The sequence below is a fragment of the Enterococcus sp. AZ171 genome (genome assembly GCF_051714005.1).
Lineage (GTDB): Bacteria > Bacillota > Bacilli > Lactobacillales > Enterococcaceae > Enterococcus_B > Enterococcus_B pernyi.
Map to the genome: position 1 here is coordinate 1,412,414 of NZ_JBIORA010000001.1, position 115,343 is coordinate 1,527,756.

Sequence of the window (115,343 nt, forward strand, 5' to 3'; positions counted from 1 at the left end):
ACTAGTGTTTTATTTCGTTCTTTCGCTTGATTTTAGGTATAATTAGAGAAAGAACAGGTGGGGGAAAAGAAGATGCAGCGATTAATGGTAGAGATAAAGGATAAAATCATAATGAGCTACACGAATTTATCAGAGGATTTTGAGCAACATCCTCAAAAATATTTCAGACGGATCGGTCTTCTTTTGAGCTGTTCATTTTTGTTGACGGTCGCGATGTTTTTCTTGCCGAGTAAAATCAAAGAAGCACAGGTGGATTCATTGATCTATTCCTCGATACACTCCGAAAAGTTACAGCCTTTGCCATTTTCTTCCGCGCATCAAGAGATCACTGATAGTCGAGCCATCTCTGTCATGTTTAGTCTGCCGAAGGGTGAACTTTACAAGCAAGTGGTGGATATATTTGAAGATCCGCAACAAAGTAGTGAATTGAATCGAACGATTTTCTTCTATCCACTCGTTTATGATACCCAAGAATTAGAACAACGTTATGGGATCGAAAAAGATAAAATTACTATTATTTTCTTTGATGGCGGAAAAGAGAGAAATCGCTTAGTCCTTTCTGACCAAAGTAAAGAGGAACTTGAGAAAACCTTGGTTCCTGCATTGAATCGATTGCCACTGATCAACATCAAACAACTTGAAAAAGAATTAGCAAACGGCGAACAAGCGGAAGAAACAACAGAGAGTACCTTGGAGTAATTGTAGCGAAATACTTAGTGATAAATAACAAAAAGTCAAAAAAATAAAAAATTAGTTGACGGATAAATAAAATTCGATTAGACTTAGGATAACACTTAAAGGAAAGGATGGTCCAAGATGAACTTATCAATTCAATTTTTATCAGAACATAAAAATAATTGGCGTAACTGGCGTAGATAAGTTGTATCAAGGGCGAACTTTTTCGTAGATACAACTTTTTAGAGTACAACAATGTACGATTCTAAAGTTTGTATCTATGCTGGACAAGAATTTGACGACCGCATAGATGGCTCTATGCGGTTTTTTGTTGGTAAAAGACAATGACCGTACCAGCGGTGATTGTCTTTTTTTGTTCATTCGCTCAAAGTTACAAACGTAGCCGATTTATTTAAAAAAATACATAACAAAAAGGGGAAATAAAAATGAAAAATAAACGATTGATCGCAGTAATCGCACTGATACTTATCTATTTGACCGGTACATTTATCTACGAAACGATCAAGGATCAGCCACCTGTTGAAGGAAATCGAACAGGTGATAAGAAAGTTGTTGGGGTCTTACAGTTCGTTAGTCACCCTGCGTTAGATGAAATCTATCGAGGGATCAAAGATGGATTAAAAGAGTCAGGTTTGGAAGAAGGACGAAACCTAGAAATCAATTTCCAAAATGGTCAAGCCGACCAAAGTAAGTTAGCAACCATGAGTCAACAATTGGTTCAAAATAATCCAGACGTTCTCGTAGGCATTGCGACACCAGCAGCACAAGCCATCGCAAACACCACAAAAGATATCCCACTTGTCTTGGGCGCAGTGACTGATCCTGTAGGGGCAGGGCTAGTAAAAAGTTTAGAAGCACCAGGGGGCAACATCACAGGAGTTTCTGACCAACCGCCTGTGGAAGCGCAGATCCAGTTAGCGACAGAACTATTACCAAAAGCAAAAACGGTCGGGATTCTTTATGCATCATCAGAAGACAATTCACGTTATCAAGTCAGTCAAGCAGAAGAAGCGGCAAAAGCCAAAGGACTAACACCAGTGAAGTATGCCGTCCCATCAACGAATGAAATTGCACAAACCGTCCAAGTCATGAGCCAATCAGTTGATTTTATCTATGTTCCTTTAGATAACACGATTGCTAACGCGATGCAAACGGTCATCAAAGAAGCAAATAAAGCAGATATCCCAGTAATTCCTTCTGTCGATACGATGGTCGAACAAGGCGGATTAGCGACAATCGGGATCAATCAATACGAATTAGGTGTACAAACAGGGAAAATGGCAGCCGCTTTAGCAAATGGGAAAGAACCAGCCACCACCCCTGTCTATGTGTTTGATAAAGGCGATATCATCGTCAATGAAAAACAAGCAGAACTGTTAGGAATCACGATTCCTGAATCCATCAAACAAGATGCAAAAGTACTGACAGATATCAAGGAGGAAGAACAATGATCGTATCCGCAATTTCACAAGGTATGTTATGGGCCATATTAGGTTTAGGAATTTTTATGACTTACCGCATTTTAGATTTCCCTGATATGACAACAGAAGGTTCATTCCCACTTGGTGGGGCTGTCTGTGTAACAGCGATCACGCATGGCGTTAGTCCATTATTGGCAACGATTCTAGGGGTTTTGGCCGGAATGGCAGCTGGACTTGTTACAGGCTTACTTTATACAAAAGGAAAGATTCCAGTCATCTTAGCCGGTATCTTAGTAATGTCAGGTTTAAACTCAGTTATCTTGTTCGTGATGCGCACACCCAACCTTTCATTGTTGAATCATCCAGTCTTACAAGATGTGTTCCACGCACTACATTTACCGAATTATTTTGACACTGTCTTATTAGGATTATTATCGCTGGGCTTATTGATCAGCGTATTGATCTTCTTCTTCAATACAGATCTAGGGCAAGGCTATATTGCCACTGGGGATAATGAGACAATGGCACGTTCATTAGGAATCAAAACCGACCGCATGAAAATCTTAGGTTTGACTTTATCTAACGGAGTAATTGCTTTATCAGGCGCATTGATCGCTCAAAACGATGGCTATGCGGATGTCAATAAAGGAATCGGCGTGATCGTGATCGGACTAGCTTCAATCATCATCGGGGAAGTCATTTTCCAAGAGTTGACATTGATCGAGCGTTTACTAGCAATCGTTGTCGGAAGCATCATCTATCAACTATTGATTTTAGCTGTTATCAAATTAGGTTTTGATACGACTTATCTGAAATTATTCTCAGCGATCATCTTAGCGGCTTGCCTGATGATCCCACAAGTAAAACAAGCATTGAAATTAAAAACTGGTTTTGAAAAGGAGGTCTAACGATGACAGCTATCTTAACGATCAAAAATGGTAGAAAAGTAGTCAACAATGGGATGCACGAAGAAAAAGTATTATTGGATGATATCCAATTGACCATCAATGAAGGAGATTTTATCACTGTTCTTGGCGGTAATGGGGCGGGCAAAAGTACTTTGTTCAATACGATTGCCGGAACATTACAATTAAGTCAAGGTGGGGTTTATTTCAAAGACCAGCCAATCACTAAGTTATCAGAAGAAGCACGAGCTTTATTTCTATCACGCGTATTCCAAGACCCAAAAATGGGGACTGCACCACGGATGACCGTGGCAGAAAATCTATTGTTAGCCCAAAAACGAGGTGAGAAACGGCCGCTTCGTTTGCGTCAATTGAAAAACCAAAAAGAAGCGTTCTATAAAATATGCCAAGAAGTAGGCAATGGATTAGAGCAACATTTAGATACACCTGCTGGCGAATTGTCAGGGGGGCAACGACAAGCCTTAAGTTTATTGATGGCAACGATCAAAGCGCCAGAATTACTTTTATTGGATGAACATACCGCAGCACTAGATCCTAAGACAGCCAAGCTGCTGATGGAATTGACCAACCAACGCATCACAGAGCAAAAGTTAACATGCTTGATGATCACGCACCGTATGGAAGATGCTTTGAACTATGGGGATCGCTTGATCGTCTTACAAAAAGGCCGGATCGTCAAAGACTTAGCGAAAGAAGAAAAACAAGCATTATCCATGAACGATCTCTTACACTTCTTCGAAGAAGTCATCGATTAGTCATTCGAGAACGCTATCTCCGTTTGACAAGTTTGTTTCCTTCAATTTATACTTGTGATAGCAGGTATAATAACAATCAAAATCAATACGATTCATATCAGAAAAATGATTGATGCCGCTTGTTCCTTCGTAGGTTCTACGAATGGACGCGGCATTTTTAGCGTATTATAGGAGGCGTTCCATGATTTCAGGAAAAACAAGATTAGCAGGGATTTTTGCATCTCCCGTTACCCATAGTTTATCTCCATTGATGCATAATACAGCCTTTCAAGCTCGTTCGATCGATGCTGTTTACTTGGCATTCACAGTCGATCAGTCGAATCTTATGCAGGCGGTTGAAAGCATTCGTACATTCAATATGTTAGGTGTCAATCTTTCCATGCCTAACAAAACAGCAGTTATTCCTTATTTAGATGAATTAAGTCAAGAAGCGCAGTTGATAGGTGCTGTTAATACAATCGTTCATCGAGACAACCGCTTGATCGGCTATAATACGGATGGCATGGGCTTCATGCGTTCAGTACACGAAGCGGGTGTCGCAATCAAAAACAAAAAAATAATCATGCTAGGTGCAGGTGGCGCAGCGAAAGCAATCGTTGTTCAAGCGGCGTTAGATCAAGCAAAAGAAATCGTCATCTATAAACGGAAGAATGCTACTTTTGCGAGTGTCGTTGCGGATTTTGAGAGAGTTGCGGAACAAACCAACTGTTCCATCATCGTCAAAGATTATGCAGATACTGAGCAGTTGAAAAAAGATCTAGAAGATACGGACCTTTTGATCAATGGTACCGATATGGGCATGGGCGCAAAAAAAGAGTCGATGCCAATTGATCCTCAGTTTCTCCATAAGAAACTCGCAGTTTTTGATTTGATTTATTCCCCTAAAGAAACACGCTTTCTAAAAGAAGCCAAAGCAATCGGTTGTCTCATACGAAATGGGCTAGGGATGCTGATGTACCAAGGAGCAATTGCCTTTGAGCTTTGGACAGGCGAGAACATGCCGATTGAAGAGATCCAACCTTTACTCGTTTCAAAGAGATGAAACGAGTGATATCAAAGGATTCGTTAGCTTTTAGTTAAATTTACAACGATCTTACTGTTTTTCATTAAGAAGTATCGTATGATTTTACTGAGTTGAACAAAGGGAGGAAATCAAATGAGTCGGATGGATCGCTATCAGAACATCCATAAAAAAGCAAAACCAATCAAAGAAAAGTCATCGCCGCTATCTTGGCGACGCGCAAGTAAGAAACAGGCAGAGCCTGAAGAGGAAGCAATCCCTTCTTACGAACAAACTTATGAAGAACGTCCAAGTGATTCTCGATACTCAACGCCTTACGAAGAACACGTTCATTCAGAACAACCACCCCAGAAAAAAGGACTCTTTAAAAAGAAACAGCCCAAAGGTCCACGTAAGAAGCGGTCTTGGTGGAAAATCATTTTAGGAATTTTACTAGTCTTGTTTGTCTTTTCACTGATTTCATTTTTCGTCGGCAAGTTCGTGGCTGAAAATGATCAGTCACTGGAACCAGCGACTTCAGAAACATTCAATGGCACCCAATCAACAAGCGGCGCACACAATATTTTGATTTTAGGAAGCGATACAAGGGGTGAAGATGCGGGACGAGCAGATACGATCATGGTTCTGCAATTAGATGGACCAGCTCGTAAACCCAAATTGATCTCATTCATGCGGGATAGCTTCGTGACGATCCCTGGGGTCGGAGACAATAAAATCAATGCAGCTTATGCTTATGGTGGCGCTGAGTTAGTCCGACAAACCTTGTTAGAAAACTTTGGGCTGAACTGTCAATACTACATGAAAGTCGATTTCAAATCATTCGAAAAAGTGATTGATGCCATGTTCATGAATGGCGTGTCGATCGATGCTGAAAAAGACTTGAATCTAGACGGTGTTGATATCGCTAAAGGCAAACAACGGATGGACGGTCATGTGCTGTTGCAATATGCGCGTTTCCGGATGGATGAAGAAGGCGACTTCGGTCGCGTCCGCAGACAGCAACAAGTAATGGATGCGATTTTTGGACAACTAAAAAATCCATTGAACTTGATCCGCGCGCCATATGCTGCCGGAAAAGCAATCGGTTATACATCCACCGATGTACCGATGACTTTTTTAGTCAGAAATAGTTTCTCTATCTTACGTGGTGCTGGCGGAATCGACCGTTTAAGTGTCCCAGCTGATAATACTTGGAGCTATGGTCAAAGTGATTATGCGGGTAGTATCCTCGTATTAGATAAACAAATGAACCGTGAAAAGATTGAACAATTTTTGAGTAAATGATCGTTGATGTTTTGTTAAAAAGGCTTTTCTAGAAGTATTTAGTTCTAGAAGAGTCTTTTTGTGATGTTAATTTATTTTGCTTGCTATAAGAATAGTTTTATAATTGATTTACTTATTTGAGTACGTCAAAATATAGGTAATAAATGCAAAAAGGAGAAGGAAAATGTCTAATACTACTTTAAATCCGAGTACTGCACGAAAAAAATTTTATCAATTGTTAAAAGAAGTGAATGAAAATCATACAGAAATCGAGATTATTAGTGAGCGTAATGAGAATAACGCGGTCTTGATTGGTTTAGAAGATTGGCGAGCAATCAAAGAAACGCTATTTTTGGAACAAATTGGTACACTTGACATCGTAAAGAAAAGAGAACAAGACGATACGGGATTTATAAATGTAGACGATATTGATTGGGATGACCTTTGATGGGGAGTTATAAGGTAGTAGTTAAAAACTCAGCTGAAACAGATTTTAAAAAAGCTAAAGAGCTCTAATTTAAAAAATCAATTTCTTACTATTATCGAAACATTAAAAACTGATCCTTATTGCCCTAAACAAGCATTTGAAAAGCTAAAGCCAACTCATGAAGGAAGGTATTCAAGAAGATTGAATTGCCAACATCGAGTGGTGTATAAAATAAATGACAAAGAAAAAATTGTTGAGATTTACTCTGCATGGACTCACTATGAATAATCGATCAAACTATACAATAATATGCCACTGAAAGTCTTCATATGACATTCAGTGGCATATATAAATAAATGAAGAAAAAACATTTTTCGAATTCAGGTTCATTACTAAGGATTCAAAAATACACTGATCACTGTAAATCGTTTTCTTTTTTCATCGTAAATACTCCATAAATAGGCACCGTAACAATCACGCGCACGATTAAAGCGATTGGAGAAGGATGTATCCCACTCGTAGATTTTTAAATGCTCTCTTTCAGGAAAGAATCGTTGATTAAGCACTAAAAATTGTTCTTTACTCACTGTTGTTGTTTGAGTTTCATGGAAAAAGGCTTTTTCATAGGCTCCTCTATTTTTAAATAGACTATCGGGTTTGATTTCTTCTGCCTTCATCATTTTTTATTTACATAAATTGGGTATGTTTCCCAACCTAAGTAATCAGGATCTCGCTTGATATAGATGAGTGGGTTAGCTTTAATTGAACAAAAATATTCGTTAAATTGTTCTATGCTTGTAGGCTTCCCAGTTTTTTCTCTTTGGTCGAATGCCCAATGATTACATTGTACAATTCGATTCGAAAATTCTAGATATCCTAGAATGGCTTGTTGGTGACTGTGAATGCCTTGATAATATGGTTCATTAAAGAAGCTATAATTAACATAATTTGGTATATTTTCTCCATTCCAATCCCGGCATGCTAGTGTTTCTTTTTCTAATAGTTCCATCTATTTGTCTCCTTTTACTAAGTTTCCAAAAGTATACTGATAACTGTAAAACGGTGCCTTTTTTCATCATAAATACTCCATAGATAGGCACCGAAACAATCATGTGCACGAGTATAATGATTGGAGAAGGATGTATTCCATTCGTAAACTTTTAATTGGTTTTTTTCAGGAAAGAGTCGTTGATTGAGAGCTAAAAATTGCTCTTTAGTCACTTTGATTGTTTGAGTTTCATGGAAAAAAGTTTTTTCATAGATTCCTTTATTTTTAAATAGACTATCGGGATTGACTTCTTCAGCCTTCATCATTTTTTTATTGACATAAATTGGTGCTGTATTCCAACTTAAGTAATCAGGATCTCTATGAATATAGATGAGTGGATTTGCATTTATTGAAAAAAAGTATTCTTCATATTCTTCCCAGGTCACTGTAAGACCAGTTTTTCCTTTCGTCTCACAGACCAATAGCTACACTGTACGATTCTATTTAAATACTCAAGGTGTCCTAGTACGGCATCTTGATAACTTTTTTCACACAAAAACTATACTTTACATAAATTGGGATAGTTGCTCTTGCTCGAGTTCATAGAGTTATCGTATCTTTTTCTAGTAGTTCCATCTATTTAACTCCTAAAAGAAACTAGCTTAGAATTCATATTCAACTCATTAACTATTATCTTCTTTCTTAATTGGTTTTTTATACTTTTATTTCTAAAAAAAATAAATTATTGTTCTGTAAGAATGATCATAATAAATCGAAACATCTTGTTGTTTGAATTAACATGACATAATATAAATTTATAATTATATTTCTATATTTCCCCTAATTTTAAATAACGATTAAAAAATACTGACATAGAATTGCTGCTAATTTTTAAAGAGGTTTGGAGGTATAGAATGAAACTATCCTAAAGAGAAAATTTTGGCTACATTAGAAAGACAATGTATATGATGTACGTTTTCAATAGAGATTATTAAGTGCAATTACAAATTTGGATAACATTAAACATTACCATGGCCTTTCTTTAGTCAGGACTGGTAATAAAAAACTTTCAGAATAAAAGCAAACAACACTTTTGAAGGATAGTTATTGATATAGATTTACTATTGACGTATCTAAATGAGTACGTAAAAACGATCATACTGAAATAGGAAGTAATAGATCTTCTAATAGATGTAATTAAATCATGGGTATTTTGGGAGATGGATGTGCAAACAAGAACAGGTATAGTTATCACTATTAAAATATAGAAAACGATGATCAGAAGACAAAGTGATTCAATACATAATAATATTTAAAAACCAAAAATAGGAGTAATTTTTATAAAAAAGTAGAGATGAACAATATAGAAATAACGGTATTTACTGATATTTTTTTACGAATAGACAATCGAAAAATAAACTACATACAACTGTCATTTTAATTTATTAATTATGGGTAACTAAGACTGGGAGGTAAGAGATTGAAATTATAGGGAAAAGAAAGCTTGCAGCTACAATGGAGGGAGGATATCGTCCCTTATTATGTAGATTATGCATTTATTGAAGAGAAGACTTACAAAGGGAAAAAAAGCCATCAGGAGGCGGTTCTAGAGTTTTTAAATTTTACCAATCGCATTTGGAAATGCGATATTTGGGCAATAAAACATCGTAATAATACACATGAAGTTATCACTATTAACATGTTGGAACAGCAATTCTTTTCTAACATAGATGAGACAATCACTTATTCAGATCAACGTTCACTTATAAATAATGGATATCCAACGCTTGTAAATAAAAAAATGATGGAATCAACTGAAATCAGTCCAAAACAATTCTTTATGGACGGAGGAATTTACGAACAGGCTTTTTTTGATAATTCTCAAGAAACAGAATTATCAAAACTAGACTTTGAAGCACTAAATCAACTTTTCTTTCCATTGAAAGATAAGTTGATCATCTATTCCTGGAATAGAGATTTTACCAACTACTATAATTTTGCCCGTGAAGGACATGGTGCATATTTGTGGAGCATCTATGATAGCGAAAGAAATAAATTTACAGTGATAAGTATAGCTCTGGTAATTCAGGGTTAGGGAAGGACAATTTTTGGTTACATCTATTGTTTAAGCATGTGAAAAATAGCTATTAAGTACATACACTATTTTTATAGGAGGAAAAGACATGGAATTATTGGTAAAAGAAACATTAGCATTAGGGGAAAAAAGGGATATACTTTTCCCGTATTACGTTGGTTATACGTTCTTTAAGGAAAGTGATTACCAAGGAAAGGTCACCCATAAAGAGGCAATCTTAGCCTACCTAAATTATTTAAGTCGTTTAGTAAAAACAAATATTTGGTCATCAAAAAAACGCGAAGAAACAGGAAAACCTGTTACCCATGAAATGTATGTAGCGAAATTTCTTGAACTAAATTCTGATTCAATTATATACACAGCAATTGATCCTACTACGTTAAACTTAGATGGCTATCCCATTGAAGTCAACGAAGAGATGATGGAAGGTACTGAACTTACTGCGGAAGAATTATTTATGGATGGCGGGGTATATGAGGAAGCTTTTTTTAATGAATTTCATGGTACAAAGTTATCTAAGACAGACTTTAATCTGGTAAATGAACGTTTCTTTCCTTTAAAAGATAAATTGATCATCTATTCATGGAATTCAGAGTTTACAAATTATTTCAATTATGCGCGTGTGGGCTGGGGCGCCTATCTTTGGAGTGTTTATGATCCTAGAACCCAAATCTTTACGATCATCGAGATTTTTTTAGCAGAACAGGGGTAAGAGGATAACAAACTTATAAGTAGATTAAACAATTGAATCATTAATAATGAAAATATAAAAAAAGAAAGTACTTTTTCCTTTAGTAAAAGTAAATAATTGGGTAATAAAAACATAGGGAAACCGAAAACTGAGAATCATGAAATCGATGTAGAGAAATTTCATTTATATTATTCCCTAAGAAAAGTGCGTTGATCATTTATGCTTGGAATAACAATTGGTCGAATTACTTTTCTCCTGGGAGAGAATGGATGGATGCCTTTCTTTGGACGATTTACGATACTGCATCGAATAAACTGACTGACATAGGATCTTCTATGACAGATTGAGTTTAATTTAGTTTTTTAAATTTTTATCCTACTTAGTAGGTAAATCAAGTCACAATTATTGTTGATTAATATGTTCAAGAAAAACAATAACTATGACGAAATAGGTATCATGTAATACATAAAACTTCGAGGAGGAAAAGACATGGAATTATTGGTAAAAGAAACGTTAGAATTAAGAAAAAAAGGGGATGTACTTTTTCCGCATTACGTTGGTTATACATTCTTTAAGGAAAGTGATTACCAAGGAAAGGTCACCCATAAAGAGGCAATTTTGGCTTACTTAAATTATACAAGTCGCATAATAAGAACAAATCTTTGGTCATCAAAAAAACGCAAAGAAGCTGGAAAATCTGTTACCCATGAAATGTATGTAGCGAAATTTCTTGAACTAAATTCTGATTCAATTATATACACAGCAATTGATCCTACTACGTTAAACTTAGATGGCTACCCCATTGAAGTCAATGAAGAGATGATGGAAGGCATTGAACTAACTTCGGAGGAATTTTTTATGGATGGCGGGGTATATGAGGAAGCTTTTTTTGATGAATTTCATGGTACAAAGTTATCTAAGACAGACTTTAATCTGGTAAATGAACGGTTCTTTCCTTTAAAAGACAAATTAACCATCTATTCATGGAATTCAGAGTTTACAAATTACTTCAACTATCCTAGAGTATGCATCGGTGCCTATTTATGGAGTATTTACGATACGAATACAAAGAGATTTACAGTCATTGATATTTATTTAGGCTATGAATAAAATTTAGAACTTAAAAATTATTTCAATTATGCGCGTGTGGGCTGTGGCGCCTATTTTTGGAGTGTTTATGATCCTAGAACCCAAATCTTTACGATCATCAGTATTTATTTAGCAGAACAGGGGTAAGAGAATAACACACCTATAATTAGGTTAAACAATTGAATCATTTAGTAAAAGTAAATAATTGGGTAATAAAAACATAGGGAAACCGAAAACTGATCATTATGAAATGTATGCAGAGAAATTTCATTCATCGGATTTTGACTCAATTTTCAGTGCTTGGTGCTTTATTGACTACATAATAGAAAAGAAAACATCACATAAAAGAAAGGAAAAATCAATTTGAAATTATTAGATGGAGAGACGTATCGATTCCCTTTGACTATGATGGAGAATAATATCCCGATTCTTTTTCTATTCTTTCATGAGAAAGATTACGAGGAAGATAGCAGTCATCAACAAGCAGCAATTCAGCTTGTTAAGTTTGCGAACCAGAAAAAAAGATATCCTATGATTACTTGGAATAAGCAGGAACATTTAGATAACCGAATACAAGAATATACAATAAATCCTACGCTCATGACCGCTCGACGTTTAAGTCACGAGGTTTTTTTCTCAATTTCTCGGAAACCTAAACAACCGTTTCTTTCAAATTATGCTTATGCATTCTTCCAGATGTCTTCATACTATCTCGGAAAAGTAGACCATTTTATTCAAATGAACGATATTCTTTTTCCAGATAAAGAGCAACTGATTATTTATGAGTGGAATAATACTTGGTCAGATTATTTTCATTATGGCAGACAGCATAGAGGAGCTTTTATATGGACGATCTATGATTCTAAAAGAAATAAGTTTACGGTGATCAATGCAAGCATTTTATGAGATTAGGAGAAAAATATAATATGGAGTTTTTACTACAGGAAACAGAAGTATTGAGCCAAAAATTAGAGGAGAAAGCATTATTTACAAGACGTTTAAATTTAGACTTTGTTTACTTTAAAGAGAAGAATTACCGAAATGTGGAGAGTCATCAACAAGCAGCGATTGAATTTATAAAGGTGATGAACAAAAAAAGAGTAGGGTACTCATGTGTTCATTCAACAGAATTACATTGTTTTGATGATTTACCTATTTTTATTAAGTCTTTGGCTTATCCTTATGCAGTGAACCCAGAGTTGATGTATGCGAAATCAGTATTGCCTCCTGCCTTTTTCTCTACTAAATGTGAGAATGGTAAATATGAATCTTCCTATGCTTATTCCATACTCTCACAGATATATAAACCTCAGCGAGAAGAGATTTTTTTAAAAGCCAATGAGTATCTATTTCCTGTACAAGAGAACCTAATAATCTACCAATGGAATAATGATTGGTCAAATTATTTTTCAATAGGGAGAGAGGAGTAGGGGCTTATTTATGAACGATTTATGAGAGGGAAACTGAAAAATTTACAGTGATAGGTGCTTCGATGAGGTACTGAATACTACGTGAAAAATACTATCGAGTACATACAACATTTCTAGAGGAGGGAAAGATGAAATTTTTGGAAAAGGAAACAGATCGATTTGTACTGACTATGGTTGAAAAAAATATCTGTATGAAAGAGCTCGTACTTACTTACGGCTTCTTCCATGAAGAAAATTACAAAGGGGAAGAAAGTCACAAAGAAGCAGCACTTGCCTTTGTGACAGCAATCAATCAAAAGAGAGGACATACAAAAATTGAGTATACGGATAGAGTAAATTTCCCTGTCAATCTGAGAAAAACTTATTCCATCAATCAACTACTGATGCAAGGGTTTATAATCGAAGAGAATGTTTTCTTTTCTACAGCCTATGATTCGGACAAGAAATATACTTCCGATTATGCCACTGCTTTCTTTAAATTATCTTCATCTTATAAAGGAGAGGAGAAAGATTTTATTCAATTGAACAATCATATCTTTGAAAATAGAGCCAAACTGATTATTTATCAATGGAACAATACTTGGTCAGATTATTTTTCTTACATAAAGAAGATGAATGGAGCTGCTTACTTATGGACAGTTTACGATGAAGAAAGTAAGAAGTTCACAGTTTTAGGAACTTGAGAAAGAAGGAGGTCGATCATGAGATTATTGAGAAAAGAAACATTTGAGTTTAAACCAAATGCCCACAAGAGAAACATTCCAGTGCAGGGTCTTTTGATAGATTATGTTTTTTTCGAGGAGAGCGAGTATAAAGGGCGCTCTAGTCATCGAAAAGTAGCACTTGAATTTATTAAAGTGATGAATGAAAAAAGGGATGTTCCAGGAATTTACTATACTGAATTACTTTATTTTGATTGTTTACCTAGATATGGCAATCAACTCCAGTATAGATATGCCGTGAATCCAGACTTAATGTATGGGAAACTCTCAACGATCGAGGAGTTAATATCAATAGACAACAAAAGTGCAGGTGGTTATCAATCTATGTATACCTTTCTTTTTCTTCATCCTCCGTACAGCTATGGTGGTAAAAAAGACCACTTTATACAACTTAATGATTGGTTGTTTCCTAATAAAAAAACGCTAACGGTGTATGAATGGAACAGCGAATGGTCAAATTACTTTTCTTTTGGAAGAGAATTATATGATGGATTTTTATGGACGATATATGACAAAGCACAACATAAATTTACAGTGATCGGAATTTCAATAGCTGATTGAATGACACAATTGATCAAGTATAATAATATGCAACTGAAAGTCATGTGATGACTCTCAGTTGCATATGTAAATAAGTGAAGAAAAAGCATTTTTTCAAATACGGGTTCATCACTAAGGATTCAAAAATACACTGATTACTGTAAATCGTTTTCTTTTTTCATCGTAAATACTCCATAAATATGCACCGTAACAATCACGCGCACGATTAAAGCGATTGGAGAAGGATGCATCCCACTCGTAGATTTTTAAATGCTCTCTTTCAGGAAAGAATCGTTGATTAAGCACTAAAAATTGTTCTTTACTCACTGTAGTTGTTTGAGTTTCATGGAAAAAGGCTTTTTCATAGGCTCCTCTATTTTTAAATAGGATTTCAGGATTAATTTTTTCTGCTTTCATCATTTCTTTATTGACGTAAATCGGGTTTGTTTTCCAACCTAAATAATCAGGGTCTCTTTTGATATAGATGAGCGGATTAGCTTTTATTGAACAGAAATACTCGTTGAATTGTTCTATACTAGCAGGGTTTCCAGTTTTTACTCTGAGGTCTGATGCCCAGTGGTTACATTGGGCGATTCGATGTAAAAACTCTAGATATCCTATTATAGCTTGCTGGTGACTGTGAATTCCTTGATAATATGGTTCATTAAAGAAGCTATAATTAACATAATTTGGTATATTTTCTCCATTCCAATCCCGGCATGCTAGTGTTTCTTTTTCTAATAGTTCCATCTACTTTCCTCCTTTATGTCACTCAATTTCTTAAACCTCCAGTGTTCGAGAAATCGGAAGGTTAAATTAGAAAAAGATGAATCTTTAAATCCACCTTTTTCTGATTATTTTCTAACGAACTTCTATCAACTAGGACTCCATCCCTGAACCGTTCTTTCTAAATCAGGAAATGCAGTAACAATAAAATATTTTCTATTTTTTCGGACTGCTTGTTTGGTTTTTCGGATCATGACCTTTGCATAAGGGATGTGCTCATGCCGATCAAATTGATTAGGTATTGTGGTTTTTGATAAACCAAAACCTAGAGAAACCCCTAATGACAATTGACCATAGGATCGATAAGAAATCGAATTGCTATTTTCTGGTAAATTGCAGTAACCTAAGTCGAAGCCTTTATCTCCGGCTAATAAATTTTCATGTTTTGCTGTCCAAATGGCATAGTTGACTATTAATAAAGCTTGGAGGGCGTTGTGAAAACTTGTAGTATATTTTAGTTCGTCGTCACCTTCCATTCTAGTTAACAAGGTGTCCCAATTTTGAATAACATGATCTGTAATCGTATGGCCTTTGCCACCATGAGCATAGTACTCATCATAGATTAAGTCGAGGGGGGTATACCAGGCATCTTCGTTATCGTCATATTTACGTAGTTCAGCCACCAGAGTTTTGTAGCTAGCAATGGTCCAGTCCCCTAATGCTGAATCAATTAAAGTTTCATTTGTTCCTTCATTGATTATGCTTCCTGTTTCTGGATCAAATGTCCCTCGCCTACCGTTAATCGTAAGAGCATTATCATAAGGTATTGACTCTTCACTATAAGAAAACTCAATCGCTCCAACTAAATGCGCTGGAACGGCTTGTTGCGTTTGAGCATAGATAAAGTTCCCAGCGTGATCCAATACAACTGCGGCACCATATAATGTAGCGATCATTCCTGATGGATCAAAGTCTAACCCATTGTTGTTTGGAGCCAAGGCTTCGCTTAAACTTTGGCTGATTTGGCTGGTTCGTTCATCATATGCGACAGCCATTTCTTGGGCAGTTTCAATAGCTAAGGCCTTAGAAGGTTCATTGACGACCCCAAATTCAAAGGGTGTGGTTGCTTGGACGTAGTCGAGCAATTGTTCTTTTGTTGTGATCTCTGTTAAGAGCGTAGAGATGCTCGTATCAAGCTTGACTTGATAATTAAAAGGTTCTGGGAAATCATAGCCGTAGTAAGAAGAACCGGTGATGTTCAATATGGCATCATCTGCACCACGAACGGATTCGCCATACTGGATGCTTTCTAAAACGAAAAACTCATTCTGGGAGAGAGAATCGGCTAGTGACGTGTTACGTCCGACCACCGCTGCTTGCTCTCGTAGTGTCCAAGGGATGGTGTAGTTGATGTAGCGACGATAGAGTTCAACACGGTCACTGACGCTGAAAGTAAAGATTCCGTGGTCGCTCTCGCCAGTCAAGTACTCACGCATCAACGCATTGCTTGTTACATCTTGTGCATAGCGGTTTTGTAAGGCTGCGGAGAAATTGTAGGTATTTGTTGTCGAATCGATTCCAGACATTGCAAAAGCGTTCAGTTCATTTTGAGTGGAGGCACTGCTACCGATCGATTCAAATAAGCCACTGTTTGTTTTCGCTAAATCAGCTGTTGCGACGCCTAAAGAGGCACCGAGCTGATAAAAACCGACCCCTAGACCAATCCCTAGCAGAGCGGGGGCAAGAACAGCGGAGGCTGCGGTCGACAGTAAGCCAGCGCTAAGTGTACTGCCTGATAAACCAGATGCATAAGCAGACATGCTGATTCCATTAAAAACGTTTAAGGCAACTGCTGCATTTTGTGGTTCTGCGGACGAAGGAATCGCTGAGGTGGTATCGATCGGAACGATGGTTTCGTCAGGTTGGGTGATTTCGCCAGCGATCGCTTCTTGGGCGTGGACATCAAGTGGCAAAGTGGCAAAAGGTGCGAGCAACAGACCAACAAGTAATAGGCGATAAAATTTTTTCATTTTTTACTCCTTTTTATCAAATGGCTTGAGTGACTACCAACAGTTCAACTACCAAAAACCTCCTTATTTGTGTCGTAGGTTGCTTAATTATATTTTCCAAAATATAACAACAAACTTCAAGTTTATTTAAAATTATAATTATAAAAAAACTCATTTTTTTATATAGTTATTTTCTTTGCAAATACTAATTATATGTTAAGTCTTGCTGTTCTTTTATCAATGTTCATCTTCTTATTTAAAAATAACAATAAGATAATAATAAAAAGATGAATGTTCTTCTTTAGGTGCTTATAGTTATTTTTTTGTAACGCTTTTTTCCATTCAACAAAAACATCTTCAATTTTTTCGCTATTCTTTTTGAAAACCATTTGGTAAACTGTTAAAGAATTCTTATTTTATCAAGAGGAGGGAAAACATGAAAACAGTGATACTTGCTGAAAAGCCTTCTCAAGCAAAAGCGTATGCGGAAACGTTCAAAAAAAGGAAAAAGCAGGAAGGTTATTTTGAAGTCAGCGATCCACTATTCACAGGTGAAGTAACGATCACTTATGGATTTGGTCATTTAGTGGAAATGGTTCCTCCTGGAGAATATGAAGAACGCTGGGCGAAGTGGTCATTGCCCAACTTGCCGATATTTCCTGACCAATTTAAATATACGGTGCCTCCAGAGAAACGGAGCCAATTCGCCATTGTCAAACGACAATTGCAAGCAGCTAATACGATCATTATCGCAACAGATAGTGACCGTGAAGGTGAAGCGATTGCTTGGTCGATCATCCAGCAAGCAAAAGCCTTTACGAAGCAAAAGCAGTACTTACGTTTATGGATCAATTCATTGGAAAAAGAAGCCATCTATCAAGGGTTCAAACAACTGAAACCGGCGGAGCAATTTTATCCAAAATACAAAGAAGCACAAGCACGTCAACATGCGGATTGGCTGATCGGGATGAATGGCAGTCCACTGTATAGTTTGCTGTTGCAACAAAAAGGAATCTCAGGGAGCTTCTCCTTAGGGCGCGTGCAAACACCAACGCTTTATATGATCTACCAGTTACAAGAAGAAATCAGGAAGTTTAAAAAAGAGCCTTATTTCGAAGGAGAAGCGCAGATCAAAAGTCAACATGGGCAGTTTGTCGGTAAAATCGAGCCGAAACAAACTTTTAAGACTGCGAACGAATTAGTTACTGCGATTGAGGGAAAAGGGGCGCATTTAGGAAAACAACAAGGAACGATCTTACAAGTAACGAAAAAAGAAAAACAACAAAGTAGTCCACGTTTGTTTTCTTTGTCAAGTTTACAATCGAAAATGAATCAACTGATGAAAGTCAGTGCGAAAGCCACACTTGATGCAGTTCAAGGTTTGTACGAAAGTAAGTTTTTGAGTTATCCTCGAACAGATTCTTTTTACATTACAGAAAGCGAACACCAGTATCTTGTCCAAAATCTTGATCGCTATAAAGCGTTTTTAGGGATCACAGAGGTAGCGACACCAGAAACATTTCCTAAAAAACGATATGTGGATGCAAAAAAAGTCCAAGAGCATCATGCGATCATTCCAACAAAAACGATACCGACGAAGGAACGTTTTGCGAAGCTTTCCCGACTAGAGCAAGCGATCTATTTGCAGGTGATGCGTACGACTTTAGCAATGTTTGCAGAAAATTATCGCTATGAAGAAACTGTGATCCTTACAGGAGTGGAACGATTGCGTTTAAAAAGTGTCGGGAAACGTCCGATTGCAGAAGGCTGGCAACAAATCTTGACCGTAAAAAGCAAGAAAAAATCAGATGGTCAGCTTTTGCCTAAAGTTAGTGAACAAGAGGTAGTGGCTGTTGATCTGAGAAGGCTTGAGAAAGAGACTCAACCGCCTAAGCCCTACAATGAGGGAACGCTGATCACTGCGATGAAAACCGCAGGAAAGACCTTAGATGATGAAGAAGCGCAAGAGATTCTGAAAGAAGTGGAAGGGATCGGAACGGAAGCTACCCGCGCGAGCATTATTGAAAACTTGAAACAAAGGCACTATATCGAAGTCAATAAAAATGATATTCAAGTGACTGCCAAAGGTATCACTTTGTGTAAAGCAGTAGCAGGAGAATCTTTACTGACAAGTGCTGAGATGACGGCGCGGTGGGAAAGTTATCTAAAAAAAATCGGTGAACGGCAAGGAACACCGGAAGTCTTTTTAGAAAATATCAAAAAATTTATTCTGCATTTATTAGAAGTCGTCCCAGAACAAGTAAAAACAGTCGACTTGTCGGAAGAGCAAAGCGGCTTGATGCAAATCGAAGCAATGGAGAAGAAGAATGACCAAGTCGGGCGTTGTCCGAAATGTAAAAAAGGCATTGTGATGTTGTATCCAAAAATCGCGACATGTACGAACAAGGAATGTGATTTTAAATTATGGCCTATGATTGCTAAGAAGAAATTGACTAAAACAAATCTTAGAGAGTTACTCTCAAAGGGAAAGACCAGAAAAGTGGTCAAAGGATTCACGGGGAAAAAAGGAAAGTTTGATGCTGTCCTTATTTTGAAAGAAGATTTAACGATCGGCTTTTCATTTCCTTGGATGGAAAAACAAGAGTAGGTATATATATTCCGAAAAGTAAAATACCTAAACAAAAAAATACTAAAGTAATCATTATTAGAGGAGTACTTGTACGTGAAAAAAATCAATTCGCTTTTGAATTATGCAATGGGGTTGTTAACGCTGGTTGCGCTATATCAAGCAGTTATTGCATATCCAGAATACGGAACCAAATTATTAGCTATTACAAAACATCCGACTGGCTACTCACCGACGGTCATTTTGACAACTTTAACCGCAGCAGCCAAAAGTGGCACTTACTTGTTGCATACAACGAGTAGTCTACTGAAAAGAAAGAAACAGCGGAAACAGTTGCTTTTCGTATTAGCTGCGGCGGGTGTTGTTTATTTCTTACCGGTGATTACGCAATTTATTCAACAGTTCATATAAATAGATAAAAAAGACGACGATAAGAGAAAAATTTCCTTATTCGCCGTCTTTTTTTAACTCTTTAATATACCAAGCGTCCATCGTCGAGTGTTCAGAACCTGCTAGTGGATCAGCTATCAAGTGAAAGCCGAACTTTTCATATAGTTTACAAGCAGGCTTTAATAAATGCATCGTTTCTAAATAGCATTGACGGTAATGTTGAGTGGCATAAGACAATGCTGTTTCCATCAATTGGTTGGCAATTCCTAAACCTTTTGCTTCTGGGGCTAAGTACAATTTTTGTAATTCACATATCTGCTTTTGCTCGTCAAAAGGTGTGATTCCGATTCCGCCAACTACTTTATTTTCTAATTCCACCACCCAATAAGCAGCACAGGGGAGAGCATGGTAGTAGTCTGTTAAATGGTCTAATTGTGGGTCGAAATAGGCAGTTCCTTCAATCGCTAAATCGAGTGATTCTAGGGAAGTTTGAATAATTTCTTTGATGATTGGATCATCTTGTGGTTTAATTTCTCGGATCAGCATCGGACAAGGCTCCTTTTCTATCGTGTTTATTTATCGTAATACAAATGAACGGAAGGGTCAATTTACTTTGTACTCAGAGGAACATTCTTTTATCAACTTCTCCCTTGACCCATTGCTTGAACTGTGAAATAATAACTTCATAAAAAATTTATGACTTAAGAGCGTTCGCCGGAACGATCTTGTAGGAGTCAGACAAACGAACCGTAGGCTTTAATGGTTCGTTTGCCTGGCTCCTTTTTGTTTTGGGAGGGAATAGGCAGAATGAAAATAGAAAACTTACAGACAGATAGACAAAAAGGATTGACGGAACAAGAAGCAAACGATCGATTAGAATACTACGGTGTAAACTCGATTGACACTCAGTCAACTAAATCTTTTATTGTTTATTTCAAAGAAGCAATGAAAGATATCACGATTTTGATTTTACTTGTTGCCACAGGACTATCTACGTTTATTGCTTATCAAACACATCCGGATGATTTTACAGAACCAATTGTCATCTTTTCAATTGTCCTATTAAATCTTTATTTGTCGATACGGCAACAAAAAAGTGCGGAAAAATCAATGGATCAACTGAAAAAAATGAGTACGCCATCTAGCCGTGTCTTGAGAGAAAGTTCCGTTAAAGAAATCAACAGCTCTGAGATCGTTCCTGGTGATATCGTACAACTTAAATTGGGTGATCGTGTCCCTGCTGACGCGAAAGTAATTACAAGTACTAATTTCTTTGTTGACGAATCATTTTTGACTGGAGAAAGTGAACCGAGTGAAAAGGACGCTTCTTATCGTGCTAGTGATATTGAAGCATTGAGTGATCGTAAAGACCTAGTATTTTCAGGTTCATTGGTTGTGACAGGTAAAGCAACGATTTTAGTAGAAAAAACTGGTAATGCTACAGAAATCGGAAAAATCTCTCATTTAATCACGAATGAAGGAACGCATGTCGCACCACTGCAAATCAAAATGCAAAGACTGGGTAAAGTACTAGGGATAGTCGCAATCATTGCTGGTTTCTTAGCAATTGTAATTGGTTTAGTAAAAGGTTTGAGTGTGGAATCAAGTATCATGACTGCAATTTCAATGGCAGTTGCAGCAATACCAGAAGTATTACCGGTTGTCGTAACCATCTCTTTAGCTGTGGGAATGGGGAATATGGCAATTAAGAAAACCATTGTTCGAACACCTTCAACTGTTGAAACAGTAGGCGGCGTCTCTGTGATTTGTTCAGATAAAACGGGTACGATCACTGAAAATAAAATGACGTTAAAAAAAAATTGTTTCTCTAACAGAATTACCTATTCTTATAGACTTCACTAAAGACAAGGCAAAAAATCTACTTTTACTGTTTTATCTTGCGAGTGGTTCTTCTGAGAACGAAGGAGGGGGCAATCCAACGGAATTAGCGATTCAAAAAGCTGTAAAAGATCGATTTTCGGAGAAAGAATTACAGGAATCTCTTTCTGATTTGAAAAAAATCAAAGAATTGCCCTTTGATTCAAAAAGAAAACGTATGACAGTCGTCTATCGTATGGGTCAAGAATATTTTTCAGTCACAAAAGGAGCATTCGATCGGCTGCATTTGGTGAATCCAAGCGAACATTACCAAGCGGAACATGATCAACTTGCTGATCAAGCGTACCGTGTATTAGGAGTAGCGTACAAGGTATTCCAGCAACCGATTGAAGAATTATCAGAGGAAGAACTAGAGGAGGAGTTGAAATTTGCCGGCTTTATCGGCATTATCGATCCAGCGAGGAAAGAAGCAGCAAAGGCAGTGGAAATAGCCAAAAAAGCAGGGATCAAAACCGTTATGATCACTGGCGATCATTTATTAACAGCTTCACGTATTGCTAAAGAAGTAGGGATAATGGGAGAAGGAGACCAGGCAATGACAGGGGCGGAACTGAAAAGAATGGGTGACAAACAGTTAGCCGAAACTATCGATAGATGTCGAGTGTTTGTTCGAACGTCACCTGAGGACAAGATACGAATCGTTAAAGCTTTTCAACAAAATGACGAAATCGTCGCCATGACAGGGGACGGAGTGAACGACGCTCCGGCATTAAAAGCAGCGGACGTCGGCATTGCTATGGGGAGTGGAACGGAAGTGGCGAAGGAAGCTTCTGATATGGTTTTAGTAGACGATCATTTTGCAACGATCGTCCAAGCGGTAGAAGAAGGGCGCAGAGTGTATCAAAATATCCGTAAATCTCTATATGCCATGTTAGGTTGTAATATTTCAGCTTTAACGATCGTATTGATTTCTTTGATCTTAGGTTGGGGGGCGCCAGTTACAGCGATCCAATTATTGATCATCAAAGTAGTCGCAGATGGCATCCCTGGTTTTAGTTTAAGTGTCGAACCTGCAGAGGAAAAAAATATGGAAAAACAACCGATCCATAAATACGATAGCATTTTTTCACGAGGATTGACCTTTAAGATCCTTGAAATCTCTGTCGTGTTTACCGTCGTCACATTATTGGCTATAGTTATTGGTCGTACACAATCAGTAGCGATTGCTGAAACAATGACATTTATTGTCTTAGGGTTATCCACGATCAGCCATATGTATAATTGTCGCAGTGAAGTATCTATTTTACGATTGAAATTTTTGGGCAATCCATTGCTAGTCTTAACTACAGCAATTGGTGCATTGATCATTGTCTTATTAGTGACAATCCCTCTGACACAACATATCTTTGGATTTGTTACGATTGGACTTTCCAACTGGCTATGGGTTCTTGGTTTATCTTTTATTCCAGTAGCCTATATCGAAGTGAAAAAATGGACACATCTGTTTTAAAGAATTATTTTAAAGAATTACCTGAAGGATTTTCTCTTAGTTAAGTTTAATTATGTTCGTCTGTAGTTTATTTTTTCCGAAGCTACGGACGAACTTTTCTTAAAATGACTTAAAAAAGCGCAAATGATAAAAATAAATACAGATAACAAAAAACTAGAGAATTATGGAAATTTACGATTAGTGAGAGAGGTTAGAACGAGGAATTATGAACGTAATCATTTTTTATTTATTCTAGTTTACATAATATATATTATACAAAGTAGATTCAAATGAAGTATAAACCATTATCAATCTGAATTAATCCGAATTTTACCACAAAACCGATTTTTGGCCCTTCTGCAAAATTTTAAAATTATTTTGCACTTGATTTGTTTATTTTCTATTACTTACCAACCATCTGTTTACAGAAAACTTAGATTTTAAATCTATATTCCTACAATCTACAAAATATCAGATTGACATTCTTGCATCAGATTTCAGTTGGTCTCAAGAATTTTTTATGACTTCGTCAATTTATGTATTTATCATCAACTAATCTATATCAGCCATTTTAATAATATGTTTTGCTAATTTCATATGTTTATTCATGAATCGTATCTTAACGATCTTTTTCTATTATCATTACTTTAAATAACTTAGCTATTTAAGTTCCTTATTTTCCTCGAAAATCACTTTTTTGGTTCTCTTAGGCCAAGTTTAATGTGATATGTTATCTATAGAATAATCACTGTGGTGATAAAAAATGAAAATTGTCAAACTGGAGAAAGAAAAAATCAAACAGTACATATTAAATGAAGCCAATGAACAAGATATGATTGAAATGATCGAGCTGATGCGTGCAAAGAAAGCGATTTTAGACTTAGAAAAAATCGCAATGGAGAAGAAGAAAATCGTTGATAAATTCAACAAATTGTAAGAGTCTAAGCCCTATAGCCTCTTTTTTCTCTATCTACGAATGCCCTCTTCTCCGTTCAAATGTTCTTATAATTCACTAAAAACGGATCACAGAAATATGATAAAAAATAATCCCAATAAATACTCCAAATAGAATATGTAAAACAACAGCCAAAACTAACGGAACAACCTTGGCTCCTTTTTTATCCCAGCTGTACTTTGCTTTCTTATTCTTCCATAGTAAAGAGATAAGTAATAAACTGAGAATCACGATCCATAATAGAAACGTAATACCAACTAAAGGCATTATTTTTTCATTAATAATAGCTATACCCATAAATACTCCTTTCTTTTCTATATACTCTTCTATCATCAAAAAAAACGGGAATAATCGGAAATAATTTTTTTGCTATTCCGATTGTTCCCGTTTTTTGTTCATTTCATTGCTGATGTTAGCGTACAGTATCAAGTACGGCTTTTAATTCACTGACTGATTGATGGAACATTGCTTTTTCTTGAGGTGTGATCGATAGATCAATGATTTCTCTTACCCCATTTTCATCAACGATCGATGGCACACCAGTAAAGATATCTTCTTCACCATACTCGCCATTTAAGTAAGCTGAAACTGGTAGTACAGCTTGTTCATTATTTAGGATGGCTTTGACGATTCGAGTCGTACTCATACCAATACCGTAATAAGTTGCTTTTTTACGGTCAATGATTTCATAAGCTGCATTTTTTACTTTGTCAGCAAGTACGGTTAAATCATTTTCTTCTAAACGATGATCTTTCTCAACATATTCCATGATTGGTTTACCACCGACTGTAGTATGTGACCAAGCAGCTACTTCTGAATCCCCATGCTCACCTAAGATATAACCGTGTACGCTACGTGGATCAACTGCAAGTTTCAAAGCAATTTCTTTTCTGAATCGAGTTGTATCTAAAGTTGTTCCAGTTCCTACCACTCTTGAAGCTGGTAAACCAGATTCTTGCCATGTTAAGTAAGTTAAAATATCGACTGGGTTTGAAGCAACAACGAAGATACCATCAAATCCTGAAGCCATTACTTCTTTAACGATTTGACGAGTGATTGTTGCATTTGTTTTCACTAGATCTAAGCGAGTTTGACCAGGTTTTTGGTTCACGCCAGCAGTTAAGATCACTAGATTTGCATCTTGACATTCTTCATACGTGCCAGACCATACAGAAACGTTCTTTTCGCCCCACGCCATTCCATCTAGTAAGTCTAAAGCTTCTCCTTCTGCTTTTTCTTGGTTGACATCGATTAAGACAAGTTCATTGGCAACACCTTGATTGATCATCGCATAAGCAATACTTGTACCGACAAATCCTGTACCTACGATTACAACTTTACGACTTGTTTTTTTCATGTCTAACACACCTTTCATCCGTTCTTTGTTATTTTCATGAAAATTATAAATCGATTACCATCATTTTTCAATAATATAGAAATTATATATACTATAATTTTTTTTTATAGAAAGTCAATAACGTTTATAGTCAGATTGTGTTCTTCTCACTCTTGGTATTTCTTTACGAGAAGTGGGCAATTCTTTAGTTGAAGGATCATTTGCTTTTGCTAAAGCAGTCATTTGCGGTGAAAGGTTTTTAACTTTAGATCGTAAAGACATAAGTTCAGGTTTTGTTGGTTGATAAGTTTGATGTTCATCAGGTAAAGAATTGGTACTGGATTGTCGTGAAATATAACTAAAATTAGGATCTTCTTCCAAACGAGTAGGAGAAATTTTTAGTTGTAAATCTTCGACATAAATTCTTGAAGAAGGTTTTTTATAGAGTGGATCACCAAGTTTAGGGAGCAAGTTTTTTCTTCTTTCGCTGCGATTGAGCTTCTTAGCTAACCGCTCCATTTCATTTTCACTAGTAAATTTAGGATAGTTTGCAGCATGATAAGTCGAATAGATGGCTTCGTTGATTCGTTGGAATAACATTTCCCGATATGTATTTGTATTGAATAATCGATGAAACTGATACAGTATAAAGTTCCTCAATCTTTTTACTCCTCATTCTGGTTCCATGGCTCAAAGACATCACTTTGTCTACTTGCTCGGGCCTTTTCTTTTTCTATATTGCTTTTAACTCTTTCTTCTTGGACTTTATATGAAGCCGCAACTTCTTTTTTAAAATGCCTGCGATCTTTACGAGTCACTCTTTTTATATATTTGAATATTTGCCAAATAATTACGACAAGTAAGTAAACCGTAAAGAAGCCAGAAAAACCAAACTGAATAATAAACGCCATAACAAAAGCAGCAAGCTTACCTGCTTGACTAGATGGTGAAAAATTTTCCTGCTGTTGCGCAATAAATGTTGAAACCCAGAACATGCCCATTTTCTTTTTCCCCCTACTCCTCTTTGTTCCAGTGATTACTTACTCTTTTTATACCGACTTTTGGCGAGTGCTTGTTTAGATGGTTTCTCCATTTTAGGTTGTGCAACCATTTTTACAGAAATAAAAACACACAAAACAATAACAAAACTTGTGATACCGATGATCATAGATGTGTTATTGATAAAATATTTTGTCAATAATTGAATGATGTCTGTTTGACCAACCACTATGTTTCACCTCCTTTAGACATACAATAAGCAATCATAGTTTATAATGAAAGGCTGGTCCGAAAAAAACTCTTTTTGACTTATTTTGAAAAAATAGAAAAGAACTTGCATCCGTAAGCCTTCAACATGGCTCATGTGGATACAAGTTCTTTTTTTGATTACTTATTCTTTGTGTTTCGTTTTAAAAGCGTCAAATTTTTCTTTCGCTTCTTCTACCACTTCTTCTAGTTCGTCCTTCAAATGATGTTTCTTTGTAGGATGCTCAGACTCTTCTTCCACAGCATTTGAACCAGACATCGCGACTTCTTTTTCTTCCCCGGAGTTGGTCCCAGCTAACGCCTCTTCTTTATTTGTTGTTTCACCTGAATTAGTTCCGGCTAATGCAACTTCATCATCTGTTTTAGGCGCCATTGACCCTCTTAAGCGTTTTTCTTTTTCTCCATCATAATTTGTCATGTTCTCGTCCTCCTTGTTGCTCTGTCTCTATCCTACAACAAGAATAAAATAACTGTCAAAACATAAAGGCGTATTCATTCGTATTAATTTTCTTTCCTTAGAATTTTCACTTCGTAAGGTGCAAACGTTAGTATACCAGTAAGCGTTTGATTTGTTTCGATAGCCAAGTGAGGATCAAGTAACTCAAGTTGTTGCATCTCATCAGAAAAGTTCATTAGAAAGTAATAACTCTGTGTCCCATCTGTTCGCGATTGAATCGATACTTTTGGATGTGATGCCTTAACGATTCCTTGTTGCAACGCTAATTTTTCGATGATCGGTTGGTAAAATACTTCTAAAAAATCGAGATTGGTACGAGCCGCTAAATAATAAGCAGTCCCCTTCCCTAAGCGATTTTCAACTAAAGCTGGCGTACCAGTATAAAAGTCCTTTTGGTAAGTAGCCCTCACCTTCCCTGTCGTTTCTTTGACGATACCACAGTAGTCTTTTGTTTGATACGTTTGTTCCTTGTAAAGGATTTGATTGTGTTCACCTGGATAAAGCGTATCAAGCTCTTTTGGCAAGACACCAAAAAGTGTTTGCAATACTTGTGACCATTCTCCAAGATGTAACCGATCGTGTTCATTGACCATTCCGGTAAAATAGCTACCAATCAACGTACCACCATTTTTGACATACTCTGAGAGTGCAACCATTGTTTCTTCCCGCATCAAATAGAGCATTGGTGCAACGACTAAAGCATAATTAGAGAAGTCTTGATTTGGCGTCAAAATATCAACAGCGATATCTCTTTCCCAAAAGAATCGGTAATGTTCTTGTAGTGTTTGGATATAACGACGAGTTGGACGACCAAAACCACCGCCTCTTTTTAATGCCCAATTGCTTTCCCAGTCAAATAAAATAGCGACTTTTGCCTCTGTTTGTGTACCTTTGATCGAAGACAAAGTGTCTAATCGTTTTCCGTAAGCCGCTACTTCTTGGAAGACTCGATTGTTTTCTGAATTGTCATGTTCGATCACCGCCCCGTGGAATTTTTCGGAATTTCCTAGTGATTGCCGCCATTGAAAATAGAGTGTGCTATCTGACCCATGTGCCAGTTGTTGCATCCCACTGAGTAGGTGCATCCCTGGCTTCTTCGCCTTGTTGAATGCGTGCCAATTCACGTAACTAGGCGTCGATTCCATCACGAGAAACGGTTGTTTCTTCAATGAACGATATTGATCGTGGACGTAAGCTGATTTCATGGCGGTCACATGTAAGGATTCGTACGGGTTATGCCAGTCGGGGTAGCTATCCCAACTGACGATATCTACAACTTCAGCAAATCGGGAATAATCAAGTCCTTCCAAGGGAATAAAGTCATGTTGATCATGGTCTTCTGCCATAAAATTAGTCGTTACTGGGATTGCTGGTGTGAGTTCTCTGATCGGTTCGATTTCATGTAAAAAGAAATCGATCGTCCGATCTGTCACAAATCGTTTCCAGTCTAAGTCCATGCCATGTACTTTATGTTCTCCAAGAGGCGAAGGTGGTACAACTTGTGACCAACTGGAATAATCATTACTCCAAAATGTCATCCACCAAGCGTCATTCACCGCTTCTAAGGTTTGATATTTCGCTTTGACCCACTCACGCCATTTGGCTGCACAAAGTGGACAGTAGCATTCTCCTGAGTATTCATTACTGATATGCCACAGCAATAATGCCGGATGGACACCATATCGTCCAGCTAAACGCCGATTGATTTGCTGGACTTTTTTTCGATAAATAGGGGATGTGTAGCAATGGTTATGGCGAAAGCCATGATGATGCTTTTGTCCTTTTGCATTCGTTCGATTCATCTCTGGATATTTTTCACTCAGCCATTGCGGTCGTCCGCCACTTGGTGTGGCCAAGATCACACGTCCTTGACGTTTGTGCATCTCTTCAAACACTTTATCCAACCAGTCAAAGTGATAAACCCCTTCTTCTGGTTCTAATGTACTCCATGAAAAGATCCCGACAGTTACGGTATTGACATGTGCTTTGTCCATCAACTCAAAATCTTTTTTCAAAACTTCAGGGTGATTCAACCATTGTTCCGGATTATAATCCCCACCATGGAGTAAACGTGTGTCATTATAAGTCTTCACTTCATTTCCCTCCTTTCTACCAAATGATAGACGAATGATTGACAGTCTCCTGCAAGTTGGTACGTCGTATGGTTGGCTCCATTGAACAAATGTGGTTTTTTCAGACCAACATTCATCAGGAAATGACCGCTAATCGTTTCTTTTTCATTGATTTGATAATAACTATCCTTATTCAGGCATTCTGGAAGTGGTAAATATGCCTGTGCAGCTGGATTTGCACGTCCTAATTTTTGATAAAAACCAATGATTGCTTCTGACCGATCGTGATTAAATACCCCCCAACAAATTTCATTATCATACGGATGATTTGGCAAGATCTGGAGAAATTCACCATGAGTCAGCAACTGACGATGGGCTTTGTAAAAAGTGATCCGGTCGCTGATCTGTTGTTTTTCTGCTTCTGTCAAAGTCAATAGGTCTAATTCATAGCCTAAAGGCCCAAACATGGCTACATCTTGGCGGAATGATAAAGAGGTCTCACGTAATACTTGATGATTCGGAGAAGCAGAGACGTGATTACTAAAGCTAGAAAGGGGGTATCCTGCCATTGTTCCGCTAAGAATACTTAAGCGTTCCAACCCATCACTGGTATCACTAGGCCAGATTTGTGGACTATAAAATAAGATACCTAAATCATATCTCCCTCCCCCGCCAGCACAACCTTCAATCAAAAGATCAGGATAGCTGGTCAATAATTTACCGTAAAGCGTGTAGACGCCTTGGACATAGCGATGGAAAAACTCCTGTTGATGCATCCCTTGTTTTTCTAAATAAGCGGAATAGGCTTCAGTAATATTGCGGTTCATATCCCATTTGATATAAGTTAAATTCGTTTCTTCGATGATCTTTGCCATTTGCTCATAGATTCCTTCAACAACCGCCGGATTCGCAAAATCAAGCACATATTGTCCACGTCCCACCGAGATACGTGAATAGGGATGTTTCACCACCCAATCTGGATGTTTTTCCAATAACTGACTATCAGGAGAGATCATTTCAGGCTCGAACCACATGCCGAATTGAAGACCCATGTTTTTGAGCTTTGTTGCAAAGGAAGCCAAACCGTGTGGGAATTTTTGCTTATCAGGCGTCCAGTCACCTAATGAGGAACGATCATTGTTTCGTTTGCCGAACCAGCCATCATCTAAGACAAAACATTCCATCCCTAATTCTTTTCCAATGGTCGCAAGGGACAAGAGTTTTTCCTCAGTAAAATCGAAATACGTTGCTTCCCAGTTGTTGAAGACGATTGGCCGTGGCGTGTCTTGCCATTGACGATCAATCAGATAGTTTTCGATAAAATGTGTCAATTGTTTGGCAAGACCATTCGTACCTGCAGCGCTATACATCAAGACTGCTTCGGGTGTCGTAAAGCTTTCCTTAGGCGCTAATGCCCAAGTAAATTGTGTCGGATGGATACCGATCATCACTCGCGTTTTATCCCATTCATCCACTTCTGCTTGAGCGAGAAAATTACCGGAATAAACGAGATTCATTCCATAGACCTCTCCTTGATCAAGCGTTGAATTTTGATGTTCTAGCCGGATAAAGGGATTATGCTGATGGCTACTTGCACCTTTTAGTGAGCCAATCGCTACGACTCCTTGTTCCAGCGGTCGTTTCTTTTCATGCCGTTCTTTTAACCAAGCACCTGAAAAATGAGTGAAATCATATGCTTTGGTAGAAAGATTCAAGACCCCTGAAAGCATGCGATGGATCTGTAACTCTGCCTCAGATTGATTGATCAGCGTCTGACTTTGTACAATGGCGGTGGAATCGTAAAATAATGTGTAATGAAGTATTAGTTCTAACTGTCGTTCCTGATCCATTAATCGCAATGAGAGTGTTTCAGTTTCTTCCTCATTCCCATAGGTAGCGGGACAGTTTAAGGTTCTTTTCTTGCCTTTTTTAGTCGCGGCTTCGACAAAGCGGAAATCTGTGTAGTAAGGCGTTTGGTTGCTTGAAAGTTCGATCGCGCCTTCTTTGAAATCAGAAGAACCATACACAGGATATGCTTGTGGATGATCAGTCAACGTAAAGTTAGGGTCATCTTCAAAAAACTTGACTGTTCCAGCAGATTTATTTTGATCTGTGACCAAGTAGTCGATTTCTTCGACAGATAAGCCATGTAAAGGTTTCCCGTAATAAATCTGCTCGATCTGTCCATTTTGCATGACATGGAGAATAAAGCTAACTTGCGAATTATTCACGTGAAATATGCGGTTATTTAATTGTTCAATCATGGAAGGCAACACCTCTTAATTTTTAGTTAGTAAAACAGACAAGGAATGAAGAGAACGACGTTTTGTTCCTCCATTCCTTGTTTATGGAGAAATCAGAGCTTTTGTATCAAATAATTGACTCTTTTGGCTAACTGACGATTGTAAAAGAATTTATAAAATGGCAGGACAAAAAGCAAACTCAGCTGCGTTTTGGCATCAACCAGTTCATTTCTTTCAGAATAATACAATGTGAACTGCTGCTCATCATGACGTTTTAGTTGGTAGGTTTGAATGATTTTTCCACCGGAGTAATCAGTAGTCATTTCAAGTAGTTCATCTTTGACTAAACGCTGGATCGTTAGCGTACTTTCGACAGTTGCTTGCCCTAGTTTTGTTTGAAGCGCAGTCGTGACGGCTGCTCCTTCTGTCAGCTCGGTAATTGAAGAGTCCTTGCTGTGAAAATAGTTTAATTGTTCTTCAAGAAGTACTTGGTAAAAATGTGCGGGGTGTGTCGGAATTTTCTTTCGGTAGTTCAAGGTATCGATCCGCATACGAATCACTCCCTACTGTTCTTCTATGGTGATTTTTCCATCCATCAGTTGGTTTTCTTTTTCTTGTTTCACTTGTTGGCGTTCTTCCTTCAAATATTCACGGTCCATTGCAACTAAGAAAGGCACCCAGATCAGTGTCATCACAACTACTGTTACGATTTGTAAAAGTGCGCCGGTGATCGAACCAGTTCCTAACCACCCTGACAGTAAAATCGGCGTCGTCCAGACAACCGTTGCCCCGATTGGACGAGGAACGAAGCCGAAGTAAATCGCAAAGTATGAAATCGTGGTAGAAGCTAGTGGCGCTAGAATCCAAGGGATGAATGCTATAGGGTTCAGCACGACGGGCAGTCCAAAAGTCATTGGTTCTGATACATTAAAGATCGCTGGCGCCATGATCGTTTTCATCGTTTTCTTCATTCGGATGGAGCGAGCAATAAAGAACGCCATCGTGATCGAAATACCAAGTTGCATTCCTTGATTGACGAACACCCCCATAAAGGTCGTATTGATGATATGTGGCAACTGCTCAACGCCATTTTTATATGCTTCAAAGTTTTCGATGGCTAAAGCACCCATGATTGGATCAATCACTGCATTGATGACTAACGTGCCATGGATACCGAACCACCAGAAAAGTTGCGTAAAGAAAACAGCGATCAATACAGCTGGTAAAGTTCCGCCAAGTCCCATCAAAGGTTGTTGCAACATCTGATAAACGAAATCGACTGCATTTCCCCAGGTGGTAAAAGTAAATAGATAGCGGATGATGTTGAATAAAAACAAAGGAGCAGCTCCAGGGATGATGGCCACAAAAGATTCAGCAATCATCGGCGGTACAGATTCTGGCATTTTGATCGTAAACCCTGAGCGACTGATCCGGCTATAGATTTCTGTAGCGACGATCGCTGTCAAGATACCCACGAACATCCCTTCAGCGCCTAGCTTCGATAAAGGAATAAACGTACCCATGGTTTCATCGCTCCCAAACGGTAACAGCATGATGAAACAAGAAAGTGAAATGGCACCAGCAAAGATTTGTGGTTGTTTGTAGTGCCCAGCCAATTGATAACCAATCCCAAATACAATAAAAAGTGCAGAAATACTCATTGTCGCATTGCCAACAGGACCAAAGAACTCATTTAAAAAGGTATTGAATGCTTCTGGCAGAAAAGTAGCGAAGCCAAATGTTGTTGGCAAATTTTGGATAATGACCATGATGGAAGCAAACATTGTTGCGGGAAAAGCCATCATAAAACCATCTCGGAGACTGAGTAGATATTTATTATTTGCGATCAGCGTTGCAGCGGGCACCATTTTTTCAGCTAATTTATCGACAAATTTCATGTGGGATAACTCCTTTTATTTAATATGTGCAAACGTTTACTTGGCGAGTATAATTGTTTACTTAATGTTTACACAAGAGAGAACACAAAAAAAGTTCGAGAAAGAGAGATTCTCGAACTTTTTCAAGGGTTAAATGTGCAAAATGAGTTAATCTAAAAGCGGACTGTCCTGTCCGATGGAATCTCGTAAGACGAGTTCACTGTGACAGATCACACGAATCGGCATCGTTCGTTCTTTTAACATGCGTTCCTTCGCTAAGCGTACAGCTAAACGCCCCATTTCTTCCGGATTTGCCTTGATACTTGATAAGCTTGGTGTCATGAATTGAGCCATTTCGATATCATCAAAGCTCACGACAGCAATATCATCAGGGATTTTTTTATTTGCTTCACTGATTGCTTTATAGACACCTACTGCCATCGGATCACTGGCGACGATAACTGCTGTGGGCGGTGAGGATTGCGCCAATAACTCTTTGCCTAAACGAAGGCCATCTTCAGGTTTCCAGTTTCCTTGATAGGTGTTGGCATAATGTGGCAGGCCATTTAATTTCATCCATTTAAGGTAAGATTCCGCTCGGATCTCTTCTTTGTTTTTATGAACTTCACCGTTTTCAGCTACTTGACTGCTGTATCCACCGATAAATGCGATGTTTCGATGGCCTTTCTTATAGAGAACTTCTAATACTTCAACGGTTTTTTGTTGGAAGTCGGTTTGGATACAATCAAATTCCTCAGAGTTCGAGTAATTATCCACCAAGATCAAGTTGGGATTGATTGTAGCGATTTTTTTCGTTGCTTCAATCGTCATTTCACTGATTATGATCACTGCACCATATTTCGCTAACTCTTTCCATTCTTTATGGGCATCTCTCATATGGAAAGCACGGATCGTGCGAAAACGCCACTTTGCTGCTTCTTTTTCAATGCCACCACGGATTTTGCGAAAATAGGGATCATCTAATTCTGCTTCTTCTTGATGTCGAACGATCAAGGCAATCGTCATTTCATCTCCTAAACTTCGACTGCCGCGTTTATTTTTATCGACAGAATAATTTAATTGATTGGCAATTTCAATCACACGTATCCTCGTTTGTTCGTTGATGCTAAATGTGGGATCTTCATTCAGGATACGGGAAACACTCGCTGCTGAAACCCCAGCGATTTTTGCGATATCACGTATAGATGCCATTTACTCACCTCTTGTTTATTGTTTACTAAATAGTAACAGAAAATCAAACAAAAGGCGAATGAACATTTAGCATTTGCTCTTTGAGAATTTGTTGTTGCATTGTGTGAATCAGTGGGCAGGATAAACGAAAAAACCGTAAATCATCCTTTGGATTTACGGCTCGATTCTTTCATTACTTGGAAAAAGAGTATCCCCTTTTGGATGTAACAATATCCTTAATTTTCAAATGCAGTTTTTGCTTCTTCAATCTGTTGGATACCTGTTTCTAATATTTTCATTTGTAATAACGTTTCTTCATCTTTTACGATTTTTTCTGCACCATTGATCAACGTTTCGTAGATTCCTTCGTACACTCGGCGATAATCTCCGACTTCAGAAACAACTTTCTCTTCATGATAAGTTCCTTCTTTATCAATATAGGTCAATACACCATAGTGTTCCGGTTGATCAATCCCGAAGTCCGCGTTTTCAGGCATATAGAACATTTTCAAGTGTTCTTCTTGTCGGTCTTTTGTTTGTTTGACAAACATCCCTTTTTTGCCATAGGCAACAAAACTAGGACGTTCTTTGATACGGAAATAACTTGATTTGATCGAAACTTTCATTCGACCGTAGTAAAAGTCTAAGTCAAAGTAATCATTCATTCGGCCGGTTCCTAGTAATTGACGGACATCGTAATGGATATCATCTGGTTCACCAAAATAAGAAAGGACCTGATCCACTGTATGACAAGCATGGCCATATAAGTAGCTGTTGGCAACTGAAAATTCCTTTGTACCCTCTGGGATTTCTGGACGGAAGTAGTCATAGTGCATTTCCACTTCTAAAATATCACCAAGCTTTCCACTTTCGATCACTTTTTGGACAGTCAAAAAGTCCGAATCAAAGCGGCGATTTTGATAACATTGGATAAATAGTCCTTTTTCCGCTGCTAAATCGAATAATTCTTTTGCTTCTTTTGAAGTTTCTGCAAAAGGTTTTTCGACTAACACGTTCTTGCCATTTTCCAAAGCAAGTTTGGCGTATTCTGCATGAAATTGGCTTGGTGTCGTGATGACTACTAATTGGATTTCAGGATCATTCCACAGATCAGACAATTGATCGGTATATTCGATCTCATCAAAAGTTTCCCAAATTGGTGCTGATGGAGAGTAGATTTTTTTGACGTTGATTTTGTCTGGTAGCCTTCTTGAGAAGGGTAAATGATAGCGATTGGTACTTTTACCATTACCTAAATATGCGATTGTTAACATGTCGTTTCCTCCTACTTTCGAATGATTTCTTTTCTTGAGTATAGCGCACAATAGGTAAAAGAAAGCCGACTCTAGTTTTTTTGGTAGAAATGTTCAAAGAAATTGAAAGAATGTCGATATTTTTGAAAAAGATGTTCAATTTTAGACTACTGTAAAAAGAAGTGGTTATTTTTCTAGTTATTCAGTAAGATAGATTTGGAGGTGTGTGATGGATGCTTATCGAAGAAAAATTAACCCAACAAGAAACATTTACTACAAATGAAAAACGGATCGCCGATTATCTGCGGATGAATTTGGAAGCAGCAGTTTATATGACGATTGAAGAGCTGGCAAAGGAGACCTATACCTCCCATTCCGCCATTATCCGATTCTGTAAAAAAATCGGCTATAGCGGATTTAAAGAATTTCGCTTTGAATTAGGACGAGAAGTCCACCAACTGGTTGCTCAGTTCAATCAAGTCATCGATCCTAATTTTCCTTTTACCGTTGATGATGATGCGAAGATGATTGCCAAAAAAATGGCAGATCTATCCATTCAAGCTATCAAAAAAGCGCAATTTCAAATGGAAGATCAATCGTTAGAAACCATCGCGACTGTTTTAAACAAAGCAGAGCGCATTTTCTTATTTGCAAAAGGTGATTCGCAAACAACTGCTCGGAAATTCCAAAATAAATTAGTTAAACTAAATAAGTTCTTGATCTTAGCCGAAGAATATAGCGATTCGTCCTGGAATGCGGCTAATTTGACGGAAAATGACTGCGGGATTTTTATTAGCTATAGTGGACGCATCCATCATTACGAACGTATTCTTACCTATCTAGCACATATTGGCGCACCTAGTTTATTGATCACAGGAAATGAACAGTCTGAAATGGCAAAGAAAGCAGCCATGCGGTTGGTCGTGTCTCAAGAAGAGTATGATTTTGCGAAAGTTGCTACATTCTCTTCTCAAATTGCCTTCGACTATGTCTTGAATACCTTATACTCCTTGATGTATACGCAAAACTACCAAGAAAATTTATTGAATTTGAAAGAAAAACAAGAGCTGATCCAAAAAGGATTGTTAAAGGAATACAAGAAGTAAGCGTTGTAGTAACAAAATAATAGCCCAAAGACTGAATCCTTCGTTTCGTCTTTGGGCTATTAGTATGGGCGTATAAAACTTCATTCATCAAAAAAACTTAAAATTGATGATTGATCGCCTGGATGAATGAAAATTGACGATCGCTATACTCGAATTCTAAAATACAACAATTTGAAAATTTTATCTTGGCCACTTGCTCATAAGGCAACCATTTTTGAATGAATAAATACATGGCACCACCATGGCTAACTGCTAACACGCTTTGGTGCTCTTTTTCCATGATGTCGATCAAGGTCGTGTTCATTCTTTGTTGGAGTTCTTTTGCCGACTCACCGCCATAAGGAACAAATGAATCACCATAGGAAGTTTCGCCAACTGGTCGTTTAGGATTCAATGCTTCACTTTCTCCCTCAAATCGGCCAAAGTTCCATTCTTTTAACCCTTTACATCGCTGATATTCTTTTTCCCCGATAATGATTTCTAGCGTATCAGAAGCTCGTTCTTGTGTGGATGAATAATACGCATCAAAGGTGATTTGATTGGTTTCAAAATAGTCTCTTGCCACCTCTGCTTGTCTGATCCCAGCTTCTGTCAATGGAGAGTCACAAGCCCCTTGGATTTTCCCTAATTGATTGAACAAGGTTTGACCATGACGCATGAGATAAAGTTTTTTCATTTAAAGACCTCCTGTTGGTTTGTATATGTATCTTCATTATTTAGTATAGTCTCTGGAGTAAACTCCAAGTCAATAGAAAACCTATTTTTTTCGATGAGGTGGGGATAAAAGTTGTCTTGACTTGAGATGATCAATGCTCCAGATGTTTACCATCAAGCTTTAATCATGGTTATTCAGCTATTGTATAAAAAAGAAGCGCCTACTCCCAATTACAAAGAATGATGCGGAAGTAGATGCTTCTTTTTATTTATAGACTTGTCTAACTATTAGCCTTACTCTTTACCCCTATCTCTAGCCATTTGACTTTATAGCGGAAATCCTCTACTAGTTCTTCAGCTGTCCATTGGTTGATCATATAATCTGTCAAAGAATTCATGACAAGAGCCATCACGAAATATAAAAAGCTGATGGCTTCTTCTGTCGTAGCCATGACGATCTGGTTGATTTTTAACAAATCAAGCCATTTTTCAACCATCGATGTGTCACCTTGATCATTTGAACGCTTCGCTGAACCTAGATCGTTTGCACGTGTGAGTAATTTGATGGATCGCCAATAAGAACTATCTTTACTTAGCTGTCCACACCAGGCGAGATATTCTTCGATTCCTAAGAAAAAATGATCTCGATTTCGATTGATCGAAGCGATGATATCTCCATGGACTTGATTTGAATAGTTTCGGACAGTAAACGTATACGCATCTTCTAAATCCTGAAAATATTTGTAAAATGCACCACGAGACATCCCCATTGCTTCAACGATTTCTGAAACTTTGACTTGGCTGATGTGCTGATCATAAAATGTATCTAATAAAATCTCTAAGATCCATTGCTGTTTTTCTTTGGAAATATTGAAAAATGTTTCTTTTGGCATAAACACTCTCCTTACTGCTTAAGCTTTAGCTTGTTCTTTTAAATAGCCGTCTTCCATGCGATAGACACAGTCGCTCCACTGGATCATCCGAGAATCATGCGTGACCATGACGGTCGCTTTTTGCTTCTCATGGGCTTCCTTGACTAACAATTTGACAACTTCATAGGCATGATCCGTATCTAAGCTTGCTGTGGGTTCATCCGCTAAAATCAAGCTTGGGTCATTGAATAAAGCCCTTGCGATCGCTACTCGTTGTCTTTCTCCACCGGATAAATCTTTTGGATAACTGTCTTTTAACTCATAGATATCCAATGATTTCAGCAATTCGTCGATTCGCTCATCCCCTGCTTTTTTCTTAGCGACACGATCGACTAAGTAAAACTGTTCTTTGACTTTTAGGAAAGGGATCAAATTTGAACTTTGTAAAATGAAGCCAATTTCTTTAAAGCGTAAGTCTGCTCGTTTTTTTTCATTTAATTCAGAAAACGAATGACCGTTAATGTGAATTTCACCTGAAGTAGGTGTTTGAAGACCACCAGAGATGGTTAAAAATGTACTTTTCCCTGAACCAGAAGGGCCGATGATGCTGACAAATTCTCCTTGTTTCACTGAAAAATTGATTTCTTTTAGTGCAGTCACTTCTGTTCGGCCGTTGCCGAATTTTTTGACGATATTTTTCATTGTCAAGATTTCTTTCATTTTTCTATTACCCTCCTATCGCAATAACTGGATCAACTTTAGCGACTGTCCGAATGGAGAATAGCCCACCGATCATTGCTACGAGTATCAATATCCCACTATATAAAAGCCACTGAGGCCACATGATCGCGAAAGGCATGGCAGTCGGTAAGATCAAACTAGTCAAGAAAGCAAGCCCTACTGCGAATGCTACACCAACCACTCCTACGATGAATGCTTGTGCTAGTAAGGAACGGGCGATAAATGAATTTCTGATCCCTTGTGCTTTCATCACACCGAAAATCGCTGTTTTTTGTAAGGTGATCACATACATAAAGATGCCTACAACTGCTGCAACAACGACAAACAAGAAATAAATCATCGCATTCAATGTCATGTTTTGTGCAGAATAACCTGGGAGACTTTGAATAAAGTCGTCAATCGACAATTTTTGTAATGTTTTTGATGCCCCATCCGATTGGATAGTGGCAGCTTGTTTCGTGACAATGGCATTGATCGGCTTCTTCTCATCCGAAGCAAAAGGCTGATCGCCAAATTTCAACTGTGTCCATGTATCAAGGTCTGTATAAACGACCGGCCCCACCGTGTAATAAGTTTCAGGGAAGATCCCAACGATTGTTAGTTCTTCATCATAGCTACCGATTTTGATTTTTTTGCCAATCGAAAAACCTAGATCTGCCATATTTTTGGAAATAATGATTTCATTTTTTTGTTTGAACATCTCGCCTTCTAATAAATCAGGCAATAAGAACGCATCGCGTGTCGTCCCAAATACAGTGATATTTTCCTTTTCTTCTGCTTTGACTGCTCCGCTGAATAAGCCAATAGGCGCTTTGTCTTTTGCGTCTACTTGATCCAGATCTTCTCTCGTCAATTGAGAGGCAGCAAAGACTTTATTGGCATCTTCTGATAGCACGATTTCTTGTGCTTGCCAGTCAACAATTGCTTTTTTGAACTCTTCGGAGAGTCCACTTGCTAAACCAGTTAACATAAACACAACATAAGCGATCAAGAACATGATTCCAATAATCAGCCCATAGCGTAGTTTGGCATAGCGCATTTCTTTTATCGCTAAAAACATTTTTTTGATTCCTCCATTTCGATTTCTTCATGAGTGACAAAGTGTCACTAGATAAAAGTATAGCGCTTGTGCATCCAATAAGTCAATTGCTTCGTCTGATAAATTCGTTCATAATATTAGTATTTTTAAGAAAAAAACACACTAGATAGCCATATTCTATGTGACACAAGCGTTTGCAATCTGTTACGAAAGTAGTGATGAACAAAAAAATGATCCCAAAAATGGCGCTTGTTCGCACGCTATTCTTGGGATCACTATCCTTCGTTCTCTTCGGTGATGGAACTAAAAACCTCCTGGCCCCATTTGACCAAAGGAAACTTCTTCCCCAGATTGAGAAATCGTCATTGACGTATCTGCGAAGCTGAACGTGCCTAAATCTTCTGCATCACTGATTGATAGTTGTTCACTAAAGCTATTCGTAAGTTCAGCTTGAGTCGTGCCACCGGTAGCAATCGTATACGTTTCCCCAACTGCAAGCTGTGGTGACGAGACTACGATTGTTTGATAATTTTTAGCAGGTTGATACGCAATCACTGCTTCCCCTGCGGTTGTTTGCAAACTCATGAGTGTATCTGCTTGTTGAACAGTGTCATAGCTGATCGCTACTGTCGCTTGAGTAGAACTATCACTGACGGTTTGCGCCATCCCACTTGAACCAGCAGCGACAAATGTCCCGCCTGTTAGAGTAAATGTCCCACCATAATCCAATGCACCATTACCACCATTTACGGGGCCGTCAATCAGCATCGTACCGCCAGACATCTCAATGTTCCCGTTGCTGTCTAAACCGTCGCCTTCTGAATCAACGTAGATTGTCCCACCATTGATCTTGACTTCTTTGCTCTCATCCGCCTCATCCGGTGGACCACCAAAGCTGTCAGCGCCAAACTGTCCAGTGGTCGTTTCTGTGTCACTGCCACCACCAGCATTGATCCCGTCATCACTAGCAGTAACATATATCTCTCCGTCATTGAAGGTGATGACTGCTGATTCAATTCCTTCATAGGATTGCTGGATGTCAATTGTGCCGCCATTGAAGGTCAATTCGTTGTCTGTATGAATCCCATCATCTCCAGAGCTTAATGTGAGTGTCCCGCCTGTTATTTCCGCACTGTTATTGGTATGGATACTGTCATCGGCGCTCTTGATGGTATAGTTTCCGCTAATGATCAACACATTATTCCCGGCTTTTAGGCCTTTGTAACTTTCATTTGTATCTAAGTTCGTGCTATCGGCTCCGTCGGCCGTCTGGATCGTGATTTCTGCTCCTTGGCTACGGATGGATGTTTCTGCTTGGATGCCGTCTCTTCCACTGTTTATATTGAAAGTCCCGCCGTCGATCGCAACAGCACCTTTTGTCTCGTCCTCTGTTCCATTTGCTTGGATGCCATCCCCTTCTTCGGTGGTGATCTGATAGCTTCCACCTTTGACCGATACCGCATCTTTTCCTTTCAATCCGTTATTTTTTACATTGATCTTATAGGTTCCAGAGATCAAGACTAAGTCATCTTTGCTACGAATCCCGTTACTATAATTGCCATCGACAGTCAATGTGCCAGTACCATTGATCGTCAAATCTTCTTTGCTGTACAATGTGGCATCTGGCTCAGTCTCATTTTCAGTAAGTGTATATGTCTTTCCATCAGCTAAGTGATTTTCAGTGTTGTCTGCTAAAGTCACTATCGCTTTTTCTGTTTGTTGGATATCAACAGCCGGTCCGTTAGAGTTGGTGATCGTTACACCGTTGAAAATCAGGTGGACGTTTTCTTCTTTCGGCACGTTCACGATCAATGGCCTATTAGTCAATGTTCCGCTGAGAACATAAGTCCCTCCTTGCGTGATCGTTACTTGTTTATCAGAAACTTCGACACCTTCTCCTGTCACTTCTGTCTCCTCCCCTAATTGGATGTCGACAGCGGAACTTTCCTCATAGCTAGTTGTTAGATCTTCTGTCTCATAATTACCGAACGTCGTTTCTGATTCCGTAGATGTCGTATCTGTCGAGAGATCTGTCACCGTACTTGTATCTGTTTCCTCTGTGCTAGTTTTACCCGAAGAAGCTGAGTTTGCTGAGGAACAGGCTGTTAATAAGAGGCTGGTAGCGATTAATGAATAGAATTTTTTCATGCGAGTTTCTCCTTTATAATTCATCACGATTCGTGGCTACTTTACCGAGTACGACTGGTAAATTACCATTGCGAACACGTATTTGATCAATGATTTCTTTTTCCTGCTGTTGATTTTTCAAGAGAAGAATATAGCGTAACTCGTACAAGCTCCCCATTGTCGTTGTTCGCACAGAACTGAGATGATGCGTATACGTATACTTCTCAAAAATATCGGTAAACAGTTCAGGGTAGTCCAAATCTTCTGGAATCGTTACCTTCAATTCTCGCTCAGCTACATTATTCTGATTGCCAAAAGATGAAAGATAAAGCAGTAGTAAAAAGAGCGCGACGATAACTGAGAATATCACCACGTATGCAACGTAGCCCATCCCTGTAGCAATCCCGATGCCCATCGACCAAAAAATACTAGTGATTTCTCTTGAACCACCGGCAACCGAACGAAAGCGAATCATACTGAAGGCACCGACGACCGCCAAGCCTGTTCCAAGATTGCCATTGACCAACATGATGACTGATTGAACCAGTATCGGCAAAACAGCGACGGTAACAACAAAACTTTTCGTATAGACGTTACGTTGCATATGGATAATTGCAACTAATAACCCTAAAACTAATGAAGTGGCGATACAAATCAATAATTCTTTAGGTTGAATGGTTGTCCCTGATTCGATTAAACTAGATAGCATGGTTCTTTCTCTCCTTTGTCTGAATGAATAAATGTCGCTGATACGTTTCTGCGTATTTTGAAAAGCTCCCTTTTCTTAGCTGATAATCGTTCAACAGCTCCACAAACCACAAGGGATACGCCCCTAGCGCTTTCACTTCCATCAGTATGCCAATCTCAGGAGCAACCAAAGTTTCTTTCCCTGTGATTGATAGATCCAAATTGGTACTGCGAAAACGGATGTTCTGATCAAACGTCACACGAAAATCTGGATCTGACGTGCCAAATAGTGAAATTCGTTCATAAATGATCATTGTTTTAGGCGACAAATCTGGATTTCTTTTGAACAACCAATTCACTTCCTGTGGGATTTGTTCGGCTTCATTCTTGAGAAAATATTTTTGATCAAGCCATTGCAGATACTCAGCATAAGTGAGTGGCATTCTTCTTTTATAGACAATTCCGTTGACCTTCTTTTTTATTTCTAGAAAGACCATTGATGTCTCCTGTGATATGCCATAGCTTCTTACTCTGAATTTTTCTTTGTATTTTGGTTTCGTCATAGAATTGGTAATGAAACGATCGTCTGGTGTATCAAAGTACAAGGATAAAATAGTATGCAGCCCATATTCGTCGATCTGCATCTGTTTTTTCAAGTCTTTTAAAAAAGAATGGAACTGTGCCGTTGGGATCAGATATTTTGTTTCTTTGCGTTGGAATACATTTTTTAATTTCATTTTTTTCCTCCTATCGTATCAAGTGATGTCATCTATCATACAAAGGTTAGCTTAAACGGAACTTAATCCGAAATTTAAGTTTTGTTTATGCTAATCATGGTAAAATTAACTTATATGGTGAAAGCAATAGAGGTGGAATGTATGATTAAATTATTAGTGGTCGAAGATGATCACGTATTGTCGGATAATATCAAAGAGATCATTTCTGAAATCGGTGAAGTGACCCAAGTCTATGATGGCAGCGAAGGCTTATATGAATTGGAATCTGGTGTTTATGATCTAGCAGTTCTTGATTTGATGATCCCTGAAATGAATGGATATGAAGTATTAGCGCATCTTCGGAAAAAGAACATCTTGACGCCGGTATTGATCTTGACCGCAAAAGATGGTTTAGAAGACAAAATTGAAGGATTTGAACGTGGTGCGGATGACTATTTGACCAAACCATTTTATCGTGAAGAATTACTGATGCGGATCAAAGCATTATTGAAACGTTCACTCGGACTCTTCAGTGAACATACGTTGGAGTATCAAGGAATCATCTGTGATTTGCAACAAAATACCGTCGAATACAAGAAACAACTACTTCCGATTCAAGGAAAAGAATTTGAGTTGCTTGTTTATTTCTTGCAAAATAAAGGGATCATCTTGACGAAAGAGCAGATTTTCGACCGTATCTGGGGCTTTGATTCTGACACGACGATCACTGTCGTTGAAGTTTATATGAGCAATCTTAGAAAACATCTTCGAGAGACCGGCTTGGATAAAGAAATCAAAACGTTGCGTAATGTCGGCTACATCTTACAGGGAGAGTGAGGCGATGACAGACAGTATTTTCAATAAACAACGTACAAAACTTTTTGCAGCCAATGTGACCGCCTTTGCCTTGATTTTTCTTTTGCTTGGAGGAATCATTCTACATTTATTGAATCAGTCAGCCTATCGTGAGACCAACCTGATGTTGAAGAATGTCTCAATGAACTCGCGTATGGTGCAATTAGAAATCGAACGTTATCAACAGGGAAACCCTTTTTTCAACGCCCAGATCCCCCCACGTCAAACAGAGTCACTACCTGAAGGCGATCGTTTCAATACTCAAGTGATCTTGTGGTCTGCATCAGGTGAAGTCTTGAATAAAGAAACCATTGGTGGTCGTTTTAATCAAATCGAAGGGATCAAGCTGGATACGAGTCAGTTAGATAGGATCCAAGACATTGAGCTTGCACAAGCTGACCAAGGAACGCCCCTTTATTTTCGATCGATTACTAAAAAAGCAACAAATCAAGGAGAAGTTGCCTACGTCCAAGTATTAGAAAATACCAATCAAATCAACTCTTCTCTGCGAACATTCCAAACGATTTTGATCCTTTGTATGATTTTCTTTTGGCTAGGTTCCATTGGCGTCAGCTATTATTTGTCTAAGCTCAACATGCGTCCGATCTTAGCATCATGGCGCCGACAAAGAGAATTTGTGGAAAATGCTTCCCATGAATTGCGAACACCTTTAACAATCATCCAAAACAGTTTGGAACACCTCTTTACTAAACCAAATCATACGATCATCGAAGAATCTGAAAGTATTGCGCAAGCATTGGCTGAAACAAGACGCCTGACTGGCTTGACCTCTGATTTATTGACCTTAGCACGAAGCGATTCGAGTCAAGATACGCTCGCAAAGCAAGAACTACAAACAAAAGGATTTATCGCTGAATTGATCAAACCCTTCCAAGAGATGGCAACGATTGATCAAAAAGAATTTATAGTCGATAACCAAGCAGACATGAGTGTTTTAGTTGATCCGAAAAAAATCCATCAAGTATTAGTCATTTTGCTAGATAACGCACTCAAGTACACGAGTGAACACGACAAGATCATTGTCACATCAGCTGGCACCAATAAAGACTGGGTGATCCATGTCAAAAATACAGGTTCTGCGATCAGTGATGAAGACAAAAACCGGATTTTTGATCGCTTTTACCGTGAAGACCAAGCTAGATCAAAGGAAACGGGTGGCTATGGACTTGGCTTAGCAATCGCAAAACAATTGATCGAGCAACACAAGGGACAATTGACTGTGTCAGATCACTTGCCTGTAGGTGTGGATTTCAAGATCCAGTTACCCATCAAATAATCATTTAGTGACACGCGAAAAGACACTTTGAACCATAGCTGATGCTACGTCAGAGTGTCTTTTTTATTGATTTAGTTTTTAGTATTCAGTGAATGATTGTAGTAAAATAAGACGAGGATCACAAGTAACAGTTGCCCTTCATCGCTCCCCTATCAGGCTAATACATTTTGGGAGGCAGAAGCAATCTTTCCAGAAATACACTAGTTCCTGTTCCCATGACTTTAGATACGAAATGGAGGTTTTTTGCATGGATGTCAAAACAAGAAAACAGATACAAGAAAAGTTGAAACAACGAATGCTCCAGTTACCACCGATCTTCAATGAATTTTTGCAGGCGAACTCAAAAAAATTATCATTAGCCAGTCGCTATGAATATGCAAAAGATTTCCATTTATTTACAGATTACTTACGAAAAACGCATAAACAAGAAATAAATGATCAGTTGATCATCCAATTGGAAAAACAAGTCTATCTTAATTTTTTAAGTGAAGTTTACCTTCACACGCGAGCTTTTCATACAGCTGCTGCACAAGAAACACAACAGCAATTCAAAAATGGTTACTACGGGATCTCTCGTAAGCAATATGCTTTGAATCATTTTCTACGCTTTTTGTATGAAAAAGGCCTTGTTGAAAAAGAGATTTCCTTATTAGGGGATAGTTTACCAGAAACTACCTCTGCCGCTCCCCGTTACATCGACGCTTCTTTATTAAGTAATTTTGACTCGCTTTTCGTTCCTGAAAAAGGTTTTAATTCTCCACGGGAAGCACTTTTTGAACAAAAAAATCGTGCAAGAAATCTGGCAATCGTGGCTGTTCTCCTCTATTGTGGCTTGAAAATCCATGAAGTCGTTGAATTAAAATGGAAAAATATAGATATGAAGAAACAGATTCTGGTTGTAGATCGGAAAGCGAATCGTTTGGAGCGAGTACCTATTCCAAATGAAGCCCTTCCGATACTTGCGAATTATGCCAACCAACATAAAAATGGTGCATCTGGAGAATCCTATGTTTTCCGCTCTTCACACGATGAACAAATCTCGCCTCGCACGATTCGCCAAATCCTTGATCGGATCACGGTGTACAAAAACGTTTCACCGGAATTGTGTCGGAAAACTTTCCGTTACTATACTGAATTATACTTAGGCGACAAAGATGCAGTGAATTATCTCTGTGGCAATCGCTATGTACGTCCACACTCATTTGAAGAAATCTACGAGAAAATGCGTGACTTCTCCTATCGTTGAATCGTTCAATGATCTATGAAATCATCGCATAGAAAGTTCGCTACATCGCTCTGTTTCTTCACTTTCTATGCGATCTATTTCTTGTTGAAGAATTTATTAACTGACAAGTATCCTCACTTAAAGTTTTTAAAAACGATCAAGTTGCTTTTGTCTTCTTTCTTGAAATAAGGTTATCGTAACTGTTCATTTTACATTGACTGATTCTTGCTTAGCATTTTGATCAGAATTTTTATTGCGCTTATTCTCAAATGTACCGACTGCTTTACGATGTTCTTCGATTTACATTTTTTCATTCCTTTTCAATACAGCTGATTAATTCAAATAGTATATCTATTATTTTCGTTTATCTTATTAAAAAAATAACTGATTATAAGTACATTTTTTTGAAAAAAACAAAAAAATGATTGATAAATCCTTTATAAAAAGCGAGTGGTCAAGCATTTTCTCAAAAAAACCTTACGTCACCTCATATGGATATTGTGCATTTTTCATCCAATCTGCCCTCTCAATCCAAAAGATAACTTTACATTTAGGTTTTTCTGTTATTTAGATTGTGGATATGCTATCATATTTTAAGACTTTGTACATTTATTAACAAATTTATTTATGGAGCGTGAAAGATGGAAACAATCGACTATACCCCACTTAATCTTTATACGAATTTTCAAGAAGCTGCTGAACGCACACCTGATGTCCCAATGATTTTTGATCAGATATTAGTGGCTTTTCCGGAGCTTGGTTTTAAAAGCACTTACAGCGAATGTCATGAATTAGTAGTAACACGTGCCTACCAACTGGCTAGTTTAGGTGTGACACTTGGTGACAAGATCATGATCTACAAAAGCTCTGCTTTTGATACCTACTTGATGGCCGTTGCTGCCTCTTATCTAGGTGCAATTCCTGTCATGCCTTCCTACCATTTACCAACAAGTACTTTAGAAGTATTTGTTGATCGTTTGGAAGATCCTTTTATCTTATTTGACGAAGTTACAAGTGAACGCGTTGCAGGTATCACTAACGGCACGAAGAGCAAACAATTGGCTGTCGCTGATTTGCTCAAACAACCCGCAACTCCTGTGGCACAAAAGAAATTAGATAATGATGAAATCTCTTATATGACTCACACTTCAGGCACGACCGGCATTCCTAAATTGATTTGCCACTCTGCACATTCAATGGGCTGGCGGACAAAGTGGCAAAAAATGGTATTTACTAAGATCACCGAGAAGAAATTAGTCGCTTTTCATATTTCGCCGGTTCATTCACGATTCAACATCGGCATCTCTTCTCTTATGGCAATGGGCTTTCCGATGATGCCAATCGCAGTTCCTCAAGGTGAACATGTGGTAAAACTGTTATTAGAGAATCCGCCAATTGCTTTAGAGACACATCCAAATAACTTTGTTCAGTGGAGTTTCACTGCTAGAGAGCATCCAGAAGCTTTTTCAGGTATTCGCTACTACCACTCTACATTTGATGCCATCAACAATCAGACAATGGAAGTATTCCTTCAAACGTCAGCAACAAAAGAAGCAATCTTTTTGCAAGTCTACGGACAAAGTGAATGTGGACCGATGATTTTGAAAGCTCATACTTTGGAGAGCTTAAAAACAAGTGACGCACGTGATATGGGTGTCGGGTTAGGTGACTTGACCAAAGCAAGGATCACTGATGAAGAAGGCAATGAACTACCGGCGAACACAGATGGTCACATCCACTTGTTATCAAAAGGCCGTGCATTGACTTATTATAAAGAAGATGCTCGATTTCAAGAAAATGTGTATGGTGTTTGGTGGGATAGCGGCGATTATGGTTGTATCGATGAAAATGGCCATCTACATCTGAAAGATCGTCAAGTTGACTTGATCGATACGATCAATAGTACATTAGCGATCGAAGATTATTTGTTGGATTCATTGGAATTTTTAGCTGAAGTCGTCATCGTTCGTGATAAAGATAATTCACCACAACCAATCATTGCTTTAGCGCCGAATCAAGAGATGGATTGGGATCGTTGGTGGAACCAAGTCCATGAATTGCCACGTTTGAACACACCGATCATTCGTGCTTACGAAGATATTCCAAGAACAGCAACCATGAAAGTCCAACGGTTACAAATTGAAAAGGAATTTAAAGAAGCAAATCAATAATTATCTCCTCCAATAGTCCAGACAAGTACTTTTCCTGTAGTTAGGAAAGTGCTTGTTTTTTTGTATATAGATTTCTTTTCTTTTTTCTATATAAAGTGGCTGACTTGATAATCTGCCAATTGGCTGTTTTTCTTTTTATTCGAACAAGGTATACTCTTTTTGTGGAGGGATAAAAGTGAAAAAAATAGTAACGATTGGAGGATCTGATCCGTTTGCTGGTGGCGGCATACAGTCCGATTTAAAGACATTTGAAAACCATCATATTTTTGGGATGAGTGCATTGACCTGTATCGGAATGCTTGACTCAGATGGTTCGTTTATATTAGAGACGATCCCGCCTGAATGGTTAGCCAAGCAGCTAGATTCGATTCGACGTATGACAGATTTAGATGGCATAAAAATTGGCTTATTACATTCATTGGAAGCCATTGACGTTGTGAAGGATTTCCTTACATATTTTGAGGATGTTCCCATTGTGATCGATCCTGTGTTTGCCTTTAAGGAAACAGCAAATACCTTGAATCAAGCTTATATGCAAAAAATGATACAGGAGTTATTTCCTTTTGCGGATGTATTGACCCCGAATTTGAAAGAAGCCTCCCTGCTTTATGGCCAACCCGTTCAAACTTTTCTCCAAATGACCGATTGTGCAAAATATATCCATTCACTAGGTGCTAGGAACGTAGTGATCAAAGGTGGTACTGGGATTATCGGTAACAAAGCATTGGATGTTTTATTCAACGGAAATGAAACAATCTCATTTAGACGGGAAAAGTTAGACGAACAGACTGTCAACGGTGCAGGATGTACATTTGCTTCCGCGATTGCCGCAAATCTGGTCTTAGATTATCCTTTGGCGGATGCTGTTGCCCGGAGTAAGGATTTTGTTTATGACTGTATCTTGAATGGTGTCATGATGAATGATCAAACAGGAAGTGTTTGGTCGAAAGGAAAAGGAGTGGAAATAACGAATGAATACTAAAAAAATTGCGATTTATGCCATGCTGACGGCTTTAACTGTGGGCGTTTCTTTGGTCATCTTGATTCCAATACCTGGAACCAACGGATTTGTCACCTTATGTGAAGTTGGCATTTATACGGCAGCTGCTCTGTTCGGGCCGATGGGTGGATTGATTGTTGGTGCAGGAAGTGGTTTGTTTATTGATTTATTATCCGGCTATCCCCAATGGGCGATTTTCTCTTTATTGATCCATGGCTTACAAGGACTGGTTGCTGGCTATTTTGCGGGTAAAGGTTCTGTGCGTTGGGGCTTTGGTTTATCACTTGGAACGATCATCATGGTTGCTGGCTACTTCTTTGCCAGTTGGTTGCTTTATGACTGGCCAGTCGGTGTCGCATCGCTACCAAGTAATTTGGTCCAAAACATTGTCGGTATCGTGGTGGCGATCCCACTTACAAAGGCATTGATGCGTTTACCTCTGCAACAATCAACGGTAAAAAATAAGTAAAAAGGATGAATTGAAAATGGAAGTATCAAAAGACAGTTTCAAACAGCAATTATCTGAAATGGTTTCGGACGTTCTCAATGAAGCCAATCTTAAAGCAGGCGATCTATTCGTTGTAGGATGCAGTACCAGTGAAATTGTTGGTGGACATATTGGTAAAAACTCAAATGCAGAAATCGGACAATGGGTCATCGAAACATTGAAAGAACAATTAGACCCTCTGGACATTTCGTTAGCAGTCCAAGGCTGCGAACACCTTAATCGAGCATTAGTCGTCGAACGTCCAGTAGCGGAAAAGAAACAATTTGAGATCGTCTCTGTCATTCCGGCACTCCATGCAGGAGGTGCCTGCTCAGTTGCAGCATTTGAACAATTCAGCGATCCTGTCGAAGTGGAACATGTCGTTGCTCAAGCAGGAATCGACATCGGTGATACTGCGATCGGGATGCACATCAAACATGTTCAAGTGCCTGTACGTCCTCGTTATAACACATTGGGTCATGCACATGTCACTGCTTTACGGTCTCGTCCTAAATACATTGGCGGACCTCGCGCGCAATACGAATAAGAAAAAACTACGAACGAATAAGAGAATTGTTCCCTTTCTTACGTTCGTAGTTTTTTCATGTGAGCTAAATTTTTCGATAAAGGCGCGCTTCATAAGGGGCGAATGTACCACTTGATTGAAATTCTTGACCGGGTTGATTTTCCAATAATACTTCCCAATTTGTTTCGATTTCCGTTGGTAAGGTATAAGTCGCTGCTTCATCAGTCAAGTTGACGATGATCAGATAACGTTCTTCATCTAGGACTCGTTCGTATACAAAGAGCTGTTCATTTTCAGGAAGATATTCATTGAAACTACCATAAATCAACCCTTTGTTTTCTCGACGTAGGGTAATCATTTTTTTGTAAAAAGATAAAATCGATTCTGGGTCATTGGTTTGATCAGCGACGTTGATCATTTGATAATTCGGATTGACCAGTAACCAAGGGGCAACCTTAGAAAAACCAGCATACGAATGATCATCCCATTGCATCGGTGTACGACTATTATCTCTTGTGGTATTGGCTACGATATCCAATGCTTCTTCTTCAGAACGTCCTTCATCAAGCAATTGTTGATAGAGTCTTTTCGAATCCACTGCATCGATTTCATCAATAGAGGAAAATGGTAGATTCGTCATACCGATTTCTTGTCCTTGATAAATAAATGGCGTACCTTGTAAAAAGAAATACATCATGGCGATTGCTTTTGCAGAAACTTGCCAATACGCAGGAGACGTATCTCCAAAGACAGACACACATCTTGGCACGTCATGGTTTTCCATATAAAGAGCATTCCAACCTTTACCATCCAGTGCTCGTTGCCAAGCGCTCAATGATTGTTTCAAACTCAATACATCTAGATCACCGTCTTTTTCATGTTTCCAGATCGAAATATGGTCAAACTCAAAAATCATATCAAAATAGCCATTTTCGCCTACCCACTCAGGTCCTTCGTTTGCAGATACCCCACTTGCTTCTCCTACCGTCATAATATCGTATTCATCAAAGACATTTTTTAATTCTGTCAAATGATCTTCAATACCGGAGACATTTTGAAAAGGAGAAAATGGGTTCTCAGTTGCCTTGACAGAGTATTCATCTTTTTTTACATGAGAAATGGCATCTAAGCGGAAACCATCGATCCCTTTATCTAACCACCAGCGGATCATCGTGAAGAGTTCAGCTTTTAACTTGTCACTTTCCCAGTTCAAGTCAGGTTGTTCTTTTGCAAAAATGTGTAAGTAGTATTGACCAGTTTGTTCATCGTATTGCCAAGCTGAACCGCCAAAGATCGACTGCCATTCATTTGGGGCTTGATCAGGTGTGCCATCGACCCAAATGTAGTAATCACGGTAAGGGTTATCGACTGACTGGCGAGATTCAATAAACCATTCATGCTGATCAGAACTATGATTGATGACGAGATCCATGATGATCTTTATCCCCATCTGATGGGCTTCAGCTAATAAGGCATCAAACTCATCCATTGTACCAAACTTCTCAAGGATTGCTTGATAATCGCTGATATCATAGCCGTTATCGACAAATGGTGACTGATAAATAGGGTTGATCCAAATAAAGTCGATCCCTAACTCTTTCAAATAGCTAAGTTTTTCGCGAATGCCGTTGATATCACCGATACCGTCGTTGTCGCTATCTTTAAAGCTCGCTGGGTAGATTTGATACCCAACTGCTTCTTTCCACCACTTTTCTGACTGCTTCATGCTTATCCCCCTTTTTTCTTTATTATAGCTCAATTTCAAGCGGTTACATATTTGTTACCGTTAACTTTTTTCATGCTTACATCAGTTGGAGTAGTGCTTATCATAAATGAAAGAACTCAAAAAAGCGAACATCAAAGACCATGAGTGACGCATCATCTTTGATATTCGCTTAATATTTATAAATAACGAGAAATCAATTGGATCAATTGTTTAGGAAATGTCGATAAATCGGTAATATCGACGAAGCGACTTGCGCCATAGATTTCTTTGATTTCTTCCTTATCTTGTCCAATTGCCGCAGAAATAAAGACGATACCTTGGCGTTCATATTCGGTCAAGACTTCTTGGATATCTTTTTTTGCTTTAGCGCCTGTATAATCAGGTAACGCTTTTGGTTGGCCATCACTGATGTTGACGATCAGTTTGGTTGTCGCAGGTTGTTCTGTCAGCTTTCCAGCGATCAGACGCAACACTGCACCATCACGATTATTTTGTCTTGGCTTCATAGTCACTAATTTCTGTTCCAACCACTCAAATGAATCTGAAAATTCTTTGTACGAAAAGACAGATGTCTTTTCTCTTGTCGAAACATCTGCTGTATCCCCGTAGATCAATAAAGGAATACGTACTTTTTTAGCAAATGCGGAAATAGCAAATGCAGCTTTTTTTGCAGCTAACATGCGGTCTTCACGAACCATCGAACCAGATTCATCGATTCGTAGAGCCACTGCCAAAGAAGGTTGTTCGTGAGGGGGATTTTTTTTATCAAATTGCCGTAAATCACCATAAGCTACTCGACTAGCATTAAAACGTTGGCCTTCGTACTTTCCTTTTTGATAAGTTTCGCTTTGTTCATTTTCCAAAAGATCAAGGATTTGCCGACTCAATGAATCCACGATCGGATCGATTTCTTGTCGGATAGTCGCTACTTCAGGATTTATGACAGCAAACTTAGGGCGATGAACGATCATTCCTTCTTTTTCATGGATCGTACCTTTCATCAGCTGCCGCGCTTCTTTATTGAGTTCACGCTTGAGTTGCTTGTCTAAGGCTTCCATATCTGAAGCTGACATCTCTTGGGATTCATCATCTGCTTGGTTTTGTTGTTGACTTCGTCCTTCGACTTCCTGGCTCCGCTCTTCCGATAAAGGTAACGTGTCTATCGGGGTTTCTTCTTTCGCCGCTGCTTCCTTTGTCTGCTCTTCTGGTAACACTTCCTCTTTTTCTGAGGGTTGTTCAGCAAGGGATGTTGTTTCTTCTGCCAACTGATCGATTTGACGTTCTATCGCTTCTTCTGCACGAATTGTCCGTCCTTTGGTTCGTGGGGATTCGTCTGATAAGTCCCCCCATTTCTTTTGTCGAAGCAATTCTCTGAGTTCATCTAAAAGCCCACTATCAGTTAGTGCAGTCGTCAAAATGTGTAATTCATCTGGATCAGTCGTCAGTTTATATAAGACTTTAGGATAGAGCGATACGAAAATGTCTTGATTTTGTTTCATTGTATTGACCCAATAAAAATAAGAACGCATACCTGCCACACCTTTGATAGCATTTGCTTTGGCAGTTTCATCTAACAAACGGATCACTTCTGCCATTTTCAACAAAAGTGTCGGCTCTTTGACTTGTGTCTTGCTGATAGCGCGTTCCACCATGACTGAAAGCTCTGGCAGGTCCATTTTCTCAGCATGTTGCATACGATCTCGAAGCGATTCATTCAACGGTCGGTTTCCTTGGTAGTTGCGATTGGTTGTAATGATGATGATACAATCAGGGTGGCGTTTGATCACACCAGTAGGTAAGTTCAACAAACCGTTCGTTTCTAAGGCAGAGTTCAAGGCAACAAGAACCGAAGCATCACGTATCACCGTTGGTTCTTGGATTTCTAAAAGATAACCCTTTTCGATCGCACGAACGATTTCTGACGGATAGTATTTGTAGTGGATCGTACTTTCTTCGTTGTTTTCGATTCGTTGCACGAGATCGGCTAATTTCTGTTTGGCTGTTTGTTGATCGACGGAGTAATATTGTTCGATCAACGTCAATACCGCAGATAATGTATCCGTTTGATAAATAGCGGTCAATAACTCTTGATCCTCTTCTTGGTCTGAATCAATGACAGGTAGTAACGCACCAAAGACATCTGATTTATCCATATCAGCAAAGCATGTTACTTTCGTATAAGGTAACTGCAGATCACAGGATAATGCTTTGGCTAATTGCGTTTTCCCAGAACCTGCATCTCCTTCCAATAGCACATTGCTGATTTTCATTTCCGGATCTAGCCAGTTTGCTTTGATTTCAGTTGCAATACGCAGCTCTTCAGCACTTGTTTGATGACTTGTCGGTTTTTTCCAGATCATTTGTTTTTCGATCGGCGTAAACGTTCGTTGATCGGTGAGTGAAAAGTTTTCCATGATTAAACACTTCCTTATAACATTAATACCCTAGATCATCTAATAGACGTTTCAAGATACGAAAACGTTCACCAAGTAATTCGCCATCTTTTTGTAAAGCATCGTAGTATAACATGATATCTTCATCGATTTTAGGGTTTTTCGTGTCCACTTCCACCGTCATCCGGTTTCCTTGCAAACCGATGATATCAACGACAGGATTTTCAGGGTCGTAAAATTTTTCATGGCGGTAAGCATCTTGGAAGTATACACTTCCTTGCGCCACTAAGATCGCTAAGTCAAGGATACGAGTGATCGGTAATTCTTCCGATTGACGTGACCACTTTTCACCTGTATGACGCCACACTTTTCCTGAGATATCGACTTTGCCTCGATCATTCCACTGAGCTAATCCTAAAGACAGTCCTTTTGCATCTGTATGCAAGGCATTTCTGCCATCAACTTTATCATAATCTTCAACGACGATCACTGGTTTATGTTTCAAATTTGTTGGTATTTCCATCCTTCTCTACTCCTTTTTAGTAATTTAGTGATTTAGTAAATTACTAGATAATTAAAGATAGTATAAATTAATTAGGGTAGAAATGCAAAAAAACAGTCCAAGCAAGTCATTGCTCAAACTGTTTCTTTTCTTTGTGTTTTTGCTTTCTGCCCTATTTATTGTGCAGAGATCGCAATACCGATCGCTTTTTCACCCAAGTGACTACCGATCACTGGACCAAAATGGCCGATCTCGATTTCTGCTTGTGGGTATTGTTTTTGAAGTTTTGCTTTTTCTTCTTCGGCAACTTCTAAATTGTTTGCATGGATCACATATAATTTTACTGGTGGCTTAATTTCTTCATTTCGTTTGCCAATGATTTGCTCTGCACGGGCAAAAGCTTTTTTACTTGAACGGATCTTCTCGAATAAGATGATCTTACCTTCTGAAAAAGTAAGGATCGGTTTGATTTTCAATAGTCCCCCGATCAGCGCAGCCCCATTAGTCAAGCGACCTCCGCGGACTAAGTTGTTCAAGTCATCAACGATCAAATAGGCGTATGTATTGTCTCTAATTCGATCGATGTGAGCTAAAATGGCTTCAAGTGAATAACCTTTATCATTCAAGTCTAAAGCAGATTCGACCATATGCCCCATTGGCATACTGGTGATTTTCGAATCATAAGGAATAATCGTCATCTCTTTGACGTCGTCTTTCATCGCGAATAATGTATTGACGAATCCAGAAATCCCACTTGATAAGTGTATGCTTAAGATCGTATCATAGCCTTTGGTTTTCAGTTCTTCATATAGTGCCAAAACTTCACCTACAGCAGGTTGGGAAGTTGTTGGAAAATCTTTACTGTTTTTCAATAGTCCGTAATATTCGTCTGCTTCGATGTCAATGCCTTCGTTATAAATTTTTCCATCCAAGATCACAGGAATAGGAATCACATATAAATCAGGATGGTTTTTGATACGTGTTGGCAGGAAAGCTGTACTGTCAGTTACGATTGCTAATTTCATTTATTTAAGTTCCTCGTTTCAAAGAATTTTACCAGTCCTTAATACTATATCATAAGTAAGAAAAGATTTGAACCTTTGTCCAGATTATAGAAAAAGCAACCCATGTTTTTTATTAAAATCTAAGGTTTTTATCACTTTCATTATTTATTAGAATGAATAAAAGCCAGGACTAGAAAATTTTTCTCAAGTCCTGACTTATTATCCGAAATTAGCTTGCACTCTTAGTTAGCTATAGAACCACTGGTGCTTGCCAAAGCATCCCCTTATCGTCTGAAATTCTTGACCATCTGCATGGCGTTTCTACCAAACTGGGCAAAGGCAAACGTCAAGCCACCGACACCGCCAATCACCACACAATAAATGACTGCATGCGTTTTTGATGTCATGGATAGGGAAAGACTCAAAACGAAGAAAAGAATGCAGCACAGAAGCAACATGGCCATTGTCGAACGAAACGTCTTCAAGAAGAAATGACTGATCTTTGCGAATGGCGAGATGCGGTATTCTTTTGATAAATAAAGATATCCACGAACAAACACAAAAGCAAAAGCCACTGTATTAGATAAACTCATTCCGTATCCGCCAAATAAAGCTAACCCAATCGCTTGGAATACGACTTTTAAAATAATGGCTTCTGTTGTCAGTTTGATTGCAACCAAATGATGATTCAATGATTGGAGCATCGTCGATAAAATCGTAAACAACGAGAAGAACAAGGAAGCTAGAAGCGCCATTTGGAAGTACCCGACACTCTCTGGATCATAGCCAAAAAACAAGGTGTATAATGGTCCTGCTAATAAGGACATCCCTGCTAACGAAGGCAAAAGGATCAATAAAGCAATCGAGAAGCTGTCCCCGACTGTTTTTTCAATCTGTAGTCGGTCTTTTTTTCCTAATGTACTCAGGATCGGCAGACTACTGATTGCGACCGTTCCGACCATTGAAATCAAGATCAGTGTCAATTTGTTCGGATTGACTGATGCACGACTAAACAAAAATTCGAGTTGCTGGTCTGCAATTTCTGGTCTGAACAAATGTAAGAATGGTTTCATCGTCACCTGATCGATCATTTGTACAATCGTGATCACCGAACCAACATAGATGAACGGTAAGGTTTCTCGAATGATCGAAACAGACGCAGAACGATTGTCTTTTTGGAAATAGCGACTTGAGATCCAGAAATCTTTTAAACGGAAATAATCGTTTTGCCGTCCAATAACAAACATATGACCAATAGCTGCTAGTCCACCGAAGAAAGAAGCAACAGTACTGATCAATACCGCTTGCACAATCGTGCCATCTGTCAACACACGCAAATAATACGTACCAGCTAAGATCACGATTACACGGACTACCTGTTCAATGATCAAGGAAGTACCGTAAGGGCGAAGATGATTTTTCCCTTGGAAGTAACCTCGCATCGCACTTAATACTGGGATCGCTACTAAGGAAGGACAGAGACTACGAATCGCCAAAATACCGTTATCGACATTCGAGATCGGACTGATTTTTGCCAAAGCGGGAGCAAACAAATACATCAATAAGGCAGATATGATCCCGATAACGAACATGATATTGATCGTACTGCGAAAAATGACCCGACAAGCTTGTTCATCCCCTTTTTTCGTCGCCACCGCCACTTTTTTTGCTATCGCATTTGGAAACCCGACTGTACCTAACATCAGGAAAAGGCCATATGGTAAATAGCCCACATTATAAAGGGTAGTTGCTAACATGCCATCTTGATTGTTCCCCATCATACTTAACCAAGGAATCAAATAAACGACACCTAAAACTTTACAAAGTAGATTGGCAAAGGTAAGCCAAAATGTCCCTTGCATCAATTTCTTATTCATATGTCAACCTCATCTATCTCTATTAGAATAAACATCTTCCCTATTATAACAAAAAAAACTTGGAGGACAACTCGTTGAGGAAAACAAAAAAATAAGCTTCCCAATTTTTTGGAGAAGCTTAAGAAATTCTATAACATTGATAATAAAAACAAAGAAGCAAGTCCTGTAATGACAGACAAAGCCATTGAGCGGGTTTTATAAGCAACACCTGCGACAAATAGCATCGCAACGATTTTGATGTTCCACGCAATATCTAAATGTTCATGCGTGATAAAAACATCTTTGAAGGCCAACGCTGCAAACAAAGCAACTGGTACATATTTCATCCATTCGCTAAACCATTTAGGCACTTTTCGATGTGTAAAATAAAGCATAGGAAAAACTCGTGGAATGTAGGCAACGACAAATAAGCTGATCACCAATAACAACAAGTACCACTCAGTCATGATGTTGCACCTCCTGTTCTGGGAAATGGAACAATGGCTCATTCAAAGGTTGGGTCTCTTTGCTGGATTTCTTTTCTTTTTCCTTCTTGAAGGCTCTTTCTAATACAAAACCTGCTGAAGAAGCAATCAATGTTGCAACGATCAAACCGAAAGTGTTTTGGAAAAGTACCATGAATATGACACTGAGTATCCCAGAAAAGATCCCTGTGAAGATGAGTAAAGCATTTTTCATTTGCATGATGAACATAAAAATAAACATAGCAGTTAAGGCAAAATGCACCAAATCCGTATCCACTCGGATCACTGATCCAAAAATATTTCCGACCATGTTGCTAATCGCCCAAGCCCCCATTGAAAACCAATTGACATATAAAGCTTTTCGCTTGTCCCAAGTGGGATCAGTAGAATACTTCAAATAGTTGACGGCATAATTTTCGTCATTCAATGATTGAGAGAACACAGCTAAAAAGAATCGCTTTTCTTTCTTCATAAAGCCTGAAAGACTCGACCCTAGCAAAATATACCGTAGTTCTAAGAAAAAAACCATCAAAAGTGTAGTTGAAAATGGCACTTGTGTGGCTAACATAGAGGCAACTAAGAATTGTGCGCCACCAGAAAATACTAAGATAGATAATAGACCAGCTAAGAGTGGATCAAAGCCAACTTGCTGCAGTAATACTCCGCAAGCTAACCCAACTGGGATATAACTAAGGCAAAGTGGCAACGAAGCATGTAGCGAATCCTGCCAAGGCGCCCGTTTCTGTTTATTCATTAACGATATCTCCTTCAATTTACAACAAATAAATAGCGGACTAATTGTAACATAAATAAATAAAAATGTAGCCGTTTTATCGTTAAACAACATGATATTTTTCTCATTTTCAAAGGAGAACGATTAAAAAAATAAAAATCATCGAAAAAGATAAGATGAAATTCATTTTCCTCCTACCTTTCAGATGATTTTACACTATAAATAAACGAGTTATTTTTTTGATATCAAACTTTTTTATAAGTAAAAAATAACACTAGTTTCTAAATTATTTCTCGACGTTCTCTATCATATTTTCTTGTGTTTTCTTTATTTGCGAATAATTTGGATCATATTTATCTGTTTCAATGTAAATATAGATTTTTTTATCCTTTAATTGTTCACGGATCGTCCGTTCAATATCATTGATGATCATGTGTACTTGATATTCTTTACTCTCAAATAGATCGATTTTTGCCGCAACTAAAATCTCTGTCGGACTTAAATGCACAGTTTTGATATCAATGACGCGATTCACTTCATTTCGCTCAAAAGCAAATTTGATCTTTTTCAAATCTGTTGTAGTCACGCTCTCGCCAATAATCAAACTATAAAATTCTTTTGCCAGAAAGATAGCAGCACCCATCAATAGAAAGCCGATCAATAGTCCACTGATGGCATCAAAAGCTGCAATCCCTGTCACCATAGTCAATCCGGTGCCGACTAAAGCAAGAACAAGACCAATTACAGCACAGAGATCTTCGGTGAAGATCACGAGGATCTCACTGTGGCGACTTTCGCGTAAAAAGCGCATGATTGAAAGGTTTTCAGTGTTCAATTCGCGGATTTCTTTCATCGCGATTCGTAATGAACTCCCTTCTACAGCTAGACCAAATAATAGAATCAGGATGACGATCCAAGGATTACCAACTTCGTGGGCGGGATGGGTAAGTTTTTCAAAAGCTTCCATCACACCTAGCGCGCCCCCACCAAAAAACAACATCATGGCAACAATCGTACTGAAAAAATACTTTGCTCGTCCTTCGCCAAATTGATGTAATTCGCTTTGACCACGATTCGCACGTTTGTCACCGACTAGTAGTAATACTTGATTGCTACAGTCAACGATACTATGGATACTTTCATTCAACATAGCGGCACTGCCACTGATGGCATAACCGACAAATTTACTAAACGCAACTAAGAGGTTGGCACCTAACGCTGCCAATACAGAAAACATTCCGCTCTTCTTCAAATTCTCCATTGCTTTTTCTTACCTTCATTCTTAACAACATCAAAGAGTATCTAAATTAAAGATGACGGTTTGATTATTTTTTAATATAGTTTCTTTTGCGCCTACTTTTGTATTTTTACCATCCACACTGAACATCCAATATTTTTTCTCTTCGGTATTTTGGCTCTGACCATTGATCGAGGTGATAAATCCTTTGTCTTCTTCCACACTAAAGTTTTGTTCCAACACGTCCAGTAAATTTTCTCCTGTATGGAACGTCACTTTTTTTACTAAGGTATCAACCCCATCTTCTTGCAAGGTGATAGTTGCTGTTTCATTCGTCACCATGGATGACGTTTTTGGGTCAGCTTTTTTTGTCTTTTGATTTGTACAACCGGTAAAGAAAAGCAACATCGAACAGACAATGAGTAAACTGGTTACTATCCTTTTCATTTTACTCCTCCTAAGTATAAAAAAAGCCAAGGAGAAACCCGATTCCTTGTCTCTTTTTTCATCGATCATCTGAATGGATCATTCTGAAGCATATAAGGCATGATTGCTCTTTTTCATCAATTTTTGCGGACCATCAAAGGTACTAAAAATTCATAATTGATAAAGAAATCGATCACTGAACGATGATAGTCACCAGAAGAAATCGCTAGATCTGTCTGTGTTGTGTCTTTAAGAGAAATTTGGAGCGACTGACCTTTATCCAGCAACACCTTATAAGTCGTGTCATCCAATTTTTCCATATCATACTGCGGATTTTTCATTGTGACAATAAAAATATCATCTAATACTTCTTGCGTAGCTGGAAACTTACTTGAAATATCTAATCTTAGTGGCTTCGTATTGTCCAACAAGGTTTGATCCACCGTAAAACCTAATTTACGTGCATAAGCAAATAATTGATTCAACTTGTGATTGAAAATCGTGATCTGACTAGCCGAAAACACGCGTTCAACAGACCAATGACGAATCAATGCTAACACTCGGTCATCATCGATCTCGATCGTCATTTGTTCTGGGGATACTCGCATCAAATTGATGGATTCTACTTGGTATCGTTGGTCGATCGTTGGTAACACAAAGGAGAACAACAATTCTTTTTGTGGGGTCAAACTATAATTGATTGAAAAATATCTTGTTTCCCATACATCATATGCTTGTTTGGATAACTCCAAGCCAATATCATTCAATGGTTTTAATATCTCGTAGGCAAAGTATTCGATCAAACTTGTCTTAGCAATGGCAGAAATCGGTGTATCTTCTAACACATAGCGATGATATGCGACCAATAACTCATTGAAATCCGCTTCGATCAAATATTTACGTAATCGTAAATCGGCCAACTCTTCTTCTGCGGCTGCAATCAAGTCAACGATGTCTTCGTGATCATTTTGTTTACCAGAAAGATATGCTTGGTTTTCATTGACCGCTTGCTCGAACGTTGAACGTTCATTATCTGTTTGATTCGTCGAGTTTGGGACGACTTTTTCTTTTTCGTGGATTTTGGCTTCTTCGCGAATTTCTTCTACTTCATTCGCCAACTCTTTGTCGATGCTGGATGCTTCTTCTACTGGGTCAGTCGTTTCATGATTTTCAGCTGTTACTTCTTGTAGGTCTAAATCTTCTTGTTTTGTCATCACTCGTCTCCTCCCTCTTCTACTATTTCAGGGTTTTCACTGCCAAGGTACGACATCAAGAAACGATGGATCGACTGTCTGAAACCTTCCATGTCACCAAAATATTTTTTTATTTGACGTTGTTCTTTTTCAACGATCGCAGCGCGTAGCTGGTCCGCTTTTTCTTCATGTAATAAGGTTTGCTTTTGTTTTTGGATTTTTTCTGGTTCTTCGATATAAGGCAACCAACCTAATTTTTCATTTTCAAGTGCTTGTTTCTTTTGTTCTAACGCTTGGATTTCTTCGTCTATTTTTTTACGATTCAAGAAACCTTTCGTATCATCTAAGTCAGTGATTTGCTGATTGATCTCTTTGATGGCCTCTTCTAAACGCTCGATCTCTGTTTTTGCAGTGATCACTTTTGCCTCTAACTCATTGATTTTTTTATCAAAATCATGGGTTTGTTGCGTCGCATAGTTCTCCCATTCTTCATCGATTTGCGGTAATACAAAGATTTCAGGTAAGCTGGCATCGATCCCAATCGTTGCTCGTTCATGAAAATAGGTGCCGATCTGGTAATAACTCATCGTCGGAGAGATGGTCTCTGTATGTTTCATAAAGGGAAATTCTTGCAAGAAACGGTCATGGATCTTCCGCATCAACAGCTGATCGATCTCATGATTTTCATTTGAGCTTTTTTTAAGCTCATCGTTCAAGCGTCCATTGTATAACTGATAGATTGCGGGAATATTCTCCTCGCGGACAGCTTGTTCAAAAGCTTGCAGATCTTCTAATAATTGTGAAAGATTCATACTTGCTTTTTCTTTGATATCGTAAAACGAAGTTGCTTCCTCTTGTTCGTTTTCATCATAATGTTCGTTCGTCTGTGGGTCTATCATCTTACTGGCCTCCTCTTGCTTTTGAACGCATCAATTTTCCATCAATTATTCTATGTAATCCAATAGTATCATTTTCTAAGAAAAAAGTGTTACTAAGTATGCGCTGACTTAGAACAAAAATTACTTTTACTTGTATTAATTGAAAGTTAGAGAACATAAAAGAGCGGGTCAGCGATTCCCCGCTCTTAGCTTTATTTTTTGGGTAAATCTCTTGTTGTAAAATGGATGCGTTGGTTTTCATCTCGTGTAAGTAATGTTTCTTCATTTAAGTAAGAGAACTTTAATTCATTTAGTTCACTATCTTCTAGCATATGCTCATATCCTGTAAAAATTGAGCGTATATACTGTTTGTACGCGTTTTTCTTTTTTTGTCTTTTTTTCATAGGACACCTTCCTTATCAAACCTATCATACCAATGAATGCCTTCTGAGACAAGCATGTTTCTTTTGTTTTTTCTTTGAAATTTCTTTATATACTTAATTGATAGTTGACGAAACCTTCAAAAAATGAAAAAATGCGAGAGTAGCTAAGGAGGGAAACAAGTGAAAAAAATAGGTTTTGACTCAGAAAAGTATATCGAAGAGCAATCTGCGTATATCCTTGAACGCGTTCATCATTATGATAAGTTGTATCTGGAATTTGGTGGGAAATTAGTCGATGATAAGCATGCCAAACGTGTCTTACCAGGATTTGAAGAAGATGCTAAAATCAAATTATTGCAAAAGTTGCGTGACCAAGCGGAGATTTTGATTTGTGTGTATGCTGGTGACATCGAGCGGAATAAGATTCGTGGTGATTATGGGATCACATATGATATGGATATCTTGCGCTTGATCGATGAATTACGAGGATATGGATTATCGATCAATAGTGTAGTGATCACCCGGTATAACGGACAACCAGCAACTAAAGTATTTATCAATAAATTGGAGCGTCGGAATATCAAAGTCTATAAACACGCTGAAATCGAGGATTATCCGATCAATGTCGAAAAAATCGTTTCAGAGGATGGTTTCGGCAAGAACGAATACATCGAAACAACGAAACCAATCGTTGTCGTGACAGCTCCTGGTCCAGGTAGTGGAAAATTAGCTACCTGCTTGAACCAACTGTATCACGAGAGCCAAAAAGGCAATGCAGCAGGTTACTCTAAATTTGAGACTTTCCCTGTTTGGAATGTTCCATTGAAACATCCCTTGAACATTGCTTATGAAGCAGCAACAGTCGATTTGAAAGATGTCAATATGATCGATTCTTTTCATTTTGATGCCTATAATAAGGTGGCAGTCAACTACAATCGTGATGTAGAGACTTTCCCAGTCATTAAACGGATCATCGAAAAAATCACTGGTAAGGAATCGGTCTACCAGTCTCCTACTGATATGGGCGTCAACCGCGTAGGCTTCGGTATCACGGATGATGAAGTCGTACAGGAAGCCTCGAAACAAGAGATCATCAGACGCTATTTCCAAACGGCTTGTGACTTTAAAAAAGGTTTGACAGATGAAGATGCCGTCAATCGTATCAAATTGATCATGGAGGAAGTCGGTTTACGTCCAGAAGACCGTAAAGTCGTGACCCCTGCTCATGAGTATGCAAAAACTAGTCAAGCGGCAAGTACTGAACCGATGGCAGTGATCGCGATCGAACTTCCTGATCAAGTGATCCTTACAGGTCGGACAAGTCAATTAATGGATGCTTCGGCTGCTGTTGTCTTGAATGCGATCAAATATCTCGCCCATATCTCTGATGACATTCCGTTGTTATCGCCTCTTGTCTTGGAAACGATCCAAGGACTTAAAAGCAAGGCATTGCACTCTTTGATCGATACACTCAATCTCAATGAGGTGTTGATTGCTTTATCAATCAGTGCAGTGACTAATCCAATCGCACAAGTTGCTTATGAAAAATTAGCAGAACTTGAAGGTGCGCAAGCACATTCAACTGTGATGATCAATAAGAATGATGAACAAAACCTGAAACAATTAGGTATCGACATCACTAGTGCGCCTGTTTACCCTTCAGAAAACTTGTATTATCAATAAATAATTCTTCGATGATGGCTAAAATAGAAAAATAGAAGTTACCTCGATAAATAAGGTGGTATCCATGAAAATTGCTCAAATTTTTGTGGGTACCCTTTGTTTTTTGGAGAAGCAGCTTCTGTGTCAGACTTTCCTGTTTTAAAAATAAATAAAGTAAAGTTGTTGCTCGTCTAACAAGTCCTGATAATATTCATCTACCTTCATCTACCAAGTAATATACATATATGCCACAACTGCTAGATAAATCAACAATTTAGGTTTCCCAAAGTGACTTCTATTCATTAAAAGACACCTATCTTTCCGTTCTCTTACATGTATACGCTTTAGTCTAAAAATCTCATGAAATTTCTCTCAAAAGATTCGTATTCTTTAAAAATAACATGTAGAATTAAACGGAATTTGGTAAGGAGTGATTTTTTTGAGTCAGTTTATTGGAATAATAGGTTTACTTTTGATTTTTGGGTTGGCGGTTTTGATCAGTAGCGATCGAAAAGCCATCAAACGCAAACCATTGATCATCATGCTCGTTTTGCAATTTGCGTTTGGGTTTGTTTTACTGCGTACGACTTTTGGTACAGCGGTTGTTGCGATGCTAGCCAAGCTATTTGATCACTTATTGGCATTTGCCGGTGAAGGTGTCAATTTCGTCTTTGGGGGTGTAGCAAACGTTGGAAGTGCCCCATTCTTCTTGAATGTGTTGATGCCAATCGTCTTTATTTCTGCAATTATTGGGATTTTGCGTTACATCAAGATTCTTCCTTTATTTATGAAAGCAGTCGGTTTAGGATTGAGTAAAATCAACGGAATGGGAAAATTAGAATCTTATAATGGTGTTGCTTCAGCGATTTTAGGTCAATCAGAAGTTTTTATCTCCATCAAAAAGGAACTGCCTTTCTTAACCGAAAAGCGTCTGTTCTCGATGAGTGTTTCCGCAATGTCCACGGTTTCGATGTCCATCGTTGGTTCCTATATGGCATTGATTGATTCAAAATACGTGATCACTGCTTTAGTTTTGAATCTTTTTGGTGGATATATTCTTGCCTCGATCGTCAATCCTTATGAGTTAGACGAAAAAGAAGATGAATTAGTGATTGAAGAAGACAAAGAACAAACATTTTTCCAAATGTTAGGCGAATATATTTTAGATGGTTTCCATGTCGCAATCACAGTGGCTGCAATGTTGATCGGTTTTGTTGCTTTGATTGCTATGATCAATGCCTTGTTCAGCGGGATTTTTGGGATTACATTCCAACAGATTTTAGGGTATATTTTTGCGCCATTTGCATTTATCAGTGGGATTCCTTGGAAAGAAGCGGTTGATGCCGGTAGTATCATGGCAACAAAACTTGTGACAAATGAGTTTGTAGCAATGACTGAATTATCGACTGGGACTTTTGAATTTACAGAACGTACCACCGCTATCTTATCAGTCTTCTTAGTATCATTTGCGAACTTCTCTTCAATTGGGATCATTTCAGGGGCAATGAAAGGGTTGAATGAAGAAAAAGGTAATCTTGTAGCAAAACATGGATTGAAAATTTTGTTCACCGCTTCATTAGTCAGCTTTTTAAGCGCAATTGTTACCGGAATACTGGTGTAAAGCTATCTTTTATCTAGCGTCTTAAGTATACTGAACTTGGCTGGTTTGAACAGATGACCTGTTTAAATTGGTTAGGTTTTTTTATTTTAAATGACAGATTTCCACTTTTCGGTATATATTAGTTATAAACATGTCTTTGATCATGTCACTATAGAAAGGAATATTTCCTATGAATAAATGTTATGTATTTATTGGGCCTTCTGGTTCCGGAAAGACGACACTAGCTCATGCAATTTTTTCTTCACAACAAAAGATCATTACGTATACGACCCGCCCCCCACGAAAAAATGAAAAAAATCACCTTGATTACCATTTTGTTTCTCAAGAGATCTTTGAAGAAATGATCGTCCATCAGGAATTTGCCGAATGGGATCGGTACGCCGATCACTATTATGGCTCAAGTAAACAAGAGATCTCAACGAAGCTTGCACAGGGTGACTGCTTCACGGTCCTTACAGCCCCAGGTTTTTGGCACTTGTATGAACAATTTGGTCGTTGTATCGTCCCTGTCTTCATCATAGTAGCAAAAGAAAAGTTGTATGAACGATTTGTACTTCGCGGAGAATCACCAGATAAAATCAGGCAACGGCTCGCTCTCTTTGAAAAAGATCAAAAAGAACTTGAAAAATTAACACTTATTCCTACCTTGATCTCATTTGAAAATAATCAGACGTTAGAAATCGAAACAGAAAATTTAAAGCAAGCCATCCATGCAGCGGATCATCGCTGAACAGTTGGCTTGCTTTTAGTTTTGAGCACTTCATAATAATTTTTGATAGGCTTTTCTTTCTCCGTGTGGGAATGGAAATTCAATCATGCCACAATAATGAAAACCTGCCGAGTATATCGTTTTTTCCATTGGGTGATTAGTGGGAAACGTATCGATCCGAACGTCCTTGATTCCTTGACATGTGGCAACGGTCAATAAATGATCTAATAATTGTTTTCCAAGTCTTTTCCCTCTTACGTTTTGATCAAGAGCAACTCGATGGATGGAAAGATACGGCTCTCTCCCCTCCCAATTTCCGGCAATTGCTGTATAGACCGGATCAATGCCTGCAACAAGCGCCGCAGTGCCAACGATGTCTTCTTCGTTAATCAAGACGAAGCTTTCCTGCCTTTCAATGTCTTCGATGAATCGTTCTTTTGATGGTTTTTGATCTCCTTGCCATTGAGGCAATCCTTGCTCAGCAAGGTATGCTGCAGCTTGATCAATGATTTGTAGCACTCTCGGCAAATCATCTAATGTAGTTTTTCTAAGGTACATATCTCTGCTCCTTTTATTGATCTGTGATCAATTTGTATAGCTTGTCTATTCTTGAACCACTGCGTAACCAGTCTGTCGGATGATCTAAGAGCTGACTAACTAATTCAAGATGATGTAACAATGTCCATTTCTTCAAAACTCCCAGACCAGGGAATTTTTGTTGGCGATACAAGCTGACAAGCTCAAGTAATCCTTCCGTGATATAAATTTGTTGATGGTTCCTCATCAACCAACCATACATTTTATTGGCTGCTTCCATAAATTTCAATGCTTGATCTTTTGCGGAATCATTGGTATCTGAAACGAAGTGTTTGATTCGCATATTCCCATAAGCATCGACGTATGTAATATGCAAGGCCAACGCTCGACTGGGAAATCCTTTATCGAAGTAACGACTGCCTTCGATCGTAAAATTGGAAAACCCATGATAGCCATCCATTTGAAAGAACAGATGATCATCGCTAAAAAAATCATCATTTTTTTCTGCATAATTTTCCACATGTCGTCTCGTTTGAAATTGATCACGGACAATGATTTTATTCTCAGGCAATTGCATGCGTAAGCGACTAGAATCAGGAATGAAAAATGTCGCATTAGTTTTGATCAAAGCTTGCCAAATCGCATTTTCTCTAGGTTGATGTTGTCCATCAAAAATAATGAATGGCGGGGGTGATTCAATCATTCTTTCATAATTGCTCGGCGTAATGATCTCTGCCTCTGCTAACGAGCTATCTTCACTGGTCACCCATGTGTGAATCGGTTGATCGAACAGTTTGAACTGACCCACTTGCGGATTCTTTATGATAATCAGCGGATGATTCTTTTTTTGAAATAACTCGACAACATTTTTTAGCGTCGCCGAATCACGTACTGGCTCGATGATTGGCTGAATCTTAGTGGATAAAAGTCCACGATTCAAACTTTCCTTTAATGCAAGTAGATCGAATTGTTTGCCACGTAAATAAGGATAATACATATATTATTCACTCCAATGGTTCAGTTGGCAGACGTCGAATATGACGTTGCTGGCGCAACCAGTCCTGTTCTTGTCGCAAGGCACGATTTTCTTCTTGCAGATCCTGGATTGCTTGACTTTCAATTTCATCAATAAACCTTTCATAGTACCGTTCTTTTGAGAAGGGATCTTGTGTTTCTGAGCGTTTTTTTAATTCTTTGTACAGCTGATCTGAAGGGAAATATTTTACTCCCCGTTCCATTTGTTTGGCCTTTCTGACTTCTCTAAACAATGAAGCCATAAAACGATTTGTCAATGCCTCTTCTGCTACACCTAACTCACGGCGCATTGCTTTTTTTGCAATAATAAAAGTTCCAGGAACAGCCATTTCCTCTTCTAGTGCATACGAACGATAGACTAATACACCAATCTCTGGTGGGATCTCACTTTTGACTTCTTCATATAAATTTTTTGGTAAAACAAAATAATTATAGTGACCGACAAAGGACAATTTAGCAGTTGAGCGAAAATCAGCTTTTGTGACTTTCAATTCATAACAGCGCCATTCTCTTGTTCCGTCAAATTTCATCAGACAACTTAAAGTATCCACGATTCCATGATCTTCAGGCATTGTTACTTCCTCGACCACGATCCCTCCCTGTTCGATACAATAATGATACAACGATGATTCCAGCTCGATCGTTAAAGGAGTTTTCATACACTTCACCTCCGAACATACTTTCGCTTTTCATTCTACCTGAAAAGCCAAGATAATCCAACTACCATTTTATTTTTTTGTATGCTACTTGTCTAACAATAAAAAAAGCAACATAGAAAAGACGAAAAATGCAGCTCAAACATCACATTTTTCGTCTTTTCAATTGCACTCGTTTTTTATTGATCGATCGACTTGACGGTAAATTCTTCTACCTGTTTGCTATTCCGTATTAAAAATCGCACGATTCATTTGTTCTGTTGATCTCTTAAGCTTGCTCGATTCCTGGCGGAAGATAAAACAAACCATATTTTTCAAATAATTCACCAATCTGAAAGAGTAAGTCTTCTCTTCCTCTGGCAGCCATAAACTGAATTCCTAGTGGCAATCCTTGTTCACTGACATGTGTAGGTAGACTTATTGCAGGTTGCCCAGTTAAGTTCGCTAGTTGTGTATAAGGAGTGATCGTCAAGCTCGCTTCAAACATCGCTGACACGACTGCCAACCCTTCATCTGCCGATAAATGAGAGACATCAGCCATCTGCTGACGGATCAAGTCACTTTGTAAGTCAGCTGTGATTTTAGGCGCAGTATCCGCAGTGGTTGGCGAAAGGAACAAATCAAAGGACTCAAATAAGCTTTCCATCGTGACAGCTGCATGATCCCATACGTGCAAGGAATGCACATAGTCTGCTGCAGTAAGTTTTTTACCGTATTGCCATAATGTCCATGAGATTGGTTCTAGCTCGTTGCTTTCTATCCTCCGCTGCAACCCATTTTCGATCGACTCGATCATTGCTGCCGTTTCAGCACCATTCATTTGATAATACGAGTTGATCAATGAACGTCCATCTAAAGGATAAGGAATCTCAACGATTTCATGTCCTGATTGTTCTAGAAAATGCAGTGCTTTTTGAACAGCAATTTGAGCATCTACACTTACCTTCGACCCGATTGGTGAATCAACACAGACAGCGATTTTCAACCGTTCCTTCACTGGATGCTGTTGCCAAAAGGCTGGTGTCACTTGATAAGGTGCCCCACTATTGATTCCTTGTAATGCTTGGAACAACGCTTTTGTATCTCTCATGGAAATCGTTAGTCCGAAATCAATTGCCGCTCCTTGCCAGCCTCGCCAAGCATTTGGACCAACAGGCATTGTTCCTCTTGATGGCTTCAAACCGATCAAGCCAGAAAATGAGGCTGGAATACGGATCGAACCACCCCCGTCACTGGCACCTGCCATAGGAACGATCCCAGCCGCAACAGCCGCCGCAGCTCCGCCACTTGATCCTCCTGGAGAGTATGCCAAGTTCCATGGATTTCGTGCTGGGCCATATAATTGTGGATCGGTAATATTCTTAAAGCCAAACTCAGGTGCATTCGTTTGACCAAATGAAACTAGGCCAGCTTTTTCTACCGCCTGAACATAATTTGAATTTTTGGATGCTCGGTGTTCTTCGAAAATCCTTGAACCAGAAGTTGCCAACCAGCCTTTTTTTTCTTGTCCTAGCATTTTTAAAGGAAATGGTATTCCTGCTAGTAGCGAATCACTCTCCAGTTGTGGTCGTTTTACATTTGATTGGAAATCAAGTGCTTCAAGTGTGACAAATGCGTTGATTTCTGGATTGAACTTTTCGATTTTCCGCTTTGTTTCTGTAAAAAGTTCTTCCAAGCTGAATTGCTTTGTTCTTAAACCATTCGCAAGATATGTTGCATCTTTCATGCTCTCCCTCCTCAGTTACGGTTATTTTCTCATATGACAGAAAAAGCAACAATGTTTACGCTTAGTCTCTTATTCTAAATAGAAAAACACTTGAAGCAACTGAATGCTTCAAGTGTTTTTCTCTAGTTATAAGAATGAAAGAGGTATTACGACATCGAGCGTAATTTCCCTCTAAATTCGTCGATTGAATGGTAGCCTTTTTCCGCCATGATCGTCTCTAATTCTTTACTGATACGATCAAAAATAGCTACTCCTTCTTTGTGAAGTTCCGTACCGATCTGTAACATGCTTGCGCCGCATAATAAATGTTCAAAAGCATCTTGTCCATTGCGGATACCGCCAGTACCGATGATTTTGATCTCTGGTTTCAAGCGGGTATAAAATGCCCGGACATTCGCTAACGCAGTAGGTTTGATATATTCGCCTCCAAGTCCACCAAAACCATCTTTTGGTTTGATGACGACTGTTTCACTCTCAGTATCGATATAAAGGCCATTTCCCACACTGTTGATCGAGTTCACATAGGCGATCGGGTACTGATTCAAGATTTCCGCCATTTGATCAAAGTGGGCGAAATCAAAATAAGGAGGAAGTTTGATTCCCAACGGTTTTGAGAACACTTGAAAGACTTCTTTCAATAAAGCTGCTGTTGCCTCGAAATCGTAAGCTAGCTGCGGTTTTCCTGGAACATTTGGGCATGAAAGATTCAGCTCAGTGATCCCTTGGTAATCACTTTCTTCGATCAACTTCAACATTTCCAGATTTTCCTCTGCACTCATACCGGCAATCGAGAAAAACAATGGTTGTTCTTGTCCATGCTCTTTCTCGTAGGCCAATGCATAATCCAGATAATAGGAAAAACCTAAGTTTGGTAAGCCCATTGAATTGATACTCCCCAGTGGCACATCATAATAACGAGGTTCAGGGTTTCCTGCTCGCTCATTGATGGTACAGCTTTTTGTAATGAACGCCCCCGCATTCGAATGTGCAAGTTCATCTAATTCCGCTGTAGTCATGCAATGGACACCAGAAGCGTTCATCAAGGGATTTTCAAAAGAATGATTTAAGAAAGTAGTCGTTAAGCTCAAGTTATTCTCTCCTTTTAATAAAGCGTTTTTTCTAGTGTATCATTTAAGCAAACAAAATCAACAAAAATTTATCGAATGTTCGATCAATCATCGATTTCTGAAGACAATACTTCTCCTGTTTGACTATTGATTTTTACATTTGTTGTTTGGTTGCCATTTTTCACTTTGACATCCCAGTAAGTAGTTCCTAATTCTTTATCAAGGTCCCAATCTGTAGCAGTTCCAGCGCCAACTTTTTCAACCGCGATTTTCCCAGCTTCTTCGATCGAGATCAGATTGCTGACATCTAAGCCGTCTTCTGATTTTTTCTTGCCGTTTTGTTCATCACGATCTAATTGCTCTGGATTCTCTGCCTCAAGTTTTTCGTCCATCGCATTGATTTTCACTGAATATTCGTTTTGATCATCGACACCTTCAATTTTGTAGAAGTAGCTTCCCCAATCACTATCGAGTTCTAAGCTAGTGATTGCTGCATCTGGGTATTTGTTTTGGAATAATTCAATCGCACGATCCGCAGAAACTTGAATATCAGGGTTTGCTGTTTGTGAAGAGGATGAATCAGTAGAACCAGCGGATGTGCTAGAGTCTTCTGACTTGTTCGTAGAGGTTACAGTTGTTTCTGACGACTGATTGGTCGTACTTGATGGGGTAGTTGTTTGGTTTGGCTGGCACCCCGCCAAAAGTAGTAAAGAAAATAAGCCTGTAAAAATAACTTTTGATTTCATAACAATTCTCCTTTTTATTAGGTATTTATTTTCAGTATAACGAAAAGAGTGAATACTGTCAGCCGATACCATGAAAAATCAGTCTATAGTCTGATTTTACAACTAAAAAAGAACCTGTTTTTACGTAAAAAAGTAAAAACAGGTTCTTTTCATTTAAATAAAAAAACAAAACTCAATAAATCATTTCCGATGCATTGGGATCGAATTGTTCCCTGGATGGACTAACAAGTACTGGATCACATCGATATTGCTCGATTCAAAAGATGCGGCACAGGCTTGTAAATAAAGATCCCACATACGATAGAACCGATCACCCATCTCCTGAGTCACCTGCTCTTGAACCGCATGGAAACGTTGCGTCCAATGTTGTAATGTCCATTGGTAATCACGACGTAAACTTTCTAAGTCGATCACTTGTAGATCGTTTTCCGTGATATCCTTAATCAGTTCCGTCACACCTGGTACATAACCGCCAGGGAAAATATATTTATTGATCCACGCATTCGTTGCACCACCTTGTTGTCGGCTGATTCCATGGATCAAAGCAGTTCCTTTAGGTTTCAACAAATCTTTGACTACTTTGAAATATTCAGGTAGATTTTCTGACCCTACGTGTTCGAACATCCCCACACTGGTGATATGATCGAAAGTCTCCTCTTTCAACTCACGGTAATCCATTAGAAACACACGACATTGGTCTTCTAGATGCTCTTCTTTGATTTTATTGGTGATGAAGTTGTATTGTTCTTCACTGAGAGTAATACCAGTCGCTTTGACATGATATTCTTTTGCAGCAGTAAATAGTAACGTTCCCCAGCCACAACCAATATCCAAGAGGGATTCCCCTTCTTTGATAAATAGCTTATCTAAAATATGATGGACTTTATTGATCTGTGCTTGCTCCAGACTATCTTCTGGAGTTTTGAAATAAGCACAAGAATACGTCAACGTTGAATCAAGCCATAAGCGATAAAAATCATTGCCTAAGTCATAATGAGCATGGATATCCGCTTTATTTTGTTGCTTTGTGTGTTTCTCTTTTTTTGGTAACCACTTCAGATAATCTTTGCTACGCAAGAAACTATCGGTATGACTATAAGCATCGTTGATCAATGATTGGATATTCCCTTCGATTTCAATGCGATGATCCATATAAGCTTCCCCTAAAGAAAGAGAAGCATTTTTCGTCAACTCTTTGATTGGGATCTCTTCATTGAGCGTGATTTTGATTTGTGGAGGGTTATCGGTATCCCCATACTGCTTCGTCGTTCCATCCCAATACGTGACTTCTACTGGAAGTGAAAAAGAGTGCGAAAATAGTTGATGATAAATTGTTTTTTCTAACATAATGATCCTCCTAAAACAAAAATTACACTATTACGTTATACCTATTTCGTCAAAGAATCAACAGATTACAGGCAATAAATAAAAGCTTTTTGAAAATTTCAGAAACACAAAAATAAAGAGTGTAAGGAGGAAGACATTTCTGCTTTCCCTCTTACATTCTTCATTTTTTTGATTCGATCAGACTTGGATCGCTTTTGAATCTTTGAAGCCAGTTTTAGCGAAAATCCATAGTAACAATAAAACGGCTATGGTCGACTGGATGCCCATCATCAAGACAAAATCAAAATGGATAAAACCGACAAAACCAGCAATTATCGAACTCACACCTAGAACATTCAACATCAAATTTGCGCTCTCTTTAAAGTTTTTTATAGAAGAGAATTTGCTTTTTCTTGTTAGCCATAAAAAGAAGGCAGCGCCGAACAAAATCAAGCCAGTCATGATAAACAATAAAATACCTAACGTCAAACTGTAAGATAAAATGATCATCGGTCGATTACTCGCATAAAATTCATTCTCTAAAAACTGTTCAAACTCTTTTGGACTTGTCATTCTCATAAAATCAAATGAGGAGGGATATGACATATTGTATTCTCGTTTTTGTCCATCCTCTTCTTGACGGATCGTCCAGCTGGTCTCTTCAAAATTGATTGCGGCTCCTCTTTCTGCCATTTCTTCTGGCGTCAGTGCTGTTCCGATGATGACATCGTTTGTTACACTAATGATCTCAGAGTCAGCTGTTAAGCGACCGTTCGTAAGTTGTAGTTCACGTAAGCGTGCCACCCCTTCCTGATCGATCAACGTATTCACCGATAAGAATTGTTCCATCGGGATCGCCGAGACTTGATTCGTATAAAATAAAGTAATCGGCATGACCATAAAAGAAATTAGAAACAGAAAGATCACGATAAATTTTGGCCAAGTGAGTTGTTTTCTACCTAAAAACAACTGTTTTGGACTTCTTAAGCTTGAAAAGTAATTGAGTGGGAATTTATCCATAGCAAACGACTCCTAACCTTTGGTCCCGCCTGATGTCAGTCCGGTCACAAAGTTTTTTTGTAAAAAGAAGAACAATAAACATATTGGTACAGCAATCAAGATTGCTCCCGCCGCAAACAGAGAAACGCGTTGGTTGGTTACATCAGAAATAAAGGTTTGTAATCCAACTGCAACTGTTTGATTTTCAGGCGTACGAAGTAGGAAACGTGCCAACATGAAGTCACCAAATGGTCCCATAAATGCCCAAAGCGCTTGGACTGCGATCATTGGTTTGACTAATGGCAAGACGATTTGCAAGAAAATCCTAAAGTGTCCTGCACCATCCAATTTAGCTGATTCATCTAAATCGATTGGGACTGTATCGAAGTATCCTTTCATCAGCCAAGTGTTCATTGGGATTCCCCCACCGATATAGATCATTGTCAGGAACCAATAACGATCCAATGCACCTAATAGAAAGGCCATCACATAAAAAGCGGTCAATGCTGCCATCGTTGGTACCATCTGGATCACTAGAAAGAACATCAAACTTGATTTTCTTCCGATGAAACGATAACGACTATACGTATAACCAGCAAGTGTCACAACAGTTACTTGAATGACCATCGTTAAAACAGAAATGATCAACGTATTTTTATACCACGTGCCATACAAGGTTTCATTGAATAAGCGAGAAAAATTATTTAAGGTCCAATCACCGGAGAAATCCAAACTAAAAGCAGCAATATTGCCTGGTTTGAAAGCAGTACTAGCTGTGATCAATAACGGATAGATGATAATGATCGACAATAGGATCAAAAACACATAAGTGAAGAAATGCGAAAGTCTCCGTTGGAACTTAGCACTCGTACTAAATTTTTTCATGACTAGTCCTCCATTTTGAACGCATTAGTTTTCTTGAATACCAACAGAGAAACGGCAATGACGATCATCGAAATGATCAGCGTGATCGCAGAAGCCATCGAATACTGTGGCGAGGTCCCCGTGGTCAATTTATAGATCCACGAAATCAAGATATCCGTTGATCCTGCACCACCACCGACACTTCCCGGTCCCCCATTATTGAAGAGGTAGATCATGGAGAAGTTATTGAAGTTCCCTGTATACTGTGTGATAAACGTTGGTGCTGCTACAAGAAAGATTGCTGGCAACGTGATACTTGAGAAGCGCTGCCAAGCATTCGCACCGTCGATTTTTGCTGCTTCGTAAAGATCTTCAGAAATCGATTGTAAGATCCCTGTGACCATCACATAGATGTAAGGAAAACCTAACCAGCCTTGTATCAAGATGATTGCGACTTTTGTCCAGTTCGGATCAGTTTTCCAAGGAACGGAGGCAATATCTACAAAGGGGATATTATTCAAGAATGGAATAACTTGCGTGTTGATCGCTCCCACACTATCGTTAAAGATGTTTGAAAAACTCATGATCGTGATAAATGCTGGGACTGCCCATGGTAAAAGGAAAATAATTCCAAAAACACGTTTGAATTTGATAAATTTCTGGTGCGCGATCACTGCTGTAAATACGCCTAACGTGATTTGTAAAGTAGTTGCACAAAGCGTCCAGATGACGGTCCAAGAGAACACGGCAACAAATGTATTTCGATAAGAACTTAAAAAGAAAATACTGAAGAAGTTTTCTGCTCCCACCCAGTCGATCAAACTTGCTGGTGGGATGTGTTGGAAATCATAGTTTGTAAATGCTGTAAATAATGTCACTAGAACCGGAAAGATGATCGTGAAAATCATCAATAGATACGCTGGAAGCGTCAAGAGATAAGGAAAGCCTTCATCACCCACATTATGTATGACTTCCTTCATTGTTCGATTGATCTTTTTCCCTTCTTTTCTCATGACTGCGACACGTTTTGCATCTACTAGATTGATGAAATAAAAAAATAAAAACAAGGCTGTCACAATCAATTGCAAAGTTCCTTGGATCAACATAAATAATGAGTGATCTTCCATTGGGACACTCCCTAAGGTAACTAAACCTATTAAGGATTGAAAACCACCTAAAACCATTTGGATGATAAATCCGATAAATAGTGCTAAAAATACGACTCCTTTAAATACTTGACCATTTGCAAATTGACCCAGTCCTGGAATGATCGAACGTAACATCGTGCCTTTGACATTGACCGCTGTATCTTCTTGTTGCATGGTGTTGTTCCCCCCTCTTGATACTAAAAACAGGTGCTGTATGTTGAAGCGCCTTTTCTATAAAATCATCTCACGTTCATCAAAGGTAAAACATGGAGCTGAGAAGCAATTTCCTTCACAGCTCCAACCTTTTTGATGATCTAATTAATATTTTTGCTCAATTGCTTCGCTGATCGTCTTCACCGCGTCGTCAGCCGATTCTTTTGGTGTTTTTCTGCCTGAACCAGCATCAAACATCAAGTTTTCTGCGCCTGTCCAAACTTCTGCCATCTCTGGAATATTTGGCATTGCTTGTGCTGTTTCATATTGTTCAATAACTGCAGTCGTCAATTCATCATTTGTGCCTTTTGCTGTTTCACGAGCCACTTGATTGGCTGGTACTTCGTTGACCATTTCAAAGAATTTTTCTTGATTTTCTGTATTGGTTACATAATCTAACCATTTTTGAGCCACTTCTTTATTCTTAGAGTAGTTACTTACCACCCAACCTTTTCCTCCACCAAATGGTTGATAAGATTCACCATTATTCAATGTTGGGATTTTTGATACGCCATAATTGATGTTGTTTTCTTGATAAGTTTGTGCTTGCCATGGGCCATCGATAATCGCTGCTGCCTTGTTTGACATGAACTGTTGGTTGACAAAGTCGCCAGCACTCTTGATATCTTGCATTCCTTTAGGCCAAACATTTTGGAACCAATCTGTAGCATAAGTGATTCCTTCTACTGCTCCTGCATTGTTTAACCCAATTTCAGATGGGTCTGTTCCATCTTCACCAAATACATAGCCACCGTAACCAGAAATCAAGCCATATGAATAATAAAAATCAGTCCATTTTGCTAAAAATCCTGTATTCGTTCCTTCTTCAGATTCAAAATTGAAACGTTCATCTTTTGCTAACGCTTCCAAATCTTTGAAAGTTGTCGGTGCAGTGTCAACTAGATCTTTGTTATAGTATAAAACTAGTGTCTCGATAACTGCCGGTGCCCCATAGATTTTATCCTCATACGTTACTTGAGCTTTATCCGTATCATTGTAATCTGCTTCGTTCCCCAATTTCACTTCTGCCAAATGCCCTTGTTGTCCTAATGCTCCGATCCGGTCATAAGCTGCCATCATGACATCTGGTGCTTTTCCTGCGGGACCGTCCAACGCAAGCGATTCCAATTGTTCGAACATGTCTTTTTCGACTAACTTGATTTTAACGTCATTGTCTTCTTCAAATTTTGTTTTAATCTCATTGACATAATCTTTGTAACCAGAATCGACAGAAATCGTTAATGTTTTTCCATCTTCTTCATTTGCTGCAGTTGATGAACCACCATTACCACAGGCAGCAAGTCCCCCGATAAACCCTAAAGATAATGCGCCTAACCCGAATTTTTTTAGCAACTGTTTACTCATTTTTTTTCCTCCGATTCTATTCTATTCCTCTTACAATTTGATTATATGTTTACAAAAGCTCGATTTGCAAACGCTTTCTCTATGTTACCGATAACAACTTAACAAAGGATCAAAAATCCATTCGTTTGGACTTCAGCTTTGCCGTCTTTTAAGATGTCACAATTTTGGCTGAACAAAACATCATTTTCTAAATCGACCAAATACGATTCTGTTCCTTGATTGAAATAAGCATGAATGGTTTGCTGATCGAGATGACGAGTCAAGTGAATTTGTTCGTTTTTGTCGTCAACCAATCGCCAAGTCAGATCCCCTTCAATCAACACTTGTTGCACTTGTTTACGCACACAGATCAATTCTTTGACGAACCCCTTCAATTCAAGATCTTGCTGGTCCTTTTCCCAGACCATACATTTTCGACAGTCAGGATCATCATGACCTGTCATGCCGATTTCTGTTCCGTAGTAGATACAAGGCGCCCCTTTTTGTAAGAACATGAAAGCTAACACTGATTTCATCAGTTCCTTGTCCTCTTTACACAAAGTCAAGATTCTGGCTGTATCATGAGAATCCAATAAATTGAATGTCCCTTCATTGACTTGATCACGATAAAGCATTTGCTGATGATTCATGCCACTGACCATTTGAGTGGGTGTGATTTTTTTATGGACGAAATAGTCTTTGATCGAATCCATAAAGGCGTAGTTCATCACCGCATGGAATTCATCGCCCTGTAACCAAGCTTGAGAAGAATGCCAGATTTCGCCTAAAATATAAATATCAGGTTTGATCGTAGTGACCGCTTCTCTGAATTTCTTCCAAAAATGATGATCCACTTCATTTGCTACATCTAACCGCCACCCATCGATATCAAATTCCTTGACCCAATACGTGGCAATATCTAATAAATAATCTTGTACTTCTTGATTTGCTGTATTGAGCTTAGGCATAAATGGCGTAAAAGCAAACGTATCATATGCCAGATTTTCGGCTGTTTCAGGAACATCTGTCATTTGATAGGCATCCACTGGAAATGAATGGATGTGGAACCAGTCTTTGTAGCGGGATTTCTCGCCATTTTCGATCACATCTTGCCATTGTGGGGCATGACTACCCATATGATTGAACACAGCATCCAGCATGATTCGGATTCCTTTATCATGCGCTTTTGTGATTAACTCTTTCAATAACTCTTTATCACCAAATTGTGGATCGACCGCATAGTAATCGATCGTGTCATATTTGTGATTCGAGGTTGCTTCAAAAACAGGACAGAAATAAATCCCTGTGATCCCTAAATCAGCTAGGTAATCGAGATGATCGATCACCCCTTGAAGATCTCCGCCAAAGAAATCTTCTCGATCCGGGTCTTTACTTCCCCAAGGCAACGTACCTTTAGGATCATTTGTTGAATCACCATTCGCAAAGCGTTCAGGAAATATTTGATACCAAATCGTTTGTTTTGCCCATTCAGGTACTTTGAAGCGATCGATTTGTTGAAAATATGGCATACGGAAATAATAGTTTGCATTCGCCAATGTTTCTTCTTGATAAGGGAATATTCCTTGGTCTCCGTAAAAACAATCCATCCCATCAATTCCCACGATGTGAAAACCGTATTGCAATCGTCTAGTATCACTCGTCAACTCGATTTCCCAGTAATCATGAAGAAGTGTACTTAATCCTTTTTTCATTGGTTGTTCTTTTAAATACCAATTTTCTGAGAAAATCGTATATGGATCTCCGCTGATCACAGAAACTTGTTTGACATCATCTTTACTTGTACGTAAGCGAATTCGCATCGTTGTATCACTGTATAAATAAGCAAATTCACTTTCAGGTCGATGATAAATTGCTGCAGTATTCATTTCAGTCCTCCCTTGTCTTTCAGTTAACAAAAACAACTATAAAAGATAACTAACTTAAAGACAACGCTTACATTGTTGTTATCGGTAACAAGATTTTTAGCAAAAAAAAGATGAATGGCACACTGTTTACAAAACATGCGTGATTCATCTTCTTGACGCTATTTATTTACATAGGTTTTCTGATCATATGCATACTTTAACAACTGCTCTTCTTGCCATGTGACACCAATCCCTGATTGACCAGGAATCCTCAAATGTCCATTTGTGATTCGTGCTTTGGGTTCGACAATATCATCATAGAAATAGCGATCAAAAGCAGACAAGTCTCCTGGAAAAGTAAAGCAATCTTGACTTGCAAAATGCAGATTCATCGCTCGACCGACTCCGGATTCAAACATCCCACCTAACCAAACGAGCAAGTCATTTTCCTGACAAAAATCGACGATTCTTAAAGCCTCAGTGATTCCTCCGACTCTGGGAATCTTTAAATTGATTGCTCGACAACTTCCCAGTGCATGAGCTGTTTTTACGTCTTCCAGTGTTCGAATATTCTCATCAAGACAAACTGCTGTTTTGATTTCCTTTTGAAGTATGGCATGGTCAACATAGTCACGAGGGTGAAAAGGTTGTTCGATCATCGCAAGCTTCAAGGCATCCATTTTCTTGAATAACGGCAGATCGCTGATCGTATAAGCAGAATTCGCATCAGCCATCAATTGGATCTCTGGATATTGTTCACGCAACACTTGCAGTGGCACTAAGTCATTGCCAGGAGTGATTTTCAACTTGATTCGTTGGTATCCTTGATCAACATAAGTTTTTGCAGTCGCAAGTAAATCTATCGGGTTGTCATGGACACCAATACTGACACCTACGGGAATCGCTGATCGTTCGGCGGAAAACAACTTTTGTAATGGGCGCCCTATTCGACGAGCATAAAGATCCCAAACCGCTGTTTCGACCGCTGATTTTGCCATAAAATTCCCTTGCGTATATTTGAAAGCTGACCAAATTTCTTCTGGATGTGAGAAGTCAAGTTCGAATAAACAAGGAATCAGCTCTTTTTGTAATACCGATCGACTCATATCAATCGTTTCTTCGATGTAATCTGCACGTTCAAAAGCGACTAACTCGCCGATCCCCTGATTCCCTAACTCATCTTCCACGATCAACAAATCAAAAGCCTTTGTATCCAATCGACCATAACTCGTTCTGAAAGGTGTCACTAAGGGGAATCGCAAACAGTACTGTTGGATGTTGACTATTTTGATGGCGTCCACTCCCTTTCCATTTCACTGATCCAAGTAGTGACAGTTGTCTCAAATAGCCTAGGTTGCTCGATGTGACTACAGTGCCCGCATTCCGTAAGGATCTGGCAACGAAAAATCTCTTTAATGTTTGTTATTTGTTTACCGATCTTTTGGAACTTCTCATCCTTTTGACCAACAAGATACAATAGTGGGCATTCGATACTCGCTAAATCTGGCCAATAATTTTTTTGCGCGCCAGTTCCCATATAGTAAAGACTTAATGCTAAACCTAGCTTATTTTGAGCAAGGCGCTCGTTTCTTACTCTGCTTTTTTGTTCCAAGGATAACGCCTGTTGTGAAGCGAATAGTGGCAACTTCTCCCAATCATCAACAAAATCACTCAAAGGCTCTCTCAATAAACGTAAAGCAAGTTTTCGATCAGCTTTTTTACGATGGTTTCGTTGCTGTTCATCTGCAATTCCTGCAGTTCCACCTTCTAAAATGAGGCCTTTGATCCCTTGTGGCCGTTCGAGCGCCCAAGCAAGTGCTACTCGAGCCCCCATCGAGTAGCCTAATACATAAAAAGAAGGAATTTTTAATAATGAGACTAAACTCGCCAAATCAGCTACCAATGACGTAAGTTGGTAACGGTAAGGATGAAGGTAAACCGCTGTTTTTCCATGACCGATCAAATCAATGGCTAAGTAATTAAACTGAGGATTCTCAAACATAAACGTTTGTGTACTACCGGTAAAGCCATGCAAACAAATAACCGTTGGCTGTTTTGGATCAGTTTAGTGTAACCAACGGTAATGGTAAGCCACCCCACGTACAGTCTTAACTGGCATCAGTCTATTTCCTCCTGATAACGACGCTTCATCTGCTCCCATAATTGGACAGGTTCTTGTTGTTGCCCTCTGATTTCAATCATTGTCCAATCCCCTTGATTCCGGCTTTTTTCAATCGCTTGCTCAAACTCTTTACTTGAAGGTGGTTGTATATAATGACCATTATATAAATCTGCTACTTTCTCTAATTCTAAATCAAGTGGTGTACCAAACAATGGTTCAAAATCAGTCTCTGAAAGTTGATTTTGAGGAAGAAAAGAAAAAATTCCACCACCATTGTTGTTCAATACGACTAAAGTAACAGGTAAGTGATAACGTCGCATTAGCTCCAACGCGTTCATGTCATGAAACAGCGCAAGATCGCCGATCAAGACAAACATCCGCTTGTTCCTTACCAAAGCGATTCCTGCCGCTGTAGAAATCAACCCGTCGATCCCGTTGATCCCTCGATTCCCATAGATCGGAAATGACTCTGTAGTAGGCGAAGCAAAACGATCAACAAAGCGGATCGCGTTACTATTTGCCAAAAATAAAGCTTCCTCTGATTTTATCGCTTGCAATAACTGGCAACTAGCATTGCTTTCGCTCCATTCATCGATAGACAATTCTTTAGTGATAACTTCTCTCGCTTTTTGATAAGCTCTTTTCCATTGCACCAACCATTCGTCAGGGGGTGGCGTAGGTATTGCATCCAAAGTTTCCGATACTAGTTTACAGAAATCAAGTACACCGATTTGGATAAAACTTGTTCCTAAATGTAATGGATCACGCCATTCTTCCTCATCGATCAAGACATAGTCAGAAATAGTTTCGTGATGTTTTTTTAAATAAAGCATCACATTTTTAGCTACAGGAAGATTACCAAATTGCCAAATGACTTCAGGAGTTTCAGGAACCGGTCCAGAAAAAATCAAATCTGCGTGCGGAAGATAGACATCGCTCATTTGTTGACAAGCACCTAGATTTGCCAATGGATCGCCAATGATTGGCCATTGTAAAGCTGTTGCTAAAGTAAGTAACGCTTTTGCCTCATCAGGTGTCAATTCTTTACCGACGATCATCAACCCTTTTTTTGATAGCCAAGGAACAAGCTCCGGTACTTGCTTCGACACAATTTGAGTAACCAGTTTTTTTGGATGAAAAGATCCATCAAGAGAAAAAGTTAAATCAGGCAATAATGGCTCTCTAAAAGGCAAATTGATCTGAATAGGGCCAGCAGGCACGCGTGTTGCTTCATAGGCACTATTGGCACCATGCCAGTAGCTATACCGTATCATTTCCGAACTGGCTTCAGGAAGTGCTAATTCAATAAACTTTTTGATATGCGAACCAAATAACTTTTGTTGGTCCATCGTTTGTGGCGAACCAACGCCACGTGCTTCTGGTGGACGATCTGCTGTTAGCAATAGTAAAGGAATGTTTGTTGCTTTTGCTTCACAAACCGCTGGAAAGAAGTTCGCTGCGGCAGTACCAGACGTACAAAGAACCCCGACTGGTTGTTTCAATGCTTTTGCCATACCTAATGCAAAGAATGCCGCCGATCGCTCATCAACATTGACTGTTGTATTGATCTCTGGGTCTCTATGAAGTAACAAGGCAAGTGGGGTCGATCGTGAACCAGGACTGATCACGACATTTTTAAGCCCGCCTTCTTTCATTCCTTTGATGAATGCCAATAAATAAGCGGTCATCTCTTGTTGTCTCGTCATCCTTTCACTCCTCTAAGCATTGGTTGGAATTTCAGCAATGTTTCTTGGCGTTCTGCCTCAGGATCAGAATCCGCAACAATGCCACAACCTGCATATAATATTCCTTCGGTTTCAGTCAAGATGCCTGAGCGGATGCCTACAGCAAACTCACCGACATCCTCGATCGGGTCCACCCACCCGATTGGTGCCCCGTATAACCCTCTACCGAAAGGTTCATGATCTTTGATCCATTGCAACGCTAATCTTTGAGGTTCACCACCTAAAGCCGGTGAAGGATGGATCAGTTCAACCGCATCGATCAATGAGACTCCCTGTTTACGTTCTCCAGAGAAAGTCATCGCTAAATGTTGAATATCACGGTTTTTCAATAACCGACGGGAAGAAACAGCGACATCCCCTGCGACAATATTTGCTAATTGATCCTCTAATCGTTGCGCAACAATTCCGTGTTCTTGTGTATTTTTAGAGTCTTTTAAAAGTTCTTTGCCGATTTCATCGTCTTCCTGCATAGTAGATCCTCTAGGTGCCGAACCTGCTATCCCAGCAGTCATAAAATGACTTTTCGTTCCTTGAATCAATCGTTCTGGAGTTGCACCAATGAAAGCAAGTTGATTCGATGCTAAAAGAAATAAATAAGTCTGTGGTTGTTGTTCAGCTAAACGATGAAGAATTTGAGTGATTGACTGGAAAGATCCGTGTATTGCCAATTGTCTTGCTAAGACGACCTTTTTAAGCGAAGTAGCTTTGTGTATGATTTCCTTGCGCGCATCATCTACATTGTGTAGAAAAGTTGGAACTGCCAGCTCTTCGGACGACACAAGAACATTTACTGATTGTTCTTGTTCTTTGCCTTCTAACAATTCACTCACAAGACTATCTAAATACGAAAAATCTTTTAAAAGACTCCTGGTTGTTGCAGCTTCTTTTCTGATTGTCAAAACAACTTGAGTCTTTGAACCTATTCGCTTGAAAAGAATACTTGGTAGAATGAAATAGCCAGATTCAACCTCACTCCAAATCTTTTCTTTTAAGTTGTTTGGATCAAAGGGAAAGCCTCCAAAAAGCAAAGGTCCCCCCTTCTGGCTTGATACGTTTAAAAAACTTTTAGAAAACTCAAGAGAAAATCCTTTGATAGCACTAGGCATATCATCCTGTTGTCCATCAAATAAATTTTCTCCTATTCCTAATAGCTCACAATCCTCATCAGGAGGACACCAATAAAAGCGATCTCCTTTAGATGGGACAAGAGGCAAGAGTTTTTTTACCGTTTGTTCACCAAGCTCGTAGCTATAAGTAAAATAAAGATGATTTTTTAAAAGCTGATCATCGATTGAGCTATCTAATTTGATATTCAATGTAATTCACTCTTTCTTCTGTCATTAAAAGACGTTTGATTGGTTTTCCAGTCGCCGTTTTAGGAATTTCCGAGACACAGTAGATTTTAGTTGGATGCTTGTAACGTGCTAATGGCGCTAGTAGATCAGTGATTTCTCTATCAGTAAGTGGTTCATCTAATCGCACATAAGCAACAGGTGTTTGCCCCCATGTTTTATCCCAAGCCCCTACGACAGCGACCTCCGCAATTTTATTGCAAGTTAAAAGTACTCGCTCGATTTCAACTGGGAAAATATTCTCTCCCCCCGAAATGATGCGTTCACTCATGCGACTGACAATATAAAGATAATCCTCTTCATCAAGGTACCCCCAATCGCCAGTGTGAAACCAACCATCCTCTGTCCAAGAATCCGGATTGACGCAATTCAAATAGTGGTCGATGATCGATGGTCCTTTGACTAAAATCTCTCCCATTTGATCTGACTTCTTATCTTTTTGAATACGGATCGATACCTCAGACAAAGCTTTACCAGAAGAACCGGTTTTTGCTTCGAATGACTCCGGAGAAAGGGCGACGATCTGTGAACAGGTTTCTGTCATGCCATAAGAAAGCATCACAGGCACCTGTTTTTCCATACATGCTTGCATGACTCGTCCTTCTCCCGGCCCTCCCCCTAATAATACTTTTTTGAATGAGGGAGCATAACCACTTTCTGGGATCAATGGTTCAAGGTCTTTCAACATTTTGCTGACCAAAGAAATATAGTTGCCACTTCCATTTGCTAAAAGTTGATGGACTTGTTGAGGAGAGAATCCCTGCAACAGAATCACTTGGATGCCTAAAGCAAGTGAGCGTAATAAAATAGACAAGCCACTAATGTGATAGAGTGGCACACAGCAGATCCAGCTATCTGAACGATCTACTTCTAAACTTAGCGCAGTCGCTTGGCTGCTCGCATAGTGATTGGCAAATGTTTGCGGTACGCCTTTCGGTTTACCTGTCGTTCCAGACGTATACATGATTGACGCAATTGCCTTTTCTCCGTACCCTTCATCAAACCAATTCTTCGGCTGTAGGACGTGTAATTCCGAAGGATCGGGAAATGAAAACCAAGTGATGCGCTCGTTGACTGCTAATTTATTGGCAGAAATAAGAGTGGATGTCCCAGCATCTGCCATCTGTTCATTGATCTCATTCGTCGTCAAGCGTGTATTGACAAACTGAATTTCTTTTCCTAACTCCCATAATGCCAAGATCGATAAATAGGCATCTAAATCATTTTCACAATACAAGGCAACTCGTTCACTCGCTTTGGGTAATATTCGATGATAATACTCTGCAAAACTTTGAACGTGTGAAGTCAGCTCGCGAAAAGACAAATGATGATCGTTCCACTGACAGGCTGGTGCATCTGGATGAAGCATTGCTTGTTTTTGCAACCAGCTATTAGGTTGAGGTTTAAGGGAACTTAGGAAATTGGTCAAAATCAGGTTCTCTTTTTTCTTTAAATGCGTCGCGTCCTTCTTGTGCTTCATCCATGGTGTAATATAAAAGCGTCGCATCCCCTGCCAATTGTTGGATACCTGCTAAGCCATCTGTATCTGCGTTCATTGCCGCTTTGATCATTCGTAGAGCTAGTGGGCTTTTCTTCAACATCTCTTCTGCCCACTCGATCGTCACATCCTCTACTTGTTCGAGCGGTACGACCGTATTGATCCAATTCATTGCCAACGCTTCTTCAGCACTATACTGCTTCGTCATGAACCAAACTTCTTTCGCTTTTTTATGCCCTACGACACGAGCCAAGTAACCCGAACCATAGCCACCATCGAAGCTCCCAACGTTAGGCCCTGTTTGACCGAATTTCGCATTTTCGGCTGCGATTGTGATATCACACACAAGTTGTAAGACATTTCCACCACCGATCGACCAACCTTTTACCATCGCAATCACTGGCTTAGGAATGACTCGGATCAATCGTTGCAAATCTAGTACATTCAGACGCGGAATTTGGTCTTCACCAACATACCCACCATTTCCTCGAACTTTCTGATCGCCACCTGAACAAAATGCTTTGTCACCAGCCCCTGTCAAAATGATAACACCGATATCTTGACGATCACGACTGATTGTAAAAGCTTCGATCATCTCAAAGACTGTTTTTGGTGTAAAAGCATTATGGACCTCCGGACGATTGATTGTTATCTTAGCAATCTTCCCATATTGTTCAAATAAGATTTCGTCGTATTCCTTGATCGTTTTCCATTCTCTCATTTCTATCTCCTCCTAAAATTCATTAAATTTATTATACACAAGTTTTAAGCATTTAATGATAATTTCTTTATAAATTACTGTACAAAAAATATTGAATGAGTTAAGCGCAAGAAAAGCTTTATAATCTAACTTTCAAATAAATGATTTTAGATTTTTTCAGTGAATTTATTGTTTCTATTTTTCGTTGTAATTGATTACTTCAAATATCTTCTCTTATTAGTCCCTGGCTATATTCATAATCTAGCATATACCTAATACGTAATTTTTTTGCTTTTACCATTCATACTCATAATAAACAATTGCTACGCAAGCAAATGAATGTTTTCAAAATCCTCTATTTCGTTTACTATTTTAGTCGCTATTTCCTAGATAGACATACTTTCACAGCAGTACAGCTCTTTTATATAAATAATGAAGAGGTTGATTCTGTTCTCACCGCTTATTCAGTTTCAGGTGGTATGAGAGGGCTAATATCTCTCTCCAAAAAGTTTAATAGACAATAGGCTAACCGGTTATTTTGACAGAATTTTTCTAATGGACGAGAGGAGACACCGGTTGCTTCAAAAATAATTTCAGGCGTTTCTGGCAGTACGGTGATTTCTTCAAGTAACTGGCGGAACTCTTCTTGATTATGACAGACTTTCCCTTCTGTTAGACATTGTTGATTATGGTAAAGTACTTTGTAACTTTTACCTTTAGATACGTCAAAAGCAAAAATAAAGGTCATGCGACTTCTCCTTTATTATTTGATTGAACATCTTTCACTCATTCATTCCGATTCGACTTTTCTTTACACGGACTCGAGGTCCATTAGAGTATGTTCGAGCTTCCCTTAACTCTCACTATACTTGAATAAGAGAAATAGTGGTTATCGATGTAGTTTCAAAGGCAAATCTTTCGAAAACAAGTAAAAAAACGAAAATTTATTTTCAAATTCTCGTTTTTTTACTTGTTTCTGTTAGTTTTCGGCTTTTCTCAAAACTGTGCGTAATTATTAATTATAGCAATTAGATTTCAATGCCAGTAACCCAGTATGAAGTAACGATTCCATTAGCAGTTGAACCAATAGCCAACCAAGTATAACCTTCACTAATTGACTGTCTTACAAAGGCATGGCCATTCTTTTGTACGAGTATTTTGTCATATTCGAACGTTTCCCCCAGATCCACGCGACGTAGTATTGGCAGACTAGTTGGATTGGTTACATTGTCACTTGAAGGTCCTCGTAAGTTGATCCCTCCTGAAATAGCGACAGTCACCTCGCCTTTTCTTTCAATCCATTCATTATCAGAAGATGCTTCTGCTACTAATGATCCTGAAACCCAGCCGTTACCATCCACTTCATACCAGTGTCTGATACCATTCACTAACTCCCCGTTGATCGTCACTCGTGCAGAATGGAAAACTTGACTTCTAGTTAATTGACGTAAGATTGCTGATCGTGTGTTTGGCTCTTGGCGTACATTTAAAACATCTGCTGCTACGACCATTTCTTTATTCCAATCATGCATGATATAGTCCGGTTCTGGAACGTTGCCATCCCCACCATTAAGGATATCTCTGACAGCATCCATATTTGTCCCTGGACAAATATTTGACGCATGTCCACTAAACTCATTATGACCTAAGACGTTTTCAACGGATAAACCAAATCGTTCCATTGCGGCTTTCGCACGCTGATTGAAAGCTTCTTCTTGAGCTTCCGTAAATGAACCATTTCCTACTAAACAGATATGATAGGTTGGTGTATTGTGCCCACCAACACCATTAGTTACATCTTCATCAAAGTAGCACCATTGTACAGTTCCGTCACGTAAGATAATCTCATGATAACCGCCAGTTCCCCAGCCTAGTTCTCCATTCCAATATTGTTGAAAGATAAAAACATCTCCTGTTTCAGTTGCTGAATGGTGACGTGCAATGTTTTTGACCACTGAAACGTCTCGTTTCGCATTAGTTGGTCCTAAAATCCGTGAATCTCCTCGTAAATCCTCAATTTTGATTGTCATAATAATCTTCCTTTCTCTGATTTTATTATTTTACAAAATCATTTTCTCATTAAATTTTGATATTTTATTTATTGTTGTATTGTTTTTGTTTGATTATAATATGAACAATGAAACAAACTTTATTATCGTTTAGGAATGGTCAAAGTATATTCTGGAAAAGAAACATCAACTGTTTGTCCACTGATCATATTTCCGTTTGGTTCATTCGTCCGTCTTAACATCGGAAATACTTTTTTTCCTGCATGTTTTTGAATGTCAAGTGTGCCGTCCAAACCAAACCGTAAACCAGTTGGTAAGCCGTAAGCAACATTCACATCGTCTCGTATAATGCCTGCTGACCGACAACGACCAATTTCTACAGAGGGATTATCGGCATCTATCCAAAAAACATAGCCTAGATCCAAAAAGGCTGCTCCATTTTGGGGTATTAACCATCCTGCTATCCGAAATATACCTAAAGATAGCTCATTAAATATTTCTAATTTTCCTCGATAGTTTCCGACTACCTTGGGTGGACTAGCTAAAATGATTTCATCATGTGTCAAGTCCTCAGCATCACCTAAGCGATCACGAATCATCCTCATGTTAATACCCGGACAGATAGTCGAAGAGTGTCCAATGAACTCATTGTGCCCCAAAACATCCTTCACTGATAGGTCAAAACGTTGCATCGCCGCTTTTGCTCGCGTGTCAAATGCTTTTTCCTGTTCTTTAGTGAACGAGCCATTTCCAACAAGACAAATATGGTAGGTTGGTATGTTATGTCCCCCCACACCATTTGTGATATCTTCATCAAAGTAACACCATTGTACCGTGCCATCTCTTAGGATAATCTCATGATAGCCACCAGTTCCCCACCCCAATGTGTTCTTCCAATAGTTTTGAAACGCCCATACATCTCCTGTGGTTGTTGCCGAATGATGACGCGCAATTTTAGTTATTTCTGATGCCTTTCTTTTGGCATTGGTCGGTCCTAAAATACGTCCATCTCCTCGTAGATCCTCCAGTCTTATCTTCCTCACCTCCTTTACTGGTAAAAGAAACTTGGACGATCAATTGCTTTTATTAGACTCCTGTAACTTCATTACATGATCTCCTAAATCAAATAATCCACCTGCGGCCAAACCAGCAATCGCTCCTGCCCATAAATAAAGAATGAGATCCTGTGGAACGAATGAGAAGGAATACAGCCCACTAAGCAAAATTCCAGTAACCACGTTGCTGATAGGCAAAAGTTTACTGCGTCCTATTTGTCCTTTCACCAGTTCTGTCACACCGACGACCAGTGGTGTGATAATACTTGAAATCGTTAAGATTTCGGTCAACCTACTTCACCTCCTTTCCAATTTGTTTGAAAATAGATTTGATTTGTTCTTCAATAATTGAGAGACGATTGCCATACTCGATTTGGCTTTTTTCTACTCGAACAATAGTATTCTCTAATTTCCCCAATGTATGATCGAGCTTTGTAAACATTGCATAGAATTTTGCTACGCCTACAATCAACGTTCCACCAAGTGTTATGACAGCCATCCATTCACCAATTGATACTTCCGTCATTCTCTACCTCCGTTATCTTTGAAGTTTTTGTTTCTGTGAGAGTATTTGTATCTTTCATCATTTGATTCTTCTTTCGTTTCATATAGTGACTTAAGTTGATTGCTCTATTTTCTTTATTCCACTATATGTGCCATGTTCATCTTGAAAATGTAGATACACCTATCTATCACCTGTTATTACATAGAAAAACAAATACTTATTATTTTCTGCCATTTCCTAAGCTTACATTCATACTAGCATCAAAGAAGAGATGGGAACCGCCAATCATCTGCCAAAAAAACGCCAAATTATTTATACGCAATCAGTTTTCCAGTCTTATATGCTTCAGCGAATTCAATCAATGCTTCTGCTTTTTTTCTCTGAATCGTTCTTTCGGAATAACCGATTTCAAGACTAATCTTATAATTCGAAAAACTTTCAGGAACAAAATAAGAATAATAAAGGATCATTCGATTCGTTAGACTCAAAACCATCAAAGCATTTAAGATTGCATTCCTTTCTGCTTCAATCGCTATCATTTGCATAGATGCCCTTTCTGAAGATTGATCAGAAAGAGTTGCTTTTAAGCTATTGATTCTATGAGGAGATTGAATGTCGACTGTGACACGTCCTACCAGCCGATCAAGTTTACGAAAATTTTTTAAAACTTCTCTCACATTACATCTTGTTTGTTTCATATCTATTCTTTTGGGGTACATCACAAAAAATCACTCCTTTAAAAATTCATCTTTTAGATCTACTGATATAAAGTATTTGGCTTCTACTAGTCAAACCACAAACTAAATTGCACAGAGTTTTCATTTTATTTCTTTTCCAACTCATATATAAATAGACGTTTCGTAAGGTATGAAGTATTTTTTTGTCATACTATACTTAAACTAATGATTGTTCGAATTAGCCAATCATTAAATCTTCATAACCAATATCATTGGATACACAATACTTTTCTATTTCTTTTCGTGTCTATTTAGGATGATTGACCTGTTTGACCGGATTTTTGAGATTACGTAATCCAGACTCCATTTTTACTCCTCTTTTCCAACGTGGTTTTCCCTTCAATTACCTAATTACTGCTTCTATTCCTTCAGAATCTGGTTGGATAAACCGAAGATTTGTATGTCCGAGTTTTTTCTTTTTTTCTAGACCGACAGTTCAATGGCATTCTTACTCACTCCTTAATAAAAATTAAATGTGTCTGCTTATATTAGTACCTATTACAAGGACGCTAAAATGTTGAAAGACCATCGTTTGGTTTAAATGATTTTATTCGTCACATCAAATAATAGGTCATATGCTGTTCATCAATTTTAAGTGGTTATCTTGATGTTTATCACATGAATCACTAAAGATTATTTTGGTTTAATCCACGCGAAATATAACTTAAAGTTGATTTGTTACCGAAAAATATATAGTCATCGGAAATACCATAAATTTCCGAAAATTTCTTTGCTAAAGAAATTGGCACATCAGTGGCATCATCCTCGTACTCAGCAAGCTGTTCCTTAGTAAGATTTAGACCATAACTATTTTGCAGAATGTCAATTACTTCAGTCTGATTCAAATCTGAATTTACTCTTGCTGCTTTCAAAGATATTTGCAACATATAAAACACCTCCTATTTATATATTTTAATATAACTTAAAGTTATAGTAAATAATTTTATATAACTATGTATAACTTAATGTTGATTTAGACCAGTTTCTGGTATATTATTGGAGTAAGAACTCGGAGGATTATTATGGATAAAAATATTATTGGACAGAAGATTAGTGAACTAAGGCATAAACAACAAATGACGCAAGAAGAATTGGCAATAAAAGTCGGTGTTAGCAAGCAAACTATTTCTAATTGGGAAACTGGATTAAAAACACCTCGTATGGGTGCTATTCAAAAAATTGCTGAGTTATTTCATGTGACAAAAGGTTATATTATTGAAGGTGAGGAAGAAAATTCTCGTCGTCTACTCTCTATCTTTGAAAAACTTAATAGCGAAAGACAACAGTCAGTCATCTCTTTTGCAGGAAAGAAATTAGAAGAACAACAGTTAGAAACAAAGCTTGATAATGAAGAACTTCTCAAAGAAATTGATGAATTCGTAGAAGAATATGGATTCGAGGCCTTTGAAAATTTACATAAAGTAATTACCAGTAAAAGGCAAAAAGAACAAAATAAAAATATCAGCTAAATCCCTCTCCCCCTTTTTAAACGAACGGTTACAATTTTAGAATAATAATAATATAATTGTTATATAACCGTATATATAGGGGGTGTTTTTTTTCTGATTGCCTAAAAAAAATAAATTTTCAAAAGAAATAGTTGATTTTGAAAAAAGACTTCATCATAAAAAGGCAGGAGTAGAAAAAGAAAAAGCATTGGTTAAAGGGATAATTGGTGGCTATACGCCTAATGAAATAAAAGAAATCCGGAAATTAATGAAAAAACTAAAAAAAGCAGACCATTATTTGTTTTTATGAACTTTGGCATTTTTTCTGGTAAAAGATTTAGAACAAGTGTTTCATTCAAACTAAATGATTAAATTTTAACTGACAGTTCTTCCATTCATCAGTAAAAAATTTTTAATTGAATACCCTAATAGTTCGCAAACAGTGTTTGAATGATAAAAATAGAGTTTAATTATGACAGTAGCAATAAAGAATAAGAAATAAGGAGTAACAGGATGAATTTATTAGATCATCTAGGGATTGAAACGTGTATTGTTTCACCTAAAGAAGTCCAATTGACTTTAGCAATTGACGAAAAGCATCACCAACCTTATGGCTATTTGCATGGAGGAATCAATGCTGTATTGATCGAAACGGCTTGTAGCATTGGGGCTAACGAATATTTACAAGCCCCCCACTTTGCTGTAGGTATCGATCTGCAAGTCCAACATTTGAATAAAGCCTCTACAGGTAACTTGAGAGTGGTTGCACAACCTGAAAAAATCGGGAAAAATATTCATTTTTGGCAGGCAACGATTTATTTAGATAATGATTTAAAAATCGCTACAGGGCAATGCACCTTGATGGTCAATTAGCTTTTGTAAATAGTTTCTATAAATAACGAGTCAGCATAAATCAAAAAATACACGCTTTGTTCCATTTCATAATTGTTTTTATTGATTGGTGTCCAATATTTCGACCCATTTTAGCTTTGAACGATTCATTATAAATTTAGGTTTCTCTAACTTTCTTTTTCAACTTTGTTAACTTTTATACAAAATTAATGTATAATGAGAATAGTTGGAAATAAATGTATAGTAGGAAGTGGATAAATGAAACACGGTAGAAATATAATTTGGACATACATTAAAATAGTATTTGCTTTAACTATTTTAGCTATCAGTATCAACATGTTTTTAGGTCCGCATCACATTGCAGCTGGTGGCGTAAGTGGACTTGGTATTTTACTTGAGTCAGCTTTAGGTTTGAACCGAGCAACAGTTATACTAGTTTTGAATATCATCATGTTGATTTTGGCCTTGATTTTTTTAGGCAAGAAACCTTTCTTTAAAGTATTATTTGGTAGTTTAGTCTTCCCAGCGATCATTGAGATCGTCCCAGAGTATATGATCACGCCTGATCGTCTCTTATCAGTCATATTCGGTAGTGCGATCTTTGCTTTGGGTGTAGCTATCTTATACAAAAATAATTCATCTAGTGGCGGTACCACGATTCCTCCCCTTATCTTCAAAAAATACTTCAATTTAAGTACTTCCATTGGACTTTTGATGACCGATGCTGTCGTTGTTTCCTTAACCTTATTTGTTTTTGGATTTGATGAATTTCTCTATGCGATTCTGTCGATCGTAATTACATCCATCGTGATGAATTACATTGAAACAGGAACAAATCGTCAAAAATCGATCATGGTTCTAAGCGAGAATCATCTTTTAGAAATCCATACACGTTTAAGTCAGGAGATTGGACGTGGGTTCACGATCCTAGAAGCTAGAGGCGGTTATAGTAATCTATCAAAAGAAGTGTTGTTGATGGTTGTAACTGACCAAGAATTTTCTAAAGTCAAACCGATAATTGAAGAAATCGATCCGAATGCTTTTGTCATCGTCAATAGTGTAGCAGAAGTCATGGGTAGTGGATTTACGTACCATCCGATCGAATGATGTCACAATTAAAATGAACGGACCTATTCCTATAAAAAAGTCTACTCTTAGTTTTTATTCATAAACCAGGAGTAGACTTTTTTTCAAAGCAAGTTAGTTGCTCTACCTAATTAAATTGTGTACAATTTAATTGTATCAAATATAAAAAGAGGAGTGATTTTTAATGAAAAAAATGTATTCAACAAAAATGATCAATACTGGCGGACGTTCTGGGGAAGTACACAGTCCAGATCACTCATTCGAGCTTAACATTGCAGCTCCAGGTAAACGTGTAGAAGATGCAACAAATCCGGAACAATTGTTTGCCGCTGGCTTTAGTGCATGTTTCAATAGCGCATTAGACTTGATCAAAACACAAAAAAATATTGACGGTGCATCAACAATCAGCGCTCAAGTGTCTCTATATGCAGAAAGTGAAATGAGTTTTGTGTTAGGCGTTGAGATCGAAGGTTCAGTTGAAGGTTTATCAATCGAAGAAACACAAGAATTACTAGAAGCTGCACATAAAGTTTGTCCTTATTCAAAAGCAACAGCTGGCAATATCGAAGTTACTTTGACAGCCGTAGAGAACTAGATTTTTTTAGAAAAAACAAGTATGCTATAAAGTAGCACATTAGGAGGTGGTCTATTTGGAGGAGTTATTACTAAAAAATCAATTATGCTTTCCTTTATATGCCACCTCTAAAGAAATTACTCGTTACTATACGCCCTTGTTGAGGCCACTGGATCTTACTTATACGCAGTATCTTGTTTTACTTGTTTTATGGGAGAGAAAACAAATCACCATGAAGGAATTAGGAAAGATCTTGTGTTTGGATTCAGGAACTTTGACTCCTGTAATAAAGAAATTAACTAGTAAGCAGTATATCACTCGTAAAAGAGATGATTCAGATGAACGAGTATCTATCCTATCTCTAACTGAACAAGGACTTTTGTTGCAAGAACAAGCAAAAGACATTCCAGAAAAGATCCTTGATTTTTTACCTTTAGATGAAGAAGAATTATCTATGCTACTTTACTTGACTAAAAAAATGCTTAAAAATTTTAATAAAGAACAACACGCTCGGTAATCACATTACCGAGTTTTTTTCGCTTGATTGACCAGTTTATAAGAAAAGAGAATCATTTTATTAGTAATTTTTCCTTTATCCTCTTAATATAGAATTAAACAAAGGAGGTTATTATAATGTGTACATCTATTACTTACACAACAAACGATCATTATTTTGGACGGAATTTGGATTTAGAGATTTCTTATAATGAACAGGTGACGATCACTCCAAGAAATTTTCCTTTTGTTTATCGGAAAGCACCAAAACAAGAGTCTCACTATGCGATCATCGGTATGGCAGCAGTTGTAGATAACTACCCCCTCTATTATGATGCAACAAATGAAAAAGGTTTGAGTATGGCTGGTTTAAATTTCCCTGGAAATGCCCATTTTTTTGACGAAGATGCCGAAAAGACCAATATCACACCATTTGAATTTATTCCTTGGATATTGAGTCAATGTAAAAACGTGGAAGAAGCTCGTACGTTATTAGCGGATATCAATTTAGTCAACATCAATTTCAGTGAAGAACTACCGTTATCTCCTCTTCATTGGATATTAGCAGATCAAAAAACATCGATTGTTATTGAATCAGTTGCCGAAGGATTAAAAATTTATGATAATCCAATCGGTGTACTAACAAATAATCCAACCTTTGACTATCAATTATTTAATTTGAACAACTATCGGTCAGTCTCACCGACTACCCTTAAAAACCATTTCTCCGATGAACTTGATTTATCCGTCTATTCTCGCGGTATGGGCGGATTAGGTTTACCTGGAGATTTATCATCTGCTTCTCGTTTTGTCAAAGTTGCATTTACAAAATTAAATTCTGTCAAAGCAACGACTGAACAGGAAAGCGTTAGTCAATTCTTCCATATCCTAAAATCGGTCGAACAACAAAAAGGACTATGTGACGTTGGGAATGGTAAATTTGAGTATACGATCTATTCTTCTTGTTGCAATGTGGATAAAGGAATCTATTACTACACGACTTACACAAATAGCCAAATTAATGCAGTCAATATGACGAAAGAAGATTTAGATAGTACAGAATTACTTACCTATCCATTGATTGAAGAAGAACAAGTTCACTATGTTAACTGATTATTAATCATTTTCTACGCAAAAATGCCTTGAAACATTCCGTTTCAAGGCGTTTTTACCTATTACAATCATTAGTTGATTTTTCTAAAAGTAACCATACTCATTCCTGTGATCAGCAGACCAAACATCCATGTAAAGAAGCGATTGTGCTCTCCTGTTTTAGGTAATTGCTTCGTTGCTTCCTCTGTGGCTGTTGCAGAGTTCTTATCATTAGCTGCTTGATTTGAAGAGTGAACTATTTTTGTCATTGGCAGAATTTCTTTCGCAATTTCAGACGATTGTTTATTTACCAGTACATCTGTCGTATCAATATGTGGAATTGATTGTTTTCGAATTTGAGACAATGGTTTTACTTGCTCAGGTATTGTGATCGTTGGATTGCTGCCTTCAGGGTGGATTTGTGGTTTAATCACTTCTTCACCACCATGTCCACCATTTCCATTTTCCTCGTTATCCCCTTCATAGTTTCCATTGTTCCCCTCTGGTTTATCCGGTTTTGCATCTGGATTCTCATCTGGATTATCCGGTGTCTCATCTGGATTTTCATCGGGATTATCCAGTGTCTCATCTGGGTTCTCGTCCGGATTATCTGGTGTCACATCGGGATTCTCATCTGGATTATCCGGTGTCTCGTCTGGATTTTCATCTGGATTATCCGGTGTCTCATCTGGGTTCTCGTCCGGATTATCTGGTGTCACATCGGGATTTTCATCTGGATTATCCGGTGTCACATCGGGATTTTCATCCGGATTATCCGGTGTCACATCGGGATTTTCATCCGGATTATCCGGTGTCTCGTCTGGATTTTCATCTGGATTATCTGGTGTCACATCGGGATTTTCATCGGGATTATCTGGTGTCACATCGGGATTTTTATCCGGATTATCCGGTGTCTCGTCTGGATTTTCATCTGGATTATCCGGTTTAGGATTAGGATCTGGATTAGGATCTGGATTAGGATCTGGCTCAGTCAAGCCCCCTGTTCCTCCAGCTTTTTGTTCAACTGTTTGACGTTGACTATATTGTGTCAAATGATGACTGTCCTCAGGTTGACCATCTGCTACTTTTACGGTAAATAAAGCAGGTCTATTGATTGGTTGTGTCAGTGTAATATTAAACGTAAAAGTTGCTAGTTTGTTGTGGAATACAAGTGAAGCTGGATCGTGTTCGATCTTCAACGCTGGATCAACGTTTTCAAATTGGACAACAGACTGTAAAATCGGTTGAATATCCCCTGAATAAGTCACCAGTGCCTTCACCGTGATCGTCTCTCCTAGTTTAAGTCTCATAATACCAGAGTTTGCTGAAACATGTTCTTCTAAAAATTTGATTTGATTCACATTTGCCCAGACGGAATGAGAAGCTAGTTGAGCGACATCATTGCTAGGTTGTTCATCTGTCTGTGCAGCTTCGACTGGTACAGAAACACTACTCAGTAAAACTGAAGCAAAGAGAAGACTTAAATATTTCATGAGAATTCCTCCTATTTAATATCATTATCATGTTAAACATAAGATAATATAGATTGAGACGGAAGATTTACTGTTTTTTTGTTGAAAATAAAGAAATTTTCAGTAAAAATTTCAACCGGAGGAATTTCAATGCAAACACAAGAAGCAATCAAAAAGTTTTTATTAAAGAAGAAAAATGTAACAAAGCTTGAGATTTTTCTTTTTTTAACAGAGCATCAGTTCTTTATCACCACGCACTATCTAGCCGACCATTTTAAGATGTCTGATTCAAATTTTCTTTTATATCTTCATGAAATCGAACAGGACTTCCATGCTTTGGGCATAAATAATCTGGAAGTAGTGAAAAACAAAAAGTTTGTCAAAATTTCTTTGAACGATGCTGACCTTGCGAAGTGTTATTACGAATTATTTGGTAAATATTGTTTTGAATCAACTAATTTTCAAATCATCGCTGCCTTACTTCGACAAAAAGTCAACTCAATGGTCACGATCAGCCAAATGACAAATTACAGCCCTTCATATCTCTATTCTAAAATGAAAGCAATCAACCAATTTTTAGCTCTATATGGAATCTCCTGCAAGTTTTCAAGTAAAGGAAAAAAAATAATCACTGGTAGTGAAGTTCAAATCCAATATTGTTTTCTAGATGTTTATTGGACGATTTTTGCTAATACGTCCCTTCCCTATCACAAGGAAGAGCCAAAAAAAATCGATTACACTCTTCATGTCTTCTTCAAGAAAGAGTTATTGGATGAGATGAATGGTGGCGTCTTGGATAAGTTGTATCTTCTTTTAAAACTTTGCCAGGATAATTTTCCCATGACTTCTTTAGAAAATGTTCAAAAAGAATTAAGTCAGTTTAAGTATATTGATCTTCTAATTGAACCTGATGTGGATATTTTAAATCCTGATTTACCGATTTGTCGGGAACAACGAATCATACTCAATTTATTAGCACGCCTAACGATTTCTCAATTGGATAGTGAAGAACAAAGTTTGACGCACTATCAAAGACTGTTAGCGATCGATTTTCCTTATTTGATTTATTCCAAGAACTTAGTCGAAACATTCAGTCAGCATTTCGCTTTAGAGCTACCTGAAAAACAAAAAAAGTTATATGCACTGTCCTTTACGATCAATAAACTTCACAATACCTTTTTGGATAGCGAACAGCCGAATACACCTTTACCAACTTTTTTGCTTTATAAGGATCAGAAAAACTATGAACACTTAAGAACCGTGGTCGCTGAATTTTATGAGAACTTCCGGCAAGAAAATTGGCATTACTTACCAGATTTTCTAGAAAAAGAAAATATTTCATGGGTAGTCGAAGAATTACTACATTTCTACGACCGATTCAAAAAGCAACCGCCGATCATTATCGGTGTGAATCACACGAAAGACTTTTATATCAGCAAAGATTTAATTGTTAATATTGAACAAATCTTTTCAAAAGAAGCGATCGTCATCCAACGTTACTATATGGAGCGTTGCGATATCGTCATTAGTGATTGTCCACTAAACCAGCTACCCGAGCGTATCAAAAAGATTTATTTGTTAAACGGCATCGTTCGTCCAGATGATTGGAAAAAGATGATTGCTCAGTTAGCTACCTATATTTTTGAGATTAAACAAGAACGTGACTACGCTGATTTTGATTGATCATCACAGAAACAATTAGCTCAGTATCCTGTAGCGTTCTTACTATCTATCCCCCTGTTCACTAAACTTTCATGAGACTTGACACTATAGCTATTCTTTTCGAACAGTTCATTATATAATAATGGAAAAAGGAGCTTCTTTATGACTGAACATCGAATTTTTACTATGCCCTTTTCTTCTGTCTATCCTCTTTATCTAAAAAAAGCAGAACGAAAAAATCGTACAAAAGAGGAAGTTGACCAAATCGTTTATTGGTTGACCGGCTATAAACAAGCTGAATTAGAGGAACAGATCAAACTGGAAAAGGACTTCAAAACTTTCTTTGCTGAGGCACCGAGATTGAATCCTGACCGTAAATTGATCACTGGCGTCATTTGTGGTGTTAGAGTAGAAAATATTGAAGAGCCATTGATGCAAGAAATTCGTTATTTGGATAAGTTGATCGATGAGTTAGCTAAAGGAAAGAAAATAGAAAAAATTCTAAGAAAATAATGGAATCACTAGTTTTTAGTTGGTTTAAACAACAATAACCGTTAAAATAAAAAAAAGGAGGTTATAATAATGTATGAACTTATTCGAAGTAATTTTCAAAGATATGCTATTTTACGAGCAGCTATTTATATCATTGCTGGTATCGCCATAGTCATCAATCCAACTGCCGTATTTAATTTTGTCGGCTATCTTATCACTGCTTATTTTGTTTTATTAGGTCTGATCAATTTATTTGAAGCCTATAAAAACAAGCAAAAAACGGGTGCTTGGGGATTTGGACTTTTCAGCGCAATTGCTTTTCTGATTTTCGGACTGATCGTGTTCTTATTTGCATCAGCAATCGTTTCGATCTTACCAATTCTTTTAGGCTTGATGATTTTAGCAAATGGCGCATTTCAATTGTTCATCAGTTTGAATACGAAATCAAAAGGATGGTCATTATACAGCGTAATTTTACTGATTGGCGGATTGATTTTATTATTTAATCCATTCCAAAGCTTGATGGTACTTTTCCAAATCTTTGGTGGTATCTTGATATTTATGGGGATTTCTGAAATCATCAACTACTTTAAAGTAAGAAATATGTATGTCAATTGATTAGTTATTTAAATTCGAGGTTGGGCTTAATGCCTAGCCTTTTTTGTCCTGCGCTTTCATATATCCATACAATGGACGATACTACATAAATAACGTTATTTATGTTATCCTGTTTAGTAGGTCATTTGACACGAATAAAATAAATTCTTTTTTGAGAAAGGAAGGATGAAAAGAATGGAATTTATAGGTATTCTCTGTTTGATCTTGTTAGCGACAACCATTGGCTCTCACCTTTCACGGAGGTTTGGTGTACCTGCGGTGATCGGTCAACTACTCGTTGGCGTCTTGCTTGGTGGTGCGGGTCTGGGATGGGTGCATCCAAATATTCTCGTCCACGATTTTTCAGAAATAGGTGTCATTTTATTGATGTTTTTAGCTGGACTGGAAAGCGATCTTTCTCTTTTGAAAAAATACTTTCGACCAGGAATGTTCGTTGCTTTATTAGGGATCATACTCCCCGTATTATTTGGTTGGTTGACGGGTGAAATTTTCCAAGTCACAAGGAATGAAGCTATCTTCTTTGGAATCATCCTCGCAGCAACTTCTGTTAGTATCTCTGTTGAGGTATTGAAAGAACTTCATGTAGTCAACACAAAAGAAGGTTCGACTATCTTAGGTGCTTCAGTAGTTGATGACATTCTTGTCGTGTTGGTGTTAAGTTTCAGCTTATCATTTTTGACAGGAGAATCTGGTAGCAGCCTCCCTTTACCGCTTCTTTTATTGGAGCAAGTGATCTACTTTATTTTTATATTTTTATTAGTCAAATGGATTGCCCCATTTTTGATGTCACTAGCTGGAAAAATCTATGCCAACTCTGCGATTATCATTGTTTCCTTGGTTTTATGTCTAGGTATGTCCTACATCGCTGATTTGATCGGACTAAGTTCAGTTATTGGTGCATTTTTTGCAGGAATCGCGGTGAGTCAAACTTCGGTCAAAGAAGAAGTGTATCATAATGTCGAGGCATTAGGTTATGCCGTATTTATTCCAGTCTTTTTTGTCAGTGTTGGACTAGAAGTCGATTTCTCTAACTTTGGAGAACAATTGATTTTTATCTTGATCCTAACAACTGTTGCAGTCTTGACTAAACTTGGTGGTGGTTATCTAGGGGCGAAAGTAGCCGGTTTCTCAACGAATAGTGCCTTTATGGTAGGAGCTGGCATGATCTCACGTGGTGAAATGGCACTGATCATCTTGCAAATTGGACAACAAAGCCAATTGATTGAAGCAAAATATTATTCTCCACTTGTGATCGTAATCTTATTAAGTACTTTGATCTCTCCATTGATTCTTAAATACTTTACTAGAAAAGTGTATCATGGGTGATTCGTTCTCAGATAAATAGAGCCTTTCTACTAGATTTCTCGAATCTAATAGAAAGGCTCTATTTTTGATCAAATAATATGCTCTTTGCTATCGTTCCATAACTCTTCTGGCGAGTAATAATCATTTTCATTCAGAACAAGAGTGCCATCTGGTTGAATTTCAATGGTCGATCCTACCCAGGTTGTTTGTGAAGCCAATAAACTATTCTTTCTCTTGCCATTTTTCATCGAAAAAGCTTCTGCATGTTCTTTGGCTAAATGTGATTTTAAATATCTTGTTTCCCCATTATCAAATTAGATCTTCAACATGCTTGCTGCCATCTCCGCTTTTACTGCTCTTGGGACATCAGTCATCTTATCTCCTCCTCTTGTTATTTACACTCGTTTCTATAGACTAGTGGATCACTAGAAAAGGAAAATAGCCAATGGTTTTGTATCCGATTTCACACTCTATGTTTATTGGTAAGTTTGGTTCAAATACTGCAATAAAGCAGGCGCTCGATTAGTAGCAGAATCGCCTTCTTCTCTGTTTTCTAACATGCTGATCACCAAGTAGCCATTTGTTTCAGGATTGATCGCATAAAGGAAACTGTTTTCTTGTCCTTTTTCATCCTGCTTTTCTTTGATTTCAGCTGTGCCAGTTTTTGCTGCAAGCGGAATGCCAAGAGCAGCTAAAGAATGTGCAGTTCCGTTAGGATCTTGCACAACGTCGACTAAATCTGGCAAAATCGTTTGGACACTTGATTCACTGATCACATTTTTCTTATCTTTAGTTTCCTGATCCATAACTAATCGTGGATAAACTAAACTGCCATTATTTGCAAAAACACTATACATCGCAGCTTGTTGGATCGGATTGATCAATAATTGTCCTTGCCCATAGCCTGTATCTGCCAACAAAATCTCCGAATTGAATGAGTCTTCATTTGAGATCTGCGCAGGATTCATTTGGATCGGTAAATCAAGATCTTCACCAAAAATAAATTGATTCAGTCCTTTTCTAAAGGCTTCTTCCCCCATTTTCAATGTTTCTTGTGCCATATAGATATTATCAGAATAAACTAAAGCATTTTTCAAGTTGACTTGTGGTACATCACTGACACGTGTCACTTGGTAAGAACCCCAAGAGCTATCTTTTTGCCACTTCAATCCATTGATCGTTAAGACTTCATCTGGATTCAATGTTCCATTATCTAAGCCGATGGCTGCGGTGATCATTTTGAATGTTGAACCCGGCGCATAACCTGTCGCAAAACGACTGATAAATGGACGATTTGGGTCTTCTTCATATACTTTGTAATCATCTTGGGAAATACCGTTCGTCATTTTATTTGGGTCATAACTAGGTGAACTGACAAGGGCCAACAAATCTCCAGTTTTAGGGGCTGTCGCCACAGTAGAACCTGGTTTTCCATCTAAGCTATCGAATGCCGTTTTTTGCGCATTAGCATCGATCGTCAACTGGATATCCTGTCCATTTTTTACTTCATGTTGGAGTAAGACCGCTTTTTCATTTCCTTCTTCATCTGTGACACTTAATTTCCCGCCGTTCGTACCTCTTAATTCTTTGTCGTAAGCCATTTCTAAGCCTGAACGCCCGATTTTTCCTGTGCTACTCAACTCAGGATTTTTCTCAATGTCTTCTGCGGTGATATCTCCTACATAGCCAATCAATTGGGCAGCGGCTTCCCCTAGCGGATAATAACGACCGTCAACTTCTTGGATCGTTGCTCCATTGGGAAGTTCTGGTGTTTCCCCATCAATGATTTTTAAAGGAACAAAGTAATCCGGTTGGACCCAATCTTGAGAAATCGCTTGTTCTATACTGGCTTCCGTCAAATCGAATGCTTCAGCGATTGCTTTGATATTCGCTGATTTTTCCTCACCCTCACCTAATTTCGCAGGTACGACACCTAATTGTTTTAATTTCCCAGTTGTCGCTAACGGCTGTTTATTACGGTCCAAGATTTCGCCACGCGACGCTATATCTGTACTCAAGCTGACTTTATCTTGTCCTTCCATTTGCGGAAAAATCAAATTAGGTTGCCAATTGATTTTGGTTTGGTCTCCCTCTTTGGACAAGGTTCCTTCATATGCTAAGTCTTTCAATTCACCTAGCGTCGTATTCATTTTAGCTTTATACGTAAACTCATACGTATCATTCTCTTTTTTTGTCACGGATAAGTCTGAGAGTTTGATCCCTCTGATCTCTGCTGCACCGTAAATGTTTTGATATTTTTCCAAAATATCTTGTTCAGTAAGATCACTATCTTTCTCTACTTGAAGTGATTTTACCGCTTCTTCATAATTTTCCTGATTCAGGGAGTCAATAAATCCTTCAATCGTTTGTTCTCCAGCTTTTACTGCTTGTTGTTCCTGAACGTGTTGATAATAAAAGAAGCCACCACCAGCTGCTGCAAGCAAGACGACGATTCCCGCTCCGATATAGATGCCGGTCGATTTTTTCTTTTGTCTGCCACTCCTCTTCATGTTTTGAATACCTCTCTTTATTAAAAGTACGAATCAAAGATATTCTAACACATAGAAGAGGAAATAGAACAGCAGCCCAAATGATTCTTAACCAGTACTGTTCTTATGTTAACTTTTTTTTAATCAAAATAAACCAGTTCGTTTTAGGAACTGGTTTATCAATATGGTTATATGGTTATTTGTCCAAAAACTCGTGTATCGCTTGCTGATTTTTAGTCAAGTCGATTTCCAAGACACTACCAGCTGGTGTATTATCATTGAAGTCCCAACTTTTATCAACGGGCACGGACAATGTATCGATTTTCTTCTCGTCATCTAGGAAATCTAACCCACAATCTAACAGTACACTTTCCGGTAGATTGGTTTGGATACTACCTAAAAGTTTGCCGATCGCCTTGGGTAATTTGATGATCGATGTGACATCTTTCAATTGACTGGCTACCGCCTCAACGACTTGTTGTTGTCTACGGATCCGTCCAAAATCACCTTCTTCGTCTTCACGAAAACGAGCATATTGCAGCAAGGTATTTCCGTCCATTGTTTGCTTTCCTTTTTTGATAGCTACCCCATCTAAATCCAAATCTTTTTCTGCATCGATCGTGACGCCATCTGGAAACAATTCATCAATACAATCAATAAAATCTTGAAACGTAATACTTGCATAGTAAGGGGTCTCTAATTTGAAATTATCTTGTAAGGTTTGGTTTAATAAGTCGATACCTCCATATGAATAGGCGGCATTGATCTTATTCATTCCATAACCAGGAATAGAGACGTAAGAATCTCTCATGATAGAAATCAATTTGGCTTGTTTGGTCTTTTGATCATATTGGGCGACCATCAAAGAATCCGAACGACCATTTTCTTCTTTTGATCGTGCATCAGAACCAATCAATGCTACATTGATGATCGATGGGACATCTTGTGCATTGACTTTCTCAACTGTTGCAGATTGTTTCACTGAGGAGAACCCTTGGATAAATTCAAAAGAAAAAAAGCCAATGACCATTGCAAGTACTAACAAGATACTTAATATGATTTTCTGAAATGGTTTCATTCAGTTGCCTCTTCCTTTCAAACTCTTCTACTTGAAACGAGGACCTTTGTCTATTATGATGAATCAAGTGAAGAGTTTATTCTCTTACATGTCTTTGGGTCGATTGAGCTGCAACTCGTCGACCTTTTTTGTTTGTCTCTCTGTTTTATTTCGTTCGGTATTCTTTGGAGTGAGACGAATACCTTTATTGATAAAATCAAATAGCTTGTTCCAGCGCATCCCCTTTCTTGTCCAGACACAAGTTAGGCAAAGCGAGCAAAAAAGGAAAAGAAAGCATAAGAAAAGGTCAGAAACCTTTTCGAACAAGATTTCTGACCTAGCATCATCTCATCGTCCGAGTTTTAGCACTATACAACGTAAAGAACGTATTCTTAGCTATTGGAAAAAGCCTTAATCCGACAATTCCTGTTTGACCCATTGGCGTCTTTCGACGTTTCTGGGCAATAGCCTATGTTTGTATAGGAGCCTCACCTAACAAGGTTAGTACTTATTTGATTTTCACAAAATTTATCATATTCCTCTTCCCATTGATAATCAATAAAAAAAAGAATAAAATAACTAAATTAAACTTTATTTAATAAATGTAGAGCTAACGTTTGATTCTTAAATCATTTTTACACTAGAAAAAACTGCGTTATCAGCCCGATATTTATTCCGGACGTAACAAGCGAATGATCTCACCTAATTTACCGTAGTCGTTTCCTGCTAAGCGGCTGATTGGTTGTAACTGTTTCGGATCGATATAGCCTGTTTGTTCATCATAAACAGCTTCACTTATTTGATAAGTAGAAATTTGCAGTAAAAATAAATCAGCGGTTGTTTCTTGGCCTTTTTTGATCGGCACATGTTGGTATAGTGTCGTTTCAAAGGCAATACTTGCTTCATTGATTCTTGGGACGCTGATCGTATCGGATTCGGAAGTAGTGAAAGAGGTCAACGACAATTCACTTTCTTCGCTTGATAAGCTAGCAGCTGTCTGATTCGCATCTACAAGTATTCTTTCGTCAAGAACATGGATCACCGCTTCTTTTGTATCGATAAGATGCTTTGCTGTATCTTTCCACTCCCCATTTTTTCTTTGGATAGCTAAAGAAAGTATCGGCGGATTGGAACTGACGATATTGAAGTAACTAAATGGTGCTACATTGGTCACTCCTTTTGAAGACCTTGTCGCAACCACTGCCACTGGGCGAGGGATAACTGAGCCAATCAACAGTTTATAATTTTCTCTTTCTGTTAACTCTGAAGGTACTCGTTTGAACATTTGCTTTCCTACTTTCTGGTTGAATGATCATTCCTGATGATAGTCATGGTATCGGACAATCTCCTTCATTGTCAACTAAACGTTCTTATTGCAACCTTTATTCACAAAAAAACACCCAGCGCAGTTTCATGCGCTGAGTGTCAAATTGATTATTTCAATCGGAATAATGTTGGTGCTTGGTCAGGTGCCCAAGTAACATCACCAAAGTTGAAATGTGGAACAATAGTTATGTAGACTCTTCCATTGTGTCTTACTTCTTCATTCATAGAATAACGTTCTGGTGAAGCCATTGAACCTACTTTCCATTCACGGATTCCTTCGATTGTTTCATCTTGTTTCGTTGTCACTGATAAAGTGTTACTTGCATCTGAAACTTCGTCTGTTGTACTGATTGCACGTACCACGTATGAGTATGTTGTGCCAGAAGCCAAGTTTTCATCTGTGTAGCTAGTAGATGGCGTTGAAGCCACTAACTGACCATTGCGATAGATATCATATTGTTTGATACCTTGTGTATGGGTTGAAGCTCCCCACATCAATGACACACTTGAAGTCGTTTCGCCCATTGAATGTAAGTTTTTAGGAGCAGTTGGTTTTTCTTCAGCAGTTGTCGCTCTAGTTGTCACTGAAATCGCTGTTTTGTCAGATGTCAATCCAGTTTGGCTAACTGCTTCGATCTCATAGTTGTATGTTGTTTCTTCATTTAGTCCTGCATCTTTAAATTCTGGATCATTTGTATTATCAACTAATTCACCGTCACGGTAAACGTTGTATGATACAGTATTGGCTTGGCCATTCCATGCTAATTCTACAGAAGAAGCAGTCACATTTGCAGCACGTACATTTTGTGGTGCTTGTGGTTTCACAGGAATAGCTGAATCACCTTTCACATCAACATCAATCACGTTGTAGAATGCATTAGCTGTATCCGCTACATCCCAAACAGCTAAAATCACATGGTAACCTAAACGATCACTTGGTACGTTGATTGCGTGTGATGTCGTTGTTGCTGGTGTGCCATTATGGTTGATCGTACCAATCAATTCAAAATCAGAACGTTCTAATTTATCGTTTGGATTCCAATCTGCTTTTGTCATGTAATAATGCCATTTTGTTGTTGCATGTCCAACAGTATAGCGTCATGTAAATAAGTTTGCTCCTTGATCGATCGATTGTTTTGTCCAAAGTGATGAAGTTTGTTGATCAAGATTGAAATCACCAAGTGAACCACCTGCTGATGCAATTTGTCCATCAGCTGGTCCAGCTTGTGGGTATCCTTTTAAGGCTTCTAAAGATTGAGATTCGTTGATAACCGCTCCATATTTTTGGAAAGCAGCATTCCAGTTTGTGTCTCTGTCTAAATGTCCTTGGTACCCACGACTGATAGGAGACTGTACATATCCGTGTGCAGATGCTTCATTCCCACCAATTGCTAGACTTGCTCCAAATAAAATACTTGAGCATAAAATGGTTCCTAAAATTTATTTTTTCATGTTTCCCTCCGTAATTAACGATTAATATAGATAACTTCAACTTTTTTCAAAAATTTCATATTATGTATTTGTTTTTGTTATCTTAAACTAAGAATAACAGACAAATATGTTTAAATCTAACCAGTTATTACCGCAAGCAAGGTAATAATAAATTACAAAAAAATGTTGAATCACCGTACAAAACGTTCCTTAAACAAGATTTTATGGATGTATTTTAGTATTGGAATAATTGAAAAAAATATTGATCGTCTATATTCTTGATTTTTTATTATAAATCAGCAAATTTTTAACTATTAAAATTTCGTTATTTCTTATTTATGAAAAAAACTATAACTCTAACTATAATAACAACTAACCCCTTACTCTTTTGCTAGTGTAAGTTCATTCATTTGCGGTATCGATTGCTTCATCATATGATGATACAAAGGGGGAGTATTTATGAAAGCTTGGCTGATCGTGCCCTTTGCCGTTTTATTGTTTTCATTAACGGGTTGTGAAGAGCCACAGCAGATGACTGTTCCTGATCAAACGAAAAGCACTAGTTCTACTGTCGAACAAATAACCACTGAACAAACCGATCATTTAATCGAAGAAACGGAGGAATCGCTTGTGAGTTACCCATCTGGCAGTTTATTAGCCGCAGTCGAAGACAACGATCGAAAGAAAGTTGAGGATATTTTACAAACAGAGTATTCAATCGATGAACAAAATGACAAAGGCGAAACACCTTTACTAATTGCCACACATCATGATTTTGTCGAGATCGCCAAACTTCTGATCGATCATGGTGCGTCAATCGATATCCAAGATGCGATTCAAGACAGCCCTTACCTTTACGCTGGAGCACAAGGAAAAACAGAGATCCTATCTTATATGTTGGAACAGCGTGAACCAAATCAAGCAATCGTCAATCGTTTTGGCGGTAATGCCTTGATTCCAGCAGCTGAAAAGGGCCATTTAGACAATGTGAAACTCCTGTTAACCGACGCACGTGTGGACATCGACCATCAAAATAATTATGGTTATACCGCGTTGATTGAAGCAGTTGCTTTACGTGATGGTTCTGAAATCTATCAACAAATCGTTCAAGAACTGTTGAATCATGGCGCAGACAAAACGTTACGTGACAATCAAGGGAAAACTGCGGAAGATTACGCAAGAGAACTGGGATATACTGAGCTATTGGCACAACTATCTCAATCATAATATAAATATAAACGCTGAAAAAACTCCCTCAAATGCGGTGTACACGCATTTGAGGGAGTTTTTTCATCCTATTTTTATTTGCCGATCACGTTGAAATTATGATTCACTTTTGCATCTATCACTTTTTTTCGTTTGAAATAGTCGGCAATCAATTCGGTCATATCGATTGGATATTCTTTTACGATCTTCTCCGCTGAAAACATCTTATAATTTCCACCACCAACTGCTCGATATTGATTGATCACCACTTCTAGTGGTTTATCTAAGGGAATCGGTTCCCCTTCTTTTTCAAAGCGCGTTACACGATGCCCGATGGGGTGATTTAAATCAATTGTGTAATTGATACCTTCATACATATCATAGTTATAATATTGAGGTTTGGGCTGGATATACTTCGGATCAAACGTAATTCCTTCATCGGTTGCCATTAAGTAACCAGCCGTTTGTTCGAGTGCTGCTTTCAGTTCTTGTCCTGTCACACGTACAACAGCCAGAGTATTCGGGTAAATATAATTCGTAAGAATATGACGCATACTGACAGATTGTGGCAAACCAGTCACTTCATTATTGAATAAGGCTGTTCCTGAAATCTCTGCTCCAGTCGCATCCATCTGTATTCGATTGATCAATTCAATATATGGATGCTCATTGACTCTAGCTGCCATTGGATCAATAATCCGTAGATCGCCCAGCACTTCTCCCACTGGTTGGTCTAGCCACACATCTAATGCTTTTGAGACTAGTCCAACTTGTTCAAGAATAATAGGATCTGGAGATGCCTCGTTCGTCGGATAAAGTTGACACGAGTGGTCTAAGACGATAAACTTGTTATCTTGCTTTTTGACAGTTAGTTTGATTGCTCCTACAAAAGCCCCACGATATCCTGGTTGGATCACTGGTACACCATTGACGACTTCAGCAATTTCACGATGTTGATGCCCTGTGACTAACGCATCGATCCCAGGTACTTCTTGTAATAATTGACTTCCTTCGTTTTCACCAGTCATTGCTTCAGTCGGCTCGTTTGTTGTTAGATCTTTTTCAAAACCACCATGGTATCCAACGACGACTAAATCTGCTAACTCACGTAATAGTGGCACGTACTTTTTGGCCGTTTCCACAGCCGACACAAAGTGAAGATCCTTGATTGTTTCAGGATTTTCCCAGTTTGGGATATACTGGGTCACTAGTCCCAAGACCGCCACTTTGATCCCTTGTTTCTCAATGATCTGATACGGAGGTAAAACCGATTCCTGTTGATTCTTCCTTAACATATTGGCTACGACTATTGGGAAATCATAGGATTGGATTGCTTCATTCAAATAGTTCCAGCCATAATTAAATTCATGATTACCTAACACACCTACATCATAGTTCATGCCGTTTAGAAGCTTTGTTAACGTCGAGACAGAATACTCCGGTTGTTTTGCAACAAAATAACTAAGTGGCGAACCTTGGATAAAGTCACCGTTCTCAATCATGAATACCGGACCGCTCGCTGCTTGTCTTAATTCCTTCAGTTTTCCAGCTACCTTCGCCACACCAAATGGTTGTTCTAGGTCACTGGCATAATTCGTCGGCAGAACGTAGCCGTGCATGTCACTTGTTGCAAGGATCGTCACGTCCATTATTTCACCCTCTCAGTCGTTTTTATTGGTTCCAAGCATCTTCTAACTGCGGTACTGAATCTGTGATCAATTGATCTGTATCTTGATTTGTGTTAGCTAATATATTCTCCATGATCGTACGTATTTCGTTGAACGCATTGTCACTATTCTCCACGACTGGAATCGAGAACAATTCTTTCGTTGCCTCTTCTAACTGTCGTGGGACTTTTGTTTCCGATGAATTTTTGTAGTCATCACTTTCTAATACTGATTCGATCGTTGGCATATAGCCAGTCATGGTTGCCCAATACAATTGGTTTTCTGGCTCTGATAAGAATTTCATATATAAAAACGCTGCTGTCCGTTCTTCTGGTGTGGCACTACTGAACATGTAGAGATCCGTTCCTTGTTGTAAATTGATTTTTTCAGGGCGTGGAGCAACGTCATACGTAAATACACCTTCCGTATCTTTCTTCACATATCCTTCCCCTGCAATCGATCCGATAAACATAGCTACTTTTTGATTGGCAAAAGGCCCTGATAAATAGTTGTCTGATCCCGCAATCCGGAAGTATCCATCTTTGACACCCTCCGCGTAATAGTTGATCAATTCTTTTGATTTGTCACTGGTCAAATCTAACTCTTTGTTAAATTCAACCCCTTTGTTTTCCATACCAATCGTATAATAGTTGTTCAAAGAATCAAAGCCGGCACCTACAACTTCGCCATCCGTTGCTTCATAAATCTTTTGGGATGCTTCTTTGAGTTCAGCGAATGTCGTTGGTACAGCGACATCATATTTTTCCAACATATCTTTGTTATAAAAGAGCATTTCAGTCGATTTATTAAAAGGAATACCGTACTGGACATCATTGATCTTGGCGCCATCCAGCAAAGAGGTACGAATCGCTTCTTGGTCTTGCCAACCAATCGTGTCATTATCGATCAATGGTTGGAGATCAACGAGCATCTCGTCTTGTGCAGCATCGTATAACCAACCAGGATAAGCTTGAGTAATGGTTGGTAGATCTCCTGGTGACGGAAGAGTGGAGTTGATCTTTGCTTGTAGATCAGAATATTGGGCTTGGTTTTGTAATTCGACTTTGATAGTTGGGTTTGCTTTAACAAAATCATCAGTCATCTTTTGTAACGCTGTTTCTTGCGCACCGTTCATTGCATGCCAAAAGGTGATCGTCGTGTCTTTTGTTAAATCAGTGACAATTTCTTCACTTGACGAAGATGCGTTCGAGCCAGTGTTCCCACAGGCGCCTAAAGTCATTACAGCTGCTGATGCTACCAAAAACTTACTAATAGTTGTCCATTTCATTTTTCATTTTCCTCCAATTATAGTTGAATGGTTTCGCCTCTTTGTACTAATACTCTGCTTCCATATGGATTATGCATACTCTCAGGTTTTAACGTATGGATTGGGACCAACATAGCTGGTTTTATCCGATCGATGATTTCTGCTAGATCCGCAGGTTTTGCATGACCTGATAATGATAACTGCTTAAACTCCACTTGTTGCTTTTCAAAAGATGCTCTAAAAATCGCGTACTGGGGATCAAACTCGCCTAATGGTTGGGCATCACTGTGTATATACAGACCTCCTTTTTGTAATGAGTCAACCTTACCAACAAATTGCCAAAAATAATCTGTCGAATCTGCTAATAAAGTATCGTAAGAATACTCAAGTTGTGGATCTAATGTATCGATCCGCTCTTTCTTCTCAGCGTAGTAATAAGGGACTTCTCGTTTTGCGACTTTTTGTAAGAGTAAAGCCATTTCTGCTTCCA

Annotated in this window: 112 protein-coding genes, 2 pseudogenes and 1 riboswitch (1 of these 115 cut by a window edge); of the genes and pseudogenes, 43 read left to right on the forward strand and 71 right to left on the reverse strand. The window is 38.4% G+C overall.

Annotation, left to right across the window (positions count from 1 at the left end):
- Positions 1 to 72 precede the first annotated feature (72 nt).
- The 8 genes and pseudogenes from IGJ49_RS06835 (at position 73) to IGJ49_RS06870 (ending at position 6,797) form a co-directional block, all read left to right on the forward strand.
- Positions 73 to 699: a hypothetical protein gene (locus tag IGJ49_RS06835; protein ID WP_023519630.1), complete on the forward strand. Its 627-nt coding sequence runs from the start codon at positions 73 to 75 to the stop codon at positions 697 to 699.
- Between the two features lie 422 nt (positions 700 to 1,121).
- Positions 1,122 to 2,147 (forward strand): tryptophan ABC transporter substrate-binding protein, encoded by a 1,026-nt coding sequence (trpX, locus tag IGJ49_RS06840; RefSeq protein ID WP_224434717.1) that lies wholly within the window; start codon positions 1,122 to 1,124, stop codon positions 2,145 to 2,147.
- Positions 2,144 to 3,025, forward strand: a complete 882-nt coding sequence (locus tag IGJ49_RS06845; RefSeq protein ID WP_019722826.1) for an ABC transporter permease — start codon at positions 2,144 to 2,146, stop codon at positions 3,023 to 3,025. The genes trpX and IGJ49_RS06845 overlap by 4 nt, the downstream gene beginning before the upstream one ends.
- Positions 3,026 to 3,027: 2 nt before the next feature.
- Positions 3,028 to 3,798 (forward strand): ABC transporter ATP-binding protein, encoded by a 771-nt coding sequence (locus IGJ49_RS06850; RefSeq protein WP_077151340.1) that lies wholly within the window; start codon positions 3,028 to 3,030, stop codon positions 3,796 to 3,798.
- A gap of 181 nt (positions 3,799 to 3,979) precedes the next feature.
- On the forward strand, positions 3,980 to 4,840 hold the full coding sequence (locus tag IGJ49_RS06855) for a shikimate dehydrogenase (RefSeq protein WP_438722871.1): 861 nt from the start codon (positions 3,980 to 3,982) through the stop codon (positions 4,838 to 4,840).
- Between the two features lie 114 nt (positions 4,841 to 4,954).
- Positions 4,955 to 6,103, forward strand: a complete 1,149-nt coding sequence (locus IGJ49_RS06860; RefSeq protein WP_023519634.1) for an LCP family protein — start codon at positions 4,955 to 4,957, stop codon at positions 6,101 to 6,103.
- Between the two features lie 163 nt (positions 6,104 to 6,266).
- Positions 6,267 to 6,530 carry a type II toxin-antitoxin system Phd/YefM family antitoxin gene (locus IGJ49_RS06865; RefSeq protein ID WP_010735497.1) on the forward strand — a complete coding sequence of 88 codons (264 nt, stop codon included), beginning with the start codon at positions 6,267 to 6,269 and terminating at the stop codon, positions 6,528 to 6,530.
- Positions 6,530 to 6,797, forward strand: a pseudogene (locus IGJ49_RS06870) (Txe/YoeB family addiction module toxin). The gene IGJ49_RS06865 and the pseudogene IGJ49_RS06870 overlap by 1 nt, the downstream one beginning before the upstream one ends.
- A gap of 104 nt (positions 6,798 to 6,901) precedes the next feature.
- On the opposite strand, the gene IGJ49_RS06875 reads toward IGJ49_RS06870, so the two are convergent.
- From IGJ49_RS06875 to IGJ49_RS06885, 3 genes are read right to left on the reverse strand one after another with little or no spacing between them, the layout of a single operon-like run.
- Positions 6,902 to 7,189 carry a hypothetical protein gene (locus IGJ49_RS06875; RefSeq protein WP_023519635.1) on the reverse strand — a complete coding sequence of 96 codons (288 nt, stop codon included), beginning with the start codon at positions 7,187 to 7,189 and terminating at the stop codon, positions 6,902 to 6,904.
- A complete protein-coding gene (locus tag IGJ49_RS06880) occupies positions 7,186 to 7,518 on the reverse strand; it encodes a hypothetical protein (protein ID WP_023519636.1) in 333 nt (110 codons plus the stop codon). The genes IGJ49_RS06875 and IGJ49_RS06880 overlap by 4 nt, the downstream gene beginning before the upstream one ends.
- A gap of 17 nt (positions 7,519 to 7,535) precedes the next feature.
- On the reverse strand, positions 7,536 to 7,943 hold the full coding sequence (locus tag IGJ49_RS06885) for a hypothetical protein (protein WP_231867630.1): 408 nt from the start codon (positions 7,941 to 7,943) through the stop codon (positions 7,536 to 7,538).
- Positions 7,944 to 9,001: 1,058 nt separating this feature from the next.
- On the opposite strand from IGJ49_RS06885, the gene IGJ49_RS06890 reads away from it, so the two are divergent.
- The 7 genes from IGJ49_RS06890 (at position 9,002) to IGJ49_RS06920 (ending at position 14,085) form a co-directional block, all read left to right on the forward strand.
- Positions 9,002 to 9,592 (forward strand): hypothetical protein, encoded by a 591-nt coding sequence (locus tag IGJ49_RS06890; RefSeq protein WP_438722875.1) that lies wholly within the window; start codon positions 9,002 to 9,004, stop codon positions 9,590 to 9,592.
- Between the two features lie 88 nt (positions 9,593 to 9,680).
- Positions 9,681 to 10,304, forward strand: a complete 624-nt coding sequence (locus IGJ49_RS06895) for a hypothetical protein (RefSeq protein ID WP_438722877.1) — start codon at positions 9,681 to 9,683, stop codon at positions 10,302 to 10,304.
- A gap of 468 nt (positions 10,305 to 10,772) precedes the next feature.
- Complete coding sequence (locus tag IGJ49_RS06900; RefSeq protein WP_438722879.1) at positions 10,773 to 11,393, forward strand: hypothetical protein; 621 nt, start codon at positions 10,773 to 10,775, stop codon at positions 11,391 to 11,393.
- Positions 11,394 to 11,735: 342 nt separating this feature from the next.
- Entirely contained in the window at positions 11,736 to 12,278 is a 543-nt protein-coding gene (locus IGJ49_RS06905) for a hypothetical protein (protein ID WP_023519642.1), read from the forward strand.
- 20 nt (positions 12,279 to 12,298) lie between these two features.
- On the forward strand, positions 12,299 to 12,802 hold the full coding sequence (locus IGJ49_RS06910) for a hypothetical protein (protein WP_010735490.1): 504 nt from the start codon (positions 12,299 to 12,301) through the stop codon (positions 12,800 to 12,802).
- Positions 12,803 to 12,930: 128 nt separating this feature from the next.
- Positions 12,931 to 13,485 carry a hypothetical protein gene (locus IGJ49_RS06915; protein ID WP_438722881.1) on the forward strand — a complete coding sequence of 185 codons (555 nt, stop codon included), beginning with the start codon at positions 12,931 to 12,933 and terminating at the stop codon, positions 13,483 to 13,485.
- 18 nt (positions 13,486 to 13,503) lie between these two features.
- Positions 13,504 to 14,085, forward strand: a complete 582-nt coding sequence (locus IGJ49_RS06920; protein WP_438722883.1) for a hypothetical protein — start codon at positions 13,504 to 13,506, stop codon at positions 14,083 to 14,085.
- Positions 14,086 to 14,196: 111 nt separating this feature from the next.
- Here the strand turns inward: IGJ49_RS06920 and IGJ49_RS06925 are convergent, their stop codons facing one another.
- Both IGJ49_RS06925 and IGJ49_RS06930 read right to left on the reverse strand, forming a co-directional pair.
- On the reverse strand, positions 14,197 to 14,814 hold the full coding sequence (locus IGJ49_RS06925) for a hypothetical protein (protein WP_375148440.1): 618 nt from the start codon (positions 14,812 to 14,814) through the stop codon (positions 14,197 to 14,199).
- 125 nt (positions 14,815 to 14,939) lie between these two features.
- Complete coding sequence (locus tag IGJ49_RS06930) at positions 14,940 to 16,820, reverse strand: RNase A-like domain-containing protein (protein ID WP_226076539.1); 1,881 nt, start codon at positions 16,818 to 16,820, stop codon at positions 14,940 to 14,942.
- A gap of 415 nt (positions 16,821 to 17,235) precedes the next feature.
- Here IGJ49_RS06930 and IGJ49_RS06935 point away from each other — a divergent pair, with 415 nt between their 5' ends.
- Positions 17,236 to 19,407 (forward strand): DNA topoisomerase 3, encoded by a 2,172-nt coding sequence (locus IGJ49_RS06935; RefSeq protein ID WP_438722885.1) that lies wholly within the window; start codon positions 17,236 to 17,238, stop codon positions 19,405 to 19,407.
- Between the two features lie 75 nt (positions 19,408 to 19,482).
- A complete protein-coding gene (locus IGJ49_RS06940) occupies positions 19,483 to 19,797 on the forward strand; it encodes a hypothetical protein (protein ID WP_010735484.1) in 315 nt (104 codons plus the stop codon).
- A gap of 36 nt (positions 19,798 to 19,833) precedes the next feature.
- Here IGJ49_RS06940 and IGJ49_RS06945 read toward each other — a convergent pair whose 3' ends face one another.
- Positions 19,834 to 20,322 (reverse strand): GNAT family N-acetyltransferase, encoded by a 489-nt coding sequence (locus IGJ49_RS06945; RefSeq protein WP_077151336.1) that lies wholly within the window; start codon positions 20,320 to 20,322, stop codon positions 19,834 to 19,836.
- Positions 20,323 to 20,583: 261 nt separating this feature from the next.
- Between IGJ49_RS06945 and IGJ49_RS06950 the strand changes: the two genes are divergently transcribed.
- The 3 genes from IGJ49_RS06950 to IGJ49_RS06960 all read left to right on the forward strand — a co-directional run bounded on the left by IGJ49_RS06950 (position 20,584) and on the right by IGJ49_RS06960 (position 24,041).
- Positions 20,584 to 21,639 carry an HAD-IC family P-type ATPase gene (locus tag IGJ49_RS06950; RefSeq protein WP_438722888.1) on the forward strand — a complete coding sequence of 352 codons (1,056 nt, stop codon included), beginning with the start codon at positions 20,584 to 20,586 and terminating at the stop codon, positions 21,637 to 21,639.
- Between the two features lie 88 nt (positions 21,640 to 21,727).
- Positions 21,728 to 23,125, forward strand: a complete 1,398-nt coding sequence (locus tag IGJ49_RS06955) for a cation-translocating P-type ATPase (RefSeq protein ID WP_438723986.1) — start codon at positions 21,728 to 21,730, stop codon at positions 23,123 to 23,125.
- A 742-nt stretch (positions 23,126 to 23,867) separates the two neighbouring features.
- Positions 23,868 to 24,041: a hypothetical protein gene (locus tag IGJ49_RS06960; RefSeq protein WP_010735481.1), complete on the forward strand. Its 174-nt coding sequence runs from the start codon at positions 23,868 to 23,870 to the stop codon at positions 24,039 to 24,041.
- Positions 24,042 to 24,116: 75 nt separating this feature from the next.
- Here the strand turns inward: IGJ49_RS06960 and IGJ49_RS06965 are convergent, their stop codons facing one another.
- From IGJ49_RS06965 to IGJ49_RS07020, 12 genes are all read right to left on the reverse strand, one after another.
- Positions 24,117 to 24,356: a hypothetical protein gene (locus IGJ49_RS06965; RefSeq protein WP_438722891.1), complete on the reverse strand. Its 240-nt coding sequence runs from the start codon at positions 24,354 to 24,356 to the stop codon at positions 24,117 to 24,119.
- 115 nt (positions 24,357 to 24,471) lie between these two features.
- Positions 24,472 to 25,416: an L-lactate dehydrogenase gene (locus tag IGJ49_RS06970; RefSeq protein ID WP_034688252.1), complete on the reverse strand. Its 945-nt coding sequence runs from the start codon at positions 25,414 to 25,416 to the stop codon at positions 24,472 to 24,474.
- Between the two features lie 114 nt (positions 25,417 to 25,530).
- Positions 25,531 to 26,055, reverse strand: coding sequence for a hypothetical protein (locus tag IGJ49_RS06975; RefSeq protein WP_438722893.1), 525 nt, complete (start codon positions 26,053 to 26,055; stop codon positions 25,531 to 25,533).
- A 5-nt stretch (positions 26,056 to 26,060) separates the two neighbouring features.
- Positions 26,061 to 26,396: a hypothetical protein gene (locus tag IGJ49_RS06980; protein WP_077151333.1), complete on the reverse strand. Its 336-nt coding sequence runs from the start codon at positions 26,394 to 26,396 to the stop codon at positions 26,061 to 26,063.
- 35 nt (positions 26,397 to 26,431) lie between these two features.
- A complete protein-coding gene (locus IGJ49_RS06985) occupies positions 26,432 to 26,623 on the reverse strand; it encodes a hypothetical protein (RefSeq protein WP_019724541.1) in 192 nt (63 codons plus the stop codon).
- Positions 26,624 to 26,785: 162 nt separating this feature from the next.
- On the reverse strand, positions 26,786 to 27,079 hold the full coding sequence (locus IGJ49_RS06990; RefSeq protein WP_010735475.1) for a hypothetical protein: 294 nt from the start codon (positions 27,077 to 27,079) through the stop codon (positions 26,786 to 26,788).
- 83 nt (positions 27,080 to 27,162) lie between these two features.
- Positions 27,163 to 29,211, reverse strand: coding sequence for a beta-galactosidase (locus IGJ49_RS06995; protein WP_438722896.1), 2,049 nt, complete (start codon positions 29,209 to 29,211; stop codon positions 27,163 to 27,165).
- Positions 29,208 to 31,454, reverse strand: a complete 2,247-nt coding sequence (locus tag IGJ49_RS07000; protein WP_438722898.1) for an alpha-galactosidase — start codon at positions 31,452 to 31,454, stop codon at positions 29,208 to 29,210. Before IGJ49_RS07000 ends, IGJ49_RS06995 begins: the two co-directional genes overlap by 4 nt.
- Before the next feature lie 92 nt (positions 31,455 to 31,546).
- Positions 31,547 to 31,984, reverse strand: a complete 438-nt coding sequence (locus IGJ49_RS07005) for a DUF3284 domain-containing protein (RefSeq protein WP_010735471.1) — start codon at positions 31,982 to 31,984, stop codon at positions 31,547 to 31,549.
- Between the two features lie 12 nt (positions 31,985 to 31,996).
- Positions 31,997 to 33,331: a PTS sugar transporter subunit IIC gene (locus tag IGJ49_RS07010; RefSeq protein WP_438722901.1), complete on the reverse strand. Its 1,335-nt coding sequence runs from the start codon at positions 33,329 to 33,331 to the stop codon at positions 31,997 to 31,999.
- A gap of 147 nt (positions 33,332 to 33,478) precedes the next feature.
- Entirely contained in the window at positions 33,479 to 34,522 is a 1,044-nt protein-coding gene (locus IGJ49_RS07015; RefSeq protein ID WP_438722903.1) for a LacI family DNA-binding transcriptional regulator, read from the reverse strand.
- A gap of 215 nt (positions 34,523 to 34,737) precedes the next feature.
- Positions 34,738 to 35,775, reverse strand: a complete 1,038-nt coding sequence (locus IGJ49_RS07020) for a Gfo/Idh/MocA family oxidoreductase (protein WP_010735468.1) — start codon at positions 35,773 to 35,775, stop codon at positions 34,738 to 34,740.
- A gap of 212 nt (positions 35,776 to 35,987) precedes the next feature.
- On the opposite strand from IGJ49_RS07020, the gene IGJ49_RS07025 reads away from it, so the two are divergent.
- Entirely contained in the window at positions 35,988 to 36,860 is an 873-nt protein-coding gene (locus IGJ49_RS07025; protein ID WP_010735467.1) for a MurR/RpiR family transcriptional regulator, read from the forward strand.
- A 97-nt stretch (positions 36,861 to 36,957) separates the two neighbouring features.
- Here IGJ49_RS07025 and IGJ49_RS07030 read toward each other — a convergent pair whose 3' ends face one another.
- The 7 genes from IGJ49_RS07030 to IGJ49_RS07060 form a co-directional block, all read right to left on the reverse strand.
- Entirely contained in the window at positions 36,958 to 37,536 is a 579-nt protein-coding gene (locus IGJ49_RS07030) for a histidine phosphatase family protein (RefSeq protein ID WP_010735466.1), read from the reverse strand.
- Between the two features lie 259 nt (positions 37,537 to 37,795).
- The gene (locus IGJ49_RS07035) at positions 37,796 to 38,407 is read right to left on the reverse strand and encodes a TetR family transcriptional regulator (protein WP_438722906.1); all 612 of its coding nucleotides are present in this window, start codon (positions 38,405 to 38,407) and stop codon (positions 37,796 to 37,798) included.
- 18 nt (positions 38,408 to 38,425) lie between these two features.
- Positions 38,426 to 39,106 (reverse strand): ABC transporter ATP-binding protein, encoded by a 681-nt coding sequence (locus IGJ49_RS07040; RefSeq protein ID WP_023519665.1) that lies wholly within the window; start codon positions 39,104 to 39,106, stop codon positions 38,426 to 38,428.
- Positions 39,107 to 39,113: 7 nt separating this feature from the next.
- Positions 39,114 to 40,187 carry an ABC transporter permease gene (locus IGJ49_RS07045; protein WP_010735463.1) on the reverse strand — a complete coding sequence of 358 codons (1,074 nt, stop codon included), beginning with the start codon at positions 40,185 to 40,187 and terminating at the stop codon, positions 39,114 to 39,116.
- Positions 40,188 to 40,469: 282 nt separating this feature from the next.
- Positions 40,470 to 42,314, reverse strand: coding sequence for a carbohydrate-binding domain-containing protein (locus IGJ49_RS07050; RefSeq protein WP_438722908.1), 1,845 nt, complete (start codon positions 42,312 to 42,314; stop codon positions 40,470 to 40,472).
- A 13-nt stretch (positions 42,315 to 42,327) separates the two neighbouring features.
- Entirely contained in the window at positions 42,328 to 43,002 is a 675-nt protein-coding gene (locus IGJ49_RS07055; RefSeq protein WP_438722910.1) for a DUF4956 domain-containing protein, read from the reverse strand.
- Entirely contained in the window at positions 42,992 to 43,717 is a 726-nt protein-coding gene (locus IGJ49_RS07060; protein WP_023519668.1) for a polyphosphate polymerase domain-containing protein, read from the reverse strand. The genes IGJ49_RS07055 and IGJ49_RS07060 overlap by 11 nt, the downstream gene beginning before the upstream one ends.
- Positions 43,718 to 43,858: 141 nt before the next feature.
- On the opposite strand from IGJ49_RS07060, the gene IGJ49_RS07065 reads away from it, so the two are divergent.
- The 7 genes from IGJ49_RS07065 to IGJ49_RS07095 all read left to right on the forward strand — a co-directional run bounded on the left by IGJ49_RS07065 (position 43,859) and on the right by IGJ49_RS07095 (position 51,278).
- A complete protein-coding gene (locus IGJ49_RS07065; protein ID WP_010735458.1) occupies positions 43,859 to 44,533 on the forward strand; it encodes a response regulator transcription factor in 675 nt (224 codons plus the stop codon).
- 4 nt (positions 44,534 to 44,537) lie between these two features.
- Entirely contained in the window at positions 44,538 to 45,848 is a 1,311-nt protein-coding gene (locus tag IGJ49_RS07070; RefSeq protein ID WP_438722913.1) for a sensor histidine kinase, read from the forward strand.
- Positions 45,849 to 46,095: 247 nt separating this feature from the next.
- Positions 46,096 to 47,094: a tyrosine-type recombinase/integrase gene (locus tag IGJ49_RS07075; protein ID WP_023519670.1), complete on the forward strand. Its 999-nt coding sequence runs from the start codon at positions 46,096 to 46,098 to the stop codon at positions 47,092 to 47,094.
- Between the two features lie 620 nt (positions 47,095 to 47,714).
- A complete protein-coding gene (locus IGJ49_RS07080) occupies positions 47,715 to 49,244 on the forward strand; it encodes an AMP-binding protein (protein WP_438722915.1) in 1,530 nt (509 codons plus the stop codon).
- Positions 49,245 to 49,419: 175 nt separating this feature from the next.
- Positions 49,420 to 50,226 carry a bifunctional hydroxymethylpyrimidine kinase/phosphomethylpyrimidine kinase gene (locus tag IGJ49_RS07085; RefSeq protein ID WP_023519672.1) on the forward strand — a complete coding sequence of 269 codons (807 nt, stop codon included), beginning with the start codon at positions 49,420 to 49,422 and terminating at the stop codon, positions 50,224 to 50,226.
- Positions 50,216 to 50,713, forward strand: coding sequence for an ECF transporter S component (locus IGJ49_RS07090; protein ID WP_010735452.1), 498 nt, complete (start codon positions 50,216 to 50,218; stop codon positions 50,711 to 50,713). The genes IGJ49_RS07085 and IGJ49_RS07090 overlap by 11 nt, the downstream gene beginning before the upstream one ends.
- Positions 50,714 to 50,729: 16 nt before the next feature.
- Positions 50,730 to 51,278, forward strand: a complete 549-nt coding sequence (locus IGJ49_RS07095) for a TIGR01440 family protein (protein ID WP_224434727.1) — start codon at positions 50,730 to 50,732, stop codon at positions 51,276 to 51,278.
- Positions 51,279 to 51,342: 64 nt separating this feature from the next.
- On the opposite strand, the gene IGJ49_RS07100 is transcribed toward IGJ49_RS07095, so the two are convergent.
- From IGJ49_RS07100 to IGJ49_RS07155, 12 genes are all read right to left on the reverse strand, one after another.
- Positions 51,343 to 52,983, reverse strand: a complete 1,641-nt coding sequence (locus IGJ49_RS07100) for a glycoside hydrolase family 13 protein (protein ID WP_010735450.1) — start codon at positions 52,981 to 52,983, stop codon at positions 51,343 to 51,345.
- Positions 52,984 to 53,159: 176 nt separating this feature from the next.
- On the reverse strand, positions 53,160 to 55,397 hold the full coding sequence (locus IGJ49_RS07105; protein ID WP_137072455.1) for an AAA family ATPase: 2,238 nt from the start codon (positions 55,395 to 55,397) through the stop codon (positions 53,160 to 53,162).
- A gap of 22 nt (positions 55,398 to 55,419) precedes the next feature.
- Positions 55,420 to 55,899 (reverse strand): DUF6530 family protein, encoded by a 480-nt coding sequence (locus IGJ49_RS07110; protein ID WP_010735448.1) that lies wholly within the window; start codon positions 55,897 to 55,899, stop codon positions 55,420 to 55,422.
- A 155-nt stretch (positions 55,900 to 56,054) separates the two neighbouring features.
- Positions 56,055 to 56,903 carry a DegV family protein gene (locus IGJ49_RS07115; RefSeq protein WP_010735447.1) on the reverse strand — a complete coding sequence of 283 codons (849 nt, stop codon included), beginning with the start codon at positions 56,901 to 56,903 and terminating at the stop codon, positions 56,055 to 56,057.
- Between the two features lie 263 nt (positions 56,904 to 57,166).
- Entirely contained in the window at positions 57,167 to 58,759 is a 1,593-nt protein-coding gene (locus IGJ49_RS07120; RefSeq protein WP_010735446.1) for a polysaccharide biosynthesis protein, read from the reverse strand.
- 128 nt (positions 58,760 to 58,887) lie between these two features.
- The gene (locus IGJ49_RS07125; protein WP_010735445.1) at positions 58,888 to 59,205 is read right to left on the reverse strand and encodes an AzlD domain-containing protein; all 318 of its coding nucleotides are present in this window, start codon (positions 59,203 to 59,205) and stop codon (positions 58,888 to 58,890) included.
- Positions 59,198 to 59,977 carry an AzlC family ABC transporter permease gene (locus tag IGJ49_RS07130; protein WP_438722921.1) on the reverse strand — a complete coding sequence of 260 codons (780 nt, stop codon included), beginning with the start codon at positions 59,975 to 59,977 and terminating at the stop codon, positions 59,198 to 59,200. Before IGJ49_RS07130 ends, IGJ49_RS07125 begins: the two co-directional genes overlap by 8 nt.
- 265 nt (positions 59,978 to 60,242) lie before the next feature.
- Positions 60,243 to 61,217, reverse strand: coding sequence for a cation diffusion facilitator family transporter (locus tag IGJ49_RS07135; RefSeq protein WP_023519677.1), 975 nt, complete (start codon positions 61,215 to 61,217; stop codon positions 60,243 to 60,245).
- A gap of 30 nt (positions 61,218 to 61,247) precedes the next feature.
- The gene (locus IGJ49_RS07140) at positions 61,248 to 61,640 is read right to left on the reverse strand and encodes a DUF4430 domain-containing protein (RefSeq protein WP_438722923.1); all 393 of its coding nucleotides are present in this window, start codon (positions 61,638 to 61,640) and stop codon (positions 61,248 to 61,250) included.
- 116 nt (positions 61,641 to 61,756) lie between these two features.
- On the reverse strand, positions 61,757 to 62,833 hold the full coding sequence (locus tag IGJ49_RS07145) for a hypothetical protein (protein WP_438722925.1): 1,077 nt from the start codon (positions 62,831 to 62,833) through the stop codon (positions 61,757 to 61,759).
- A complete protein-coding gene (locus tag IGJ49_RS07150) occupies positions 62,833 to 63,711 on the reverse strand; it encodes a viral A-type inclusion protein (RefSeq protein WP_438722927.1) in 879 nt (292 codons plus the stop codon). The genes IGJ49_RS07145 and IGJ49_RS07150 overlap by 1 nt, the downstream gene beginning before the upstream one ends.
- A gap of 191 nt (positions 63,712 to 63,902) precedes the next feature.
- Complete coding sequence (locus IGJ49_RS07155) at positions 63,903 to 64,094, reverse strand: hypothetical protein (protein ID WP_010735437.1); 192 nt, start codon at positions 64,092 to 64,094, stop codon at positions 63,903 to 63,905.
- A 159-nt stretch (positions 64,095 to 64,253) separates the two neighbouring features.
- On the opposite strand from IGJ49_RS07155, the gene IGJ49_RS07160 reads away from it, so the two are divergent.
- The 3 genes from IGJ49_RS07160 to IGJ49_RS07170 all read left to right on the forward strand — a co-directional run bounded on the left by IGJ49_RS07160 (position 64,254) and on the right by IGJ49_RS07170 (position 68,086).
- Complete coding sequence (locus IGJ49_RS07160) at positions 64,254 to 65,756, forward strand: DUF1846 domain-containing protein (RefSeq protein WP_438722929.1); 1,503 nt, start codon at positions 64,254 to 64,256, stop codon at positions 65,754 to 65,756.
- Between the two features lie 418 nt (positions 65,757 to 66,174).
- Complete coding sequence (locus IGJ49_RS07165; protein WP_023519682.1) at positions 66,175 to 67,356, forward strand: NupC/NupG family nucleoside CNT transporter; 1,182 nt, start codon at positions 66,175 to 66,177, stop codon at positions 67,354 to 67,356.
- A 169-nt stretch (positions 67,357 to 67,525) separates the two neighbouring features.
- A complete protein-coding gene (locus tag IGJ49_RS07170) occupies positions 67,526 to 68,086 on the forward strand; it encodes a guanylate kinase (RefSeq protein ID WP_438722932.1) in 561 nt (186 codons plus the stop codon).
- 30 nt (positions 68,087 to 68,116) lie between these two features.
- Here IGJ49_RS07170 and IGJ49_RS07175 read toward each other — a convergent pair whose 3' ends face one another.
- From IGJ49_RS07175 to IGJ49_RS07295, 25 genes are all read right to left on the reverse strand, one after another.
- Positions 68,117 to 68,623: a GNAT family N-acetyltransferase gene (locus IGJ49_RS07175; RefSeq protein ID WP_194179957.1), complete on the reverse strand. Its 507-nt coding sequence runs from the start codon at positions 68,621 to 68,623 to the stop codon at positions 68,117 to 68,119.
- Positions 68,624 to 68,636: 13 nt separating this feature from the next.
- Positions 68,637 to 69,599, reverse strand: coding sequence for a sce7725 family protein (locus tag IGJ49_RS07180; protein WP_062805223.1), 963 nt, complete (start codon positions 69,597 to 69,599; stop codon positions 68,637 to 68,639).
- 7 nt (positions 69,600 to 69,606) lie between these two features.
- Positions 69,607 to 70,296, reverse strand: a complete 690-nt coding sequence (locus IGJ49_RS07185) for a hypothetical protein (RefSeq protein ID WP_438722935.1) — start codon at positions 70,294 to 70,296, stop codon at positions 69,607 to 69,609.
- Between the two features lie 265 nt (positions 70,297 to 70,561).
- Positions 70,562 to 72,019, reverse strand: coding sequence for an amidase (locus IGJ49_RS07190; protein WP_438722937.1), 1,458 nt, complete (start codon positions 72,017 to 72,019; stop codon positions 70,562 to 70,564).
- Between the two features lie 146 nt (positions 72,020 to 72,165).
- Positions 72,166 to 73,107 carry a dihydroorotate oxidase gene (locus IGJ49_RS07195; RefSeq protein WP_071867076.1) on the reverse strand — a complete coding sequence of 314 codons (942 nt, stop codon included), beginning with the start codon at positions 73,105 to 73,107 and terminating at the stop codon, positions 72,166 to 72,168.
- A gap of 83 nt (positions 73,108 to 73,190) precedes the next feature.
- Complete coding sequence (locus tag IGJ49_RS07200; RefSeq protein ID WP_023519688.1) at positions 73,191 to 73,832, reverse strand: PepSY domain-containing protein; 642 nt, start codon at positions 73,830 to 73,832, stop codon at positions 73,191 to 73,193.
- A 180-nt stretch (positions 73,833 to 74,012) separates the two neighbouring features.
- Positions 74,013 to 75,179: an SAM-dependent methyltransferase gene (locus IGJ49_RS07205; protein ID WP_023519689.1), complete on the reverse strand. Its 1,167-nt coding sequence runs from the start codon at positions 75,177 to 75,179 to the stop codon at positions 74,013 to 74,015.
- A 177-nt stretch (positions 75,180 to 75,356) separates the two neighbouring features.
- The gene (locus IGJ49_RS07210; RefSeq protein ID WP_023519690.1) at positions 75,357 to 76,178 is read right to left on the reverse strand and encodes an integral membrane protein; all 822 of its coding nucleotides are present in this window, start codon (positions 76,176 to 76,178) and stop codon (positions 75,357 to 75,359) included.
- Positions 76,179 to 76,190: 12 nt separating this feature from the next.
- Positions 76,191 to 77,042 carry a sugar ABC transporter permease gene (locus IGJ49_RS07215; protein ID WP_010735425.1) on the reverse strand — a complete coding sequence of 284 codons (852 nt, stop codon included), beginning with the start codon at positions 77,040 to 77,042 and terminating at the stop codon, positions 76,191 to 76,193.
- Positions 77,043 to 77,044: 2 nt separating this feature from the next.
- On the reverse strand, positions 77,045 to 78,343 hold the full coding sequence (locus tag IGJ49_RS07220) for a carbohydrate ABC transporter permease (RefSeq protein ID WP_010735424.1): 1,299 nt from the start codon (positions 78,341 to 78,343) through the stop codon (positions 77,045 to 77,047).
- A 144-nt stretch (positions 78,344 to 78,487) separates the two neighbouring features.
- A complete protein-coding gene (locus IGJ49_RS07225; RefSeq protein WP_153829821.1) occupies positions 78,488 to 79,747 on the reverse strand; it encodes an extracellular solute-binding protein in 1,260 nt (419 codons plus the stop codon).
- Positions 79,748 to 79,845: 98 nt separating this feature from the next.
- Positions 79,846 to 81,612 (reverse strand): glycoside hydrolase family 13 protein, encoded by a 1,767-nt coding sequence (locus tag IGJ49_RS07230; RefSeq protein WP_096081549.1) that lies wholly within the window; start codon positions 81,610 to 81,612, stop codon positions 79,846 to 79,848.
- Between the two features lie 158 nt (positions 81,613 to 81,770).
- Positions 81,771 to 82,883, reverse strand: a complete 1,113-nt coding sequence (gene menC / locus IGJ49_RS07235) for an o-succinylbenzoate synthase (protein ID WP_226076621.1) — start codon at positions 82,881 to 82,883, stop codon at positions 81,771 to 81,773.
- Positions 82,874 to 83,632, reverse strand: a complete 759-nt coding sequence (gene menH / locus IGJ49_RS07240) for a 2-succinyl-6-hydroxy-2,4-cyclohexadiene-1-carboxylate synthase (RefSeq protein WP_438723988.1) — start codon at positions 83,630 to 83,632, stop codon at positions 82,874 to 82,876. Before menH ends, menC begins: the two co-directional genes overlap by 10 nt.
- Before the next feature lie 77 nt (positions 83,633 to 83,709).
- Positions 83,710 to 85,419 carry a 2-succinyl-5-enolpyruvyl-6-hydroxy-3-cyclohexene-1-carboxylic-acid synthase gene (gene menD, locus IGJ49_RS07245; RefSeq protein WP_438722942.1) on the reverse strand — a complete coding sequence of 570 codons (1,710 nt, stop codon included), beginning with the start codon at positions 85,417 to 85,419 and terminating at the stop codon, positions 83,710 to 83,712.
- Positions 85,416 to 86,774 (reverse strand): isochorismate synthase, encoded by a 1,359-nt coding sequence (locus IGJ49_RS07250; RefSeq protein WP_226076497.1) that lies wholly within the window; start codon positions 86,772 to 86,774, stop codon positions 85,416 to 85,418. Before IGJ49_RS07250 ends, menD begins: the two co-directional genes overlap by 4 nt.
- Entirely contained in the window at positions 86,755 to 88,239 is a 1,485-nt protein-coding gene (menE, locus tag IGJ49_RS07255) for an o-succinylbenzoate--CoA ligase (protein ID WP_349519484.1), read from the reverse strand. The genes IGJ49_RS07250 and menE overlap by 20 nt, the downstream gene beginning before the upstream one ends.
- Positions 88,214 to 89,029, reverse strand: coding sequence for a 1,4-dihydroxy-2-naphthoyl-CoA synthase (menB, locus tag IGJ49_RS07260; protein WP_010735416.1), 816 nt, complete (start codon positions 89,027 to 89,029; stop codon positions 88,214 to 88,216). The genes menE and menB overlap by 26 nt, the downstream gene beginning before the upstream one ends.
- A 439-nt stretch (positions 89,030 to 89,468) precedes the next feature.
- Positions 89,469 to 89,756 carry a transposase gene (locus IGJ49_RS07265; protein ID WP_023519698.1) on the reverse strand — a complete coding sequence of 96 codons (288 nt, stop codon included), beginning with the start codon at positions 89,754 to 89,756 and terminating at the stop codon, positions 89,469 to 89,471.
- 280 nt (positions 89,757 to 90,036) lie between these two features.
- Positions 90,037 to 91,038 carry an N-acetylmuramoyl-L-alanine amidase gene (locus IGJ49_RS07270; RefSeq protein ID WP_010735415.1) on the reverse strand — a complete coding sequence of 334 codons (1,002 nt, stop codon included), beginning with the start codon at positions 91,036 to 91,038 and terminating at the stop codon, positions 90,037 to 90,039.
- A gap of 122 nt (positions 91,039 to 91,160) precedes the next feature.
- Entirely contained in the window at positions 91,161 to 92,060 is a 900-nt protein-coding gene (locus IGJ49_RS07275; RefSeq protein WP_224434735.1) for a peptidoglycan recognition protein family protein, read from the reverse strand.
- 30 nt (positions 92,061 to 92,090) lie between these two features.
- Positions 92,091 to 92,363 (reverse strand): holin, encoded by a 273-nt coding sequence (locus IGJ49_RS07280; RefSeq protein ID WP_010735413.1) that lies wholly within the window; start codon positions 92,361 to 92,363, stop codon positions 92,091 to 92,093.
- Between the two features lies 1 nt (position 92,364).
- Positions 92,365 to 92,598, reverse strand: a complete 234-nt coding sequence (locus IGJ49_RS07285) for a hypothetical protein (protein WP_023519700.1) — start codon at positions 92,596 to 92,598, stop codon at positions 92,365 to 92,367.
- A 287-nt stretch (positions 92,599 to 92,885) separates the two neighbouring features.
- Positions 92,886 to 93,299, reverse strand: coding sequence for an ArpU family phage packaging/lysis transcriptional regulator (locus IGJ49_RS07290; RefSeq protein WP_023519701.1), 414 nt, complete (start codon positions 93,297 to 93,299; stop codon positions 92,886 to 92,888).
- Between the two features lie 641 nt (positions 93,300 to 93,940).
- Positions 93,941 to 94,201, reverse strand: coding sequence for a helix-turn-helix domain-containing protein (locus IGJ49_RS07295; protein WP_066025029.1), 261 nt, complete (start codon positions 94,199 to 94,201; stop codon positions 93,941 to 93,943).
- Between the two features lie 135 nt (positions 94,202 to 94,336).
- Here IGJ49_RS07295 and IGJ49_RS07300 point away from each other — a divergent pair, with 135 nt between their 5' ends.
- From IGJ49_RS07300 to bsh, 7 genes are all read left to right on the forward strand, one after another.
- The gene (locus IGJ49_RS07300; protein WP_023519703.1) at positions 94,337 to 94,783 is read left to right on the forward strand and encodes a helix-turn-helix domain-containing protein; all 447 of its coding nucleotides are present in this window, start codon (positions 94,337 to 94,339) and stop codon (positions 94,781 to 94,783) included.
- Positions 94,784 to 94,880: 97 nt separating this feature from the next.
- Positions 94,881 to 95,072, forward strand: a complete 192-nt coding sequence (locus IGJ49_RS07305; protein ID WP_023519704.1) for a hypothetical protein — start codon at positions 94,881 to 94,883, stop codon at positions 95,070 to 95,072.
- 203 nt (positions 95,073 to 95,275) lie between these two features.
- The gene (locus IGJ49_RS07310) at positions 95,276 to 95,635 is read left to right on the forward strand and encodes a PaaI family thioesterase (RefSeq protein ID WP_010735408.1); all 360 of its coding nucleotides are present in this window, start codon (positions 95,276 to 95,278) and stop codon (positions 95,633 to 95,635) included.
- Between the two features lie 237 nt (positions 95,636 to 95,872).
- A complete protein-coding gene (locus tag IGJ49_RS07315; protein WP_023519705.1) occupies positions 95,873 to 96,721 on the forward strand; it encodes a YitT family protein in 849 nt (282 codons plus the stop codon).
- Between the two features lie 163 nt (positions 96,722 to 96,884).
- Entirely contained in the window at positions 96,885 to 97,295 is a 411-nt protein-coding gene (locus IGJ49_RS07320; protein WP_010735406.1) for an organic hydroperoxide resistance protein, read from the forward strand.
- Positions 97,296 to 97,350: 55 nt separating this feature from the next.
- On the forward strand, positions 97,351 to 97,791 hold the full coding sequence (locus IGJ49_RS07325; RefSeq protein WP_010735405.1) for a MarR family winged helix-turn-helix transcriptional regulator: 441 nt from the start codon (positions 97,351 to 97,353) through the stop codon (positions 97,789 to 97,791).
- A 116-nt stretch (positions 97,792 to 97,907) separates the two neighbouring features.
- Positions 97,908 to 98,882, forward strand: coding sequence for a choloylglycine hydrolase (bsh, locus tag IGJ49_RS07330; RefSeq protein WP_438722951.1), 975 nt, complete (start codon positions 97,908 to 97,910; stop codon positions 98,880 to 98,882).
- A 71-nt stretch (positions 98,883 to 98,953) separates the two neighbouring features.
- Here the strand turns inward: bsh and IGJ49_RS07335 are convergent, their stop codons facing one another.
- Positions 98,954 to 100,354: an LPXTG cell wall anchor domain-containing protein gene (locus tag IGJ49_RS07335; protein ID WP_438722953.1), complete on the reverse strand. Its 1,401-nt coding sequence runs from the start codon at positions 100,352 to 100,354 to the stop codon at positions 98,954 to 98,956.
- Between the two features lie 129 nt (positions 100,355 to 100,483).
- Between IGJ49_RS07335 and IGJ49_RS07340 the strand changes: the two genes are divergently transcribed.
- The 4 genes from IGJ49_RS07340 to IGJ49_RS07355 all read left to right on the forward strand — a co-directional run bounded on the left by IGJ49_RS07340 (position 100,484) and on the right by IGJ49_RS07355 (position 104,431).
- Positions 100,484 to 102,016, forward strand: a complete 1,533-nt coding sequence (locus IGJ49_RS07340) for a helix-turn-helix domain-containing protein (RefSeq protein ID WP_438722955.1) — start codon at positions 100,484 to 100,486, stop codon at positions 102,014 to 102,016.
- 141 nt (positions 102,017 to 102,157) lie between these two features.
- Positions 102,158 to 102,508, forward strand: a complete 351-nt coding sequence (locus IGJ49_RS07345; protein ID WP_010735401.1) for a DUF2200 domain-containing protein — start codon at positions 102,158 to 102,160, stop codon at positions 102,506 to 102,508.
- A 69-nt stretch (positions 102,509 to 102,577) separates the two neighbouring features.
- The gene (locus IGJ49_RS07350) at positions 102,578 to 103,105 is read left to right on the forward strand and encodes a DUF308 domain-containing protein (protein WP_023519710.1); all 528 of its coding nucleotides are present in this window, start codon (positions 102,578 to 102,580) and stop codon (positions 103,103 to 103,105) included.
- A gap of 174 nt (positions 103,106 to 103,279) precedes the next feature.
- Positions 103,280 to 104,431, forward strand: coding sequence for a cation:proton antiporter (locus IGJ49_RS07355; protein ID WP_010735399.1), 1,152 nt, complete (start codon positions 103,280 to 103,282; stop codon positions 104,429 to 104,431).
- Between the two features lie 68 nt (positions 104,432 to 104,499).
- On the opposite strand, the gene IGJ49_RS07360 is transcribed toward IGJ49_RS07355, so the two are convergent.
- The 5 genes and pseudogenes from IGJ49_RS07360 to IGJ49_RS07380 all read right to left on the reverse strand — a co-directional run bounded on the left by IGJ49_RS07360 (position 104,500) and on the right by IGJ49_RS07380 (position 110,722).
- Complete coding sequence (locus tag IGJ49_RS07360) at positions 104,500 to 104,658, reverse strand: hypothetical protein (RefSeq protein WP_023519711.1); 159 nt, start codon at positions 104,656 to 104,658, stop codon at positions 104,500 to 104,502.
- Between the two features lie 228 nt (positions 104,659 to 104,886).
- Positions 104,887 to 106,920 (reverse strand): penicillin-binding protein PBP4(5), encoded by a 2,034-nt coding sequence (gene pbp4 / locus IGJ49_RS07365; RefSeq protein WP_023519712.1) that lies wholly within the window; start codon positions 106,918 to 106,920, stop codon positions 104,887 to 104,889.
- 175 nt (positions 106,921 to 107,095) lie between these two features.
- Entirely contained in the window at positions 107,096 to 107,977 is an 882-nt protein-coding gene (locus IGJ49_RS07370) for an LCP family protein (protein ID WP_077151305.1), read from the reverse strand.
- 319 nt (positions 107,978 to 108,296) lie between these two features.
- Positions 108,297 to 108,463: riboswitch (M-box (ykoK) riboswitch) on the reverse strand.
- 163 nt (positions 108,464 to 108,626) lie between these two features.
- Positions 108,627 to 109,241, reverse strand: coding sequence for a flavin reductase family protein (locus IGJ49_RS07375; protein ID WP_010735396.1), 615 nt, complete (start codon positions 109,239 to 109,241; stop codon positions 108,627 to 108,629).
- A gap of 149 nt (positions 109,242 to 109,390) precedes the next feature.
- Positions 109,391 to 110,722 (reverse strand): annotated as a pseudogene (locus IGJ49_RS07380) (lytic polysaccharide monooxygenase).
- A gap of 450 nt (positions 110,723 to 111,172) precedes the next feature.
- Between IGJ49_RS07380 and IGJ49_RS07385 the strand changes: the two are divergent.
- Positions 111,173 to 111,940, forward strand: coding sequence for an ankyrin repeat domain-containing protein (locus tag IGJ49_RS07385; RefSeq protein ID WP_010735394.1), 768 nt, complete (start codon positions 111,173 to 111,175; stop codon positions 111,938 to 111,940).
- Positions 111,941 to 112,014: 74 nt separating this feature from the next.
- Here IGJ49_RS07385 and IGJ49_RS07390 read toward each other — a convergent pair whose 3' ends face one another.
- The 3 genes in view from IGJ49_RS07390 to IGJ49_RS07400 are tightly spaced (at most 22 nt apart) and all read right to left on the reverse strand, a layout consistent with a single transcriptional unit that may run on beyond the window.
- Positions 112,015 to 113,568 carry a bifunctional metallophosphatase/5'-nucleotidase gene (locus IGJ49_RS07390; protein WP_375152299.1) on the reverse strand — a complete coding sequence of 518 codons (1,554 nt, stop codon included), beginning with the start codon at positions 113,566 to 113,568 and terminating at the stop codon, positions 112,015 to 112,017.
- 22 nt (positions 113,569 to 113,590) lie between these two features.
- Positions 113,591 to 114,874, reverse strand: coding sequence for an extracellular solute-binding protein (locus IGJ49_RS07395; protein ID WP_023519718.1), 1,284 nt, complete (start codon positions 114,872 to 114,874; stop codon positions 113,591 to 113,593).
- A gap of 17 nt (positions 114,875 to 114,891) precedes the next feature.
- Positions 114,892 to 115,343, reverse strand: the end of a protein-coding gene (locus tag IGJ49_RS07400) for an MBL fold metallo-hydrolase (protein ID WP_349519494.1). It continues 829 nt past the right edge of the window; 452 of the gene's 1,281 nt are visible here — the last part of the coding sequence; its start codon lies off the right edge, out of view; it ends in the stop codon at positions 114,892 to 114,894.

What these genes read in the sequence shown, in the direction of transcription:
- IGJ49_RS06835 (WP_023519630.1), top strand. Translation starts at nt 73, where the DNA reads ATGCAGCGATTAATGGTAGAGATAAAGGATAAAATCATAATGAGCTAC.
- trpX (WP_224434717.1), top strand. Translation starts at nt 1,122, where the DNA reads ATGAAAAATAAACGATTGATCGCAGTAATCGCACTGATACTTATCTAT.
- IGJ49_RS06845 (WP_019722826.1), top strand. Translation starts at nt 2,144, where the DNA reads ATGATCGTATCCGCAATTTCACAAGGTATGTTATGGGCCATATTAGGT.
- IGJ49_RS06850 (WP_077151340.1), top strand. Translation starts at nt 3,028, where the DNA reads ATGACAGCTATCTTAACGATCAAAAATGGTAGAAAAGTAGTCAACAAT.
- IGJ49_RS06855 (WP_438722871.1), top strand. Translation starts at nt 3,980, where the DNA reads ATGATTTCAGGAAAAACAAGATTAGCAGGGATTTTTGCATCTCCCGTT.
- IGJ49_RS06860 (WP_023519634.1), top strand. Translation starts at nt 4,955, where the DNA reads ATGAGTCGGATGGATCGCTATCAGAACATCCATAAAAAAGCAAAACCA.
- IGJ49_RS06865 (WP_010735497.1), top strand. Translation starts at nt 6,267, where the DNA reads ATGTCTAATACTACTTTAAATCCGAGTACTGCACGAAAAAAATTTTAT.
- IGJ49_RS06875 (WP_023519635.1), bottom strand. Translation starts at nt 7,189, where the DNA reads ATGATGAAGGCAGAAGAAATCAAACCCGATAGTCTATTTAAAAATAGA.
- IGJ49_RS06880 (WP_023519636.1), bottom strand. Translation starts at nt 7,518, where the DNA reads ATGGAACTATTAGAAAAAGAAACACTAGCATGCCGGGATTGGAATGGA.
- IGJ49_RS06895 (WP_438722877.1), top strand. Translation starts at nt 9,681, where the DNA reads ATGGAATTATTGGTAAAAGAAACATTAGCATTAGGGGAAAAAAGGGAT.
- IGJ49_RS06900 (WP_438722879.1), top strand. Translation starts at nt 10,773, where the DNA reads ATGGAATTATTGGTAAAAGAAACGTTAGAATTAAGAAAAAAAGGGGAT.
- IGJ49_RS06910 (WP_010735490.1), top strand. Translation starts at nt 12,299, where the DNA reads ATGGAGTTTTTACTACAGGAAACAGAAGTATTGAGCCAAAAATTAGAG.
- IGJ49_RS06915 (WP_438722881.1), top strand. Translation starts at nt 12,931, where the DNA reads ATGAAATTTTTGGAAAAGGAAACAGATCGATTTGTACTGACTATGGTT.
- IGJ49_RS06920 (WP_438722883.1), top strand. Translation starts at nt 13,504, where the DNA reads ATGAGATTATTGAGAAAAGAAACATTTGAGTTTAAACCAAATGCCCAC.
- IGJ49_RS06925 (WP_375148440.1), bottom strand. Translation starts at nt 14,814, where the DNA reads ATGGAACTATTAGAAAAAGAAACACTAGCATGCCGGGATTGGAATGGA.
- IGJ49_RS06930 (WP_226076539.1), bottom strand. Translation starts at nt 16,820, where the DNA reads ATGAAAAAATTTTATCGCCTATTACTTGTTGGTCTGTTGCTCGCACCT.
- IGJ49_RS06935 (WP_438722885.1), top strand. Translation starts at nt 17,236, where the DNA reads ATGAAAACAGTGATACTTGCTGAAAAGCCTTCTCAAGCAAAAGCGTAT.
- IGJ49_RS06945 (WP_077151336.1), bottom strand. Translation starts at nt 20,322, where the DNA reads ATGCTGATCCGAGAAATTAAACCACAAGATGATCCAATCATCAAAGAA.
- IGJ49_RS06950 (WP_438722888.1), top strand. Translation starts at nt 20,584, where the DNA reads ATGAAAATAGAAAACTTACAGACAGATAGACAAAAAGGATTGACGGAA.
- IGJ49_RS06960 (WP_010735481.1), top strand. Translation starts at nt 23,868, where the DNA reads ATGAAAATTGTCAAACTGGAGAAAGAAAAAATCAAACAGTACATATTA.
- IGJ49_RS06965 (WP_438722891.1), bottom strand. Translation starts at nt 24,356, where the DNA reads ATGGGTATAGCTATTATTAATGAAAAAATAATGCCTTTAGTTGGTATT.
- IGJ49_RS06970 (WP_034688252.1), bottom strand. Translation starts at nt 25,416, where the DNA reads ATGAAAAAAACAAGTCGTAAAGTTGTAATCGTAGGTACAGGATTTGTC.
- IGJ49_RS06980 (WP_077151333.1), bottom strand. Translation starts at nt 26,396, where the DNA reads ATGGGCATGTTCTGGGTTTCAACATTTATTGCGCAACAGCAGGAAAAT.
- IGJ49_RS06990 (WP_010735475.1), bottom strand. Translation starts at nt 27,079, where the DNA reads ATGACAAATTATGATGGAGAAAAAGAAAAACGCTTAAGAGGGTCAATG.
- IGJ49_RS07000 (WP_438722898.1), bottom strand. Translation starts at nt 31,454, where the DNA reads ATGATTGAACAATTAAATAACCGCATATTTCACGTGAATAATTCGCAA.
- IGJ49_RS07005 (WP_010735471.1), bottom strand. Translation starts at nt 31,984, where the DNA reads ATGCGGATCGATACCTTGAACTACCGAAAGAAAATTCCGACACACCCC.
- IGJ49_RS07010 (WP_438722901.1), bottom strand. Translation starts at nt 33,331, where the DNA reads ATGAAATTTGTCGATAAATTAGCTGAAAAAATGGTGCCCGCTGCAACG.
- IGJ49_RS07015 (WP_438722903.1), bottom strand. Translation starts at nt 34,522, where the DNA reads ATGGCATCTATACGTGATATCGCAAAAATCGCTGGGGTTTCAGCAGCG.
- IGJ49_RS07020 (WP_010735468.1), bottom strand. Translation starts at nt 35,775, where the DNA reads ATGTTAACAATCGCATATTTAGGTAATGGTAAAAGTACCAATCGCTAT.
- IGJ49_RS07025 (WP_010735467.1), top strand. Translation starts at nt 35,988, where the DNA reads ATGCTTATCGAAGAAAAATTAACCCAACAAGAAACATTTACTACAAAT.
- IGJ49_RS07030 (WP_010735466.1), bottom strand. Translation starts at nt 37,536, where the DNA reads ATGAAAAAACTTTATCTCATGCGTCATGGTCAAACCTTGTTCAATCAA.
- IGJ49_RS07035 (WP_438722906.1), bottom strand. Translation starts at nt 38,407, where the DNA reads ATGCCAAAAGAAACATTTTTCAATATTTCCAAAGAAAAACAGCAATGG.
- IGJ49_RS07040 (WP_023519665.1), bottom strand. Translation starts at nt 39,106, where the DNA reads ATGAAAGAAATCTTGACAATGAAAAATATCGTCAAAAAATTCGGCAAC.
- IGJ49_RS07045 (WP_010735463.1), bottom strand. Translation starts at nt 40,187, where the DNA reads ATGTTTTTAGCGATAAAAGAAATGCGCTATGCCAAACTACGCTATGGG.
- IGJ49_RS07050 (WP_438722908.1), bottom strand. Translation starts at nt 42,314, where the DNA reads ATGAAAAAATTCTATTCATTAATCGCTACCAGCCTCTTATTAACAGCC.
- IGJ49_RS07055 (WP_438722910.1), bottom strand. Translation starts at nt 43,002, where the DNA reads ATGCTATCTAGTTTAATCGAATCAGGGACAACCATTCAACCTAAAGAA.
- IGJ49_RS07060 (WP_023519668.1), bottom strand. Translation starts at nt 43,717, where the DNA reads ATGAAATTAAAAAATGTATTCCAACGCAAAGAAACAAAATATCTGATC.
- IGJ49_RS07065 (WP_010735458.1), top strand. Translation starts at nt 43,859, where the DNA reads ATGATTAAATTATTAGTGGTCGAAGATGATCACGTATTGTCGGATAAT.
- IGJ49_RS07070 (WP_438722913.1), top strand. Translation starts at nt 44,538, where the DNA reads ATGACAGACAGTATTTTCAATAAACAACGTACAAAACTTTTTGCAGCC.
- IGJ49_RS07075 (WP_023519670.1), top strand. Translation starts at nt 46,096, where the DNA reads ATGGATGTCAAAACAAGAAAACAGATACAAGAAAAGTTGAAACAACGA.
- IGJ49_RS07080 (WP_438722915.1), top strand. Translation starts at nt 47,715, where the DNA reads ATGGAAACAATCGACTATACCCCACTTAATCTTTATACGAATTTTCAA.
- IGJ49_RS07090 (WP_010735452.1), top strand. Translation starts at nt 50,216, where the DNA reads ATGAATACTAAAAAAATTGCGATTTATGCCATGCTGACGGCTTTAACT.
- IGJ49_RS07095 (WP_224434727.1), top strand. Translation starts at nt 50,730, where the DNA reads ATGGAAGTATCAAAAGACAGTTTCAAACAGCAATTATCTGAAATGGTT.
- IGJ49_RS07100 (WP_010735450.1), bottom strand. Translation starts at nt 52,983, where the DNA reads ATGAAGCAGTCAGAAAAGTGGTGGAAAGAAGCAGTTGGGTATCAAATC.
- IGJ49_RS07105 (WP_137072455.1), bottom strand. Translation starts at nt 55,397, where the DNA reads ATGGAAAACTTTTCACTCACCGATCAACGAACGTTTACGCCGATCGAA.
- IGJ49_RS07110 (WP_010735448.1), bottom strand. Translation starts at nt 55,899, where the DNA reads ATGGAAATACCAACAAATTTGAAACATAAACCAGTGATCGTCGTTGAA.
- IGJ49_RS07115 (WP_010735447.1), bottom strand. Translation starts at nt 56,903, where the DNA reads ATGAAATTAGCAATCGTAACTGACAGTACAGCTTTCCTGCCAACACGT.
- IGJ49_RS07120 (WP_010735446.1), bottom strand. Translation starts at nt 58,759, where the DNA reads ATGAATAAGAAATTGATGCAAGGGACATTTTGGCTTACCTTTGCCAAT.
- IGJ49_RS07125 (WP_010735445.1), bottom strand. Translation starts at nt 59,205, where the DNA reads ATGACTGAGTGGTACTTGTTGTTATTGGTGATCAGCTTATTTGTCGTT.
- IGJ49_RS07130 (WP_438722921.1), bottom strand. Translation starts at nt 59,977, where the DNA reads ATGAATAAACAGAAACGGGCGCCTTGGCAGGATTCGCTACATGCTTCG.
- IGJ49_RS07135 (WP_023519677.1), bottom strand. Translation starts at nt 61,217, where the DNA reads ATGGAGAATTTGAAGAAGAGCGGAATGTTTTCTGTATTGGCAGCGTTA.
- IGJ49_RS07140 (WP_438722923.1), bottom strand. Translation starts at nt 61,640, where the DNA reads ATGAAAAGGATAGTAACCAGTTTACTCATTGTCTGTTCGATGTTGCTT.
- IGJ49_RS07145 (WP_438722925.1), bottom strand. Translation starts at nt 62,833, where the DNA reads ATGACAAAACAAGAAGATTTAGACCTACAAGAAGTAACAGCTGAAAAT.
- IGJ49_RS07150 (WP_438722927.1), bottom strand. Translation starts at nt 63,711, where the DNA reads ATGATAGACCCACAGACGAACGAACATTATGATGAAAACGAACAAGAG.
- IGJ49_RS07155 (WP_010735437.1), bottom strand. Translation starts at nt 64,094, where the DNA reads ATGAAAAAAAGACAAAAAAAGAAAAACGCGTACAAACAGTATATACGC.
- IGJ49_RS07170 (WP_438722932.1), top strand. Translation starts at nt 67,526, where the DNA reads ATGAATAAATGTTATGTATTTATTGGGCCTTCTGGTTCCGGAAAGACG.
- IGJ49_RS07175 (WP_194179957.1), bottom strand. Translation starts at nt 68,623, where the DNA reads ATGTACCTTAGAAAAACTACATTAGATGATTTGCCGAGAGTGCTACAA.
- IGJ49_RS07180 (WP_062805223.1), bottom strand. Translation starts at nt 69,599, where the DNA reads ATGTATTATCCTTATTTACGTGGCAAACAATTCGATCTACTTGCATTA.
- IGJ49_RS07185 (WP_438722935.1), bottom strand. Translation starts at nt 70,296, where the DNA reads ATGAAAACTCCTTTAACGATCGAGCTGGAATCATCGTTGTATCATTAT.
- IGJ49_RS07190 (WP_438722937.1), bottom strand. Translation starts at nt 72,019, where the DNA reads ATGAAAGATGCAACATATCTTGCGAATGGTTTAAGAACAAAGCAATTC.
- IGJ49_RS07200 (WP_023519688.1), bottom strand. Translation starts at nt 73,832, where the DNA reads ATGAAATCAAAAGTTATTTTTACAGGCTTATTTTCTTTACTACTTTTG.
- IGJ49_RS07205 (WP_023519689.1), bottom strand. Translation starts at nt 75,179, where the DNA reads ATGTTAGAAAAAACAATTTATCATCAACTATTTTCGCACTCTTTTTCA.
- IGJ49_RS07210 (WP_023519690.1), bottom strand. Translation starts at nt 76,178, where the DNA reads ATGGATAAATTCCCACTCAATTACTTTTCAAGCTTAAGAAGTCCAAAA.
- IGJ49_RS07215 (WP_010735425.1), bottom strand. Translation starts at nt 77,042, where the DNA reads ATGAAAAAATTTAGTACGAGTGCTAAGTTCCAACGGAGACTTTCGCAT.
- IGJ49_RS07220 (WP_010735424.1), bottom strand. Translation starts at nt 78,343, where the DNA reads ATGCAACAAGAAGATACAGCGGTCAATGTCAAAGGCACGATGTTACGT.
- IGJ49_RS07225 (WP_153829821.1), bottom strand. Translation starts at nt 79,747, where the DNA reads ATGAGTAAACAGTTGCTAAAAAAATTCGGGTTAGGCGCATTATCTTTA.
- IGJ49_RS07230 (WP_096081549.1), bottom strand. Translation starts at nt 81,612, where the DNA reads ATGAATACTGCAGCAATTTATCATCGACCTGAAAGTGAATTTGCTTAT.
- menD (WP_438722942.1), bottom strand. Translation starts at nt 85,419, where the DNA reads ATGACGAGACAACAAGAGATGACCGCTTATTTATTGGCATTCATCAAA.
- menB (WP_010735416.1), bottom strand. Translation starts at nt 89,029, where the DNA reads ATGAGAGAATGGAAAACGATCAAGGAATACGACGAAATCTTATTTGAA.
- IGJ49_RS07265 (WP_023519698.1), bottom strand. Translation starts at nt 89,756, where the DNA reads ATGACCTTTATTTTTGCTTTTGACGTATCTAAAGGTAAAAGTTACAAA.
- IGJ49_RS07270 (WP_010735415.1), bottom strand. Translation starts at nt 91,038, where the DNA reads ATGACAATCAAAATTGAGGATTTACGAGGAGATTCACGGATTTTAGGA.
- IGJ49_RS07285 (WP_023519700.1), bottom strand. Translation starts at nt 92,598, where the DNA reads ATGACGGAAGTATCAATTGGTGAATGGATGGCTGTCATAACACTTGGT.
- IGJ49_RS07295 (WP_066025029.1), bottom strand. Translation starts at nt 94,201, where the DNA reads ATGTTGCAAATATCTTTGAAAGCAGCAAGAGTAAATTCAGATTTGAAT.
- IGJ49_RS07300 (WP_023519703.1), top strand. Translation starts at nt 94,337, where the DNA reads ATGGATAAAAATATTATTGGACAGAAGATTAGTGAACTAAGGCATAAA.
- IGJ49_RS07310 (WP_010735408.1), top strand. Translation starts at nt 95,276, where the DNA reads ATGAATTTATTAGATCATCTAGGGATTGAAACGTGTATTGTTTCACCT.
- IGJ49_RS07315 (WP_023519705.1), top strand. Translation starts at nt 95,873, where the DNA reads ATGAAACACGGTAGAAATATAATTTGGACATACATTAAAATAGTATTT.
- IGJ49_RS07320 (WP_010735406.1), top strand. Translation starts at nt 96,885, where the DNA reads ATGAAAAAAATGTATTCAACAAAAATGATCAATACTGGCGGACGTTCT.
- bsh (WP_438722951.1), top strand. Translation starts at nt 97,908, where the DNA reads ATGTGTACATCTATTACTTACACAACAAACGATCATTATTTTGGACGG.
- IGJ49_RS07335 (WP_438722953.1), bottom strand. Translation starts at nt 100,354, where the DNA reads ATGAAATATTTAAGTCTTCTCTTTGCTTCAGTTTTACTGAGTAGTGTT.
- IGJ49_RS07340 (WP_438722955.1), top strand. Translation starts at nt 100,484, where the DNA reads ATGCAAACACAAGAAGCAATCAAAAAGTTTTTATTAAAGAAGAAAAAT.
- IGJ49_RS07345 (WP_010735401.1), top strand. Translation starts at nt 102,158, where the DNA reads ATGACTGAACATCGAATTTTTACTATGCCCTTTTCTTCTGTCTATCCT.
- IGJ49_RS07350 (WP_023519710.1), top strand. Translation starts at nt 102,578, where the DNA reads ATGTATGAACTTATTCGAAGTAATTTTCAAAGATATGCTATTTTACGA.
- IGJ49_RS07355 (WP_010735399.1), top strand. Translation starts at nt 103,280, where the DNA reads ATGGAATTTATAGGTATTCTCTGTTTGATCTTGTTAGCGACAACCATT.
- IGJ49_RS07360 (WP_023519711.1), bottom strand. Translation starts at nt 104,658, where the DNA reads ATGAAAAATGGCAAGAGAAAGAATAGTTTATTGGCTTCACAAACAACC.
- pbp4 (WP_023519712.1), bottom strand. Translation starts at nt 106,920, where the DNA reads ATGAAGAGGAGTGGCAGACAAAAGAAAAAATCGACCGGCATCTATATC.
- IGJ49_RS07370 (WP_077151305.1), bottom strand. Translation starts at nt 107,977, where the DNA reads ATGAAACCATTTCAGAAAATCATATTAAGTATCTTGTTAGTACTTGCA.
- IGJ49_RS07375 (WP_010735396.1), bottom strand. Translation starts at nt 109,241, where the DNA reads ATGTTCAAACGAGTACCTTCAGAGTTAACAGAAAGAGAAAATTATAAA.
- IGJ49_RS07385 (WP_010735394.1), top strand. Translation starts at nt 111,173, where the DNA reads ATGAAAGCTTGGCTGATCGTGCCCTTTGCCGTTTTATTGTTTTCATTA.
- IGJ49_RS07390 (WP_375152299.1), bottom strand. Translation starts at nt 113,568, where the DNA reads ATGGACGTGACGATCCTTGCAACAAGTGACATGCACGGCTACGTTCTG.
- IGJ49_RS07395 (WP_023519718.1), bottom strand. Translation starts at nt 114,874, where the DNA reads ATGAAATGGACAACTATTAGTAAGTTTTTGGTAGCATCAGCAGCTGTA.